Origin of the sequence: Rahnella victoriana, from assembly GCF_021276285.1 — a bacterium.
Lineage (GTDB): Bacteria > Pseudomonadota > Gammaproteobacteria > Enterobacterales > Enterobacteriaceae > Rahnella > Rahnella victoriana.
On record NZ_CP089919.1, the window covers coordinates 2,646,948 to 2,760,904 of the forward strand.

The window sequence follows — 113,957 nt, forward strand, 5'->3', positions numbered from 1 at the left end:
GGTTCTGAGCAATTCCTGTCTGACATCATTGGTGCAGCCAGTTTCCCCGACCGCCATATGTCGATGGATTCACTGTACGAATACGGATCCCGTGCCGGGTTCTGGCGCATCCACAACGAGTTTCAGAAACGCGGTCTGCCGCTGACTGTTTTCGGTGTGGCGATGGCGCTGGCACGCAATCCGGAAATCGTCAGCGCCATCAAAGCGGCCGATTACGATATCGTCAGCCACGGCTGGCGCTGGATCCATTATCAGAACATGAGCAAAGCCGAAGAGGCGGAGCACATGCAAAAAGCGGTCACCGTGCTGAGCGACCTGTTCGGTAAAGCGCCATCGGGCTGGTACACCGGCCGCGACAGCCCGAACACCCGTCAGCTGGTCGCGGAATCGGGCGGATTCCAGTATGACAGCGATTATTACGGCGACGACCTGCCATTCTGGATGCCGGTGAAACTGGAAAGTGGCGAAACGAAACAGCATCTGGTGATCCCTTACACGCTGGAAACCAACGATATGCGTTTCGCCTCCCCGCAGGGTTTCAACACCGGCGAGCAGTTTTATACCTATCTGAAAGACACGTTTGACGTGTTGTACGCTGAAGGGGAAACTTCGCCGAAAATGATGTCGGTCGGTATGCACTGCCGGATCCTCGGCCGTCCGGGGAGATTTCGCGCTTTACAGCGGTTTCTCGATTACATCGGGTCACATGAGAAGGTGTGGGTTTGTAAGCGGCAGGATATTGCCGACCATTGGGTTAAACATTTCGGTGTTTAATCCCGAAATTCAACACCTTGGGCTCGCCGCCCAAACTGGCCATAGCGACAGCTATTAAACTCCCTCCCCTGCGAAGGGGAGGGTTGGGGTGGGGTATTAAACAGAAATTAAGATCTCAGAGTTTTCTCTGATCCGGTGTTAGCCCTTAAAACCCCCTCCCAACCTCCCCCTTCGCAGGGGGAGGAGAAAATTTCCAAAGCTGAACCGCCCAATGGTTCGGTCAAACCATCAGACTCACATGGGCCGCCACAATCTTCCAGCCACTCGCCATCTTCACCCACGTCTGCTGCTGACGCCCAATCTTGTCGGTGCCTTCACGGCGGAATTCCGTGCTGGCGACGGCCATGTCATCGCCGAAGGTGGTGATGGTGGTGTTGACCAGATCCCGGTCTAACCCCTGCGACGATCGCGCAGATCGGAATGCGCGGATGGCATCAATGCCGTAAAGATTTTCCCCCGCGCCATAACGCACAGTACGCGGGTCATGCCAGAACAGTTCGTCAAGTACGGCGGTGTCGTTACTGATCAGCGCCTGTTCATAGCGATAAAACGCCGCGTTCATTTCGGCAAGGATCGCCGGGCGGTCGATATGTTCAGTTTTCATGATGACTCTCTTTACTCTTTTCACTTCACCCTGGAAAACGGGGATGCGGGACGTTACGCAGGCATCACCGGAGAACTGCTGACGTTCACAATGCCTTGTTGCTCAAGCGCACGGGCGGCACGCAGGCACAGGTCTTCGCGCCACGGTGGCGCAATCAGTTGTAATCCTATCGGCAGGCCGCCGGACGTGGTGACGGGCACCGTGACCACCGGCAGACCGAGGAATGAGATCGGCTGAGTCAGCATACCCATATTGGCACGCGTCGGCAGATCCTGCCCGTTGATACGTATAGTGTCCTGACCGATTAACGTGGCCGGACACGGCGTGGCTGGCGCGATCAGAATGTCCCAATGATCGAACAAGGGCAAGATTTGCTGCTGAAAATGCTGACGAAAACGCTGCGCCTGTACATACCACGCCGCCGGGATCATCGCCCCGGCAAGTAAACGTTCGCGCGATAACGGCTCAAACTGGTCCGGAACAGTGCGCAATTTTGGCAAATACTGATTACCGCCTTCAGAGGCGCTGATGATAAACGCGGCGGAGCGTGCCAGTTCAGCCTGTGGCATCTCGGTTTCTTCCTGTGCGTCCAGCGCCTGCGCTATCTGGCGCACCGCCGCTTTGGCATGGTCGTCGCACCAGGTGGAAAAATAACCGCCAAGTACTGCGGTGCGCAAACCCTGCTGACCGCGCCCGAGCTGAGAAAATGTTTCGGTAACAGGTTTATCTGCCTGGAAGTGATCCTGCGGATCTGTGCCCTGCATGGCGTCATACACCTGCGCCAGATCCTCGCTGCACCGCGCCATCGGGCCGATATGATCGAGGCTGGCGACGAACGGCTGACTGCCGCGACGTGAAATGCGTCCGAAGGTGGGTTTCAGCCCCAGTATGCCGCTTAATGAAGAGGGGACGCGGATCGATCCGTTGGTATCGCTGCCGAGAGTGAAATGCACCAGACCGGCGGCGACGGCGGCGGCTGAACCACCGGAAGAACCTCCGGCCACGCGCGCCAGATCCCGCGGGTTACGGGTGGCACCATAATGGCTGTTTTCCGTGGTGAAACCGTAGGCGTAAGCATCCATATTCAGCATGCCGGAAAGCATCGCGCCCTGTGCCGCGAGGCGGGAAACCGTCCAGGCATCATGGCGTGCGGCGGCGTTGCTGCTGTTGAGGCTCGCGCCTGCCAGCGTTACTTCACCGGCCACGTCCAGCAGGTTTTTTACCGCATACGGAATGCCTGCCAGCGGCGGTAAAATCGCGCCGCTGGCACGGGTTTTATCGACTTTTGCGGCTTCGCTCAGCATGCGTTCGCGGGTGATATGCGTCCAGGCGTTGATCACCGGATTGGCCTGTTCAACCGCATCAAGCGTCGACGTTGCAATCTCTGTCGCTGAAATGTCACCCTGAACAATGGCCTGATGTAACTGACTGATAGTAAAACGATCAAAGGATGTCATGCGCGGTACACCCCGGCAATTTCCAGACGCGGGTCGAGCGGTAAATCCATCAGCGGCTGCGCCATTTGCGCGATGCGGCTGAACTGTACCAGTAATTCCTGACGACGGACGTCGTCGAGTTCCAGCGCCAGAACGGATTCCATCTGGCGGATATACGCGGCCCAGTCGGTCGCTGCGGGGGTATTTTTCATGCTGCTTCCTTATCAATTCTCATGAGCGAACTCTGATCAAAATCCGGCGGCGCTGCCGTTGCTGCGCGGGTCGGAGGCACCTTCAAACATGCCATTGGTATGGCGGACAATGGCACCGGCGTGGCCGACGGCTTCGCTGAAATCCGGCAACAGTTCGACGTCGTGACCGCGCTGTCTCAGTCCCGCCAGCGTCGGATAGGCGAAACGGCCCTCCAGTTTCAGTGAGTCCGAACTTTCGCCCCAGGTACGGCCCAGCAACCAGCGCGGACCGCTGATCGCCTGCTGTAAAGACTGACCCTGCACCACATGGCGGATAAACACCGCGGCCTGGGTTTGCGGCTGGCCGTCACCGCCCATCGAGCCGTACACCATGGTGCGCCCGTCGTATAAGCGTGCGGCGGCGGGATTGAGGGTGTGGAACGGTTGTTTGCCCGGCGCGAGTGCCAGCAAATGTCCGGCGTCGAGGCTGAAAGACGCGCCACGGTTTTGCCACAACACGCCGCTGCCCGGCAGCACGACTCCACTGCCGAACTCGTGATAAATGCTCTGGATAAAGGACACCGCCAGCCCGCTGCTGTCCATCACGCCCATCCAGACGGTATCGCCCGGCCCTTTACCTTTGCCCCAGTCTGCGGCGCTGTGCGGTTTGATGCGGGTGGCGAGAGCGTCGAGATACTGCGGATCCAGCAGATCCTGCGCGTCCTGCGTCATCATGCGCGGGTCGGTGATAAAGCGGTCGCGCAGGCCGAACGCCAGTTTGGTGGCCTCCACCACGCTGTGAATGGTGGCGCTTTCATCCATGGTTTCCAGCGGCAGGCGATCGGTCAGCCCGAGAATGGCCAGCGAAACCAGTCCCTGCGTCGGCGGGGTCAGGTTGTAGATTTCGCCTTTGCTGTGTTTAAGGCGCAGCGGCACACGGCGCTGCGGTTTATAAGCGGCGAGATCGGCACGGGTCACCGGCATGCCGAGTTTCTCCATGTCGGCGGCCATGTTGTCGGCCAGTTCGCCGCGATAGAAACTGTTCAGTCCGTCCTCACACAGCATCGACAGGGTTTGTGCCAGCTGCGGTTGGGTGAAACGGTTACCGGCACGCGGCACATCGCCGTTAGGCAAAAAGATGTCGGCAAAGGCGCGGAAATCCTTCAGCTCATGTTTTTTGGCGCGGGTGGCGGCTTCCTGCGAGGCGGTGACCGGAATACCGTCAGCCGCATAGCGGATGGCATCGCGCAGCAGGCGGGAGAGGGGTTTCTGTTCGCCACCCAATTCAGCCGACACATTCAGTGCTTCCTGCCAGCCGCCGACAGTGCCCGCAACCGTCAGCGCGGATTTCGGGCCACGATGGGGAATGTGCGTTTCACCAGCGTAGAAATCGAGAGAGGCGAGGGCGCCCGCCGCGCCGCTGGCATCGATAGCCACCGGATTGCCCTGCGGCGGCACAATCAGCCAGAAGCCGTCGCCGCCCAGCCCGTTCATGTGCGGATACACCACGGCAATCGTGGCGGCTGCCGCCACCATGGCTTCGATGGCATTGCCGCCTTCGCGCAATACCGCAAGCGCACTCTGGCTCGCCAGATGATGAGGTGTGACCGCCATGCCCAGCGGTGCGCTGTTACTGTTAATCATGCGATGTCCTTTTTTGAGACGCTTTTTTTATGCTGCCCGTGCTTGCAGGGTTGAGGGCGCGTAGGGATAAAGTTAAGCAAGAGGTGTTCCACATCGGCAAAAGCCGCCGGCTTTCGCACATAATTTTGCTTGCATTGGCAAGCATAGTGCATGGTATGTTCCGCTGAATGGCTGAAACATTGGTTACAAAAGGGACGGAGATGAAACAGATAGATGAACGTCTGCGTGACCATTACGCAGAACTGACGCCGCAGGAACAGCGGGTGGCAGACTTTATTTTTGCCAGCATCGACGACCTGATGAGTTACAACAGCGCCGAACTGGCGCGGCTCAGCGGCGTATCGAAAGCCACGGTCAGCCGCCTGTTTAAACGCCTCGGTTATCCGAGCTATCGCGATATGCGTGATGAGATGCGCACCCTGCGCCAGAGCGGAATGCCGCTGACCGACAGCCGCGATGCGGTACAGGGCAACACCTTGTTATCCCGGCACTACAAGCAGGAAATGGCGAACCTGACGCAGTGGATTAACCAGATTGATGGCGTACAGTTTGGCGCGCTGATCACCGCGCTGAGTCAGGCGCGACAGGTGCGGTTGCTGGGTTTTCGTAACAGTTATCCGGTGGCGCTGCACCTTCGTCAGCAGCTGATTCAGGTGCGCGCAGGCGTGATGATGATGCCGCAACCGGGGCAAACGCTGGCGGAAGAACTGGTGGATCTCACTGCGCAGGATGTGGTGATTTTTGTCGCCTTCCGCCGCAGGCCGCGCATGGCGAAGGCCATTCTGACGCAGTTACACACGCTGTGTGTGCCGGTCCTACTGGTGTGCGAGCCACAGGCACAGACGCTTATCCCGCTGGCGACCTGGCATCTGGCCGCGCCGCTCGACAGTGTCTCGGCGTTCGACAGTTATTCTTCTGCCATGAGTCTGGCGAATTTACTCAGTAATGCATTGCTGCACGATATGCTCGCTCAGGGCCGTCAGCGTATTCATCAGATCAGCGATCTTTACGCCGATCTCGACGAACTGGAGCAACGCTGATCCCCGTCTGAGGGGCAAACGGGGCGCTTTTCTGGTGCTCCTGCACAATGATAGTGCGTTATGAAATGCCTTTCCTTCCTGCTTTTGCCCTGGTTCAGGGCAAAAAAACCCGCCTGCCGGTTCCGCCACTTTTTATAATTCCTTGTCTCACCGTGACTTTGCGCACATTTTTCCTGCTGCGTGGCTTTTGGCACATTCGTTGCAAAGTTTTAAATATAAGAATCTATCGTTCCAAAAACCTTTCACCGGAGATAATCTATGAACATGAACAAACGGCTGTTGGCATGGGCAGGCGCGGCAATGCTGGTGCTTCAGGCATCCGGCGCGATGGCCGATCAGTTGCAGGATATTCAGAAGCGCGGCGTGCTGCGCGTGGCGGTGCCGCAGGACTTCCCGCCGTTTGGTTCGGTGAGCAAGGATTTGCAGCCGGAAGGTTATGACATCGACATGGCGCAGTATCTGGCCGACAAGATGAAACTTAAGTTGCAACTGGTGCCGGTGACCAGCGCCAACCGCGTGCCTTACCTGCAAACGGATAAAGTCGATCTGGTGATTTCCAGCCTCGGCAAAAACGCCGAGCGCGAAAAAGTGATCGATTTCAGTAACGCCTATGCGCCGTTCTTCCTCGGCGTGTTTGGCGCGCAGGGTGACAAACTGGCCGATCTGAAAACACTGTCCGGCAAAACCATCGGCGTGACCCGTGGCGCGGTAGAAGATCTGGCGCTGACCGATGTGGCGCCGAAAGATGCCAAAATTCAGCGTTATGAAGACAACAACACCACGTTGTCAGCGTACCTGTCCGGTCAGGTGGAATACATCGCCACCGGTAACCTGGTGGTGGCGGCCATTGCCCGCATGAATCCGGCTAAAGCGCCGGTGTCGAAAGTGATGCTGAAAGACTCGCCGTGCTACGTCGGCCTGCGTAAAGACGAACCGGCGCTGAAAGATAAAGTGAATGCCCTGATCGCCGAAGGTATCAAAGATAAAACGCTGAATACGCTGTCCGAAAAATGGATGAAGGCTCCGCTGCCGGCTTCCATCGGCGCGTAATTAACGTTTTCACGGAGATCTTTCATGACCTATCAGCTTAACTTTAGCGCGCTGTGGCCTTATATGCCGGAACTGCTGGCCGGTTTATGGACCACCATTGAGCTGACGGTACTGGCAACGGTTGGCGGTGTCGCAATAGGGATTTGCGGCGCAGCCATCCGCTGCGGCAACCATAAAACCCTGCGTGCGGTCTGGGGCGTGTATGTCGAAGCCATCCGTAATACGCCGTTTGTGGTGCAGTTGTTTTTCATTGTGTTTGGCCTGCCGGCCATCGGTCTGAAAATGACCGCCGGTGAGGCGGCGCTGCTGGCGATGCTGATTAACCTCGGCGCGTACAGCACGGAAATTATCCGCGCCGGTATTCAGGTGACGCCGAAAGGCCAGTGGGAAGCCGGGCGCGTGCTGGGATTAACCCGCAGCCAGACGTTTCTGCGCGTCGTATTACCGCCGTCGCTGAAACGCATTTATCCGTCGCTGGTCAGCCAGTGCATTATCGTGATGCTCGGATCTTCCGTGGTGTCGCAGGTGTCTTTTGAGGAACTGACGTTTGCTGCAAACTTAATTCAGTCGCGCACTTTCCTCAGTTTTGAAGTGTATCTGGTCACCACCTTGTTCTATCTGTTGCTGTCGGTGGCGATGCGTCAGCTGTTGCTGCTGGCCGGACGCCGTGTCTTTGGGAGTGAAAACTGATGATGACCTTCACCGACTGGGACATTGTGCGCAATCTCCTGCTGGCGGCGCGCTGGACCTTGCTGCTGTCGCTGACCGCGTTTATCGGCGGCACGCTGGTGACCTTGCCGCTGCTGTTATTGCGGCTGACCAAACGCCGCTGGCCGACACGGTTTGTGCGTCTGTATTCCGAACTGTTTCAGGGCACGCCGCTGCTGATGCAGCTGTTCCTGGCCTTCTTCGGGCTTGGCCTGTTTGGCATCAACGTCAGCCCGTGGACCGCCGCCGCGCTGGCGCTGACGCTGTATACCAGCGCGTATCTGGTGGATATCTGGAGCGGCAGTATTGCCGCGCTGCCGAAAGGTCAGTGGGAAGCGTCACGCTGTCTCGGCCTGAATTTCGGTCAGACCTTATGGCGGGTGATCACCCCGCAGGCGCTGCGGATTGCCATTGCGCCGACCGTCGGGTTTTCCGTGCAGGTGGTGAAAGGCACCGCGCTGGCGTCGATTATCGGTTTTGTCGAACTGACCAAAGCCGGAACCATGCTGAACAACGTGACGTATGAGCCGTTCAAAGTGTTTGGATTAGTGGCGCTGGGCTACTTCCTGATGTGCTATCCGCTGTCCCGTTACAGTCAGCATTTAGAAAAATCATTGCGTGGAGATAAACAGTAATGCCACTGATCACCATCAATCAGGTTCAGAAATATTACGGTCAGAACCACGTGCTGAAAGGCGTGGATCTGGATATCGACAGCGGCGAAGTGATTTCGATCATCGGCCGCAGCGGTTCAGGTAAAAGCACGCTGTTGCGCTGCATGAACGGGCTGGAAGGCTATCAGGAAGGCAGCATCAAACTGGGCGGCATGACCATCACTGACCGCGATTCTCAGGCGCGTGACATCAGCCGTTCCGTCGGTATGGTGTTTCAGAGCTTCAATCTTTTTCCGCACATGACCGCGCTGGAAAACGTCATGCTGGCACCACGGCGCGTGCTGAAAAAGTCCGCCGCCGAATGCCGTGAACTGGCCGCGCAGATGCTGGCGAAAGTCGGGCTGGCGGATCGCATGGATTATTACCCGTCGAATCTTTCCGGCGGCCAGCAGCAACGTGTGGCGATTGCCCGTGCGCTGGCGATGAACCCGAAAGTGCTGCTGTGTGATGAAATCACCTCGGCACTGGATCCGGAATTAGTCGGCGAAGTATTGAAAGTGCTCGAGCAACTGGCGAAAGAAGGCATGACGCTGGTGCTGGTGACGCACGAAATGAATTTTGCCCGCGAAGTGGGCGACCGCGTGGTGTTTATGCATCAGGGCACCGTGTGGGAACAGGGCGAAAGCCGGGCGTTGTTTGCCAATCCGCAAACCCCCGAGCTGAAACAGTTTATCGCATCCGTCCGCGGCCTTAGTGAGGCTGCTGCAAGCTAACATTGTAAAGGATTAACTATGTCAGATTTCATCTCTCCCGGACAAATCAACCCGCCAACCCGTCTGCTGATGGGGCCGGGGCCAATCAATGCTGACCCGCGCGTGCTGCGGGCAATGGCGAGTCAGCTGGTCGGGCAATACGACCCGGTAATGACCGGCTACATGAACGAAGTGATGGCGCTGTACCGTGCGCTGTATAAAACCGAAAACCAGTGGACGTTACTGATCGACGGCACCTCGCGCGCCGGTATCGAAGCCGTGCTGCTTTCCGGCATCCGTCCGGGCGACAAAGTGCTGGTGCCGGTGTTTGGCCGTTTCGGCCATCTGCTGTGTGAAATTGCCCGCCGCTGCCGCGCCGAAGTGCACACCATCGAAGCGCCGTGGGGCGAAGTGTTTGATCCGCAGCAGATTGAAGATGCGATTAAATCGGTAAAACCGCGCTGGCTGCTGACCGTGCAGGGCGATACGTCCACCACCATGTTGCAACCGCTGGAGCAACTGGGTGAAATCTGCCGCCGTCACGGCGTGCTGTTTTACTCCGATGCCACTGCGTCCTTTGGCGGTAACCCGCTGGAAACCGATGCCTGGGGCTTAGACGCGGTGTCTGCCGGTTTGCAGAAATGCCTCGGCGGCCCGTCCGGCAGCTCACCGGTGACCATCAGCCCGCGTTTTGAAGAGCAAATCCGCCGCCGTAAATGCGTGGAAGAAGGCATCCGTACCGCTGATCACGCCGACGGTGACGACGAGATGATCTATTCCAACTATTTCGATCTGGGCATGATCATGGATTACTGGGGGCCGGAGCGTCTGAATCATCACACCGAAGCCACCAGCATGCTGTTTGCGGCGCGTGAGTGCGCGCGCATCATTCTGGAAGAAGGGCTGGATACCGGCATCGCCCGTCACAAACTGCACGGCGGCGCGCTGCTGGCAGGGATTCAGGGCATGGGGCTGGAAGTGTTCGGCGACCTGAATAACCGCATGAACAACGTGCTCGGCGTGGTCATTCCGCAGGGCGTTCATGGCGAACAGGTGCGCCAGATGATGCTTAACGATTTCAGCATTGAAATCGGCACATCATTTGGCCCGCTGGCCGGGAAAATCTGGCGTATCGGCACCATGGGTTACAACGCGCGTAAAGACTGCGTGTTGCAAACGCTGGTGGCGCTGGAAGCGGTGCTCAAACGTCTGGGCTTCGCGTCGAAATACGGCGCTGGCGCGCAGGCCGCCTGGGATCACTACGCAGGAGGTCAGTAATGGCAGAAGCCTTTACGCTGGCTGCGGTTTCCGAAAGCGCAAAGCTTGCCGCTGAACGGGTGATGGCGCGCTGCGATGCGCTGGCCGCCATCAGCGAAACACCGGGGCAACTGACCCGCGTGTATCTCTCAGCCGAACATTTGCAGGCCAATCAGGTGGTGGGCGACTGGATGGAAGCGGCCGGTATGCGCGTCTGGCAGGACAGCGTCGGCAATATCTGCGGGCGCTACGAAGGGCTGGATCCTTCGGCTCCCGCCATCCTGCTCGGTTCGCATCTCGACAGCGTGCGTAATGCGGGGCGATACGATGGCCCGCTGGGCGTGCTGACCGCGCTGGAAGTGGTGGCGCATCTGCATCAGAACGCCATCCGTTTGCCGATGGCGGTGGAAATCGTCGGCTTCTGCGATGAGGAAGGCACGCGTTTTGGCATCACGCTGCTGGGCAGTCGCGGGCTGACCGGCACCTGGCCAGCCGGCTGGCTGGAACGTCAGGACGCGCAGGGGATTTCTGTCGCACAGGCGATGCAGAATGTCGGGCTGGATCCGCTGAAGATCGGCGCGTCACAGCGCGCGGTCAGCGATTTCTGCGCGTACCTCGAATTGCACATCGAGCAGGGACCGTGCCTGCAAACGGCAGATGTGCCGCTCGGTGTGGTCACGGCGATTAACGGCGCACGTCGTCTCAATTGCGAATTCACCGGTCACGCCGGACATGCCGGAACCGTACCGATGGGGCAGCGTCAGGATGCGCTGACCGCCGCCGCCGAATGGACGCTGGCGATTGAAAGTATCACCACCGCCACCGGCCGCAATCTGGTGGCAACGGTCGGCACACTGGAATGTCTGCCGGGCGCGGTGAATGTTATTCCGGGGCAGGTCAAACTGTCGCTGGATGTACGCGGACCGCGTGATGATGATCTCTCTGCGCTGCTGGAAACGCTGCTGGCAAAAGGCCGCGATATCGCGGCACGGCGCGGCCTGACCTTCGCCGCTGAGCAGTTTTACGCTATCAGCGCGACGGAATGTCACGCCGGTCTGCAACACCGCCTCAGCCAGAGCGTTTTACAATTACAGGGACAGGCGATGTCGCTGCCAAGCGGAGCAGGGCACGACGCGATTGCCATCGCAGAATGCTGGCCGGTCGGCATGTTGTTTGTGCGCTGTAAAGACGGCGTCAGCCATCATCCCGATGAATCTGTCACCACCGGCGACGTGGCTTACGCGGTGCAGGCGTATATCAATACCGTGCTGAGTTTTGCTGAGGGGCATTTATGACCTTTGAAGAATTCAATGCGCTGTCCGAATTTGAAGCCGTTGCCCTGTTGCGCCCGCTGGTGAATATTCCTTCGTGGGCGAAAATCGTCAGTGACGGACGGCCTTACGCTTCTGCGCAAGACGTGCTGCATCGCGCTGAAGCGGCCTGCGAAAGCTGGCAGCCGGAAGAGATTACGCAGGCGCTGTCAGCACATCCGCGCATTGGCGAGCGAGCGAGCGGTGCCAGCAAAGAAGCGCAGCTTTCCCGTGGCGAACAGGCAACGCTGAACATCAGTCAGCAGGCAGTGATTGATGCGCTGCATGACGGTAATCTGCGTTATGAACAGCGTTTTGGCCGGGTGTTTCTGATCCGCGCGAAAGGCCGCTGTTCAGAGGAGATTCTGGATAACCTGCAACGGCGGCTGAAAAATAAACCGGACGCGGAAGATCAGGAAACGGCACAACAGCTGAAAGAAATTACCCTGCTGCGTTTAAAGGAGATATTCCCGTTATGACACGCATCACTACCCATATTTTGGATACGTCTTTAGGGCAGCCTGCGGCCAATGTGCGCGTCTGGCTGGAACACCTTGAAGGGCGAAGCATCACGCTCGTCAGCGAAACCCAAACCGACGCCGATGGCCGCGCCGCGAAATTAACGCCGGAGCCGGTGGCTTCCGGGCATTACCGGTTGTGTGCGGATATCGGCGCGTATTTCACGGCGACCGGCCGCGAAACGCTGTATCACTCGGCGATCATTGATGTGGTGATCGACGGCAGTCAGGATCATTACCATCTGCCGCTGCTGATCAGTCCGTATTCTTATTCAACGTATCGCGGCAGTTAGCTTTCGCTTCCGTCAGCCCATCAGCAGGTGCGGATGTTTAAGCCGCACGCTTTTGGTCAGGGCGGCGTGACTGATATCCCGGTCGCGGTTGCTCTGACGGACCTGTTGCAGGAACGCCATCAGCAGCGGGTTCGGGCGTTCACGGCGCGACATCAGTTCCGGTTGTCCCTGCACGCCGAGAAAGAACGGATGATTGTTCAGTTCAACCGCCTGCGCCTGTTCACCACTTTCGTCATACCCTGACACGCGCAATCCGGCGCTTTCCAGTTCGGCCAGTAATTGCGGATTGAGATAACGGCGCTGGTTGTAACGCAGGGTAAATTCCTCCCCCGTTTTATTCGCCAGCAGGCTGCCACTGCGGGTCATGACCGGATGATTTCCCAGACGCGGCTGTATATGTTCCGCAAGCGGCAAACCGGTTTGCAGGCTGCCGAGCGTTGACGGCCCGTGCATGACGACGCGATCCTGCCCGAGCACCTTTTGCCCCAGCGCGGTGACCATCTGATGCATCCCCTGATTAATGCCAAATACCGGCGTCTGGTTTTCCAGTGCCCAGGCGGCGGTCGCCAGTTGCCCGGTCTGCATCTCGCTGCGGGTGAGCGTCGCGCCCGGCAACATAATGCCGTCGACGTCAGACAGCGTGGCGTCAAGCTGACTGCCCGCCAGTGACGGCGTGATATAAATAACATCAATGTTCATTGCCAGTGCATCGGCAGCATCTCCCAGTGCAGCGAGCATCGCCGGATAGCTGTCACGCTGCTCGGCAAAATCACCCACCAGCGCCACACGCAGGGTTTTTCCTGCCCGCATCACCGGTTGTGAAACCGAACCTAACGCCCAGCGGCCAAAGGCATCGCGTCCCCAGCCGTTACTGCGAATTTTGCCTGTGGCGCAATCTTCCAGCTGGAATTTATCCTGATGGCGCACCACGGTTAATGATTCGATTTCGATGCCCTGTTCAGCGAGTTGTGCCGCCAGCCCTGCGGAGAGCGGTTCACGCAATGGCACGACGATATCTTCTTTAAGTGCCCGATAAATCAGGGATTCAACGCCGGACGCTTCACCCGCGCCGCGCCCGGTCAGGCGTTCTAGCCATACCAGTCCACTGGTCAGTGCATGACCCTGCGCGGTGACATGCTGACGTGCGTTCGGATAATGTTGCGCATCATGACTGACGGGAAAGTGACACAGCGGCAAAGCGCGCAATTCAGCAAGTATCGCTGCCATCGCGCCGTACAACGCGGGTTCGGGCGTGGAGTGTGCAATAAAGGTGATGGTCATCAGGTGTCCTCTGTCAGATGTTTTTGCGGGGGTATTGAATGCAAGAATTGATCCACACAGGGATGTCTTTACATGCTCTGACAAAAAGAGGGAGGTATGTCGCAAACACGCATTTGGTCACACTTCACTGCTATAAAACGACACGCTGTTCAGACCATAACGCGCTAAGGTAGCGCCGGTAGTTCTAACACTTCATTCACTAAGGAAGCATCATGTCAGCATCGCTTTATGGCAGTACGGCGGCACAGTTTGTTCGTGGTTTACAGAATCTTTCAGCCTTGCTGGAAAAGGGCGCGGCATGGGCAAAGGAAAACGGTAAATCAGAAGAGGACGTTCTGAATACCCGTCTGGCCGGGGATATGTATCCGCTGGCGCGTCAGGTGCAAATCACCAGTGATATGTCGAAAGGCGCCATCGCCCGTCTGTCCGGCGTGGCCGCACCGGCGATGGAAGACAATGAAGTGACCTTTGCCCAGTTGCAGGAACGTATCGCCAAAACCCTGCGCTTTATCGAAAGCGTGGATGTCGCGAAGCTGGAAGGCGATGAATCCCGTGAGATCGTGGTGAAAGGCAGAAACCATGAACTGAAATTCACCGCGCAAAGTTACGTCACCGTATTTGCCGTACCGAACTTTTATTTTCACATCACCACGGCCTACAACATTCTGCGCCATCTGGGTGTGAATATTGGTAAGGCGGATTTTATAGGCGGAAATTAACAGCGGCGGGAAGTGGCAGAACGGTATGAATTAAAAATGCCCCGGCTGAGAAGTCCGGGGCATTTTTTTAATCATGAAGCAAAAAGGTATCGGCATCGCGCCACGCGGGGAAGGTTTCGCGGTAATCCTGTAGTGCTTCCAGTGACAGTTCGGCATCGATAATCATTGCCGAACCCGGCTCAGCCCGCGCCAGTTCTTCACCCTGCGGATTAATGATCAGGCTGTCGCCGCTGTAGTAATGGCCGTTATCATCATGGCCGACGCGGTTGCACCCGGCGACGTACGCCTGGTTTTCAATCGCACGGGCGGCGAGCAACGTCTGCCAGTGGCGGCTGCGCGGGGCAGGCCAGTTGGCGACGTAAAGCGCAAGATCGTAATCCTGACGGTTGCGGGAATACACCGGGAAACGCAGGTCGTAACAGACTTGCGGCAAAATACGCCAGCCGCGCCATTCGACGATTTCACGGCGTTTGCCCGGCACATAATAATTGTGTTCACCGGCCATGCGGAACAGGTGACGTTTGTCGTAAAAATGCACTTTGCCCTGCGGTTCCACCAGCAGAAAACGGTTCACCGCGCCTTCCGTGGTGCTTAACGCCACACTGCCGCCAACCATCGCGCCGAGCTGTTTTGCCCACTGTTGCAGCCATTGCACCACACGCGACTCCGGCAGCGCGCTGCCCGGTGCCTGCATGGCGAAACCGGTGGTAAACATTTCCGGCAACACGATCAGGTCGCGGCCGGTCAGCGCACCGAGCAGACCGTCGAAATGGGCGAGGTTAGCCTCACCGTCCAGCCACACCAGCGGCTGTTGCAGTACAGACAGTTTTAAAGTTGACACAGGCGCTCCGCAGCAGCGTCCAGCGTGGCTTCCTGTTTGGCGAAGCACAGCCGGATCAGTTTATGGGGGAAAGGCGCGGCGCAGAAGACCGACATCGGAATGGCCGCCACGCCAACATGTTCAGTCAGCCAGTGGCAGAATGCAACATCGTCCAGATCGGATACGTCACTGTAATCGACCAGCAGGAAATAGGTGCCCTGGCTGGGTAACACCTTCAGGCGACTGTTAGCCAGCCCCTGCGCCAGACGGTCGCGTTTGGCCTGATAAAAGGCCGGTAATTCCTGCCAGTGTTCCGGCGCTTCGCGCAGCATATCCGCCAGTGCCAGCTGAACCGGCGTGGTGATGGAGAAGGTCAGATACTGATGAACCTTGCGCAGTTCGGCGCTGATCACCGCCGGTGCCACGCAGTACCCCACGCGCCAGCCGGTCATGTGATAGGTTTTGCCGAACGATGACACCGCAATGGCGCGCTGACGCAGTTCGGGATGACGCAGCACGCTGGCGTGGCCTTCGGGGGCAAAACAGATGTGCTCATACACTTCATCGCTCAGCACGAAAATGTGCTTATCCGCAATGGTCTGCCAGAGCTGTTCAACGTCGCTGTGGCTCCAGACTGTGGCCGACGGATTGTGCGGGGTGTTGATGATCACCAGCTTCGTGCGGTCGGTGATCTGATCGGCGAATTCCGCCCAGTTCACCCTGAACTCCGGTGGCTGTAACTGAATACGCTTCATCACGCCGCCCGCCAGTTCTACCGCCGGGGCGTAGCAGTCATAGCTCGGATCGAAAGCAATCACTTCATCACCTTTCGACACCAGCGCGGTGATGGCGATATACAGCGACTCGGTCGCGCCCGCCGTGATGGTGATGTCGGTGTTGGCGTCCGGTGCATAGCCGTAAATCTGTTCGGTTTTCGCGGCAATGGCTTCACGAAGCTGCGCGGTGCCGGTCATCGGCGCGTACTGGTTCGCGCCCTGACTGACGTGATACGCCAGACGGTCACGCAGATAATGCGGGCCGTCGAAATCAGGAAAACCCTGCGACAGGTTAATCGCATTGTGTTTCTGCGCCAGCGCACTCATCTGGGTGAAAATCGTGGTGCCTAATGCAGGGAGCTTACTTTCGGGGATCAATGCTGCTGTGCTCATGGCGGGTCAATACTCCTGGACCGTTGACCTGACAGGCGTCAGGTGTGCAAATAGCGATGTTGCTCACAATATAACACGATGTTAATATTTGGCAATCGAGACGCTTAGATGGCTAAATGCCAATTCGGTCTAAGGCACTTAACTTTTTATATATCGCTATTTTCACCCCAAACTCAGTCCCTCAACGCACCGTTTTTTCAGGATAAAAATGACAGAGAATTTGCAACTGGGCGCGCTGCTGGCGGCCTGTCACTGGATTGGTCAGAAGGGCTGGAGCCCGGCAACGGGCGGCAACATGTCCGTGCGTGAAGGCGATGCCCATTGCCTGATCACCGAATCAGGGAAAGACAAAGGATCACTGACCGCAGGCGATTTCCTGCGGGTTGAACTGGAAAGCGGCCTTGCGCCCGACGGCCGACGTCCTTCAGCGGAAACCGGCCTGCACACCATGCTGTATTCCCGCTATCCTGAAACAGGCGCGGTGCTGCATACCCATTCTGTCAACTCGACGGTGTTATCGCGGGTAGAACGCAGCGGTGCGCTGGTGCTGGAAGGCTATGAGATGCAGAAATCGCTCAGCGGCCAGACCTCGCACCTTGATCAGGTGGTGATCCCGATTTTCGACAACAGCCAGGATATTTCCGCGCTGGCGCAGAAGATTATGGCGTCAGCGGAGCACACGCCGTTGCAGTATGGTTTTCTGCTGCGCGGCCACGGGCTGACCTGCTGGGGACGGGATGTGGCGGAAGCGCGCCGCCATCTGGAAGGGCTGGAATTCCTGTTCCAGTGTGAACTGCAACGTCGCCTGCTGGAGGCTAAATGATCCGCGCCATTATCACTGATATTGAAGGCACCACCACGGATATCCGTTTTGTACATCAGGTGTTATTCCCCTATGCCCGTCAGCGTCTGGCGGAGTTCCTGCGTCATGAGCATGAGCAGCCGGACGTCGCAGCGGCGCTGGACGCTTTACGCGCTGAAATCGACCGGCCACAGGCCAGCGTCGAAGCGCTCATCGAACAGCTTTTTACCTACATGGACAACGACGTGAAATCGACGTCGCTGAAAGTGTTGCAGGGCATCATCTGGCGTACCGGCTATGAGAACGGCGATTTTCGCGGGCATCTGTATCCCGACGTCGCGCCGCAACTGGAAGCGTGGAAAGCGGAAGGTCTGCAACTGTGCGTCTATTCCTCCGGGTCGGTGGATGCGCAAAAACTGCTGTTCGGCTACAGCGATGCGGGCGATGTAACGCCGTTGTTCAGTGGCTATTTTGATACCCGCGTCGGGGCCAAGCGTGAAACGGAGTCGTATCAGAACATCGCTGAACAACTGATATTGCCGCCGCAGGATTTACTGTTTTTATCGGACATCCGTCAGGAGCTGGACGCCGCGCGCTTAGCGGGCTGGCATACCTGTCAGCTGATCCGCGATGACGCTGACGAGCTCAGCGATCACCTGCAAGTTAATCGTTTTGATCAGATAGCCTTAGAAACATTCTTATAAGAGGGTTGACCATGAGTGCATTAACGATTTTTAGTGACCAGGATCCTTCCGCACCGGTGTGGGAAAGCCGCGACGGCGACGCGATCGCCGCCGAACTGAGCAAAATTGATGTGCGTTTCGAACGCTGGCAGGCCGACCGCGATTTAGGCGCGAACCCGCAGCCGCAGGACGTCATTGCCGCCTATCAGCATGAAATCGACAAACTGGTCGAAGAGAAGGGCTACCAGAGCTGGGACGTGATCAGCATGCGTCCGGACAACGAACAGCGCGAGGTGCTGCGCACTAAATTCCTCTCCGAACATACGCACGGTGAAGACGAAGTGCGTTTCTTCGTCGAAGGCGCAGGGCTGTTTTGTCTGCACCTGAACGGCAAGATTTTCCAGATCCTGTGCGAGAAAAACGATCTGATTTCCGTACCGGCCAACACCCGCCACTGGTTTGATATGGGCGGCTCTCCGTCATTTACCGCGATCCGCGTTTTCGATAATCCGGAAGGGTGGGTGGCGCATTTCACCGGCGACAAGATTGCCGATGCGTACCCGAGGATGGGTGAGTAAGGTTTGCATACTGCAGAAACAAAAAAACCACCAGAAGGTGGTTTTTTTGTGCTGGTCAGGTTAGCGGCCTTTCCAGCGGGCTTCGTTACTGATGTAACGCAAGCGCAGACTAGCGGGAGGGATAGTCTACTTTTTGAACTTATTTGTCAAGGACCCAGGCAATGCGTGTATGATGACGCCGGGCCTTTACGCCGTCTTAGCAAACGGGCACCGGTTTCAGGAAAGGATGTCCAACGACCGTCAACGCAGGCGCAGACTAGCGCTTGTTTTCACGGAGATATCACCGGTGGTGTTGACGTGAAGCGGTCTTTGCAAGGACCGCACAATGAAACGGTACATCTGTATCTTTCTCGTTGTCACCGGCGCGACGCTGACACAAGGGAAGGGGAGCTGGAGCATTTCCAACAACTCTCTTAATGTGATCATTAACGCACCGGGCAAGTAAGCCAGAAAGCCGTCCCGCAAGGGACGGCTTTCTTCAGGCCTTTAACGCATTACCTGCTTACCATAATTCGGTGAGCGTGGGCCGTACAGCAGGCCGTCGGTCTGAGATGCACTCAGCAGACGGTAGCTGGTGAGCCCGGCGATATCATGACCTTTGTCGGACATCGTGCTGGAGATTTGCTTCACCGCAGCCTGAACCAGCATGCCGATGATCCCGCCGTTGTTGTTGTCATTTTCGCTGTCAGAGGCAGTGGCGTTACCTGTCCACAGCACTTTGCCATTGCGTAAATCCACCAGTTTGGCATTAGCGGTCACACGGGTTTCACTGGAAACCACCATATAAGTGCTGCCGTAGCTGGTGATATCAATGTAAAGCGCGGCATCCGCACCGAAAATTTCACGCAGTTTGGCGGCGCTGACTGCACGGATATCTTCCGCACCGGTTATGCCGTTCTGCTTGAACGTTTCCTCAACCACAGCCACAGGGAAAACATAGAAGCCGTCTTCAGCCAGCGGTGCCGTCACGGTGGAAAGCATGCTGTGGCTGGCGTTCACATCCGGTGAATGGTTCACCGGCGGCAGCACCAGAATCGACCGCGGCTTGCTCTCTTTAAACGCCGTGTAATCGTAAGACGCTTTTTTCGCACAGCCTGTCAGCAGCAACGTCAGCACCATACCGGTCAGCAGGAATAAACGTTTCATTTAACTCTCCCTTTATTTTTCAGCAGGAAATCCATGTAGGTTGCTGACTCCGGAAATAAACTTTTCTCCGTATTGAATTCCTGGAATGCCAGATCGGTATGACCGGTATTGGCATAAAGTAATCCGAGTTGCGCGTGCAGGCCAGGGGGAACGGCTTTACCGGTGGCGCGGGATTTTTCAATCGACTCTTTCAATGACGCGATTTGCTCTTCCGGTCCGACTTTGTCGCCCTGATAATACTGGTAAACGGTCTTCTGATAGTTATCCCAGTTATATAATGATTTATCAGCCTGTTTTGCGCAGCCCGCTAATAATAACGCTAAGGTAACAAAGCCGACTTTTATCACGGCACTTCGGTTTTTACATAATATCATTTCAGAATATCCGTATGATTAATTAGCCGGACGCCATGCGCCGCTTTCGATTCCATTCACCAGATTATTCACCGCTTCGCGGATCGCTAAATCCAGCACTTTACCGTTTAACGTGGAGTCATAACTGGCGGTGCCGCCGAAACCAATAATTTCGCGGTTGGACAGGGAGTATTCGCCTGCGCCCTGAGAGGAATACACCACTTCAGAGGTCTGGACGTTGACCACATTCAGGCTGACTTTGGCATACGCAATTTGCTGCTTACCGCGGCCGAGGATGCCCCACAGCTGGTTGTCGCCAACTTCTTTACGGCCAAATTCAGTCACATCACCGGTAATGACGTAGTTAGCCCCTTTCAGCGTTTGTGCCTGCCCTTTAATTCCGGCTTCTTCTTTAATTTCCGCCATATTCGTGCGGTCTAATACATTAAAGCGGCCAGTTTGTTGCAGGTCGGTAACCAGAATGGTTTTAGACTGATTGCCCAGACGATCAACGCCGTCGGAGAAAATACCACTCATATAGCTGGAGCGGTTATCGAATTTGCCGACAGAAATCGGACTGCGGGGGCCGTTATATTGCGTGTTATAAGAAGCGACTTTCTGAACTTCTACTGTGCGGGATGATTCTGTAGCGCACCCTGATAATGTGCCTGCCGCAATCATGGCCGACAAAATGAAAACTGATTTCCTCATGTTACTATTCCTTGTCCATATAATGTCTTATTAACGGGCAAAAGCAGCCCGTGCCAAATTAAATTAATTTGGTTTAATGTCGTTCCAATAGGTTGAAGCGGATATTTCACTTAAAAACGATGAATTATCTCAATAGCCATTTTTATTCTTTTCAGTCACGGAATACCGGCTCTGAAAGAGAATAAAATTTAAAATTGGCTAAGAATAATCCTAACAGATATTGCTTTTCGATTTCCTTACATTTTTGGGATTTTCTTATCATCAGCTCAAAAAAACAGCGCCCGCAGGCGCCGCATTATTCATTGAAGGGATCACTGCAAGGCTTGCCGGAAAATACCCCCGCGAACCTGATCCGGCGTCACCACCCCCACATCCAGCACCCATCCGCTGATCAGTTCTGCCGGGGTGACGTCAAATGCCGGGTTGTAAACCTGTGCGTCAGCCGGTGCCCATTGTACGGATCCGAAACTGCCGGAAACGCCGGTAACTTCAGCCGCCGCGCGCTGTTCGATGGGGATCGCCGCGCCGTCAGGGCAGTGCGGATCGTGCGTGGTATGCGGCGCGGCCACGTAGAACGGGATGCCGTGATATTTCGCCAGCACGGCCAGACTGTAAGTGCCGATTTTGTTCGCCACATCACCGTTGGCGGCAATGCGGTCGGCACCGACCCAGATGGCATCGACCTGTTTTTGCGCCATCAGGCTGGCGGCCATCGAATCACAAATCAGCTGATAAGGAATGCCCAGCTCGCCGAGTTCCCAGGCGGTGAGACGCCCGCCCTGTAACAGCGGACGGGTTTCATCTACCCACACCTGCGCGACATAGCCCTGTTCATGCGCAAGGCGGATCACGCCGATTGCCGTACCAACACCGGCTGTCGCCAGCCCGCCGGTATTGCAATGAGTAAGCAAACGGCTGCCGGGCGAGACCAGTGTCGCGCCGTGCGCGGCAATGCTGTCACATAAGGCGCGGTCTTCCTCGACCAGTCGCAAGGCTTCTTCTGCCGCCGCTTTCACGTAATCAGTGTGCTGCAACGCGGCTTTCATACGGTCGAGATTGTTCATCAGGTTGACTGCTGTCGGGCGCGAAGCGCGCAGTATTTCCAGCGCGTGATGCAGTTGATCCGGGGTCATACCCTGTCCGGCCAGCAGGGCCAGCAGCAGGCTGGCGGACAAACCAATCAGCGGCGCACCACGCACGCGCAGGGTGCGGATGTGATCCACCAGTTCGCTGACGTCGCGGCATTCACGCCAGTCAGCGCGTTGCGGCAGGGCTTGCTGGTCGAGGATCCACAGCTGATTTTCACGAATACGTAAACTGGTGGTTGTGAGGTTTTGCATTGTTGGTTAAATCCTTGTTGCCCGGTTGCATCTGGTCACTTATTCTGCCAACATGCGTAACGGATGTATAGACGTCTAAACGCTTTAAAGGCTAAAAAAGAATTCGAGAGGTCAGGATGTCGCGCTACTACACGTTTACCGCTGAAGATGCCGTTGAATATGCCCGCCAGTTTGGCGGTGTGGCGGATCCGCAATCCCTGGTGACGGCCGATGAAATCGGTGACGGAAACCTGAATCTGGTGTTTAAGATCCGTGATACTTCGGGCAAAAGCCGGGTGATTGTGAAACAGGCGCTGCCTTACGTGCGTTGCGTGGGTGAATCCTGGCCGCTGACGTTAGACCGGGCGCGCATCGAAGCCGAAACCCTGATTATCCACGGCCAGCATTGCCCGCAGCATACGGTGACGGTGTTGCATCATGACGCGGAACTGGCGGTGATGGTGCAGGAAGATCTGTCGGATCATCACATCTGGCGCAGTGAACTGGTGCAGGGAAAATATTACCCGCAGGCGTGCGCGCAGCTGGGTGAATATCTGGCGCAGACGCTGTTCCATACTTCTGATTTCTGCCAGAACGCGCAGGTCAAAAAAGCCGAAGTCGCGCGTTTCACCAACCCGGAATTGTGTCAGATCACCGAAGATCTGTTCTTCACCGATCCGTATGTCGATCACGAGCGCAATAATTTTGACGCCATTTTGCAGCCGGAAGTGAACGCGCTGCGCGAAGATAAACCGCTGCGTCTGGCGGTCGCCGCGCTGAAACATCGTTTCCTGAGCAAGGCCGAAGCGTTACTGCACGGCGATATTCACAGCGGGTCGATTTTTGTGGCCGAAGGCAAACTGAAAGCCATCGACGCAGAATTCGGGTATTACGGCCCGATGGGCTTTGATCCCGGTTCTGCCCTCGGCAATCTTCTGCTGAACTACTGCGGTCTGCCGGGGCTGGTCGGCGTGCGTGAGGCGGCGGACGGACGTGAACAGCGTCTGAAGGATGTCCGTGATCTGTGGCTGAGTTTCTCAGAGCGTTTCCTGCAACTGGCGCGGGATAAATCACAGGATCCGACGCTGGCGGAGCCGGGCTATGCGGAAGTCTTTCTGCAGGACGTCTGGCACGATGCCGTCGGCTACTGCGGCGCGGAGCTGATCCGCCGCACCATCGGGCTGGCGCACGTAGCCGATCTCGATACCATTAAAGATGCGGCGATGCGCGCAGACTGCCAGCGTCATGCGCTGAGTCTCGGCCAAAAACTGCTCCTCACTGCACAACAAATCGGCGATGTGGAGTCACTTATTGCGCGGATCCGTCAGTTCAGCTAATCCTGTAAGTTTCTTGTATAATGCCCGCCTTCGAGGTGCGTAGGGGTAAACCCGGTGGCATTTCCTCGGTTTACTTTTAACAGGAATACAGAATTATGATGCATAACCATGTCTTACGCAGCGTGCGCTACATGTTGGATTTAAGCGAAGGCCAGCTGATCGAGATCCTTAAAACCACCGGTACGCCTGTCAGCCCTGAGGTGATGTCCCGCTATCTGAAAAAAGAAGATGAAGAAGGGTATATGGAAGTGCCGGACGAAGTGATGGCGAACTTCCTGAATGGCCTGATCACCTTTAAACGCGGTAAAGACGATCGCTTCCCGGCACCGGAAGTAGAAAAGCGCCTGACCAACAACATCATGCTGAAAAAACTGCGCGTGGCGTTTGAGCTGAAAACCGAAGACATGATTTCTGTCCTGACTGCCGCTGATTTCAAAGTGTCCGAAGGCGAACTGAGCGCGTTTTTCCGCAAAGAAGGCCACAAAAACTACCGTCCGTGCGGCGATCAGGTGATGCGTTATTTCCTGAAAGGGCTGACGGCGAAAGTCCGTCCGAAAAAAGGCTAAGCTATTAAATATTCGCCAGCTTAATATATCTGATGGTGGGTATTAGAAATAATAATAAGCGGGGTGCTTTTATGAAAAAAGCGCCCCGTTTTACGTTTATTGGTTTTCCAGTGATGTAATTTCGTTATTACAGTTTTACTTCACGTTTCCCCGCTTTTATTTTTGACAGATTATTCCTCCGGAAACTATCTTCTGTTCTCATTATGAAACCTCTGGGCAGTATTTTAATAAAAATGAAATAACACCGTTTATTTTAAAACGGCGAATTTAATTTGTATTGAAAGGACATCTTAATTATGACAAAGATTAAAACGTTGGCTTTATTAGTCGGGCTGGCTGTGTCTGCTCCGGCACTGGCAGCGGGTTCATCAGCCAGTCTGGAAGCCCGCATGGCGCAGCTTGAACAGCGTCTTCAGCAGGCAGAAGCGCGCGCGGAAACGGCAGAGAAACAAATCCAGCAACTGACGAAGCAGGATGTTAAACGCGAACAGGAAATTGCCAGCGTGAAAGAATCCACGCCGGTAGAAGTTAAACAAGATGGAATATCCAAAAACAAACTGTTAACACTTAATGGTTTTGATAATTTAAAACTTTACGGCGATGTTGAATTTAATGTCGACGGCGCAAGCCGCAGCGGACAATTAACCTCCATCAGAACCGAGGATAATAAAAATTTCCGCGACGGGAATAATGAACGCTGGGATGTGAATGGTCGTTTATTAATCGGTCTTGACGGTTATCGCCGTAATGATAATGGCCAGTTCTCTGGTTTCTCCGTTCAGCCGACCGCCAATTTAAACGGCTCGATGGGCGTGGATGATGCCGCCTTCTTCTTCGGTGAAGAAAAAGACTGGATGGCAAAAATCGGCCGCTTCGAAGCCTACGACATGTTCCCGCTTAATCAGGATACCTTCATTGAGTATTCCGGTAACACCGCCAATGACCTGTATGCCGACGGCTACGGTTATGTCTACATGATGAAAGAAGGGCGCGGACGCAGTGACAGCGGCGGTAACATCCTGCTGAACAAAAATCTCGGCAACTGGTATTTCGAGCTGAATACGCTGATGGAAGACGGCACGTCGCTGTATGCCGATCGCAACTATCACGGCAATCAGCTTGATAATGATAAAAACACCGTTTACCTGCGCCCGATTATCGCCTGGAAAGGGGATGTCTTCTCGGTGGCGGCCGCGATGGAAACCAACGTCGTCAACAATGCGTATGGCTATAAAGATGGCGACGAGTTTGTCGATCAGTCCAAACGTAATGGTTACGGCATGACGATGACCTGGGACGGCCAGAAAGCTGACCCTGAAAACGGCATCGTGGCGAACCTGAGTACCGCGTATATGGACGCGTCGGATGAAAAAGACTTCACCGTCGGGGCCAATGCCTTGTGGAAACGCTTCGAGCTGGGTTACATCTACGCGCACAACAAAATCGAAGACTTTAATATTAATGGCGTCCGCGCATCTGACTACGACGATGACTGGTTTGATGAACCGGGCGACTACGATATTCATACCATTCACGCCAGTTACCTGATCCCGAACGTGATGGATATGCAGAACTTCAACGTCTATCTCGGTGCCTACGTCTCCATGCTCGAAGCGGATAAAACGTACAGCAGCGATGACGACAGCGATCAGAGGTATGGGGCGCGGGTCCGCTTCAAATACTTCTTCTGATTACCCGTCATATTTCGCGTCACAGATGCGTTGGCTGCGCGTGTTCGCCCGAATCACTTACTTGAGTAAGCTCATCGGGACTCACTTGCTTTGCCGCCTTTCTGTGGCACGAACTATTTAGGGTAATCCGATAAACTGAATCGCTGAATCGGATGCAAAAAAAAGCCTGAGTGCGTAAACACTCAGGCTTTTTTATCGGCTAATTATGGGTTCAGGCAGCTTCGGTGTGGCGGGGTTTCGCCTCATCCTTTTTTGCACTGTCTTTCTCCGCTTCCGGCTTTTTCGCGGCCAGTTCATCCGGTTCAAACTCATCGACGTTGATTGAACGCAGACGGCTTTCTTCCGCACGGCTGAGAATACGGGCATCGTCGGCGCTGAGATGACCGGCATCCAGACCTTTTTGCGCCAGAATATCCAGACGGGTGAAGGGCAGTTTTTTACCCATCGCGTCGCACAGACGTTTATGCACCGGTTCAGCGGCCAGAATATCCTGCAAGGCTTCTTCCAACAGCCCGACCGGGTTGTGCTCGCTTGGCGTCAGATACTGACCACGGCCGATACGGCTGCGGGTGGCAGAAGGCACCTGAAGAATACGCGCCAGTTCGTGATCCAGACGGTCAGACGGTGCGGAATGCGCACGGCCCAGCGGGAAAATCACCAGACGCATCACACCGGCCACAAAACGGTTCGGGAAGTTACGCAGCAAATCGTCGATAGCCACTTCGGCCTGATGCAGACAATCCTGCACGCCCCAGTGCACCAGCGGTAAATCCGCTTCGTTACAGCCTTCTTCGTCATAACGTTTCAGCGTCGCCGTCGCCAGATACATCTGGCTGAGGATATCGCCGAGACGGGCGGAAATGCGTTCACGACGTTTCAGGCTGCCACCGAGCACTCCCATCGACACATCGGCCAGCAGCGCCAGGTTGGCACTCAGGCGGTTGATGTGCTGATAGTAGCGGGCGGTTTGATCATTCACCGGGGTATCGCTGGTGCGTCCGCCGGTCAGACCCAACCAGAAACTGCGCATTTTGTTGCTGCCGACGTGGCCGATATGCCCGAACAGCGCGCGGTCGAAATCAACCAGATCGTTTTTCTCAGCCGCCGCCATTTCCCGCAGAACGTAAGGATGGCAACGGATTGCACCCTGTCCGAAGATGATCATGCTGCGGGTCAGAATGTTGGCACCTTCCACGGTGATGGCAATCGGCGCGCCCTGATAGGTACGGGCCACGAAGTTGCTGCTGCCGAGCATAATGCCTTTACCGCCGGTGATATCCATCGCATCCATCACGGCGCGCTGGCCACGGTGAGTACAGTGGTATTTGACGATAGCCGACAGCACGGCCGGTTTTTCACCGAGCATAATGCCGTTGGTGATCAGCGTAGCGGCGGCATCCATTACATACGCGTTACCGGCAATGCGTGCCAGCGGCTCTTCGATGCCTTCCATTTTACCGATCGGCAGTTTGAACTGACGGCGGATATAGGCGTAAGCGCCGGTCGCCAGCGCCAGAGATTTCAGGCTGCCGGTCGAGTTAGAAGGCAAGGTGATGCCACGGCCCACAGACAGACATTCCACCAGCATACGCCAGCCCTGACCGGCCATTTTCGGGCCGCCGATGATGTAGTCGATCGGCACAAAGATATCGCTGCCGCGCGTCGGACCGTTCTGGAACGGCACGTTGAGCGGGAAGTGACGGTGACCAATTTCGACACCGGCGGTGTCGGTCGGGATCAGCGCACAGGTTATGCCCAACTCTGTTTCGTTGCCGAGCAGGTGATCGGGGTCTTTCAGTTTAAACGCCAGACCGAGCACGGTGGCGATAGGGGCCAGCGTGATATAGCGTTTGTTCCAGGTCAGGCGCATGCCGAGCACTTCTTTGCCCTGCCACTGGCCTTTACACACAATCCCGAAATCCGGAATGGCGCCGGCATCGGAACCCGCTTCCGGGCTGGTCAGTGCGAAACACGGAATTTCCAGACCTTCGGCCAGACGCGGCAGATAGTGATCTTTCTGCTCCTGCGTACCGTAATGTTGCAACAGTTCGCCCGGACCGAGGGAGTTTGGCACGCCGACGGTGATCGCCAGAATACCTGACACACCGGCCAGTTTTTGCAGCACCCGCGCCTGAGCGTAAGCGGAGAATTCCAGACCGCCGTATTCTTTCTTAATGATCATCGCGAAGAAACGGTGTTTTTTCAGATAGGCCCACAGTTCCGGCGGCAAATCAGCCAGTTCATGGGTGATCTGGAAATCATTCGCCATGCGACAGGCTTCTTCTACCGGCCCGTCAATAAAGCGTTGTTCTTCTTCCGTCAGCTGCTGCTCAGGATAATCCTGCAATTTTTTCCAGTCCGGCTTGCCGCCAAACAGGTCGCCTTCCCACCAGGTCGTCCCGGCTTCAATGGCTTCTTTTTCCGTGCGTGACATCGCGGGCATCACTTTACGGAAGGTTCGAAGTGCCGGGCCGGAGAACAATGAACGGCGCAGGGCCGGGATATTGAAGGGCAGAAGAATGATCGCCAGCGGCAGCAACAGCCACAGCGTCCACAGATTAAGGGCACCCATAGCAGCCGTAAACGCCAGTAAAATCAGGCTGCTGAAGGCAAGATTGACCTTGTGGTAGAACAACGCACCAAGGATCACGACAAATGCAACAATGCTAAGAACCATCATAGTAAAGCTCCTGAGTAGTAGGAGGTCTGACCTGTTGTAGGGATACAATGGTTTTAGTTCATGCTCATTTCTTTATCAATGTGTTTACATACTAATTACAACACAGCTCACAAACCGGCCGCACGATGGGTCAAAAACAGAAACTATCGGAATCATTACCGCTTCATTGCTTCTCGCAGTTTCGGCTTTCCGTTAAACTGCACGGCGGAACGTTTTATTGCTATCGGCCGTGTTGAAACCGGCTGCAAATGGACATAAAAGAGGCTGCTATGTACCAGGATATTATCCGTACTGAACTGAACGAAGCTGCTGACACGCTGAATAAATTCATCAGCGATCCGGCAAATATTGAGTCTATTCAACGTGCAGCAGTGCTGCTGGCAGATTCATTCAAAGCGGGCGGGAAAGTGATTTCCTGCGGTAACGGCGGTTCACATTGTGACGCCATGCATTTCGCTGAAGAACTGACTGGCCGCTACCGTGAAAACCGTCCGGGCTATCCGGCCATCGCCATTTCTGACGTCAGCCACATTTCCTGTGTCGGCAACGATTTCGGCTACGAATATATCTTCTCCCGTTATCTGGAAGCGGTTGGCCAGAAGGGCGACGTGCTGCTGGGCATCTCCACCTCCGGTAACTCCGGCAACGTGATCAAAGCCATCGAAGCCGCCCGTGCCAAAGGCATGAAAGTCATCACCCTGACCGGTAAAGACGGCGGGAAAATGGACGGCTCAGCCGACGTGGAAATCCGCGTTCCGCACTTTGGTTTCGCTGACCGCGTGCAGGAAATCCACATTAAAGTGATTCATATCCTGATTCTCTTAATCGAAAAAGAAATGGCAAAGGCATAAGATTTTTGCCGTAAAGGAGGCAGGTGATGTGCGAATTGCTCGGGATGAGCGCTAACGTTCCTACTGATATTTGTTTCAGTTTCAGTGGATTAGTGCAGCGCGGTGGCGGGACTGGCCCGCATAAGGACGGCTGGGGCATTACCTTTTATGAAGGGAATGGCTGTCGTACTTTTAAAGATCCGACGCCCAGTTTTAATTCGCCCATTGCCCGCCTTGTTCAGGAATACCCGATCAAATCCTGCGCGGTGATTTCCCATATTCGTCAGGCAAACCGTGGCGAAGTGGCGCTGGAAAATACCCATCCGTTTACCCGCGAACTGTGGGGTCGCAACTGGACCTACGCGCATAACGGTCAGCTTCGCGGTTACCGCCAGCTCGATACCGGTACGCTGCGTCCGGTCGGTCAGACCGACAGCGAATACGCGTTCTGCTGGTTGCTGCACAAACTCACGCAGCGTTATCCACGCCGCCCGGCAAGCTGGCCGCCGGTATTTCGCTATATTGCGTCGCTGGCTGATGAGTTACGGCAGAAAGGGGTGTTTAACATGTTGCTGTCGGATGGCAATTTCGTCATGGCGTACTGCTCAACGAATCTGCACTGGATCACACGGCGCGCACCTTTTGGCAAGGCGACGTTGTTGGATCAGGATGTGGAAATTGATTTTCAGCAGCAGACGACACCGGATGATGTCGTCACCGTGATTGCCACGCAACCGCTGACGGCAAACGAAACCTGGAACAAGATTGCTCCAGGCGAATTCGCGTTATTTCACCGGGGCGAACGCCAGCTGTGAAGACAGCGGGGTGTTGGACAATGGCTGCAACACTTCATACTTACCGTCACTCACCACAACATTCGGTGGCTGGTGATGTTTCTCAAAGTAAGCATATCCCGGCTGCAACTGGCTCCAGAAGCTGTAGTAGCTGGAGTTCTTATGCGCTTTCATATTGGCATCGGTCATTTTGAACGGGTAGATGCTGATTTGCAGATTACGCTGTCCGAACTGGAATGCCGCCTGCACGTAGGTGAAGATTTCGTCCATATAGCCGTCGGTCATCGCATAGCAACCGATAGACTTACAGTTACCGTGGATCATCAGATACTTACCTGAATACCCCTGCGAGATATCATACGCATTCGGGAAACCGATGTTGATGGCGCGATAAAAGCGGCTGTCGGGTTTCAGGTGGTGAATATCCACGTTGTAGAAACCTTCCGGGCTTTTGAAATCACCTTCGCGACGTTTATTTCCCAAACCGCCGGAAAAATCGCAGATGCCATAGCTGCCGATCAGGCGAAATTCGCCGTCGAGCTGGGCATACAATTCGAGTTTACGTTCTTGTTTGAAGATCTGGATATAAACCGGAGCGCCTAATAATTGCTTTTTAAGCGTCGCGTTGACCGGAACAGCATCGCTGGCCACGGCGTAATTTGCTGTAAATAAAGGCAAACTGAGGAGCATCGCAAGAAACAGCGCGATTCTGATCATTCTAAATCCTGCTTGGTAATAATGTCGATTATGTTGTCTACAGCTGAAGTGCCTGTAAGACCGCCACTGATTTTCTTCTTATGTACTGCCTGTCTGAAACGATGCCATATTAATACTGATTAATTTTTTAGCAATCACCAAATAATGAATAATGAGTTTCGATATCGGAAATTTATTACGTTGCCATCAATGGTGATTAATTAAGCGAAATTAACCAACATTTTCTGTGTTGGAAATCTCCTCACTCAACTGTATACTTATACAGTCATTGGGGGAGGGCTATGCGTAAAATCATTCATGTGGATATGGACTGCTTTTTCGCGGCCGTCGAGATGCGCGATGATCCTTCCCTGCGCGACATTCCTATTGCTATCGGCGGCAGTCGTGACCGCCGTGGCGTCATCAGCACCGCCAATTATCCGGCCCGCAAGTTCGGCGTCCACAGCGCAATGCCCACCGGCATGGCCCTGAAACTGTGTCCGCACCTGAAAGTCATTCCCGGCCGAATGGACGCGTATAAAGAGGCCTCTGACCACATTCGTGAAATCTTCGCGCGTTATACGCCATTGATCGAACCGCTGTCACTCGACGAAGCTTATCTGGATGTTTCCGACGCGACTCAATGCAACGGTTCTGCGACGCTTATCGCCGCCGAAATTCGTCAGGCCATTTTTGATGAGATCAACCTGACGGCGTCAGCGGGCATTGCGCCGATCAAATTTCTGGCAAAAATCGCCTCGGATCTGAACAAACCCAACGGCCAGTTTGTTATCACGCCCGATAAAGTGGAGGCGTTTTTACAGGATCTGCCGCTGAGTAAAATTCCCGGCGTCGGCAAAGTCACCGCCCAGCGTTTGCAGGAGCAGGGGTTAATCACCTGCGGCGATGTGCAACGTTATGATCTGGCTAAATTACTTAAACGTTTTGGCAAATTTGGCCGTGTCTTATGGGAGCGTTGTCAGGGCATCGACGAGCGTGAGATTTCTCCCGAACGCTTGCGCAAATCGGTCGGTGTCGAACGTACCCTGGCCGAAGATATTCACAGCTGGGAAGAGTGCGTGGCGCTGATCGACCGTTTGTATCCTGAGTTGCACAGACGCCTGCTTCGCGTAAGCCCGGAACTGCGCATCGCCCGGCAGGGGGTAAAACTCAAATTCCATGATTTCCAGCAGACGACGCAGGAACACGTCTGGCCGGTGCTGAATAAAGAGGATTTACTGAAAGTCGCGCGGGAAGCGTGGGAACAGCGGCGCGGCGGAAGGGGAGTCAGACTGGTGGGATTGCATGTGACGTTACAGGATCCGCAGATAGAGCGGCAGCTATTGTTAGATTTAAACTCCTCCCCCTGCGAAGGGGGAGAATGGGAGGGGATTTAGCGGGCAAAATCAATGCCTGAGAAAACTTCAATCAACTGATTTTGCTTTAATACCCCACGCCAACCCTCCCCTTCGCAGGGGAGGGTGCAAAAATTAACCGCGTTCAGGAATCGCTTTCAGCAGCGCCGTCAGCAGTTTCCAGTACAGCTCGACGCTGGCGATTTCAACCTGCTCATCCGGCGAGTGCGGGCCGGTGATGGTTGGCCCGATGGAGACCATGTCCATGTCCGGGTACGGTTTTTTGAACAGACCGCATTCCAGACCGGCGTGGATCACCATGATGTTCGGGGTTTTATTGAACAGCGTCTGGTAAGTTTCACGCACCAGCGTCATTACCGGTGAGCTTGGCTCAGGTTTCCAGCCTGGGTAGCTGCCTTTTGCCAGACTTTTCGCGCCTGCCAGTTCGCTCAGTGAATTGAGCATACTGACCACATATTCTTTGCCGCTGTCGATCAGAGAGCGGATCAGGCTGTTGATCGCCACTTCGTCATCTTTCATGGTGACCACACCGACGTTCAGCGAGGTTTCTACCACGCCTTTCACGTCATCACTCATGCGGATCACGCCGTTTGGCGTCGCGTTCAGCAGGGCAAGGAATTTACCCTGAGTTTCAGCGGTCAGCGCTTTCGCGTTGCTTTCAGCCGCTTCCACCACCAGAGCAATTTTCTTCTCTACCGCTGACAGTTCGAACTGAATGGTCGCCAGGAATTCCTGAGCTGCCGCTTTCAGTGCGTCTGCTTTATCCGCTGCAACCGCTAACGTCACGATCGCTTCACGCGGGATCGCGTTACGCAGTGTACCGCCGGTGAAGTCCAGCACGCGCAGGCCGAGTGCGTCAGCGTTGTCTGCCAGGAAACGCGCCAGCAGTTTGCTGGCGTTGCCCAGACCCAAATGGATTTCAGCGCCGGAGTGGCCGCCTTTCAGACCTTTCAGGGTCAGTTTCAGCGTGGTGAAACCAGCCGGTACCGCTTCACGGCTCAGGGGCAGTGTGGCAGTAAAATCAATCCCGCCGGCGCAACCCATGTAGATTTCGCCTTCGGTTTCGGAATCGGTGTTGATCAGGATTTCAGACTGTAACCAGTTTGGTTGCAGGCCAAATGCGCCCGCCATGCCGGTTTCTTCGGTCATGGTCAGCAGCACTTCCAGCGGGCCGTGTTCTACGCTGTCATCAGCCAGCACCGCCAGCGCGGACGCCATACCGATACCGTTGTCAGAACCCAGCGTGGTGCCGCGGGCTTTTACCCAACCGTCTTCGATGAACGGCTGGATCGGATCTTTAGTGAAATCGTGAACGGTATCGTTGTTCTTCTGCGGCACCATGTCGAGGTGCGCCTGCAGGGCAACGGCTTTGCGGTTTTCCATGCCTTTGGTGGCCGGTTTGCGCAGCAAAATGTTGCCAACTTCATCACGCTCAGCGTGGATACCTTTTTCCTGTGCCCATTCAACGATGTGTTTTGCCAGTTCTTCTTCATGGTAAGAAGGGTGCGGAATAGAACAGATTTTGGCAAAAATATCCCACAACGGTTGTGGCGAAAGCTGAGACAGTTCAGACACTATAAGTCTCCTGTAACAGTCAGCTCATTCAGGCTCCATTTGCAGGGGAACTGATTGAGATGCTGTAGATTTAAGGTTAAGTAATCCCCGCCAGACTGTGTGGCGAGTGGCCTGACAGAATATCACTTAATCTTAACCTGTGCGCGGGCGCGGGGAGAAATTCCGGGATTTTTGGGTCGCTGAGGCCAGATAACCACTGGTTTTTGTGAGCCGGACTCACTATAATCTCGCGCAACCTTTTTTCCCCCCATTATTTTTTTAGAAGCCGATAATTCACTGGCTGGGACACCTTTATGAGCGAAAAATACGTTGTAACCTGGGACATGCTGCAAATCCACGCCCGTACCATGGCTAAACGCCTGCTGCCGGCAGAACAATGGAAAGGCATTATTGCCGTCAGCCGTGGCGGTCTGGTCCCTGCAGCGTTGCTGGCTCGCGAGCTGTGCATCCGCCATGTCGATACCGTGTGTATCTCCAGCTACGACCATGATAATCAGCGCGAAATGCAGGTGCTGAAACGCGCAGAAGGCGACGGTGAAGGCTTCATCGTGATCGACGATCTGGTTGATACCGGCGGCACCGCGAAAGCGATCCGCGAAATGTATCCGAAAGCGCATTTCATCACTATCTTCGCCAAACCGGCAGGCGCACCGCTGGTCGATGACTACGTGGTAGACATCCCGCAGAACACCTGGATCGAGCAGCCGTGGGATATGGGGGTCATCTTTGTGCCTCCATTAGTGGGTAAGTAATTTCCCCTTAGTGTTTATAAACGCCTGGCTTATTGCCGGGCGTTTTGCTTTTGTTGACTTGAAATCCTTTCCGCTTGACCTCACACCTCACATGTCGCAACGTGGGCGGGTTATAATCCCGTCCAGAAATGATCGCCTGCGGGCGACCTGCTGCTTGCTAACGGAGGATCTTGCATTATGGCTCCAGCCAATCTTACGGAAAAACTGTTTAAACCTTCCTTTAAATATCCTGAAACGTCGACGCTGGTTCATCGCGTTCATCACCATAATACGCACCCGCCGATGCACTCTGCGCTGGAAGGCGACACGGTCAATTGCTGGTACCGCACGATCAACCGTCTGATGTGGATGTGGCGCGGGGTTGATCCGCTGGAAGTGGAAGAAGTGCTGTCGCGTATTGCGGTCTCGAAAGCTGAACACAGCGATCCGTTATTGCTCGACACCGTGATTGGCTACCGCAACGGCAACTGGATCTACGAATGGTCAAATCAGGCGATGCACTGGCAGCAAAAAGCCGCTGAAGAAACCGATGCTGAGATTGCCAGCGAATACTGGCTGAAAGCCGCCAACCTCTACAGCATCGCCGGTTATCCGCATCTGAAAGGCGATACGCTGGCGGAACAGGCCGAGGCGCTGGCGAACAAAGCGTTTGAAAAATCCTCTGAGCATTCGTCGTATGAACTGAAAGAGCTGGAATTTAAAATCCCCGGCGGCGCGCCGATCACCGGTTTCCTGCATCTGCCGAATGAAGGCAAGGCACCGTTCCCGACAGTGATGGTCTGCGGCGGTCTGGACACATTACAAAGTGACCATCAGCGGCTGTTCCGCTCTTATCTCGCCCCGATGGGCATTGCGATGCTGACCATCGACATGCCGTCCATCGGGTTCTCGGCGAAGTGGAAACTGACACAAGACACCAGTTTTCTGCACCAGCAGGTGCTGATGCAATTGCCGGATGTGCCGTGGGTTGATGCCAGCCGTGTCAGTTTGCTCGGTTACCGTTTCGGCGCCAACGTGGCCGTACGTCTGGCTTATCTCGAACCGCGCCGCGTACGGGCCGTCGCCACGCTGGGCGCGCTGGTGCATACGCTGCTGAGCGATCCAAAATGTCAGGAACAGGTACCGGATATGTATATGGACGTGCTGGCGAGCCGCCTCGGCATGTCGAGCGCCTCCGATTCCGCGCTGAAAACCGAACTTAATCGGTATTCTCTGAAAACGCAGGGGCTGCTCGGGCGCAGAACCCCGACGCCAATGCTGGCCGCGTACTGGGAGAATGACATCTTCAGCCCGAAGAGCGAGGCTAAGCTGATTGCGGATTCGTCGTCTGACGGCAAGATTTTAACCATCCACAGTGAGCCGCTTTACGAGCATTTTGACACGGCGTTACATGAGATTTGCGGATGGTTGCAGAAGAGAATGCAGTAACTTAACGGTTGCTAATTCTTAACGTTTTGCTAAAAAGGATCGTCTTTATATGGAGGTAGTACTATGACGTTACCAAGTGGTCATCCTAAAAGCAGGCTAATGAAACGTTTCGGTACGCTCGGGCCGTACATCAGAGAAGGAAAATGCGAGAACGACCGCTTTTTCTTCGACTGCTTAGCGGTGTGTGTCAACGTGAAGCCAGCGCCGGAGAAGCGTGAGTTCTGGGGCTGGTGGATTGAGTTGCAGGCTGAAGCTGAACGTTTTACCTATGTGTATCATTTCGGATTATTCGACAAAGACGGCATCTGGAAAGCGCAAAACATTAAAGATGCTGAAGTGCGTGAGAAGCTTGAGACGACATTGAAAGGGTTCCACAAGAATCTCAACAAGATGATTGAAGAGATGTCCCTCAAACTGGAACCTGCTGATGATTTCAGCGAAGAACCGGTGAAGCTCTCCGCCTGACCTTCTGTACTACCCATTCCCATACTGAATGCTGCTATTATAGCGTTATGCCGGTTGGCATAACGCTTCTCCCCTGTTAAAAAAGACACAGAAGCACTTCTTATTCACACTAATGGAACGATTATGAGTGGTAGCCAGACACTGGTTGTAAAACTGGGCACCAGCGTGCTCACTGGCGGTTCACGCCGCCTCAACCGTGCTCACATTGTTGAGCTTGTCCGCCAGTGCGCGCAGCAACATGCGGCAGGGCATCGGATTGTGATTGTGACGTCGGGCGCGATTGCTGCCGGGCGTGAACATCTTGGCTACCCCGAACTCCCCGCCACCATTGCTTCCAAACAACTGCTGGCTGCCGTCGGGCAAAGCCGTCTGATCCAGCTGTGGGAGCAATTGTTCTCGATTTATGGCATCCACATTGGTCAGATGCTGCTGACGCGCGCCGACATGGAAGACCGCGAGCGGTTCCTGAACGCCCGCGACACGATGCATGCGCTGCTCGATAACCATATCGTGCCGGTGATTAATGAAAACGATGCCGTCGCCACCGCAGAGATCAAAGTCGGCGATAACGACAACCTTTCCGCGCTGGCGGCGATCCTGGCCGGTGCCGATAAACTGCTGCTGCTGACCGATCAGCGCGGTCTGTTTACCGCCGATCCGCGCACCAATCCGCAGGCCGAGTTAATCCGTGAAGTCATGACCATTGATGACGAACTGCGCGGCGTGGCGGGTGACAGCGTTTCCGGTCTGGGCACCGGTGGCATGGCGACCAAATTGCAGGCGGCGGATGTCGCGTGCCGCGCGGGCGTCGATACCATTATTGCCGCAGGCAGCCTGCCGGGCGTGATTGGCGATGTGATTAACGGCGTGTCCGTCGGCACACGTTTCCACGCGATGGAAACGCCGCTGGAGAACCGTAAACGCTGGATCTTCGGCGCACCGCCTGCCGGTGAAATCACTATCGACGACGGCGCGGTGTCCGCCATGATGGAGCGCGGCAGTTCACTGCTGCCAAAAGGTATCCGCGACGTGAAAGGCGATTTCTCGCGTGGCGAAGTGATCCGCATCCGCAACCTGACCGGACGCGACCTCGCGCACGGTGTCAGCCGCTATAACAGCGATGCGATGCGCATGATTGCCGGCCATCACTCTCAGCAGATCAGCGAAATTCTCGGTTACGAATACGGCCCGGTTGCCGTGCATCGTGACGACATGATTGTCAGTTAAGGAGCCACAGATGCTTAACGAGATGGGCAAGGCCGCGAAAGCCGCGTCCTGGCAGCTCTCCACCCTCAGCACCGCGCAGAAAAACCGTGCGCTGAAGCTGATGGCCGACATGCTCGAGGCCAACAGCCAGAGCATTATTCTTGCCAACGAACTCGACATGGCCGCCGCCCGCGAAAGCGGCATGAGCGACGCCTTGTTAGACCGCCTGCTGCTGACGCCCGCGCGTTTATCGGCAATTGCCAGCGACGTGCGTGATGTCTGCCGCCTGAGCGATCCGGTCGGGCAGGTGATTGATGGTTCACAGCAGGACAGCGGTTTGCGTCTCGAACGCCGCCGTGTGCCGCTCGGCGTGATCGGCGTGATTTACGAAGCGCGTCCCAACGTCACCATCGACGTCGCCAGCCTGTGCCTGAAAACCGGTAATGCGGTTATCCTGCGCGGCGGCAAAGAAACACACCACACCAATCAGGCGACGGTCAATGTCATCCAGATGGCGCTGGAAGAGTGCGGGCTGCCGAAAGCGGCGGTTCAGGCAATCGACAGCCCCGATCGCGCACTGGTCGCGGAACTGCTGCGTCTGGATAAATACGTCGACATGCTGATCCCACGCGGTGGCGCGGCGCTGCACAAACTGTGCCGCGAACAATCCACCATTCCGGTGATCACCGGCGGTATCGGCGTGTGCCATACGTTTGTGGATGAAAGCGTCGATTTCGACAAAGCGCTGACCGTGCTGGAAAGTGCGAAAGTGCAGCGTCCGAGCGCCTGTAACAGCCTCGAAACCGTTCTGGTGCATCAGGCGATCGCCGCCCGTTTTCTGCCGGAACTGAGCGACAAAATGCACCGCGCAGGTGTCACGCTGCACGCCAGCGAATCGGCGATGCCGTATCTGCAAAATGGCCCGGCGAAAGTGCTGGCGGTCACCGAAGAAGATTATTCGGATGAATGGCTGTCACTGGATCTGAACGTCACGGTTGTCGACGATCTGGACGCCGCCGTGGCGCATATCCGCACCTACGGCACCGAGCATTCCGATGCGATCCTCACCCGTTCCATCAGCAGCGCAGACCGGTTCGTACGTGAAGTGGATTCCTCGGCGGTGTACGTCAACGCCAGCACCCGTTTCACCGACGGCGGACAGTTCGGTTTAGGCGCAGAAGTGGCGGTCAGTACTCAAAAACTGCACGCCCGCGGCCCGATGGGATTAGAAGCCCTGACGACCTACAAATGGATTGGTTACGGCGACGATTTAGTCCGTCCGTAACGCGTGGCACCGGTGGATTTTTCGTCATGAAGCCGGTGCTAAATCCCTATTTCATGCAGGGTGATGAGAAAAGCAGCAAACGCACAGCAGGGGGCTTGACGGCAGCGTCAGATTTCACTAATTTAGCACCCCGTAGTTCCCCGGTAACACTCCAAAATGCCGACTTAGCTCAGTAGGTAGAGCAACTGACTTGTAATCAGTAGGTCACCAGTTCGATTCCGGTAGTCGGCACCATTTCTGCTTTAACTCTCGTATTATCAAACAATTAATTTATTTTCCTCTCAGATTTCTGTTTATTTTAGCTCCTGTCTTTCCATCAAAGTAACGACTCGGCCAGATCTCTTTTGCCTCAATCCCAATCGTCTTCGCGATGATCATTTCGCCTTTTGGCCACGGCCTTGCCAGTGCATTTGAAAGCGTTGATGAACTCAACCCTGCCTCTCTGGAAACTGCTGCCATTGTTGTCCCTTTCTTTCTGATTGCCGCGATGATGTCAGCGGTGTGCCAATCTTTTGAAACGGCCATGTAAGACCTCCGGATAATGGTGATTACTAAGTTATCCTTAGTATGCTCGGCGCTTAAAAATAACACAATAGAAAACTAAGAATAACTTAGTAAAAAGGTTGGCTCCGACATCATGTTGATCAAGAGACTCAAGGAGGCGCGTCTGCGTGCAGGGCTTTCTCAATACAAGTTGGGCGTGCTTGCTGGTCTGGATGAGGCTTCATCAAGTGCGCGCATGAATCAGTATGAGAAAGGCAAGCATCAGCCAGATCAGGATACTGTCAGCCGAATAGCTAAAGTGCTGGATGTGCCTGTGGCTTATCTTTATGCCGAAGAAGACGAGCTTGCTGCGCTGATTATTGAATTTCATGAAAGTAAAAAACAATCGTAGTGTGTTCATTTGCAGGATGCCCAAATATGAGCCAGAAACTTTTAGCTTTCGCCAGGTCGTTTACTGATGACCAGATATCCGCTGTAGATTTCGCTGACCCCTATCAGATGTTATGGAAAGCTGAGGGTGAAAACGGCGATTCGCTGAAAGATAACTTTCAGGACAGTGAAAAATGTTCGACCATCTTCTGTCTTGCGGATCAATTTAATCCTGATGATGATCGTGACAAGGATGAGTTTGATGCTGATGAACTTAAAGCGCGGGTTCGGGCTGTTTTGGATGAGGAATAAACCTCGGGCGGCGGTCTGGCGTATCGGTTTGTAGAAAATGAAAGCTGAAAAAATTATGCATTGCAAAAACCGCAGGCGGGTGCGGTGTAGTGCAATTTTAGTCTGTTCTCGTTTTATTTCGCTGCGCTGTCGCAGCACATGCCAACCCCAGGCTGGCTTGATCATTATGAAGCTAACTCAGCAATAGCTGAAGCATCAAACCTTGCTATGGGTGCTTAGAGGAGCTTCTGACGGGTTTAAAAGCGTGGTGATGAAATAGAACCGGCACCGTACTGATATGTACGTTTTGATTTTTTTGATGCATTATGCTTATTAATTACTAAGAAGGTTGTTAAAAACACTCTTATAACCATATATTTAAATGGGAAAAGTCAAGGGGTGAATAACATGGATCTTAAAGCGCTCAATGAACAAGTTAGGAATATAAGTACACTAATTAACAATGAGGATTATCAACATGCTTATGGCATGTCATTATATTCATTGGATTTGTTAAAAGGGAAGGATATACCACATGATCTAGCAACAATTTTGACATCAAATATTGCTGGGTTTCTTGTCGATATAGGCAACTATCAACCTAATGTTAGTGCCGCGCAGTTGGGGTTTAATCTTTTAGTTGAAAATAAAGATGAAATATTAAAATATTGCAAAGAGTCGGATTATTATTATAATTTGGCCAATGCGAAAAGTAATTTAGTTCCAGTGAGAAAAGACGGTGATAAAACGTTTGAGGACATTGAAGGTTTTTTAGTAGTTAAGAATTACTTTTGGAAGTCATATCATGCTTCCCTCAATGAGGGGGGCTTACAGCCTGAGCTTTTAGTAAATTTAGCCAACTCGCTTAACAGCCAGTTTAGAATTTCAGAGTCTTTGAATTACTACGATAAAGCAAACTTCATCGACAATGACTTACCTCCTTTATGGATTAACCGATCTCATAGCCTTGAAATACTTAATGATATTTCATCTTTAATGAGCATTAAAATGCTAGTTGAGATTAGAAAAGGTTATGAAAAAACGGTTGAATCTGAAAAATCGCCGGCATCATGGAAAGAGAGATTTTCCAAACACGTTCAATATTTTGATAAAAGAATCATTGAGGCTAATGAAGGGAAGGAGTTTAATGAGTCAACTGATGTTGAGTTAAATGAATCAGAACTACTTTCTTTAAATGACTACCAGAAGTTTTGCATTGAGAGGAATCTAATCCTTTCCGAGCATGCGCTATATTGCAAATGCATAGGTGCATCTAGAGATAACTTGACAATATTGACTCCTGAGGGGGTTTTTGGGGATTTTGTTATTCCCATGGAGATGGCTCTAAATCGTATGAAAGCTGAGTACGCTTTGGCTAGAAAAATGTATTATGATTTCTTAGTAGACGATGGTTTTATTGAAGACGAAGATGAGTCATGTTACTCAGAGCTATTTAATAATGAGGTTTTGAATTCAAGAGTTGAGAAACTTAGGACATCTTTCAGAATGTGTTTCGGTATTTTGGATAAAATTGCTGTAGCCATATGTGAAATGTACAAAATTCCATCCTCAAGCAAAAGTATTTATTTTCATAGTTTTTGGAATCTGAATAAAGAAGGGAGGAGGGAATTCTTTGAAGGAATAAAAAGTCCAGGCTTGTTAGCGCTGTATAGTATAGCCGCAGACCTAAATAAGCATAAGGATGGGGAGTTATCCTTTTTTAGAGAGTGGCGAAATGATTTGGAACATAAGTTTTTAGTCATATATCGTGGGGATAAAACTGATATATATAACTCATATTCATTTTTCAAAGACATAATATTTATCGAAGAAGGTGATTTTATAAACCATTTTGAGCTGCTAATTAATATAACTAGATCCGCTATATTCTCTTTTGTCTATACGATTAGATTTGAAGGAAAGAAACCGTTTGGTGACGATATAGTTACAATGCCCAATGAGATTCAACGTAAGTTGATATAAATTTTTAAACGAAAAAAGACCAAAGGTGTCATCTGAAATGATAGAGGACACTTTGGGGGAATTAATGGGGGAATTTATAATAATATTTGTATAATTTACATAAAATACAGTTGATTGGCGTGCATTTCTATTCCGGTAGTCGGCACCATTTCTATCATTTACTTTCTTAGTTTTAACCCATTCGATATATTTCTATTTCGCTTCAGCACCTTTATTGCTTCAAAAGTTACGTAAGATTCCTTTTTTGCTGAGTGATTTTCATAGCATAGCCACATCTCAAAAAGTCAGAACAACCTGCGGGCAGAGCTGCGCATTAGCAACGTTAAGGTCATATTTTTCGCCTTGTATCATTGACACCATTAAGACAGATTACCCATCCTTAGAAATAATCCCTTTAAGCTCTTCAGGAGTAAATGGGGGGATCCGTTTATGCAACATCGCATGGCAATTTGGACACACCGGGACGAGATCTTTTATCGGGTCAACTCGATAATTCTCTTTGATTGTTGAGAGGGGTATCAAATGATGGATATGAATAAATCCTTCGCCGATTTCGCCATATATCTTGCAGAAATCAATATTGCATACTTGGCAATTTGTACCGTGGTGGGCTATCGCGGACTTCCTTGCGTCAATATCCCTTTCATAAAGGTTAACAGTGATTTTTTTTGTCGAACCTTCCCAACACTGATCGGTGCTATGTAATTCCTCAGGATGATCATTATTCGTAGAAAAGTATGCTTTTCCCTTTTTAATTCTGATTTCGAAGCCTTGATTTGTAAGTAGTTTCACGCATTTAGATTTTATTCCTCCTGTGAAATCCTCTGGAGTAAACTCAACTCCAGTCATTTTTGTCGCTGCAATACCCACGATGGCCTTGGGAGGGTAGCTAAGCCCATCATGCATAACGTCATAAATACGAGAAGCATCGAACTTGTGCGAGATGCCGCTATTATAAGCGTGAATAGCCTCAATGATTTGCTGGCGCGAAATAAAATCGGGTAAAAGCTTCGGCATTTTTTCTCCTTAATATTATAGGGAATCGATCATTCCCAATTTCAGCAAAGATTTTTCTATTTCTTTAATCCATTCCTCAGGACAGGGTTTCACCCGTTTTTCAGGATCTTGTCGATTATGAGCTTGTCGTGTGGTTAAGCCATGCATCGCTTTGACATGCGCAATCCAGCAAGGAGTGTGAATAGTTTTACCTGTTCTTAACTTCACATCCGCAATTATTTGTTTATAAGTAGCCATCTTTTCCTCCATAAAAACTTCCTGGAACCCACCTCGCAACTTCAACGACTTACTTGGTCAGCCCTTCTGATTTCCGATATAATCTACACCGCTGCGGCACAATCCGCAGCCGAGTTTCGCAGCTCGTGTAATCTGAAGGCGGCACCTCATGTTGAGAGTGCCGTCGCTTTGACGCAACTATTGAAAATGTGGCTGTAATCCACATGCAGTATCTCAATGGTGGCTCAGGCGGGGCAGCCTTCGGGCTGGCCGGTAGCCTTCAGAACCGGTACTGCGAACCTCGTCTGGGCTACCACCAAAGGGTTTCGCAGCTCCCGTGGTAGTGATTAACTATCTGAAGGAGCAATCCATGAATACTCTCAACGACTGGCATCCCGCCGATATCATTGCGGCACTACGCAAGAAAGGCACCACGCTGGCAGCGGTATCACGCGCTGCGGGGCTGAGTTCTTCCACGCTCTCCAATGCACTTTCCAGACCCTGGCCGAAAGGAGAGATCCTGATTTCTCAGGCAATCGGTGTACCACCACATACCGTCTGGCCGAGCCGTTATTATGACCAGCAGGGAAATCTGGTTCAAAGAACCGCGCGAATTACTGACAAATAGTGTTTGCGACATGAATTAGACGGGCAAGACTGATAAATAGTTATTAGTGCAAAAGATGCAATAAGGGAGCCAGTAGGTAGGCTCCCTTATAAAACAGTCGGTAAGATTTTTCGAGTTACTCAATCAGGCATGTTGCCCAGCCGAAAGCCGAACCCCAGCAGCACGTGTGAGTTCCGTTAGCGTACCGATAGTTGGGTTACCATTCTCTGATAACGCTCTGTAGATGTGCTGGCGCGTTATACCGGATTTTTTAGAGATTTCACCGACTCCACCGCGAGCTTCGATGACCCGCCGTAATGCCGTGAGGAAGGCCGGAACGCCACCCTCTTCGTAGATTTCCTCTAACGCCGTTTGCAGATAAATTTCAGCATATTCCGGATTGGCGCGGAGCGTCTCAATCATCTCTGCATCACGGCTTACTGATGCAGGGACTGCATCGCTCGCAGTTTCAGTTATGATTTTCGCGTTCATAGTTTGGGCCTCTTCTGGTAGTCAGCTAAATACTTCACCGCTTTGTTTATATCAACGTCCTGAGTGGGTTTCGTCCCACCTGCGAGGAGCAGAATAATTTTCCCGTTTATTACGGAATAATAAATTCGGTATCCCGCTGCGTAATCAATCCTGATTTCCCATACGCCATCGCGTTCAAACTTATGGTCACCGAAGTTGCCAGATTCGGCGCGGTCTAAAGCAATATCAATCTTGGCAGCCGCACGCATATCTTTTTTCCGCAGCTTATCAAGCCATGCTTTGAACGGTTTTTTCTCGTTCCCATCCTGATAATACTCAGTGGTGTACATCCCTGTTCCTCTCCCTTGGACTTGTAATATTGTCTCTTATAAAAGACAGTAACGCAAGCGCACGGATTTTCCCTTATCCCATTCACTCAATCTCCGGCAACCCTCCAATCAGCTTATCCAGCGTCACCGGATAATCCCTGACCCTGACGCCCGTCGCGTTATAAATGGCATTGGCGATGGCGGCGCTGACGCCGCACAGGCCCAGTTCGCCGACGCCTTTGGCTTTCATTGGCGAGGAAACCGGATCGGTGTCGTCGAGGAAAATCACTTCCTGTTCGGGGATGTCGGCGTGTACCGGCACTTCATAGGCGGCCAGATCGTGGTTGACGAAATACCCCAGCTCTTTATCGACGTTCAGCTCTTCCGTCAGCGCCGCGCCGACGCCCATGGTCATCGCGCCAATCACCTGGCTGCGGGCGGTTTTCGGATTGAGGATCCGGCCTGCGGCGCAGACCGCCAGCATGCGGCGGACGCGGGTTTCGCCGGTGGCGATATCCACGCCGACTTCCACGAAATGCGCGGCAAAGGTTGATTGCTGAAACGTCTTGTCCAGCCCGCCGAATTCGATGCTGTCTTCCACGGTGAGGGTTCCGCTGGCCGCCGCTTCCGCGAGCGGTGCGGTGCGGTCGCCCTGACAAATCAGTTCATCGGTAAACACCGCGCTATCGGCATCAAACCCGAGTTTTTCCGCGATGGCTTCGCGCAGTTTTACGCAGGCGGCGTACACCCCGGCGGTAGACGTATTGGCTCCCCACTGGCCGCCCGAACCGGCGGATACCGGGAAGTCAGAATCCCCCAGCCGTACCACGACCTTTTCCAGCGGAACGCCCATCATCTCTGCGGCGGTCTGGGCGATGATGGTGTAACTGCCGGTGCCGATATCGGTCATGTCGGTCTCCACCGTCACGTTGCCCTGTGCGTCGAGATGCACCCGCGCGCCGGATTTCTCCAGCAGGTTATTACGAAAGCCTGCCGCGACGCCAGTGCCGACCAGCCAGCGTCCGTCACGAACCTGTGCAGGCGTGGCGTTGCGCCGGTGCCAGCCAAATTTCTCCGCGCCGGTGCGCAGACATTCAATTAACTGGCGACGTGAAAAGAAACGTTCGGTATGGAGCGGATCGACCTGCGTGTCGTTGAGAATACGAAACTCCACCGGATCGACACCTGCTTTTTCCGCGACTTCGTCGATGGCGATTTCCAGTGCCATCAGGCCGGGGGCTTCGCCGGGCGCGCGCATGGCGTTGCCTTCGGGCAGATCCAGCTGTGCCAGCCGCAATCCGGTCAGGCGGTTTTTGCCCGCATACAGCAGCTCACTTTGCTGCACCGCCGTCTCCGGTGTGCCGCCGGGAAGATTGCCGGACCAGCTCTCATGGGCGATGGCAGTGATCTGACCTTTCTCATCCGTCGCGATGCGGATGTGCTGAAGCGTGGCCGGACGGTGCGTGGTGTTGTTCGGGATCATCGGGCGCGGCAATGTGACTTTCACCGGCCTGTTGACGGCGCGGGCACCGAGCGCCGCCAGCACGGCATCGCTGCGCAGAAACAGTTTGCCGCCGAAACCGCCGCCGATGTAGGGCGAAATCACGCGCACTTTCTCTTCGGGAATATTCAGCGTTTTGGCCAGTTCACTGCGGCACCAGGCGATCATCTGGTTCGAGGTGCGCAGGATCAGCTTGTCGCCTTCCCACACCGCCAGCGAGGCATGAGGTTCCATCGCCATATGGCTCTGATCCGGCGTGGTGTAGATAGCGTCATGTTGCACCGGTGAAGCGGCAAAGGCGCTGGCGAAATCACCGGCGGTTTTGTCCGGCGTATCTTCCGGCGGAGTAGTGACGGCAGGCTTCTGCTCCGCAAGGCTGTATGCACCGGGTTCGCGCAGGTATTCGACGTGGATCAGTGACGCAGCGGCGCGTGCCTGTTCAAACGTCTCCGCGACCACCACGGCAATCGCCTGATGGTAGTGCTCAATCTGCGGGCCGCCGAGCAGCGTGGCGGCGTTCATGTCGCCCTTGCCCAGCTTACCGGCGTTGGCCGCCGTGACGATCGCCAGCACGCCGGGTGCGTGTTCTGCGTCATGCAGATCCATCGCGGTGATCCGGCCTTTGGCAATGGCGGAACCGACCACATAACCACAGGCGGCGCCGGGCACTTCATCATGCCATTCATAGGCGTAGGGCGCGGTACCGGTGGTTTTTAGCGGTCCGTCGATGCGGTCATGCGCACGACCGACCACTTTCATCTGGTCGATCGGATTGTCTGTTGCAGGCGTGTCGAATTTCATCGGTTATGCCCTCGCTTCAGTGAGTACGGAGGCGAGCGTTCGCTTCGCCAGTATCAGCTTGAACGCGTTCTCTGGCGTCGGTTGCGCAGCGGCAAACAGCCGCGCATACACTTCTCCCGCGCCGTGCGCCACCTGTGCATCGGCGTCGGCCAGCCGCCAGGGTTTATGCGCCACGCCGCCGAAAGCGACACGGCCGGTGCCGTCGGGCTGAACGATGGCGGCAACGGACACCAGCGCGAACGCGTACGACGCGCGGTCACGGACTTTGCGGTAAATGTGCGTGCCTTGCAGCGGCGGCGGCAGGGTGACGGCGGTGATCAGCTCGCCCGCAGCCAGCACGGTCTCAAGATGCGGCGTATCGCCGGGCGCACGGTAGAAATCAGCCAGCGGAATGCGGCGTACTGCGCCGTCAGGGTTGATGGTTTCCACCACGGCATCGAGCAGTTGCATGGCGACGGCCATGTCGCTCGGATGCGTGGCGATGCAGGCTGCACTTGCGCCGATAACGGCGTGCTGTCGGCTGAAACCTTTAAGGGCGGCGCAACCGCTGCCGGGATTGCGTTTATTGCAGGGCTGATTAGTGTCGTAAAAATAGGGGCAACGGGTGCGCTGAAGCAGGTTACCGGCGGTGGTGGCCTGATTGCGTAACTGGCCGGAAGCCCCTGCCAGCAGCGCCCGCGACAGCACGGCATAGTCACGGCGGATGCGTAAATCTGCGGCCAGATCGGTATTGCGCACCAGCGCGCCAATCCGCAGGCCGCCGTTGCCGTCAGGCTCAATGGTATCCAGCGCCAGTCCGTTGACGTCGATCAGATGAGAAGGTTGTTCGATCTCTAGTTTCATCAGATCCAGCAGGTTGGTGCCGCCCGCGATAAATTTGGCACCGGGGTGTTGTAAGGCGCTTCCGGCGGCATCGGCGGGCGTTTGCACCCGTTCATAGGTAAAAGCCTTCATGGTTTTTGACCTCCGGCGACGTCTTCAATCGCGGCAAGAATATTGGAATACGCCCCGCAGCGGCAGATATTACCGCTCATGCGTTCGCGGATTTCTTCGGCGGATTGCGGCGGAGGGGAAACCAGATCCAGCGTGACGTGGCTCGGGATGCCCGCCTCGATCTCCTGCAATACGGCAACGGAGGAGCAGATCTGCCCCGGCGTGCAGTAACCGCACTGGTAGCCGTCGTGTCTGATAAACGCCGCCTGCATCGGATGCAGGTTATCCGGCGTGCCGAGACCTTCAATGGTGGTGACCTCGGCATCCTGATGCATGACGGCCAGCGTCAGGCAGGAATTGATGCGGCGCCCATCGACGATCACCGTACAGGCACCGCACTGGCCGTGGTCGCAGCCTTTTTTGGTGCCGGTCAGTTGCAGGTTCTCGCGCAACGCATCCAGCAGGGTAGTGCGCGTATCCACGACCAGCTGGCGGATCTGGCCGTTGATTTTCAGTTTCAGGTGGGATGTGTGGATTGCTTCGTCATGGTTGCTCATGCCAGACCTCCGGTATTTCGACAAAATGAATCAGAAAAACGGGAAAACTTCGCGGGTGCCTTAACGGCATTTTTTTATCACGAAGCTTTAAGCATAGTCGGCGATGGCGTTGGGAGTAATCCTGAAATACGGCGTCTTCAGTCTGTTCCCATTTTCAGTCTTCCGTTTTTGCCTGTCACGGATGGGTCAGTTCCCGCGCGTAACGGATGAAATCCGTCAGGGCTTTATTTTTCAGATGCCGCTGCCAGCTGAGCGTCAGCGTGGTGGTCGCGCCGGGATCGGTCAGGAAGCAGTAGTTCACATCCGGGATCATCACCGACCGCTGGGTCTCCGGCACCAGCGTCACGCCCATGCCCATCGACACCAGCCCGATGGCCACCGACACATCCCGCGTAAACTGAATTTTCTGTGGCACGAATCCGGCCTGCTGACAGGCATTTATTGCTGACCAGCCGAGGCCAACGCCCGGCGGATCTTTCTGGATAAGGAACGGCGAATCTGACAGCGAGGAGAGCGATATTTTTTGCCCGGAGCCGAGCGGGTGGCTGCGTGGCAGCACGGCGATCAGCGGGCGGGTGGCGACATCAAGGTATTCCAGCTCAGGAAACTGCGGCACCGGCGAGCGCACCAGGGCGATATCCAGCTGATAATTGAGCAAAAGTGTTAGCTGCTCGTGAACGTTATGTTCCTCAATGACGATATCAATATCGGGTTTGTGCTTGCGATAACCATTGATTAACAGCGCCAGAGCCGGATCCAGAATCGACGATCCGACATACCCGAGTTTCAGTTGCCCTTTATGCCCGAGCCGCAAACTGCGCGCATTCTCGAGAAATTTCTCGTAGTGAGTGATGGCGATGCGGGCTTCTTCGACCAGTTGCTCTCCCTCGAAGGTCAGCGCCACATGGCGCTTGTCGCGGGTGAACAGCGGGATCCCCAGTGACTGTTCTAACGCCTTGATGTGCTGACTTAATGCGGGCTGGGCGATGTTCAGCTGCATGGCGGCTTTACCAAAATGCAGCACTTCCGCCAGCACCACAAACGAGTGTAATTGTCGGTAATCCATACGTCCTCCGGTGCGTTTTCCTCATAATAATCCCTTATCAAAGAGCGGTGTATTGTTATTGGACTCTTATCACCGATCCTTTGCAAACTGACCGGGCAGCGGCGATGAAGAGCCTGCCGGTGCATCCTCGATGACATGACTTTAAGGGGCACAAGATGTCTGAAGAACAAATAAAAGTGACGGATCTGCGGTCCGCGCTGGCGGTGTTAAGCCAGTATGACGATGAACTGATCTACACCGATGAGCCCGTGGATCCGATTGCGGAGTTATCCGGTGTATACCGCTACGTCGGTGCGCACGGCACCGTGAAACGTCCGACCCAAATCGGTCCGGCGATGATCTTTAATAAGGTCAAAGGGTATAACGACATGCGGGTGCTGATTGGCCTGCTCTCTTCCCGTAAACGTGTGGCGCGTCTGTTTGGCACCACGCCGGAAAATCTGGCGTTTATGCTGAAAGATTCCGTGTCGAATCCCATCCCGCCGATTGTTATTCCGCGTGAAAAAGCGGTCTGTCAGGAAGTGGTGCATCTGGCCACCGACCCGGATTTCGACATTCTGAAAATTCTGCCAGCCCCGACCAATACGCCGGAAGATGCGGGTCCGTATTTCACCCTCGGCATGTGCTACGCCGCCGACCCTGAAACCGGCGAGCATGACGTCACCATTCACCGTCTGTGCGTGCAGAGCAAAGACGAAATCTCCATGTATTTTGTGCCCGGCCGCCATCTGGATGTGTTCCGTCAGAAAGCCGAAGCCGCAGGCAAACCGCTGCCGATCACTATCAGCATCGGCGTCGATCCGGCGATTGAAATCGGTGCGTGTTTTGAGCCGCCAACCACACCGCTGGGCTTTGACGAACTGTCTATCGCGGGCAGCCTGCGTAATCAGGCCGTCGAACTGGTGGATGCTCTGACCGTCAGTGCGCGCGGTATTGCCAACGCCGAAGTGGTGATCGAAGGTGAACTGGTGCCGAACTACCGCGTCCGCGAAGATCAGAACACCAATACCGGCAAAGCGATGCCAGAGTTTCCGGGTTATACCGGTGCGGCACAGGCCGAAGTGCCGGTGATTAAAGTGAAAGCCATTACGCACCGCCGCCATCCGATCCTGCAAACCTGTATCGGACCTAGCGACGAACACACCAACATGGCCGGTATTCCCACCGAAGCCAGCATTTTGCAGATGGTGGAACGCGCGCTGCCGGGTTTTGTGCAGAACGTTCACTGCCCGTCACCGGGTACCGGTAAATACCTCGCGGTGTTGCAGGTGAAAAAACGCTTTGCGGCCGATGAAGGTCGTCAGCGTCAGGCCGCACTGCTGGCGTTTGCTGCTTTCTCTGAGCTGAAACACGTGATGCTGGTGGATGAAGACGTCGATGTGTTCGATCTCAACGACGTGATCTGGGCGATGACCACCCGCTATCAGGGCGACGTCAGCACGGTGTTTATTCCCGGCGTGCGCTGCCATCCGCTCGATCCGTCTTCCGATCCGGCTTTCAGCCCGTCGGTACGCGACCACGGTATTGCCTGCAAAACCATTTTCGACTGCACAGTACCTTACAACCTGAAAGCGAATTTCCAGCGCAGCGAGTTCCTCGACGTGGATGTAAACCGCTTTATTCCGGGCTTCAGCAAAAAATAAGGAGACAGCATGTCAGGGTCTGCATTTAAGGCATCCCAAAAACCCCGCGTGATTGTCGGGATCAGCGGCGCGTCCGGATTTTCCTATGGCGTTCAGGCATTGCGTTACCTGCGTCAGCTCGATGTGGAAACGCATCTGGTGATTTCACCGGCCGGGCACCTCAACCGGGAACATGAAACCACGCTGACCGAAGCGGACGTGGCCGATCTGGCGGATGTGGTGTATCCCTTCCGCGCCGTCGGTGCGGCCATCGCCAGCGGATCGTTCCGTACGCTCGGCATGCTGGTGGCGCCGTGTTCAATGCATACCCTGGCGTCTGTGGCCAATGGCCTGACGGATAACCTGCTGACCCGGGCGGCAGACGTCGTTTTAAAAGAACGACGGCGGCTGGTGATGATGGTGCGTGAAACGCCGCTGCACGCGGGGCATTTACGCAACATGCAACAGGTCACGGAATGCGGCGGCATTGTTTTTCCGCCGGTTCCTGCCCTGTACGCCAGACCTACCAGTGTGGAAGACATCATCGCGCACAGCGTGGCGCGGGCGCTGGGACTGCTGGATCTGGACTGTGCCGATCTGCCCCGCTGGGGCGAAAACATGACGTTAATGACCAGGAGTAATAACCCGTGATTATCGGACCTTATATCAACGGCTCTGCCGTTTTGCTCGGCGGGATTGTCGGCGCGTTGCTCAGCAACCGCCTGCCGGAACGTCTGCGTAACTCCATGCCGCTTATTTTCGGGGCGGCCTCCATGTGTATGGGGATCGTGCTGGTGGTGAAAGTCAGCCACATGCCGGTGATGGTGTTGTCGGTGATCCTCGGCGCGTTGCTGGGCGAACTCTGTTATCTGGAGAAAGGCATCGGCAAGCTGGGCAGCAAAGCCCGCAGTCTGGTGGAGATTTTTGTCAAATCCGATCCGGGCGATCAGGAATCTCAGGAGAAGTTCCTGCAAAGCTACGTGGCAATCATTGTGCTGTTCTGTGCCAGCGGCACCGGGATTTTCGGTTCCATGCATGAAGGCATGACCGGCGATACCAGCGTGCTGATCGCCAAATCGTTCCTCGATCTGTTCACTGCCGCTATTTTTGCCACCACGCTCGGTTTTGCGGTGGCCGTCGTCGCGGTACCGCAACTGATCATCCAGTTGCTGCTGGCGTACGGCGCGGTGTTTATTCTGCCGCTGACCACGCCGGAAATGCAGGCGGATTTCTCTGCCGTCGGCGGTGTATTAATGTTCGCCACCGGTTTTCGTATCTGCGGCATCAAAATCTTTCCGGTCGCCAACATGTTGCCCGCGCTGGTGCTGGCCATGCCGATTTCGAGTTTATGGGTACATTTTTTCTGAATTAACGACCCCCGCCTCCGCGGGAAACACCGTGTTTTTATCTAAGAAGAAACAGGTTCTGTCATGATAAAAAATAAAATTTCTATGGCGCTGGCGTTATTCCTGCCTTTCGCGTCATTTGCAGCAGAGAATACTTACACCGCACCAGAAATCTTAAAAGTCACCTCATCCGCCGATGACGGCAGCGCAGGCACCTTGCGCTGGGCGCTGGAGAAAAACAACCAGAACGCCGGGCATTACCGCATTGAACTTCAGTCACCGGATCATCACCCGTTAGTGATTAAACCGCTTAAACCGTTACCGGCGATCCTCGGGCCGGTGGATATCATCAACCTCGACTGGCAGAAAAGCGGCCAGTTCGCCGCCATCGATGGTACCGGTTATATCAAAGGCAGCGAACCGCAATCCTGTCCGGGCGCGGTCAGCGGTCAGTACGGCGCGAACGTGCGCACGACGACCATGCCGGGACTGGTGTTACGCGATACCCATGACGTCACGCTGCAGGGGCTGGAAGTGCGTAACTTCTGTATCGGCATCCTGATCAATCGCGCGAAAGATAACGTCATTGAAGATAACCGTATTGTGGGCAATCACGGTGGCGCGGGGATCATGATGACGGGCGATGACGGCAAGGGGAATTCCACCGCCACCACCACCGAGCGTAATAAAATTATCCGTAATACTTTCGTGAACAATGGCGACGCGATGGAAGCCACGCGTGGCGCATCATTCAACCTGATTGCGGATAACTTTGTGACTACCGACGAGGTGAACAACAAAGAACCTTCGCAGGGGCTGGAAATGCTGTGGGGCAATGATAACGAGGTGCTGCATAACCACTTCGAAAATTACTCTGACGGCGTACAGCTTAACTGGGGCAACCGCAATTATATCGCCGGGAACACCTTCACCCATCTGTCTTCCGCCGTCACGCTCAGCGGCACCGGCAATATCGTCGACAGCAATATCATGACCGGTAACCGTGTTGCGGTGTCCGTCCGTCCGCAGGGCGAACCGGGCAAAGACGGCGCGTTTGGTATCAACCGTATCACCGGACCGGCAGTTAACCGCATTACGGCGAACATCATGATCGACAACGGCAAACCGGTGAACCGTTGCTTTGCGGGCGGCAGTTGCCTGCCAGGTTTTGCGGGGGCGATTGTGTTTAACGTGCCGGGGCTGGAACACGCGGCCTTTATCGGCAACCGCGGCGGCGGTATCAGTAACGACACCAGCACGCTGGAAAAAATTTGTGCGATTGATGGTCAGTCTGCGGACTGTGAAAAAACGCCGAATAAAGATCAGCACGCACCTGCGATTACGCATGTCAGCCGCAGCCAGAACAGCCTGACCGTAGACGGCAAAGTGAACGGCGAGGCGAATACGCTGTACCGCATCGAGTTCTTTTCCAACAGCAAATCCACGCAGGATGAAGCGGAAAACTATCTCGGCTATCAGTTGGTGCCGATCGACGCCAAAGGGCAGGGGATCATCCACGATCAGCTGACCGTGGCTGCCGGTTTACACATTGCCAACGTCACCTCCACCGCCACCACCAGCGATGGCGCCACTTCGCCACTGAGCAAACCGGCCGCGCTGACACAATAAATCCTCTCCAGCCTTCGTCCTGACAAAGTGCATTCCCTGCAAATAATAAAATGTCGCCCGGTGGCGTTCGCCACCGTCAGTCACTAACTGTTCTGCGGCAGAGCATCCCGTCTCTGCCGTTCCCCTTTCGATCTTCGCACCTTTTTGCCGCCCGTTCTTTGCGATCGCACAATTAGTTAACGGTCATTAAATAAATCTCTTGCACAAACTCTCAGCGACGCTTAGTATTTACTTATCGAACGTTAATTAATAAATAACGTTGACCTGAAACTGAGGTGCCTGAAGAGGGCATCCCGAAAAAAAATTAACGAACAGGAATTAACATCATGAAAAACATCGCTATGACCATCGCCGCTCTGACACTGGCAACTGCATCATTCACTACCCTGGCCGCGACAGAAGTTCAGTCTGCGCCTGCGGGGCAGCAATCCATCGGTGTGGTCGGGGCATCTACCACCGGTTCCATCTCCGGTCTGCAATCAGAACTGAATGCCAAAGCCACTCAGGCGGGCGCAAGTTCTTACCGCATTATCGGCGCATCCGGTAACAACCAGCTTTACGGTACTGCAGAGATTTATAAATAAGCGACGCAGTCACCAGCAGTATGCAGAAGAGGCGGCGTTTGCCGCCTTTTTCGTGTCTGCGGCTTACGGTATTTATGGAAGTGGTTATTGCGGCTCTCCTGCAGGCTGAAAATCAGGCTTTCCCCGTAACAGGAAAGCCTTTTTTAATCCCACTTTACTGATATGAAAACGTAATTCCCGCCAGCGAATTGGCCGTGCCGGGCACTAACTCTCCCATGCGGATATAGCGTGCCTGAAACGGCAGGTTCAGGGTCTGTGCCTGATCCGTCGTTTGTATGAAGAACTGGTTCAGCGCACCGGATGCCGGACTGTCCTGTCCGAGCGTCAGCGGGGTGCCGTTATACAAAAACTGCACACCGACGCCCTCTGCCGTTGAATCATTGGTCAGCGAGGCGGCGATCGACATATTCGCGGGATGGGTCTGGTCGCTGATGGTGGCGTTAACCGACACCTGCTGGTCGCAGGTCAGCGCAACGTTAAACGCGCCGGAAGGGGAGGTGCTGCCCACCGCCGGTAAGGTTCGTGCATCGACAGTGCCGAGATCCACATTGGCGGTTTTGGTCAGCACGGTACAGCCGGTGGCGCTCACTGTGATGGTGGTCGGGTTGATAATCACCTGAGCCGTGGTCGTCTCATTATTCTTCACGGTGAGCAGTGCCGCGCTGATGGTCGGCGTGGTGTAGACCCCCGTCGCCAGCGTCTCGCCGGTTTTCACAAACGTGACCTTGGCTGCCCAGCCTAAACCCGTGGCGTAGCCGTTGGTGCCGTCCGCCGGATAGGTCTGCGTTTGTCCGCTTTGCAACGGCATATACACGGTACCGTTGGTGTCTTTCAGGCCGATAATAAAACCCACACCCTGCACACCGGTCTCGAAAATGGTGTAATTTTCGCCATCGACCGTCACGGTCATTCCCGTTGATACTGCGCCGCTGCCCGGCTCCATGGTGCCTGACTCACATTTCTGTATCAGTCCGCACCACACCACTTCATTGACGCTGGCGGTGGCGCTCCAGGTCGAGCCGATAATTTTACCGGGCACGATGGAATCCGCCGGGCCGGAGAAACTCATCGGTTGCGGAGACAGGGTGATATCAGATGTCCAGCTTGCCGCCAGTACGCTGCTCATCGCGCACATCCATAAAAAAGTCATCAGAAAGAGTTTTTTCATTATTGGTACTCCACCAGCCAGGTGGCGATAGCCGAAACGTCACCGGGGATGACCGTCTCGCCTGTCGCCGTCAGGCGGGCATAAAATTTCATTTCAACGGTGTCGGCACCCGCAATGCCATACGCCTGCGTCTGGGTGTCGAGCGGGATTTCCTTACTGTTACTGTCGAGCAACTGCACCGCCACACCGGTCGCGCCGCCGTCATCCACTTTTAAAAGCTGCGTATTGGTGGCATCCGGCGTGCCAGTGAAACGCACTTTTGCGCCGGTAAAGGTCGGACCGCAGTCTTCCAGATTCAGCGAAAACGGCGTTTTAATGTTGCTGACGTCCCCGGCCGCCAGAAACTGACGTGTGCCGATGGTGCCGAGCGGCACGTTCACCTCGTCCGAATCCGCCGACACCACGCAGGTGTTGCCGATGATGGTGCCGGTGACTGACACCAGCACGTCGTAGGCACTGACGCTGGCGGAGAGTAAAAGCGTCAGCACGATGCAGACTGAAAATGGCCGGTTTACTGACATGTCACCTCCTGCGAATAAAGCCCGGTTTGCGGGTTGTAATGTTGCTTATCCAGCCGGTAGACCGCCTGACAGCTTTTCCCGCTGCCGGTGCCCCAGACCGCTTTCAGCGTGCCTTTTTGTGGCAGGCCGGAAAGATACAGGCTGCCGTTATCGCCGACGATACTGCTGCTGTCGGTCTGGCTGTCCAGCAGGGAAACCACCGTGCCGAACGGCAGCACGCTCGTGTTATGGCGCATCACCAGCATCGCTTTCATGCCGATACGGGTCGGAATGACCGCCCGCACCATCGCGCCGTCGGTCGGGGTTTTATTGATCACGGCGTTATCCAGTTCGACGTCGTGGCCTGCGGTCGTCACATCCAGCTCCACGCGGTTAACGCGGTAAGGCGTGGCATAAGGGATCACTGCATAACCCCGGCTGTCGGTTTTAATGCCCCTGTGATTACTGACCGCGACATCCGCCGCGCCCTGTGCTTTCACCAGAATATTGGTGTTACCCAGCGGCTGACTTAGCGTCAGGCCATCCTCATGCAATACCGCGCCGCCGCTCATGCCATAACTGAGATTGCGTGACTGTGCGGAATAGCTGTAACCGAGGTTGTAATCGCCGCGTTGTCCCTGATATTGCAGGGAGGTATCGCCGCCGTACTGCTGTTGCTCGCTGTAGCGCTGACTGACGCTGTAAAACACATTATCTTTGCCCGGCACGTAACCGCTCAGCCCGACGCTGTGGGTCGCGCCGGTGGAATCCGCCTGTGTCCCGCTGTAGCGAACGCGGGTCGAGTACGCCGGATTGCCCAGAGGAACGGACAGGGACAGCGACACAATGTTGTCTTTTTTGTTGTCATACAGGCTGGTGCTGCGCTGGAAATTCAGCCCGACCGAGACGTTGCGGTAGGTGTTGTTCCAGGCAAACTGCAGGCCCTGCGTCGATTTCGGCGTGTTCCAGTAGGTCTGCTGATCCCATGACAGCGTCAGCGATCCCATCCCGCCCATCGGCTGAGATAGCAGCAGCTGATTTTTAGATTTGCGCGACATTCTCAGGTCGTACAGGTTCTCGTAACGGGTGGTGACCGTGCCGTCGGCCTCTGTCACCTGCTGCGTGCTGCCACCGTTCATGCGTTTATAGGCCGTGTCGCCGAGGGTATAAAACCCTTCCGTCGAGAAACGCCATGAATAGAAGTTCAGGCGGGTGCCGACATCGCTGATCAGCTTGCTGTAACGTAGCCGGACGGAATCACCGTCATAACTATTGCCGTCGGCCAGGGTGCTGCGGGCGTGGATCACATCCAGCGAATACGCGCCGAAGCGGCCCATGTTTTGTCCGACGCCCAGTGAAAGCGCGGTATAATCCTGCGCCGCCTGCACACCGCCGTAGAGCGTCAGGCCGTATTTCCAGCCCAGAAACATCTCGCCCTGCAAAAATTCCGGCGAGTTCTGTTGGGATGTGCCGCGGAATGTCCCGGCACCGAGTGAATACTTAAACTGCCCTGCGCGCACCAGATTCGGCACGCTGGCAAACGGCACCGCATACTGCGTTTTACTGCCGTCACTCCCGGTCACCGTGACCGACAGATCGCCGCCGGATGCGGTCGGATAAAGGTCTTTCAGCACAAACTCACCGGCAGACACCGACGTCTGATAAATAATATTGCCGTTCTGGCGCACGGTCACCGTCGCGTTGCTGCGGGCAATACCGCGCACTTCCGGCGCATAGCCGCTCAGGCTGGCGGGCAGCATATTGTCATCGGTCGCGAGGGCGACACCGCGCAATCCGACTGAGTCGAAAATCTGCGCCGACGTGTAGGTTTCGCCGACATACACCTGTGAACGCAGGGCAGGCAGGTCGCGTTGCAGATAGGTCTGCACGTGCGACAGTTGGTTGTTATCTTTGGTCCAGGTGGTGAAATCCCGCAGACGCCATGCGCCCACGTTCACGCCGCTGTTCAGGCTGGCGAACAACTGATCCTGTCGCGTACGGCTCTCACCTTCATAGGTATTATTCGAGCCGTTAATCACATAATTGAACCACGCCGAAGTGATGCCCGATTCCCAGCTCTCCGGGCTGACATATCCGCGCGGCAAATTCAGCATAAAATGCTGCGGCACACTGATATTCACGGTCAGCGTTTTCTGGTCGAAATCCAGCGTCGTGCCCGGAAAATGGCTATTTAAAAAATAACACTGCTGTGTCAGCGGTAATACCTTGCCTTTTGCCTGCTGAATATCAATCCCCATCGCCGTGATTTGTTCAGGCGTAATACAGGGCGCAGGGGCAGATCCTGAATCCTCTTTATTTACGCTGAACTGAATATTGCCGGTAAAAGCATAATTGTTGTTCACGTAAACATTAATATTGTATTCACCTGCAGGTAATTCTCCTCCTGCATTGACCCAGGAAAGATCTGCAATATTAGATCCTTCACCTTTCAAAAATGCCGGATTAAATTGCAAATCGCCCGCTGCGTGCGCAGCACTCCCCATCAGGTTTAAAGAAACCAGGGCACAAACGATTTTTACCTTCACAATATGACGCCTTAATATTCTGACACGGCTTAACTTCAGCAGGGGTTACCTGACCAGCGGAGAGGTCATGGACGGCGTCCAGGCCCCGTAATCATTGATGGTCTGATAGCTGAACGTGCTGGCTTTGCCGAAAGATCCGGGCAGTGCCACGCTGGCTTTCGGCGGGATCATCACCGGGTTAACCGCCTTGCCGTCCACGCTCAAATTAATGGTGGTGAGATAATAAGGCGTCGGATTCGTTAAGGTTATTTTCCCCTGACGCACTTCTCCCCGCAGTTGTTTCCACGCCTCAATAGCATTTTCATGTAAACCGGCCGGACGATAAAACACTTTAATCCGGTTGGCCGAGGCAAACTGCAACGTATTCCCGGCGGCATGTTTATCCTGTTGCGGAATGGCTTTTACCGTTAACCAGTAAAGGGTTTCCCGATCCTGAGGCAAAGCTTTACCGTTAAACATCACTTTAATGACGCTTTCTGTGACCGGTTTTAAAACATATAACGGTGGCGTAATCACAAAATCATTTGAGCGCTGACCTTGTTCATTTTCAATCCAGGACTGAATAAGGAATGGCGCGTCTTTATGGGTATTTCGCACATCCAGTGCCGCCTGCGTGACTGCGCTGGAATAAATCATTCGCGTGGCACCCAGACCGACGCCACCGGCAAAGGCTGAGGCGGTAAATACCGAGGTGGCGAATAAAACACTGGCAGTATATTTATACATAATAAATCCTTTTATCCGGGAATAAGGTCCGGCCATCCGGCCGGACCAGACGATTACGAATAGGTCATGGTGTAAGTGGCCACGGCGCTGGCATCACCCGCTGTCGCCGTCCCTTTCGGCGAATAGTATTTCGCGCTGAAGTTCAGGGTGTTTTCGCCGTCACGCAGGGTGACGGCACCCGCTGGTTCTCCCAGTTTGACCACGGTGCCTTGTTCATCATAAAGACGGATGGCCACGTTCTGTGCACTGCCGGTGCCGCCGTTAGAACCGGCCGCCAGACTGGTGGCGTCGTTGGCATCCGGCGTACCGGAGAACGTCACCGCCACGGCTTTGGAGACGGTGGTATCACAATCTTCCAGCACGATAGAGAAGGTTTTCGCCGTGCTGGCTTCGCTGCCCGCTGCCGCCAGCGTCGCGGTACGTACCTGACCCAGATCAACGTCAATGTTGGCGCTGTCACTGCCGATAGCGCAGGCTGAAGTGACTACACTGCCGCTGAAATTGACGGTCCCGCCGCTGGTTTCTGCCGCCATGGCGGAGACCGGCAGCAGGGCTGCCAGAGAGACTGCCAGCAGAGATTTGGTCATCACTGATTGAGTAAAGATGTTTTTCATTTATTACGTTCCCTTGTTTGCATTGTTGCGAGTTATGGCGCGGAAGGCGGCAGGCTTAACTGGTTAAGAACACCAGTAAATCTGTTTTATTCCTTAGCCCGAGTTTTCGTATCGCCGAGCCTTTTAATGCACTCACCCGGCGATAAGAAAGCTTCTCCATTTCTGCTATATGTCTTAAATCACGTCCGTCTTTTAACTCCTTCAATACTTTCCATTCTATCGGGGTCAGTGATAACGCTGCCGGTTTCGATTTTGGCCGGTAACGTTTATCCACCAGTTTCATCAGGTTGGCGTGCCAGTTATAAAGTGGCTCTTTTAATGAAACAAACGCATCCACTTCACCTCTCACCCAAAGTAATGAACTGGTATGAACGGAATACAGACAAATAATCATCTTTGGGTGTGATGCTTTAATTTTGCTAATAAACGTTAAACAGTCGAAACCGGCATGACTTTTTTCAGGTTCGGAGATAAAAACAACATCTATACGTGTCTTCTCTAAAACCATATCGAGAACATGGTAATCACGAACAGAGGCTTTGACCCTTATTGTTGAACCCATGATATGCAATAAAGAGGCGATGCCTTGTCGGGCGTAATGGTCTTCGCCCATTAATGCAATATCTGTAAACTCACCGGGTTCGAATATGCTTTCCATAATCCCCCCTCGATTTGTAGTGTTAATTTAATGTTTTTAAATGAACGGTCAACCGCATCGTGATAATCCTCAGTAATAAGATTTATCCGCTAATGATACAGAACTCATCAGATAAAAAATCTGAATTAATATGAAATAATGTTTAGATTCAGATTTTACAGCTTGTTAAAAGTCTGATTTATATAGCACCGCTAAGGGCGTTTCCTTAAAACTATTCAGAGTAATCGGTGGAAATATCTTAATGACGCATGGCGCTCTTTAATATGTTCATCAGTATTAACATTCCCCCGTTTCGCTTTGATAGGATAAATCATACCGATTATTCTTAGGGGAACCGTGGGTTTAATTAATGTTTTGTAAGTGTTGTTTGTATATTTGTCATGCTAAACAAAGAGATACTGACATTTTTTGTGCATTTACGCCGTTATTTATGATGACTAAAACAGGCCGGTGAAAGGGATATCTGGCGTTAATTCCCTGTAATAATTCGCGAATATTTCCGTGAGGTTTTTTCTCTGACATAACACCACGGACATCCCTGTCCGCTGTGTTCAATGCGGTCTTATTTCAGCTTTTGTAAATGTCAAGGGTGGGCGATGAAAGGAGGGTGCTTAATAAGGATAAGAGGGATGTTTCGGTGAAATTCATAAAAGATCACAAAGGTGAAGGGGCGAAAAGGGAGTTAATAAAAAATGAGATATTTCGCCAATTCAGAATATATACAAAGTTTCACTTATCCTTCACATTACCAATTCAGGTTGAGAAATCTGATAACGGTTAATTTTTATTGAGACATAAAGGGATAAGGCGTTAAACCGTCTGTGTTTTATCTATGGAGTTTTCGACTGACGCGTATGCATAATCATTACATTATTAACGAAGTCATTGAGTTTCATCCGGCGGCCAGCACATTGCGCAACCTTGACGAACCAGGCAAGGTGGTGGTGTTAAACTCGCCCGCAGGACGTTGCCTTTTATTGTTAATCCAGCGAATCGGCACCATTGTCACTCAGCAGGAGTTCATGGAAATTGTCTGGGAGAAGAGCGGCATGCTGGTTTCTCCTAATACCTTCTATCAGAACATTTCGATTCTCAGAAAAGGGTTAAAGAAGATTGGCCTGCCGGAAGATCCGGTGGTGACCATTCCGCGTATCGGCCTGACGCTGGCCAGCGGCACGCAAATCAAAAAACTCACCAGTGAGAAACTGGTAGAAGTCAGCCATGAACATGCGCATTTTATGGACGAGAATTCCCTGGCGCATGAAGAGGCGTCACATCCGCCACCCGATGCCGGTCATCACACCTCTTTTGCCGATGTCATGCCCGCGGTGCCGACGCCGGAAGCTCCCGGACCCAATACGCCTGAGGCGATGCTGGTTACCGGACGGTCTGTCCGTTTTATTCCGTGGGTCGCTGGTGCGGCAGCGGCTCTGATTCTGGGACTGGGGGCTGCCTTCAGTCTCATCCCGGATCAGGAAAGCCAGTATTTCGCGGATTACCGCTTCCTGGCATCGGCCAGCGGCTGCCATATCTTCGTCGCCGACAAAAACGCCACCCGTGATGATAAAGCGAGCGCGGTGTCTCTGAGCGAAAAATTCAAAAGCAGTTGCAGCGGATATCCGTGGGTGTATGTCACGCATTATTCCATGCTGCCGCGCATCTCGATCATCCGTTGCGATAAACCGATGACTGAACCCAATACCTGTATTTCAGATTATTTTTTCAAGGACAAATAGTATGCGGACAAAAAAATGGCGGGGGGTTATTTTGTGCGGAGTTATTTTGGCCGAAAGCGCCGTACTGGCGTATTCCTGGTATACACGTCAGCATGACAATGATTTTACCTGTGTCGCCAGTTTGTCTCAGCATTACAATAATGAAAGTTATAATGTGTCGCTTAACTATATGGTGCGTGGCAACAGCGGGGTGATCAATATGAACGGCTATTCAGAGGAGGATCCCGGGAGGATATTTAACCGTAAGATCTCCTTTACTCTCCACCGCAAGGGCGACCTGAACTATATGGTGTCGGTGAGAAATATTAAGTTTCCCGATGATAACCTCGATGACGAGGTCCTGAGTCAGTATGAACCGGATTTTTTCGTCTTTGCGGGAAAAGAGATCTATATGCGTATTCTTAAACAGCGCAATGACAACTATCTCTTTATGCTGGATTCCATTCCAACCTATATATGTAACAACATCTCAGAAACGAGATAATAAAAAAGGTGCAGAATAGTCTGCACCTTTTCTAAATCAGAACACTTAAGCAGTCGCTGTGTTCTGGAAAGTCCCGTTGCTCACGTTATTAACAAACTGAGTAACCATAGAAGTGATGGTATCCGGGTCATTCCAGCCAATCACTGCGCCGCCGACAGCACCGGCGACCACGCCGATCAGACCGCCGCCCACCATACCGACCAGCTGGCCGATAGAACCGATACCCAGGATGCCGCCGCCGTCACCGCCGTGCATGCCACCGATGATGGCGCCCGCAGAACCTGCTGCCGTTGCACCCAGAACTGCGCTGGTGATGGCATCCCAGAAGCCCGCACCGGATACAGCATCAATTTCCATCATGTTTAAATCGCGCATTGCTTTATTCCTTTAAGTAAAACGTCATTGTCTGAAACAATATTGAGTGAGTTACCAGAAATTAATGTGCTTCTCACTAATTCCCGATAAGAGAATTTTGCATTTATCACCGGTTAAAAGAAATAGAATAACTTCTATTTTTCAGTTTTCCGTGGAAGTGATTTAAGTATTTCGTTAAAGCCTTGTCTGCCAGTGTCTTAATTACAGGTTGTGATTTAATATGAAATGGCGGGCGCAATGCTGCAACCGGCTTATTTCATTTTGCATAGAGGCTTCATCCGGATAAATGGACGTGAAGTTAATCAGTTCATCTTTAGAGAATAAACAGGCATAGGTGACCTGCCACACCCGTTTACCCGCGCCCGGCCCGGATAAAAAGGTATAAATCACCTGTATGGTATCCGCAAAAAGATTGCCTTCATTCATTTCATCCATTTTCACGAAATTAAACTGATTAAAAATTTTCTCCGCATTACTGATTTGCTGCGAGATATGTTCAGCGAAGGTACGCCCCGGTAACAGGCGATCCCGGTTGACAGTAATTTGTTGCCCGGTGTGGAATGAGACAATATTAATGGTCTGTGTCCGGACTTCTTCATCGAAATAAAGCATGCCTTCGAGGCAAACTAAGCGGTTATCCATAATGGCTCCTTTGCGTTTAGGACAGGTCAGTCACCGGCGATGACTGACCGGGGGTCAGATCGCCTCAGGTACTGACGGTGAGGCAGTGATCAAGGTGATGAAATCGGCTTTTGACAGCTCGGTAATGCCGTCGCGGCTGATCTGAATGATGCGGTCAGCACTCAGAATGGTTTCCGGACGGTGTGCAATCATGATGCGGGTGATGTTCATGTGCTTAATGGCGTCATTGATGGCGCTTTCCCGCGCCACATCCAGATGGCTGGTGGCTTCGTCGAGGATCAGCACCCGTGGCTGGCGGTACAGCGCACGGGCGAGGATCACCCGTTGCACCTGTCCGCCGGACAGTGACGATCCCATGTCGCCGACCATGCTGTTGTAGCCCATCGGCATGGCCATAATGTCGCCATGGATTTGCGCGACACGGGCCGCTTTTTCAACCTGCACTTTGTCCAGACTGGCGTCAAAGAAACTGATGTTGTCCATGATCGACCCGGCAAACAGGATGTCGTTTTGCATCACGCTGCCGATCAGATCGCGGTAGTGCGTCATGCCCAGTTTGGTGTGATCGACGCCGTCGATGCAGATGCTGCCGGCATCCGGTTTCAGCAGGCCGAGCAGCAGTTTGGCCAGCGTGGTTTTCCCCTGTCCGGAAGGGCCGATAATGGCGACCGATTCACCGGCGTTAATGCTCAGGTTAAAACCGCAGAAGATGTCGGCATCTGTGGCGGAATAGCGGAAGGAGAGCGCGCTGATGTCGAGACGCACCGGGCCTTTATCCTCAGCCAGCGCGACATTGCTTTCCATGTTCTGTTCTTTTTCGCTCAGTACGATGTCCGACAAACGCTCGCCGTGTAAGCGCAACATTTTGAATTCAATCAGCGCGTTAATCAGCCCGGCGGAGCGCGAGATAAACTGATCCGAGAACGAGATAAACGCCACCAGCATCCCGCTGGTAAAATTGCCGTCCAGCACCTGCGCAGCCGCCAGCCAGATCAGCACCACCTTACCGACACCGGAAATGGTGCCCTGCAATGTACTGAAGCCAATCGAGAGTTTCTGGGTGGTGATGCCTTTGTTGGTGGATTCCACCGTTTCGTTGGTATAGGTGGAAACGCGCAGATCCTGTTTGTTATTGAGTTTGATCGCCTGTACGCCACGAATGGATTCCAGCAACTGCGACTGCACCACGGCGGAAGCCAGCAACTGATCTTCATTGGCTTGGCGGAAAGGCTCAAACGAGATCCAGCGGATCAGCGCGTACAACAGGAACAGGCCGATCACCACGAATGTCAGGCTGGCGTTATAGGTGAAAATGACACCCAGTGTGACGATCGCCATCACGCCATCAAAAATGGAGGAGATAAAGCGGCCGGTCAGCGTGCTCTGAATATTGGCGATGGATCCGAACCGCGACAGAATGTCTCCGACGTGGCGTTCTTCGAAGTAATTCAGCGGCAGCCCCAGCAGATGCGCGCACAAATTGGACGACCACTGCACGCTGAGCATGCTGGAAAACCAGGTCGTTACCCAGCTGCGCAGCGCCGAGATCAGATTCTGGAACAACGTGATGCAGATAAATGCCACGCCAAGCAAGGTCAGCAAATCGCGATCCGCCGACACCAGCACCTGGTCGATCACCCACTGCATATAAAACGGCGTAATGATGCCGAAAAATTCCAGCGCCAGTGACAGCAGCGCCACCTGCGTAAAGGCCGATCCGATCCCGGAGACGTTGCGGATCAGGTTGAACATCGAGATGGATTTCTTCTCGTCCTTTTTCTCGAACGTCGCTGCCGGATACAGTTCCAGTGCCACGCCGGTGAATGAGGTCGAGACTTCATCCATCGGCACTTTGCGCACGCCCCGCGCCGGGTCATGAATGATGATTTTGTTTTTCGCGAAACCCTTGAGCACCACGAAATGGTTCATGTCCCAGTGCAGCACGCAGGGCAGGCTCAGCTTGTCCAGTTCATCCAGTTCGAGACGCACCGCGCGACAGCCCATGCCTAAGTTTTGCGCGAAAGACATCACATTCGCCAGCGTGCTGCCTTTCAGCGAACTGGGAAAACGCTGACGCAGCGACACCATATCGATGTGATGCCCGTAAAATCCGGCAATCATGCCGACGCAGGTCAGGCCGCATTCGGCGGCCTGTGTCTGGCGCAGAACCGGCAGCTTATGGCGAAACGACAAATTCAGTTTGTGAAATAAATCCATGATAAACCTGATTAAAAAATGAAAATTACAAGGACGTCATTTTGCCCAGCGCGTTCAGCGGCTCGAGGACCCATTCGTAGATGCGGCGTTTATCGACGATAAAGTCCGCTTCCAGCCCGCTGCCGGCGCGCAGGCTGATCGGTTTGCCGTAGGCCTGAACCGTCTGCTTATCCAGCGTGACCTTCACCTGATACATCGATTCCTGAACCTGACTGTCGCCGGTAATGGTGGAGACCTCCTGCGGCGACAGCGCCGATTTTGAAATCTCCAGCACCGTGCCGTACTGCTGGCCGAACTTCTGCCACGGGAAGGACTGATAGCGCAGCACCACGCGCTGCCCCGGCCGGATAAAGCCAATCGCCCGGCTGCTGAGCATGATCCGCGCCTGCAAATGCGCGTTGTCCGGCAGCATCATTGCCAGCGTCTGACCGGCAGTGACAATCTGCCCCTGCCTGACCAGCACGGCGCTGACCATGCCTTTTTCCGGTGCACGCAGGTCTATGGAGCGGCGGGATTCGTTTTCCATCATTGATTGCGTGATGTCGGAGAGTTTCTGTTGCAGATCGTTCTTCTGCTGGTAATAGGTGATCGGCTGCTCGCGCAATTGCTGCCGCGCTTGCGCCAGTTGCTGACGGACATCAATCCGCTGGCGCGCGACATCCTGCAAACGCACGCTGGCATCCAGCACATCATTCTGTTGCTGCTCCACCTGCGTGTTTGAGGCATAGCCTTCGGTGCGCATGGCGGTGATCTTATTGAGCTGAGTTTTCGACAACTCAATCTGCTGGGTGCGCTGGCGGTAAATGGTGTCCAGTTCCACCGATTGCTGGCCGAGCAAACTGACTTTTTCCTGCAACGAGGTCAGGGTTTCGGTATTGAGTTGTTCCAGGTTGGTCAGCTGATTATTCAGCCCCTGTTGCTGGAGTTCCAGCTGGCTGGCGATGGCTTCCCGTGTCTGACCGTAGCGGGTGGAAATCTCCGAAGAGACGGTGGCAATCTGGCTGCCTTTTTGCAGGCTGTCGCCTTCGCGGGCGGGCAGGGCGATCACCGTTCCGGCATTCATGGCGGTAATGGTCATCATGCCGCTTTCCGGCACCAGTACGCCTTTGGCGGTTTCCCGTTTGGTGTAGCTGCCAAAAATGCAAAACGCGATCAGGACCGCCACCAGCAAACACACCAGGGCGATCACCAGCCAGCGGAACGGCGGACAGTACAGCGCCACGGAACCCAGCACTTTGGTCTTTTTCGCATCCAGCGATTCTTTACGAAATAAGTCGTTATTCATGAGCAAAATTCCCGGTCATGCCGCACCACAGTTAAAGAGGTTCATCGCGGCGTAATCGAGCGAGCCGGTGGCTGATTTGAGTTTGACGATCGACTGGATCAGCGCGTTTTGCGCCTGAGCCAGATCCTGAACCGCCTGGAAATAGTCTTTCTCGGCGTTAAATTCGTCGATCAGCGTTCGCTGGCCGATCTCCCGCCCGTAGCGGGTGGCCGCCAGCCGTTTATCCGCCGAGGCGATCGCCCGCTCATAGGCGGTGATCCGTGACTGACTGTTGCGCACGCCGGAGGCCGCCTGGATTGCCTGCTGTTCGGCTTTACGCCGCGCATCGATCAGCAAATCCTTGCTTTGTTCAAAGCGGTGGGCGGCTTCCAGACTTTGTGAAATCTGGCTGCCCCCGGCAAACAGCGGCACCGACACATTCACGGCGATCTGGGTGTTGTCGGTTTTGGAGGTGGTGCCGAACAGCGTGTCGAGAACGTTGCCGTCTTCCGCACGGCTCCAGTTTTTACCGTAACCGGCCTGAAAGGTGACCACCGGCAGATGGCCGGAAGTGGCGGTCAGGATGTCAGCCTCGCTGCCTTTTTGGGTTTGTATGGCAGCCAGCACGTCCAGATTGTTGGCGGCGGCATCGCGTCTGATCTGCTCCGGGTTAAGGGGATCGCGAAAGCGCACGCAACTCATGCTGCTGTCGGTAATGCCCTGTGCATCCAGTCCGGTGAGCTGGCGGAAAGACACATTGGCATCGTTGAGATCGTTTTCTGCCGCCAGTTCATCGGCCACGGCTTTGTCATAATTGGCCTGTGCTTCGGCTTCATCGAGCCGCGTGCCGTCGCCCAGCTCCAGCGCTTTCTGCGCCTGTTTCAGTTTGGCGTTAAAAGCGGCAAGGATCCGCTGATTGGTTTCCAGCACGCTGCGCTGATACACCACGCCGTAAAACGCCGTCGTTACATCACTGATCAGCTTCTGCTGGGCAATCAGCAGATTCACATCGGCCAGATCGCCGATCACCACGCTTCTGCGCCAGGTGGCATATTTCGACAGATCGAACACCGGCTGTGTCAGATTGAAACTGTAATTGTGGCGGGTGACCCCGGCTGAATAGGCCGCATCGGGCTGATCGGTCTGGCTCCAGGAACCGTCGAGGGAAACCACCGGCAATAATCCGGCAAACCCCTGATATTTTTTCTGACCGTCAGCGTCGTGCACGCTGCGGGCGGCATTCATTTCTGCGTTATAGGTGTTGGCCGCCATCAGCGATTCCTGAAGCGATAACGCGCAGACCGGCGCGGACAGCAATAATCCTGCCGCCAGCGGGGCAATCAATTTGATAAACATGGTATTCCGCACGTGTGAATAATTAAAAAAAGGTGTTCTGATGTAAGAAACGTAATAACTCGCTTTCATTTTTGAGATGTAATTTATTCATGGCATTTCTTTTTTGCGTTGATACCGTACTCATGGCACGACATTTTTTAGAGGCAATTTCTGACAGCGAATAACCTTCCTGGATCAGATTAATGACCTCCCATTCTTTCGGCGTCAGGTCATCGCATTCCTGCTGTAAATGTTCCCGCACCGACGGCGTAATATAAGGCCCGGCCAAAGGTGACATCATGGCGCTCATCAGTGCCGTGACCAGTTCCTGCGGGCTATCCTGATAACTGATCATGATATCCACCCCCGCATCAAGCATCTTTTTCAACAAGGCCGCTTTCATATTCTGGGCAAAGAATACCGTGGTGATGTGCTTATTCCCGCATAATGCCGCCAGCACTTTTCTGATTTCTGCCTCACTGAAACATCCGTCAAATAGGCAGGAGGAATTAATAATAATGACATCAACCCTGTTTTCTTCCGCCGCCTTTAACAGAATTTTCGTATCAGAGAAATGACGCAGATAAAGATGGTTGATATTCATTTCCTGCTGAATAAATGAAGCAATCAAATCATAGGACATATGATATTTGTGAAAATACGTCATGTTTAATGTCGTGAGCGTGTTTTTTTTCACGGGCTGCTTAACTCTCTTTGATAAGGCATTTGTTTTCCGTAATCATCAATGACTGTCCAGTTCAGTGTGCGGCGGCTCCCGCCTCCCGAAGCCGGAAGTGTGACGGAGGAAAATGGCGCGATCATCTCCGGTTTCAGGCTTTGCTCCCCGAGTCGGATATTGCCGATCGTCAGGTAATACGGTGTCGGGTTGTTGGCGGTCAGCACCGGGTTCTGTGCATCCGCGTTATTCAACGTAAAACGCAGTTTTTCGCCGATATTTTCCTCCGGGGCTGGCAGCCCGATGGGACGGACAAACACCTTTAAGCGGATGCGCAGCGGCAGGATCACTTTCTTCTCCTGCGCGCTCTGCTGCTGCGTATTCGGCGGGATCTGATATATATTCAGCCAGTACACGCGCTCACGATCCTTCGGCAACCCTTCGCGGGAAAGCAACATCACCCGCAGGTTGCGTGATTCCGCCGGAGCCAGTTTAAACAGCGGCGGCACCACGATCAGCGGCGTGCTGATGCGATCCGGCGGACTCAGCGGATCGTTATCGTCGGTCCACATCTGCACCAGCGCCGGGGCGCTGACCGAATTCACCACCGTCAGCGACTCCGCCATGCTGTCTTCATTAAACACCAGACGGCTCTGGGTGCTGTTGACCACCGCGCTGGCGGGGCCGGTGCTGAACATCAGCGCACCGGCCAGCAGCAGGTTACTGAAGGCTGACAATAATCTGTGCTTGCGCATTCACTGATCCTGCCTGTGCGGTTAATCCCGGAAGTTGCTCTAACGAGGCGGTAATCACGCCCGCGTACGAGGTGCCGCCTGCCGCATTGGTGCCGGTTTCACTGAGCAGGTCAGCAAATCCGTACCAGCCTGCGGCATTGCCAGTGCCGGTGGTCGCGGCACTTGAAAGCAGATTCAGCGCCGTGCCCGCCGAAGAATACAGACGGATGCCGACGCCCGACGCGACGCCGCTGGCCCCGTAGTTATCGTCCAGCAGATAGCTGATACCGCCTGAACTGGTTTGTAATCCGAGGGTGCTGGCCTGTGACAGGGCGGTGGCCTGCGTCATCAGAAAGCCCATCGCCACCGGGGCGTTGGTGCTGCTGCTGGTGGTGCCGGATACCGCGCCCGCATCGCAGTCAATGGCGACATTAAAGGTATTGCTGCTGCTCGCGCCGTTACGCAGATCACCGGCGCTGATCGCGGGTAATTTCACCACCTGGTCGAAATCCCCCAGCGTGCAGGTGTTACCGCGAATAATGGTGGTCGAGCCGCCGCGCATACTCCAGACGGCTGACGTATTGTAAGGCGACGGCGAATTAGCCAGGGCACCGGTGGTGAGATCGGTGTTCATCCCGTTGCCTTTAAGGGCGACGAATCCCTGAGGTGAAATAATCTGCGAAAACGCGTTGCGTGTTGGTGTGCCGTAAACGTCATCGGTTTTAATCAGCTCAAACAGCGCACTGTCGAAAGACGACGCCGGAATATAGATGTTTGAGCCGACGGTAATGTATTCGTCGCTGGTTAACTTCCGTTCCTGCCAGTTACTGCCGTAATACAGCCCGGTTTTCATATTCGTGATGCGGTAAGCAATGCCCTGCGCAGGTGTCTGGTAAGCGCCGGGGACGTCAGTGGTGGCGGTACCGCCGTAAAACGCGCCATTACCGCCGAACAGGGCATACATTTCGTAAAGCGTGTCGGCGTCAGCCAGCGCGCACTTGAACACAATCTGGTTGGCGGCATAAGGGACTTTTAACGCTTTATCGAGGAAGGGCAGATCGGCGCTGGCGATCACCGTTCCGGCCGGGGCCAGAGACTGCGCACCGGTGCCCATGATGATCGTCCCGAAGGAGATGGTTCCCGCCGCAGAGTTCAGCACGCCGCCCCAGCTTGTGGCGGTATAGCCTAAATCCGCCACCGCCTGCGGAATGGTTGACGTCGTGGTACCAATGCCGGTGACTTTGTAACAGACAGCCTGCGCCCCTGAGGTACAGGCCATAAAGGCTGACGCGATCAGCCAGGGTGTCAGTTTAGAAATTTTGCCTTTCATTTTCATTCTCACTGGATGCAGGTGCCGTTTAAACGGACGAAGCTGTTGTCAGCGGCTTTTTTCGACGGCAACTGGTAGTTGATGCGGCAGTTTTTGCTGCTTCCCCAGCTGACAAATAACGTGCCGGAAGCGTCAGGCAGACGGGCGTAAATCTGCCCGTTCTGACCGGCCATGCCGATGCTGTTGCCCGAACTGTCTTTGACTTCAGCGCCCATCGGCACCGGCGTGCCGTCTGCCAGCGTGGCAAAAATCAGCGTCGGGGTGCCGCTCAGGGTTTTGAAGGCCACTTTCGGCACGCCGCCCAGAACCGGCACTACCCGCACGTTGCCGCCTTCCAGTTCGACGTCCTGATTCATGGAGTTGCCGTCAATGCTGATGGTGTTGTAACGGTAAGGGGCCAGTGACGGCACGATGGCGTAACCAAAGGCATCGACTTTTGCGCCCTGGGCATTGTTGATGCGCGCACCGCTGGCGCCTTTGGCTTCGACCAGTGCAAAGGTATCGCTGGCGTACGGGCCGTACGTAACGCCGCCGCCGTGGATCGCCAGCGTGCCTGCCGTGCCCAGACCAAGCTGGTGATAATCATCGCTGCGGGCATAGGAGGCGCGGACCGTCCCCATGCGGGTGCGTTCCTGCACGTTGGTGCCCCAGCGCATGTCATGGCTCTTGCCCTGATCGACATCGCGGTATTTGTCGTAGCTGGAATACACCGAGTAGGCGAAATCGCTCTCCTGCCCGGCGGAGCCGGAAAGGGTGGTCATCGCCGACGTGGTGTTTCTGTCGCGGGTGGTATCGAAGGAAATCGTTGAGCGGTTATCCCGCCAGTCGAGCGGAATGGAAATGCCTACCGACACCACGTTTTCGGTGTATTTCTGATAACGGCTTGAGTCGTAATCGGCATCGTTCACGCTGTACACATTGTCCGTGCTCCAGCTCGAACGCTGTCTGCCGACGTTGATGTTGTAGCTGACTTTCTTCCACATATTGTTGTAGGAAAGCTGCATCTCGGTGATGCGGGAACGGTTGTTGTAATAGTCGGTGCTGCTGCCGCTGAGGGCGACCGTGCCGTAGTCGCCCATGTTCTGGCTGACCGTCGCCGTGAAGCGGTTACGCTGTTTGAGCGTGTCGGAATAGTAGTTCGTGCCGCCGTTTTCCTGACGCCGCACGCCCAGGACATCTTCCAGATCGCGATAACCCGAGGTGGAATACCGGTAAGCCGCCAGCACCAGATTGGTGTTGGTGGCGAAGGTTTTGCTGTACGACGCCTCGGCGCGCCAGCCGCTTTTGGTCATGCCGTTTTCCACCTGCGCATGTGACCAGGTGGTATTGAGCGACAGCGCGCCGAGTTCGGAGGCGTACACGCCGCCCATCAGCAATGCCTGATAGTCATTGGCGAACCGCGCACCGGTATTGGACGTGACGCTGTTGCTCAGACCGTATTGCAAAACCCCTTCGGTAAAGGCGTTTTGTACCGAGTAATAATTCCTGACTTTACCGGCGGCGAACTGATAGCTGAGATTGCCGGGACGCATGGAGTTCGGCACCGCGGCGTAAGGCACGGTGAAGAAGGAGGATTTACCGTCGGCTTCGATGATCTGCACTTTCAGATCGCCCTGACTGCGGGTGTTGTACAAATCGTCGATCAGGAACGGGCCGGGCGGCACCTGCGTTTCATAAATGACGTTACCCGCCTGACTGATCAGCACGCGGGCGTTGGTGGTGGCGACGCCGCGTACTTCCGGCGCATAACCGCGACGGCCCTGCGGCCACATGCGCTGGTCGGTGGCGATCTTCACACCGTTAAAGGACATCGACCCAAACATCGAGCTGTCGGTGAAGGTATCGCCGACCATCAGTTCGCTGGAAATCGTCGGCAGCGGGCGCTGCACCCAGGTCCGCACGGCGTTCCATTTATAGTGATCGCCGCCGGTACTGCTTTCCATATAGCGCAGGTTGGCCTGATGGCGTAACTGCCACATGCCGAGGTTGCCGCCTGCGTTGATCATGCTCCACAAATAGTTGTAGTGAGAATCGCGCATGATATTGCGGGTGAAACTGGTGTTATGGCGTAAAAAAATCAGCGGCGTACCGGCATCCCATTCTGAAATCGGGATGTAATCGCGCGGCTGGCGGTTGAGCAAAATTTGCGGGATCAGAAAATCGAGCGTCAGCGTGGACTGCCTGATATTCCAGCTTCCCTGTTTCGTGATATCCGACAGAAAAACGCACTGGCCTTTCAGCGTTTCCGGCAGGCCGGATTTGAGTTGCAGCAGCTTCACCATGGCGGCGTCGATACAGGGCTGCGCGCTTTTGTCCGCCGCGTTTTTCTTGCGGAACATCACCGGCACCTGACTCTGAATCTTTGCGCCGTTCAGGCTGATATCGAGACTCTGCTGACCCTCAGGAATGACCGCCTGCTTTTCGTTGAACTGATTCAGATCCACCCCTTCGGCAAAACCGGAACCCGCCAGCAGATGGCTGTCAAAACGGTATTCTTCGGCATGTACGACAGAGGAGAATAATGACGCCTTAACGACACACGTGATGACGGCCAGACGAAAACCCGCTTTCTTATTTTTGGATTGGATACTCATGTGTCACCATTGCCCCATAATCATTGATCAAACCGATTTCTATTCCCTGGGCACGTCCTGCTGCCTTCCCTGCAGTGAGCGCCACATCAACCGTTGCAAACGGCGCAATCATTGGCGTTTTTTCTTTCGCGATATTTTCTCTGACCGCCACCTTGCTTAACGACATGTAATAAGGTGAGGTGTTGGTAATGCGGATATTTGTCGCAGTGATATTGCTGAACGTTAAATAATCAAACAGCTTTTTATTATTGGTTTTCAGCGCGGCAGGGCGGTAAAACAGTTTCAGACGGTTTTTTAATAACACCACCATCTGACTGCCTTTATCGCCGCCAATATTACCCGGTGGCACCTGCAGGAAATTAAAATAGAAAATGGATTCGCGATCCTGCGGTAATGAATTTCCGCCGGTGAAAAAAATGCGTAATACCTGGCCGTCTTTTGCCGCGATCCTGAAGGTCGGCGGCGTGACCACAAACGGCGCTTTACCCGTGGCCGGCGTGGACGCCTGATCACCACTGTCAAACCATGCCTGGATCACATACGGGAAGTCATCGTTATTTCTTAACTGCACGTCAACCGATTTTGCATCAGAAGGGTAAATAACGCGTGATCCTGTCATCACCACGCTGGCAAATACTGACTGACAAAATAAAAAGGAAAAGACAAATAAGAAAATGCTACGCCATAATAAATGGGACATAGGTAAGCGAGACATAATAGCCATCCGTTATAATTTACTGCAAGACACCTGAAATAAAATAAAGTCAGCCAATCCCTGGCCGGATTTAATCCAAATGATTATTCAGAATAAAGGCACATCCCTGCTTATTTTTTTAATTAGTTGTAGCTCACTGCATATTGCATGGTGGATTCCACCGCACCCGCTGTCGCCACACCGGTCGCGTAATATTGCGCGGTGTAGGTGGCGGAAGAGGAAGTTTCACCGGCAGCCAGTGTCAGGTCGCCATCAGCAGTAAAGGTTGAGGTGAAGTCGATTGGCTGAGATTTGGTATCCAGGATCTGAACTTCAACGTTGGTGGCCGCATCAGTGGTCGCCACGTTGCTCAGGTTACCGGCGGTGCTCACGCTGTTACCGGCGAAGACGCTGGAAACCGTGGTCGCAGCGTCGGCGCTGCCGGTACAACCGGTCACACCGATATCAAATGTTGCCTGACCTGCGGTGCTGCCTGATGCGGCCAGTGCACTGGTATTGACGCTTGGCAGCAGAACAAGTGGCTTCGCGCTGTTACCGTTGATGGTCACGGAACAGGTTTCCGCGGTCACTTCACCCTGGAAAGTAATCGTGTTATCTGAAAGTGCGAATGCCTGTGATGCGAACAGAACAGACAGTACAGATGCAGATACGAACGCCAATTTTTTCATTGTAAAAATCCCTATAAAAATAAAACCCTTGATTAATGAGGCGCTGAATATCGCGCCGCATTTCCTTTCATTTCTGAGAATGAAGCATCAGAAAAAGACGCAAACTGTTTATTGGCTTCCTGATTGGTCATGCCAGACATGCATTTTGCACGGCAGATGTTAGGGGGAGAGGGCGTTACGCTGTAGTGAAGAAATCTCACGGATTATGAAACGTGACTTCACAACAGTTAAGAAAGATGAGGTGCTGATTATTAACGATTTTTTATCGTACATTGCTGTGAGTGTGAACCGCGGCTGAGAAATTAACCCTGATTAATTAACAAAACAGCAGCATGAATAGCGTTTTTCAGACACCGCGACCGGTTGATTAATGAACGGTTTATCTTTCACCGCATGATGTGTCATACATTTTTCGTCGGTTCCTGAATGCCGCTGTTCCGGTGGAGAAGGGGAACAGGGGGAAAACCATGAAAGAACTGACTGCTGAACATCCTTTTCCACCCGCAGGGGTCATGAACCGGGCGGGGACGGGAAAATTACATATCGGCTTAGTGCTGTGGCCGGAGTTTCCGCTGATTGCATTATCCGGCCTGATGGACGCGCTGCGTTATGCCGCCTGTAAGGTGGACAGAAAAAGCCAGACCCTGAAATGCCTGCTGAGCCTGATCAGCGCCCGTGCGGATATGCCGGTTGCCAGCAGCGCCGGGATCGCCGTGACGCCGGATTTGCCGCCAGCGCAACCGCAGTCTCTGGATTATCTGGCAGTGCTGGGCGGAAGCCTGAAAACATTGCCGCAGGGACATAGTGCCGACCGCCGTTATCTCACCGACGCGCACCGTGCCGGCGTGCCGCTGATTGGCATCGGCACCGGCAGTTTTATTCTGGCCAAAGCGGGCCTGCTGGACGGACGCCGTGCCTCCGTGCATCCTTTCCATATTGCCGAATTCAGAAAGCGTTTTCCGCAAGTGCTGGCAGAAGAAGGTTTCGATTTTATTGATGAAGGGGATGTGCTGACCTGTCCGGGCGGCGTATCGACCATTACGCTGGCAACGGAACTGATCCGCTTATATGGCGGCGAGGAGACGGCGGCGAATGCCCGCCACCGGCTGGCGATCGCGCAGCATGGCGATATGTCGGTGGCGGTGTCCCGTCCGGCGAACATCGCGCTGATTGCCGATCCGCGTTTGCGCCGTGTCGTCTTGCTGATCGAACAATATCTGGCGCGGCCCCTGAATACCGCCTGGCTGGCGCATCAGGTTCAGCTCAGTGCGCGTCAGCTGACGCGGCTGTTCAGCGCCGAATTCGGCAAAAGCCCGCGGGAATATATCCGCAGCGCCAGACTGCGTTATGCCTGCTGGCTGCTGAACAACACGGCACAGAGTATTACGGATATCGCCGTGCGCATGGGTTTCAGTGACTGCGCACATTTTATCCGCCACTTTCAGCAACAATACGACGTGACGCCGGGCCAGTGGCGCGCGGCGCAGAGAGACATTATCTGACCGTCAGCGGGCCGCCATCTCCTCAAACCCGGCCTGCAACGAAGACCGGCTTTCCATTTTGGTCATCTGACCGCCGTAGACATCAATGGCACTTCTCAGACGGGTGGCCTGATAATTCAGGGTTTCCGAGGATTCCGACGACTGCGCAACCATCTCGGCGTTGTTCTGCGTCATGGTTTCAATCTGCGCCAGCGAGGTGTTGATCAGCGTCAGCGCCGAGGTCTGTTCGCGGGTCGCATGGCTGATCTCCCTGATCAGCCCCGACATCTGCACCACTTCCGCGATAATTTCGCTGATCTGCTTCCCGGCATTTTCGACCATATGCCCGCCGGTTTCGACGCTGTGCATATTGGCTTCGATCAGCGCCTTGATCTCTTTGGCCGCCGTGGCGGAACGCTGCGCCAGCACGCGGACTTCGGCGGCCACCACCGCAAATCCGCGACCTTCGGTGCCTGCGCGCGCGGCTTCCACCGCCGCATTCAGCGCCAGAATGTTGGTCTGGAAGGCGATGCCGTCGATCACTGAAATGATATCCACCACCTTATTACTGGCCTGAGAAATCGACTGCATCATGCCGATGGTTTCCTGCATGATGTTGCCGCCTTTCTGAGCCACGGCGGTGGCGCTGTCCGCCAGTTTGCTGGCCTGCACCACGGTGTCTGCGCTCTGTTCCACGGCACCGGTGATTTCTTCAATGGCGGCGGCGGTCTGCTGTAGGTTGGCCGCTGTTTCTTCTGTTCGGGCGCTGAGGGCGGTGCTGTTTTTCGCCATCAGCTCACTGATGTGCGCGATCCCGCCGACCTGCGTACCGACGTCTTCCACCAGCGAATGCAGGTTCAGACCAAACTGATTAATCGAACGCATCAGCAGGCCGATCTCATCCACCCGGTTCAGATGGATGGAATCGGCTTTCTTACCGGAAACCACCTGCTGCGCCTGCGCCAGGATCATGTTTATCGGACGGCGGATTTGCGATTGCAGGAAGATATCGGCAGCCAGTAACACCAACACCGTGGCAATGACGCTTTCCGTGACATTGATCCCCGAAAAAGAAAATAAGAGCGGGAAAAGGCCGGCGATAAATAGCGGCAAACGTAAACGCCAGCTAACGGGAAGTTTTTGTAATACGGATAATCCTGAAAATAAACCGGTGCGCACCACCAGACCTTTATAAAACTTGCGGCTTCCGGCGGTGTTATTTTTCACCTTTTTGTATATGTTTTCTGCGGCGTTTATTTCCTGTTCATCCGGTTTATTGCGCACGGAAATATAACCGGTCAGTTTATCGCGGTGATAAACCGGTGTGACGTTCGCGCGTACCCAGTAGTGATCGCCGTTTTTACGACGGTTCTTCACCAGGCCGGTCCAGCTGTCGCCCTGTTGCAGGGTAAACCACATGTCGGCAAAGGCTTCCACCGGCATGTCGGGGTGACGCACCAGATTATGCGGTTTGAAGATCAGTTCATCTTCAGAGAACCCGCTGACATTAATAAATGCTGAATTGGCATAAATAATACGGCTGTTGATATCCGTCGTGGACATTAACGTCGTGCCGGGATCTAACTGATATTCCCGTTGTGACACTGGCATGTTTACGCGCATGTAAATCCTCTGAAAACACTCTGAGTTGCAATAATAACTATGCAGAGGATTTATTTTTCTTTCCAGCGGTATTTATTTTACCGTCCTTCGTCAAGGAGCCAGTTAAATAATAAAGGTTAATTTTATTGTTGAATTAATATCAATGTAATATTTATGTAGAAAGAAGGTTCTTTAATTGCGATATAGAAAAATCCGGCCTAAGTTAAATTTTAATGCGTAATCAGGATAAATCGTACTTAGTGATTTCGGAAGGCGCTGATGGCGAAAAAAACACCGCGCCGGCGCGGGTTTTTCATTCAAGCAATATTGAAGGGTGCGGCAAATACTGGGCAAATTCCTAAAATGCGGCGGTGACCCCTTCCCGGCGGACCGCGGCGGGGCCGGGAAGCCGATTTCCCGTTTATCGGTTCACGGCGGGATGTGATACTTTGAAGCATTAGCGTGCCGGTGGGAGCATCTCACCGTGTTGAATTCAGAACAGCACAGAGGGTTTATGGCGGTCATTTCCGGACAGATTATCGAGCAGGCGAAACAGTGGCGTCGCGACTTTCACAGGCGACCTGAACTTGGCCTGAATGAGCATGGCACCGCAAAAATCATCAGTGAACTGTTGCTGTCGTTTGGTCTTGAAGTCCATACAGGTATCGCCGAAACCGGCGTGATCGCCACATTACGCAACGGCGACGGCCCGTCAATCGGCCTGCGCGCGGATATCGATGCGCTGCCCATTCATGAACTGAATGATTTTGCGCACCAGTCGCAAAACCCCGGGCTGATGCACGCCTGCGGGCATGACGGCCACACCTCCATTCTGCTGGGCGCGGCGAAACACCTGAGCGAACATCGCGATTTTCGCGGCACCGTGCATTTCATCTTCCAGCCCGCAGAGGAAAACTTCGGCGGCGGCGAAATGATGGTGAAAGAAGGGCTGTTTGAACGTTTTCCGATGCAGGCGGTGTATGCGCTGCATAACTGGCCGGGGCTGCCGGTCGGCGACGTGGCGGTCAGTCAGGGGCCAATGATGGCCTCGCAGGATAATTTCTATATCACGCTGACCGGCAAAGGCTGTCACGCGGCGATGCCGGAACTGGGCGCGGATCCGGTAGTGGCCGGTGCGCAGCTGATCCTGTCATTGCAAAGCCTGATTTCCCGCCGGTTGTCGCCGCTGGAACAAACGGTGATCAGCCTGACCCAGTTACAGGCCGGTGAAGCGATCAACGTCATCCCTGAAACGCTGCACATGTCGGGCACGCTACGTTGCCTGAGCACTAAAACCCGTGAAACCTGCTGGCGGCTGATTGAAGAATACGTCAATGCGGTGCCGCAGCCTTACGGTGTGAAAGGCGAAGTGCGCTGGGAATTCGGTTATCCGGTGACGCAGAACCATGCGGCGCAGGCGGAGATCGTTCGGGACGCAGCTGAAAACACGCCGGGCATTCAGAAGGTGCATTTCAACAATGCGCCGTCGATGGCCGCCGAGGATTTTGCCTATTTACTTGAAGCCTGTCCGGGGGCCTATTTCTGGCTGGGCGCAGATGGCGCGACGCCGTCCGCCTCGCTGCACAGCCCGCGTTATGACTTTAATGACGACATTATTCCGCTCGGCATCGGTGTGCTGACCACGCTGGTGGAACGTGAACTGAAAGCCTGACGCGTTGCGCGTCGCAGTGAAAAGCCAGACGCATCGATGCGCCTGGCTTTTTTATGATCAGAGTCCCAGCGCTTTTTTCACCGCGCTTTCTGCGGGCTGCCCGTCGCGGGTGGTGACGTCTTTCAGCCAGCCGGTCAGCAGTTCAGGCCGTTTCGCCAGTTCGGCGCGGGCGGCATCCTGCGGCGTTTGCTTGTCATCCAGCACACGGGTGATGATGGCGTTTTCCAGCGGCACATCAAATTTAAGCTGCGTGAAGAAGCGGTTAAGGTTCGGACACTGGCTGGCGAAATCTTTGCGGGTCACCGTATTCACCGTCGCGCTGCCGTAGTCCGGACCAAACCATTTGTCGCCGCCGCTGAGATAAGTCAGTTTAAAACGCGTGTTCATCGCATGCGGCTCCCAGCCCAGAAACACGATCCATTGCTGACGATCCACCGCCCGCGTGACCTGCGCCAGCATGCCGCTTTCGCTCGATTCGACCAGACTCCAGTCTTTCAGGCCGAAATCATGGGTATCCAGCATTTTTTTGATGTTCTGATTGGCGGGCGCACCCGGCGCAATGCCATAGATTTTATGGTCAAACTTCGCGGCATATTTTTCCAGATCGGCAAAATCCTTTACCCCTGCCGCTGCCACGTAATCCGGCACCGCCAGCGTAAATTTGGCGGCGGGTAAGTTTGCTCCGACCACTTTGATCGCGCCATCATCGGCAAATTTGGCAATTACCGGCGCCTGTGCGGGCATCCAGTTGCCTAAAAACACATCCAGCTGACCGGTTTTCAATCCCTGAAACGCCAGTGCCACCGAGAGATTCTGTACTTTTTGCTGATAACCCAGCGCGTTCAGCACCACGCCGGAAAGGGCGTTGGTGGCGGCGATATCTGTCCAGCCCGGATCGGACTGATTCACTGTTGCGCAGCGGGCATCGTCGGCGGCAAAACTGCTCAAAGGCAGCAGGCTGCTACCGGCAAGCAACATCAGTGAGGTCAGTTTTTTTATCATCATCATTATTATTTCCCTGTCGGGTGTGGATTAGGGCGCGGGTAACGGGCAAAGGCTTCCTGCTCGTCCAGCGTCTGGTGATTGCGAATGTAACGTTGGGAGGCCGCCTGATGCGGCTGAAAATCCCACTGCGGAATGGCATCACGACCGGCGATGTCGGTCAGATACAACCTTTTAAGCTGGCTGGCGCGCACCTGCCGGTTGAGCAGTTCCAGATCCCAGCGGCTGGCGACTTCAGCGGCAAAATCTGCCACGGTGTCCCGGAATTGGGCGTCGGAGGCCAGATTTTTCAGTTCAAAGGGATCCTGACCGAGATGGTAAAGATGCGGCGCTTCGGTGAGCGAATGAATGTATTTCCACGGGCCGCGACGGATCATCACCATCGGCTCGATAGCGCCTTCCGCCAGATATTCGCCGCAGGCCTCATCGCTGCCCGATTGCCCGTTGAGATGCGGCACCAGACTGTGGCCGTCAAGCGGCGCGACCGGCTGGCGCAGACGGGCTTCGCCGCCCGCCAGTTCGGTGAACGTCGGCAGTAAATCCATCAGCGAGACATTTTCAGCCACGCGGTGCGGCGTAAAACGTTTCGGGTTATGCACGATCAGCGGCACGCGCACCGCGCCTTCAAAGAAGGTCATTTTGTACCACAGGCCGCGCTCGCCCAGCATTTCGCCGTGGTCGGCGATGACAAATACCACGGTGTCTTCCGACAGCCCGGTGTCTTCCAGCGTGCGGATCACCTCACCAAAGCAGTCATCGACATAGGCAATCGAACCGTAATAGGCGTGGCGCGCACGGCGGATTTGCGCGTCGCTCAGCAATCCCTCTTCCAGCTGATACATGGCGCGCAGACGCTGCGAGTGTGCATCGTCTTCAATATCGGCGGCACCGGTGACCGGCAGATCGATATCTTCCTCATTGAAACGGTCAAGATAGCGGCGCGGAATGGCAAAAGGATCGTGCGGATGGGTCAGTGAAAGCAGTAACAGAAACGGCTGATCCTCCGGTTTACGTGCGGCGTTATACAGCCGCTGGCGGGCCATAAACAACGCTTCATCATCGAAATCCAGTTGGTTAGTGCGCACACACTCACCGGCTTCCAGTACCGAACTCATATTATGGAACCAGTCCAGACGGCGGTCGGGATGCTGCCAGTCCGGCGTCCAGCCAAAATCTGCCGGATAAATATCGGTGGTCAGGCGCTCGTCAAACCCGTGTAACTGGTCCGGGCCGCAGAAATGCATTTTGCCCGACAGCCACGTGCGGTAACCCTGTTCACGCAGGTAATGGCAAAAGGTCGGGGAATCGGCGCGAAACTCTGCCGCATTATCAAAGACGCCGTTTTTCGACAACAACTGGCCGGTCATGAAAGACGCCCGCGACGGCGCGCACAACGGACTGCTGCAATAGGCCGATTCAAACACCACGCCCTCATCCGCCAGTTTGTTGATATTCGGCGTCAGGCTGACATTATTTCCGTAAGTGCGTAATGCGCCCGCGGTCAGTTGATCCGCCATAAGAATAACGATATTCGGTTTATTTATAAGCATCATTAACCTGAAATAAAATTTAATTTGTGAACTGTGATATTTTTATCGCACGCCTTTTTCATTCTGTGAAGAGGTGATTAAATTATCATGGCATAAGGTGGCGTTATGGCAGGGAAATTAGAGTTACCGCCTTTACAGGTGTTAGTGGTATTTGAGGCCGCCGCGCGCCACGGTAATTTTACGGCGGCAGGAAATGAACTCGGACTTTCACAACCGGCAGTCAGTCAGCGTATTCAGATGCTGGAAAATATCCTTAACGGACCGCTGTTTGAACGGCGTCATCGCGGGGTGCAACTGACCGAATCCGGCAATGCGCTTTACCAGATTGTCCGCACCAGCCTGACGGACATCAGCGAGCAAATTCAACGCACGCGCCATCAGCGCAGCACGCTGCGAATAGACACCGACATGGGCTTCGCCAGCTACTGGCTGATGCCCCGGATGAACGCCATTCAGGCGCTGATCCCTGGGGTGGAAGTGCAGGTATCGACCTCACCGAATGACTACAATTTTCGCGATAACAATGCCCATCTGGCAATCTACTTTGGTAACGGTAACTGGCCGGGAACGCATGCGCAAAAGCTGTTTCCGGAGGATGTCATTCCTGTGTGTAATGAACAGGTTATGCGAAAGCTGAAACAGAACCATAACCCGCAGGATCTGCTGAATTTCCCGCTGCTGAAGCTGCCGGAAACCCACCCGCAACGCTGGCTGACCTGGGAAGACTGGTTCCGTTCGCAGGGCGTGGCGATGCATCATCACGCCGGTTCGCGGACCTTCAATGCCTACTCGCTGGTGATCCAGGCGGCGGTGGAGGGGCAGGGGATTGCCCTCGGCTGGCGGCCGCTGATTTCGGCGCTGCTGGAGAGCAAACAACTGTTTATTTGCGGCCCGCAGGTGCGCACCGAACGGGGCTATTATCTGATCACCGCAGGGGGAAAACCGGCCTCCGCGCAGCAGGAAAAAGTCACCCGCTGGTTATTAAACGAGGCGTGGAATTTCCATCATACTTTGCCGCATAAAGACGATGCATTGCTAAAATATGAATAAGCTAATGCGAAATATCTCTATCGCGTTTTTCAAAAGAGGTAACTTATATTCATTATTTTGAGTTAGCGTAATAAGGTAATTAAAACCTGTGTGAAGCCATTATGTCGCAACCCATCATCGAGTTACGCAATGTCGTTAAGAATTATTCTGCGTCGTCCGGAAAGTCATTATTTTCCCGTGCGCAGAATACACCGTCAGCCAATGCCTTAAGCGATATTAATTTACAGATTTATGCCGGTGAGATTTTTGTCATCGTCGGGCTTTCGGGATCCGGGAAATCGACGCTGCTGCGCACGCTGAATTTTCTCATTCAGCCCACCGGCGGCGAGGTGCTGTTTCAGGGGCAGGCTCTCGGCAGCCTGAATGCCCGCGAGATGATCACCCTGCGGCGCGGCCAGACCGGCATGGTTTTTCAGTCGTTCGCGCTGTTTGATGAACGCACCGTGCTTGATAACGTCGCGTTCGGGCTGGAAGTCTCAGGCATCAGCCGGGAAGTGCGTCATCAGCGTGCGGCAACCATGCTGGAACGTGTCGGGCTGTCGCACGTCGCGACACAATATCCGCCTCAGCTTTCCGGCGGTATGCAGCAGCGTGTCGGCCTCGCCAGGGCGCTGGTGGTGAATCCGGCGTTGTTGCTGATGGATGAAGCCTTTTCGGCCCTCGATCCGATTATCCGGCGTGAGATGCAGTCGCTGTTGCTGGCATTGCAGCGGGAACAGCAACGCACGGTGGTGTTTGTCACGCACGATATGGAAGAGGCGCTGCGGCTCGGGACGCGCATTGCGATTATGCAGGAAGGCAAACTGGTGCAGGTCGGCACGCCGGAAAACATCATTAATGCGCCCGCATCGCCTTATGTCCGTCACTTTTTCTCCGGCGTCGACACCTCGCGCTGGCAGCTGGCGGAATCTTATGCCGATGTCTGGCAACCGCCAGAATAATCCTTTTTTGAGCAGAGAACGTTATGGCCTACCCCTTAGATTTCAGCCGCCAGATCGACAGCGCCATCCACACGCTGCTGACGCACACGGGCGGTTTTTTTGATGGTCTGTCGGCAGGCATTGATGCGTTTGCGGGCGGTCTGGAAACCCTGACCGGCTGGCTGACGCCGTGGGGACTGGTGATCATCGCCGTCGTGCTTGGCGCGTGGCGCATCGGCAAAGGTTTTGCGCTTTTTGCCCTGCTTGCCACGCTCTATATTATTTACAGCGGCTACAGCGAACATGCGTCGGTCACGCTTTCCCTGACCTTGTCGTCAACGTTCTTCAGCCTGCTGATCGGCATTCCGCTTGGCATCTGGAGCGCCCGCCGTGCCCGCGTCGGCAGCGTGGTGCGCACCCTGATGGATTTTATGCAGACCATGCCTGCGTTTGTCTATCTGATCCCCGCGACCATTCTGTTTGGCCTCGGGCGTCCGCCGGGTATTTTCGCCACCATTTTATTTTCCATGCCGCCGGTGGTGCGTCTGACCGATCTGGGGATCCGCCAGGTCAGCGTGGCGCGGATCGAAGCCGGTCTGGCTTTTGGCTGTACGCCGTGGCAACTGCTGTGGAAGGTGCAACTGCCCGCCGCGCAACCGGCGATCATGGCAGGCATCAATCAGACCATCATGATGGCGATGTCGATGGTGATCATCGCCTCAATGGTCGGCGCAGGCGGGCTGGGCAATGACATTCTCAGCAGCATTCAGCAACTGGATATCGGGCTGGGATTACAAAGCGGCGTGGTCGTGGTGCTGATGGCGATCCTGCTCGACCGATTGTCGGCAAGTTTTGCGGCAAAAACCGGAGAACGGGGAAGGGAATGATCAGCCGGACGCCAACACCGTCCGGCTGTTTTTATCATTACTGCGGCGGAATCAGACCCGGAAATGCCCCACGGCGACGGCCAGACCGGTGGCCTGTTCCTGTAACGCCGACGCGGCACCGGTGGATTGCTGAACCATCGCGGCGTTCTGCTGCACCATGCCGTCGAGCTGGGTAATGGCACGGTTAATTTCGTGAATACTCAGCATCTGCTCTTCCGAGGCGTGGGTGATTTCCAGCATCACGCTGCTGACGTTCGACACATTGCTGACGATTTCGCTCATGCTGTCGCTGGCCAGACGCACCTGCGCGGAACCGGAAGCGACACTGCTGACGGTGGATTCGATCAGCACTTTGATCTCTTTCGCCGCCTGGGCGCTGCGCTGTGCCAGACTGCGCACTTCGCTGGCGACCACCGCAAAACCGCGTCCCTGTTCGCCTGCGCGCGCGGCTTCCACCGCGGCGTTCAGCGCCAGAATATTGGTCTGGAAAGCGATGCCGTCGATGACGCCGGTAATATCGCCAATTTTCGACGAGGCACTTTCGATGCTTTCCATCGTTGTAATGACTTTCGTCACCACTTCGTCACCGCGCGTGGCGGCCTCTGACGCGGATTTCGCGGTGTCGGAGGCCTGTTTGGCCGAACTGGCCGACTGAGACACGGTCGCGGTGATCTGCTCAAGGGAAGCCGCCGTTTGTTGCAGACTGGCCGCCGCAGACTCGGTACGTCCTGACAGATCGTTATTCCCCGCCGCGATCTCGTCAGCGGCGATTTTGACCGATTCGCTGGTGGTGCGGATTTCCGACATCACCTTGCTGAGCTTATCGACGAAAGTGTTGAAGGCGTGCGCAATCTGCGTCACTTCATCGTGACCGTCGGTCGGCAGGCGCTGTGTCAGATCGTCTTCGCCGGAACTGATGGCATTGAGCGTGTCACGCACCACAGAAAGGCGGTGGAAGGACTTACTGATCATCAGCCCGATAATGGCGGCAGAAATCAGCACGATCACCAGCAGCGTAATCACCGATGAGGTCAGCAGGGAACGCATACCGGCGGTGGATTCTTTCTTATCCTGCGCCACCAGCGTGAACCACTCCGTGCCCGCGACCGGCATTGCGCGGACGCGCTTCACCGCGCCATTGAGACGGATATCCACCGGCGCGTTGGCGGCAAACACATCCTGCAAATTCACTCCTTCTGCCAGCGCAGTAAACGGCTTCAGTGCCAGACTGGCGTCGGGATGCGCAATGATCACGCCGGATTTATCCACCAGCATGCCGAAACTGCCCGGCGTCGGGTGAATGGTATTGACGTTATTGACGACGCTGTCCATCGACACATCGCCCGCCACAATCGCTTTCAGCGTGCCGGAATCCATCACCGGTACCGCGAAAGTGACCACCAGCTTACCGGTGCCTGCGTCGATATACGGCGGCGTCGCCACCGCGTGTCCGGCGGCTTCCGCCTGCTTGTACCACGGGCGACCAGTCGGATCGTAATCCGCAGGCACACCGGTCGGATCAGAGAACTTCGCAGTGCGGTTGGCGTAACCGACATACACGTTGGTAAAGCCGCCTGCACTGGCGATCTGTTTGAGAACCGGGATCGGATCTTCAGACATCGCGACCTGTTGCAGTGAAACGATCATCCCTGTTTTTGCATTAACCCAATCGCTGATCCCTTGCGTGTGGCTGGACGTCAGGGCGTTCAGCGTATTGTCTGTCGCCTGACTGTTGTATTTGTTTGCAACGGTATAGCTAAGAAACGTATTGATGATCAGCGAGCACGCCACGATGGCGATACAGGCTGTGATAATGCGCGAACGGATGGTCTTTAACATGGGCGTTTCCCTGGAAGGAATCTTAAGTCTAATGTATCGGCAGGAACGGGAAAAACTTGAAGTACGTCACACTAAAATAGTGCCGAGGGGTAATAGCTGCTTAAGTTACGTTAACGTCTAACTCATTGATTCAGATCATAAAATAGTGGTAATTGGTTTTTTTGCGCCGGATAATACTCGCACTCTTTATGTGTATTATTATTCCGACGGATACCCGCATGTCTAAAATGGACTTTTCCCACACCGCTGCCTTTATCTGGTCAGTGGCTGATTTGCTACGGGGTGATTTCAAACAGTCGCAGTACGGACGCATCATCCTTCCCTTCGCCTTATTACGCCGTCTGGAATGCGTGCTGGAAAACAGCAAAGACGCGGTCGTGACGCAGGCGCACACCGTCAATGCCATGGATCTGCCGGAAGAAGCGCGGGAAAATTATGGCTGGCACAACGTGCGCTGATGGAGAAAGCGCGTCAGATCCAGACCGCTTTTGGCACCACGAACGGCGGTAAACACAGCGTCAGCAACGATTTCAATCTCTTTGAAAACGCCCTGAAAACCGCGCTCAGTACCGCCGGTGTGAAGCTGGATAACAAAGAGAAAAAGCAGTTTATCGAGGCGGTCACCACCAAAAATCCGGCAGCCGAACCGGTGGTGAAAAAAGTCCTGAAAGAAAGCGAACAGCCGCTGTACGGCGCGTTCCGCTACAAAGGCAAGGTGGTGGAATTTGAACAGGACGTCGACTTACGCGACAACGAAAACGTCCCGCTTAATCCTGCCATCGCCACCAGCGTGCTTATCGAGAGCTATTTCGAACGTGAGGTCAAACCGCACGTCAGTGATGCCTGGATCAACGCCGACAAACGCGATGCCAGGGACAACGAGATCGGCGTCGTCGGTTACGAGATCCCGTTCAACCGCCACTTCTATGTTTATCAGCCGCCAAGAGATCTGAAAGAGATCGACGCAGACCTCGATGCCATCAGTGCCGAAATTATGGCGCTGTTGCAGGAGGTGCATTCATGAGCGGGCGGTATAAGGCGTATGGGGAATATAAGGAGTCTGGGGTTGAGTGGTGTAATAAATTACCGCAGAAATGGGAAGGTTCAAATCTTCGGTGGCTATCAATTATTTATGCCGGAGGTACACCATCGAAAAACATTAGTGATTATTGGGAGAATGGAACTGTCCCTTGGATAAATTCTGGTGCAGTAAATCAAGGGTATGTAGTAACGCCATCAACATATATATCTCAAATCGGGTTTGAAAATAGCAGTGCTAAATGGATACCAAAGGATTCATTAGTTGTTGCTTTAGCAGGACAGGGAAAAACCAAAGGAATGGTTGCACAGTTAAGCATCGATACCACTTGTAATCAATCAATGGCTGCCATTGTTTTAGACAGAATAATCCATTCACGATATATCTATTGGTGGCTGACATCTAACTATCAAAATATAAGAAATATGTCTGGCGGGGATTTAAGGGATGGATTAAATCTTGAGATTCTCGGGGATATACAATGTCCTCTACCCTCTGATGCTGAGTGTTTGAATATTTGTAACTTCCTCGATCACGAAACCGCCAAAATCGATACCCTTATCGATCTCCAGCAACAACAAATCGAACTCCTCAAAGAACGCCGCACCGCCCTGATCTCCGCCGCTGTCACCGGCAAAATCGACGTGCGTGACTGGCAGGTTCCTGTCACGCAGACAGAATCCGACGAGGTGACGGCATGATGTCGGATCCGACCAAAGAGCGGATTTTTCAGGATGAAATGATCTCGCAGCTTTGCGAAAACGGCTGGATCAGCGGTAAACCGGACGGTTACGATCGCCAGCGGGCGCTGTATCTTCAGGACGTTCTGACCTTTGTGCAGACCACGCAGCCGAAAGCGTGGGAGAAGCTGGCGCGGGTGTATCCGCAGGATACCGAACGTCATTTCCTGGATGCATTGCTGACGCAGCTGAACAAAGCCGACATTAATGCCACGGATAAACTTTCCCGCACTTATGGCACGCTCGGCGTTCTGCGTCATGGATTGAAGATCCGTAATGCGGATTTCTCCCTCTGTCAGTTCAAACCCGAGCACGGCCTGAACCCGGAGACGCTGGCGCGCTACCGGCAGAATATCTGCCGCGTGGTGCTGGAACTGGTGTACAGCCCCTATGCCAGCGCGGAGCATTTCGCGGCAAGCGGGGTGAAAGCCAAACGCTGGCGTATCGATCTGGTGTTATTCGTCAACGGTTTGCCGGTCGCCACGCTGGAACTCAAATCTGAGTTCAAACAGACGGTGCAAAGTGCGGTCGCTCAGTACAAAGACACCCGTCTGCCGAAAGATCCGGCGACCAAAAAACCGGAGCCGTTACTGACTTTCAAGCGCGGGGCGCTGGTGCATTTTGCTGTCAGTCAGCACGACGTGTTTATGACCACCCGGCTGGCGGGCAAAGAGACGTATTTTCTGCCGTTTAACAAAGGCACAGCGGAAGGCGGGAAGGGCAATCCGACGCCCGCCGACCAGACCCGTTACGCCACGGATTATCTGTGGAATGAAGTGTTGCTGCCCGCCAATCTGCTGACCATTCTGGGCAGTTATGTGCATCTGCAAATCGAAGAAAAAGAAGACTGGCAGGGGCTGAAATACAAGAAAGAGACGCTGATATTCCCGCGCTATCACCAGTGGGATGTGGTGAATAAACTGGTGCGCGCCGCAGTGCAGGAAGGCTGCGGGCATAAATACCTGATCCAGCACAGCGCCGGATCCGGCAAATCCAACTCGATTGCCTGGACGGCGCATCAGCTTTCGACGCTGTATGCCGCAGACGGACAAAAGCAGTTTCACTCGGTGATCGTGGTGACCGACCGCACGGTGCTGGACGATCAGCTTCAGGACACCATTTACCAGTTCGAACATGCCGACGGCGTGGTCGGGCGCATCAATAACAAAACCGGTGACGGCTCGAAAGCCGATAAACTGGCGGCGGCGCTGGAAAACTCGCAGCCGATCATCATCGTCACCATCCAGACCTTCCCGCATGTGCTGAAAGCGATCGAAAACAGCCTGAGCCTGAAACAACGCCAGTACGCGATCATTGCCGATGAGGCGCACTCTTCGCAAAGCGGTTCGACCGCGCGCCAGCTGAAAGAAGTACTGATGCTGGAGAACACCGGCGACGACGTTGAGTTGTCCTCCGAAGACATCATGGACGCCACCATGGTTGCCCGGCGCGGCAGCAATAATCTCAACTATTACGCCTTCACAGCCACGCCGAAAGCCAAAACGCTGGAGTTGTTTGGCCGTCTTCCCAACCCGAACGAACCGGCATCGAAAACCAACCGGCCGCAGGCGTTTCATGTGTATTCCATGCGGCAGGCCATCGAAGAGGGCTTTATTCTCGATGTGCTGAAAAATTACGTCACTTATCATGTGGCCTACAAACTGGCGCAGAAACAGGCGGATGCCGACAAAGAAGTCGATGACAAAAAGGCCAACAGACGCCTGACTCAGTGGGTGCGGCTGCACGATTACAACATCGCGCAGAAAGTGAAAGTGATTGTCGAGCACTATAAAAACCACGTGATGAACCTGCTCGGCGGCCAGGCCAAAGCCATGGTGGTCACCCGTTCGCGCAAGGAAGCGGTGCGTTACAAACTGGCGTTCGATAAGTACATTCACCAGAATCATTACCAGAAAATCAGCGCCATGGTGGCGTTTTCCGGTGAAGTGGAATTCAGCGAAAACGACCCGAACAGCGAGGCGCAGCTGGGGCAGAAATACACAGAAACCAACATGAACCCCGGCCTGAAGGGGCGTGATATGCGCAAAGCTTTCGACAGCGACGACTATCAGGTGATGCTGGTGGCGAACAAATTCCAGACCGGATTTGACCAGCCAAAACTGTGTGCCATGTATGTCGATAAACCGCTCGGCGGCGTCGAATGTGTGCAGACACTATCGCGCCTGAACCGTATATATCCCGTCAAAGCGGCATCCGGCACCTTTATTCTCGATTTTGTGAATGACCCGGATGACATCCTGCAAGCCTTCCGGCCCTATTATCAGACCGCTGAACTGACGGATGTGTCTGACCCGGCGCTGGTGTTTGAGCTGTTTGAAAAACTGCGTACCAGCGGGATTTTTCAATGGCGTGAAGTCGAACAGTTCTGCACCGCCTTTTTCAGTAAAAACAAATCTGGCGCGGCACTGAGCAATATCAGCCGACCGGCCGTGGAACGCTGGGAAAAACGCTATGCTTCGGCGACTGAAGCCTATCTGCAATCCAAACGCATGTTCGAGATCACCAAAACGACCCGCGAGCCGATATTAATCGCCAATGCAGAAAACACCTTTAAAGAATGCAAAAGGGAAAAAGACCGGCTGGAAATTTTCAAAAAAGATCTCGGCAGCTTTGTGCGCTTTTATGAATTCATTTCGCAGATCGTCGATTACGACAATCAGGATCTGGAGAAACTCAGCCTGTTCGCACGGCATCTGCGCCCGCTGCTGCGCGAATCAAACGTGCAGGAAGACGACGTGGATTTGCAGAATGTGGTGATGAGCCATTACCGCCTGTCGAAAATGCGCGAACAGCAACTGCGCCTCACCGCGGCCAGTGCGGAAGAGGGTTTGCAGCCCGGTAACGACGTCGGATCGGCGAAACCTAAAGACAAAAAAGAAGACTTTATGTCGCAAATCCTTGAACGTCTGAATGCGCTTTTTGTCGGTGACCATCTGACGGATAAAGATATGATCAACTGTGCTTTCACAGTTAAAGACAAGATCTCAGAAAACACGGCTGTCATGACGCAGCTTGCTAATAACACCCGTGAACAAGCGATGTTAGGCGATTTTCCAAAAGCTGTTGATGAGGCCATCATGGACTGCAATGCAGCTCAGCAAAATATGATGATGCAGTATCTTTCCAATCCCGCACTCGCCAAAGGCTTTGCGCAGGTGGTGTTTGATATGCTGAAAGCAGGGTGAGCTGTTAACGCGCTGCGGGGTTAGCCGCAGCCTCAGAACTTATTCGTCACCTGCCTTCTTCTTATCCACATGCCCCAGCGATCTTTCCGGGAAACAGATATCGCGCACGCGCTGTTTAAGCGGCGCGGCGTCAGGGAAACCGCCGTCGCGTTTGCGTTCCCAGATGATTTCGTCATCGACTTTGATTTCGTAGATGCCGCCGGTACCGGGGACAAGCGTCACGGACGCCAGATCGGTGCTGAACGAATTGAGCAGTTCCTGCGCCATCCACGCGGCGCGCAGCAGCCAGTTGCATTGAGAACAATATGTGATGGTGATGGCAGGCAGTTTTCCCATGGTATGAGTCCTTATAGGCAGATTTTATCGATGTCTCAGAATACGTCATTACTGCCCGCTACAGACCTGCGCCAGTTGCTGTCTCAGCCACTGATGTGCGGCGGAAAGATGCGAGCGTTCGTGCCACGCGGCGACTTTGGTAAAGCCAGGAATGGTCAGCGGTGGCGGCATCACTTCCAGCCCTGCGGCATCGCGCACCAGCCGTTCCGGTACTACGGCGATCAGATCCGTGGTCTGTAAAACCGGCGGCAGCACCAGAAAACTGTTCACCGACAGCACCACGTTGCGTTTTTTGCCCAGCGCGTGAAGGGCAGTATCCGTCACGCCGGCAAAATTTTCGCCGCTCAGTGACACCAGTGCGTGGTCGTACTGACAAAATGTCTCCAGCGAGATCGTGCCTTGATTCAGCGCCGGATGGCCTTTGCGCAGCGTACATACATAACGTTCATCATATAAATGGCGGATATGCAGATCGGGCGGCGTGGACTCCGGCGTCAGCAGCGCCAGGTCGATTTCACCGCGCTCCAGCCGCCCCGAAAGGGTCGAATCCTCAACCCGTTGAACCGACAGATGAATACCCGGCGCGAGCTTCTGTAACAGCGAAAAAAACGGCACGATAATCACGCCCAGCGCGTAATCGGTGGCGGCGAGGGTAAACGTCATCTCGCAGTCAGCGGGTATAAATACCTCCGGCTGTAACAGCGCGCCGATTTCCGCCATCACCCGTTTCACCGGTTTAGCCAGAGACAGCGCGCGTTCGGTCGGCACGATACCGTAGCGCGCCCGCACGAATAAGGGATCATCAAAACTTTCCCGCAGACGCGTCAGCATGCTGCTTACAGCGGGTTGCGTCAGGGAAAGGCGCTCTGCGGCGCGGGTCACGCTGCGCTCGTCGAGCAATGCATCGAAAGTCTTTAACAGGTTGAGGTCGAGACTCTTCAGATTGCGCATAGGCAGGGCACCGATTGAGTTATAACGAAATTTGATACGCACTATAATATTTCTATACTTCTGCTTATAGCTCTTTGGCAGCACTCTGTGTGCTAAATGCGCCAATCCACCGAGGAAATATTATGTCTGCACTTTTCACGCCGTTTACGCTGAAAGACGTCACCCTGAAAAACCGCATTGCCGTTCCGCCAATGTGCCAGTATTCCGCCACCGATGGCGTGCCGAACGACTGGCATCAGGTGCATTACGCCACGCTGGCACGCGGCGGCGCGAGTCTGGTGATTGTCGAAGCGACGGCCGTATCGCCGGAAGGCCGGATCACCCCAGGATGTCTTGGGATCTGGAACGATGAACAGGCCGCTGAACTGGCGAAAATCGCCAAATCTATCAAAGCCGCAGGCGCGGTACCGGGGATCCAGATCGGACATGCAGGCCGTAAAGCCAGCGCCAATCTGCCGTGGGAAGGGGACGATCATATTGCGGAAGGCGATCCGCGTGGCTGGGCGACCCTTGCGCCATCCGCTGTCGCATTCGGCAAACATCTGCCAAAAGTGCCGAAAGAAATGACCAAAGCCGATATCCAGCGCGTGATGGCGGATTTTGTCGCTGCCGCAAAACGCGCACGCGATGCCGGTTTTGAATGGCTGGAACTGCATTTTGCCCACGGCTATCTGGCGCAAAGCTTCTTCTCCGTGCATTCCAACACCCGCACGGACGAATACGGCGGTGACTTCGCCGGTCGCAGCCGTTTCCTGATTGAGACTTTCGATGCCGTTAACGCGGTCTGGCCGAAAAACCTGCCGATCACCGCGCGTTTTGGCGTGATCGAATACGACGGTCGCGATGAAGAAACGCTGGCGGAATCCATCGAACTGACCCGTATCCTGCGCGAAAAAGGGCTGGATATGCTCAATGTCAGCGTCGGTTTCTCCACCTGGGAAGCACAGGTTCCATGGGGTGCCGGTTTCCTGGCGCCGGTGTCGCGCCGCGTGCGTGAAGAGGCTGGTTTGCCGGTGGCAAGCTCATGGGGCGTTGCGTCGGCAGACGTGGCCGAGCGTTGCATCAGCGAACAAGATATGGATCTGGTGATGATTGGCCGCGCGATGCTCGCCAACCCGCATTATCCGTATGCGCTGGCAAAAGAACTGGGCGAAGACAACCCTTCATGGGTTCTGCCTGCGCCTTACGCGCACTGGCTTGAGCGTTACAGCATTCAGTGATCATTGCTGATGAATCAGTGAAATAACCGGCAGGCAGAAGTCTTCTTCTGCCTGTTTTTTTGCCCGCCATCCAGATATAAAAATCAGAAATGGTAAGTATCATAAGGTGTGATTTCCGTAATATCTCAGCCCTGCGTATTCTTTATGCACGCCAGCCTGCGGGCTGTTCCCTGTACATAACTCAATACAAAGGAAGTAAATATGAATGCGATTCACTGGCCGCAAGGCTATATCCCCGGCGAAACCGACAACTTCGCGTCAAACGAAATGATCATCACCGGCGTGACGGTTGACGAACTCTGGGCACAACTGGATAACACTGCCGCCTGGCCGGTGTATTACAGCAACGCGTCTGATATTGCTTTCTACGACGGCACGGGGCCGGGCCTGAGCGACGGTGCCCGTTTCCGGTTCAGTACCTTTGGTTTCCCGGTCGAAGCGCAGGTGACGGAATACGTGCCGCCGGTCAACGGGCAGCCAGCGCGCATGGCGTGGCACGGCTGGGCAGAAGGCGACGCCGACACCCGTCTCGACGTGCATCACGCGTGGCTTATCGAAGAACTTTCCGGCGGCCGTGTGCGTATCCTGACGCAGGAAACGCAAAACGGTAAACCGGCACGCGATTTAGCGGTAACCCGACCTAACCCGATGATCAACGGCCATCAGGAATGGCTGGACGGAATGATCGGGGCGGCTTGTAAAATGCGCAGCTAATTTTCAGCGCGTTACATTTTGCTACGAGGCAGGCCGCAAGCCCTGCCTCTTTTCTTTTCTGTCCTTTCAATCCTTTCCAAATGAACGCAAAATCTCACCCCTGACAGGCGATAACAAGGGATGCGGGCGTGAATTCAGGTTTGATGGTATTACACGGAAATCACTCAGAGGCGCTGAGGGATGTGCTGGTCACGTGGATGGCGGCGCATCCGCTGTCGCCGCTGGAAAACGAAGTGATCCTGGTGCAAAGCAACGGCATCAACCAGTGGCTGAAACTGGCGCTGGCGCGTGATGTGGCGGACGGTGGCTGCGGAATTGCGGCGGCGCTGGATATCAAGCTTCCGGCGCGTTTTTTCTGGCAGGTTTACCGCGCGGTGCTTGGCAAAGAACAGGTGCCGGAATCGTCCCCGTTTGACCGGCCGTTGCTGACCTGGCGACTGATCCGCCTGTTGCCTGAACTGCTGGCAGAACCGGTGTTTGCGCCGCTGGCCCGTTTCTTAAAAGAAGACGGCGACATGCGTAAACTGCATCAGCTGGCGCAGCGTCTGGCGGATTTATTCGATCAGTATCAGGTTTACCGTGCCGACTGGCTGGAAGACTGGGGCAACGGGCAGGACGTCCTGCGCACCAGCCGCCAGGGCAGCGAACCCTTACCGGAAAACCTGCTGTGGCAGCCGCAACTGTGGCGTGCGCTGCTGGCGGATGTGCCTGAAAACGAGCGCGGCACCAGCCGTGCGGCGCTGCATCAGCGTTTTCTGCAACATGCGCAAAACCTGCCTGAAGATCAGCGTCCGGCCGGATTGCCCTCGCGGCTGGTGGTGTTCGGTATTTCCTCGCTGCCGCAACAATCCCTTGAAGTGCTGGCGGTGCTGGGGCGCTGGACACACATCTTTATGTGCGTGCATAACCCGTGCGAACACGACTGGAGCGACATCATCGCCGATAAAGATCTGCTGCGTGCGGAGCGGATCCGGCAATTACGCAAGCCGGGCATGCCGCAGGTGATCGCTGAAGATGAACTTCATCAGCATGCGCATCCGCTGCTCGCGGCATGGGGCAAGCAGGGGCGCGATTATATCGGCCTGCTGAATGAATATGACAACCACGAATCCTATGCCTCGCAGCTGGCGCCGGTGATCCCGCGTATCGACCTCTTTACCTCAAACGGCACCGACACCTTGTTGCACCAGTTGCAGGAAGACATTTTGCAGCTGCGTCCGCTGGCGGAAACGATCGAAGAATGGCCTGCGGTGGATGTTCAGCAGGACGATTCCCTGCGTTTCTTTATTACCCACAGCGCGCAGCGCGAAGTGGAAGTGCTGCATGACCGGTTGCTGGCCGCGCTGGCGGCTGATCCGACGCTGAAAGCCCGCGACATTATCGTGATGGTGCCGGATATCAACGGCTATGCGCCGCACATTCAGGCGGTATTTGGCCTGACGGAACGCAGCGACCCGCGCTATATCCCGTTTACCGTTGCCGATCAGGGGCCGCGCCAGAACAACTCCTTACTCGGTGCGCTGGAAAGCCTGCTCAGCCTGCCGCAGTCGCGTTTTGCCGTCAGCGATCTGCTGGATTTACTCGACGTGCCTTCCGTGCGTCAGCGTTTCGGCATCGAAGAAGAGCAACTGCCGCTGCTGCATCGCTGGATACGTGCCGCTAACGTGCGCTGGGGGCTGCATGCGGAACAGCGTCAGAGCCTCGAACTGCCGTTATCGCCGGAGCAAAACAGCTGGTTCTTCGGCCTGCAACGTATGCTGCTCGGTTATGCGGTGGGCAGCGGCGAGGCGTGGGCGGATATCGAACCGCTGGATGAAATCGGCGGGCTGGATGCGGCGCTGATCGGTCCGCTGTCGCATCTGCTCAACTGCCTCGACGACACCTGGCGTCAGTTGCGTGAACCCGCGACGCCGCCGGTGTGGGGCGAACGCCTGCGCGACATCCTTTCTCAGTACTTCAGCGAGGATGACGGCGAAGACGGCTTCATTTTAGTGCGTCTGCATGGCGAGCTGGAAACCTGGCTGGCTGCCTGTGAAAGCGTCGATTTGCAGGCTGAACTGCCGCTGTCGGTGGTGCGCGATCACTGGCTGGCGCAGTTCGACCAGTCAGGTCTGACACAGCCATTCTTCGGCGGGGCGGTGACCTTTGCCACCCTGATGCCGATGCGCGCCATTCCGTTCCGCCACGTCTATCTGCTGGGCATGAATGACGGCGATTATCCGCGTAACCGCGTGCCGATGGATTTTGACCTGATGGGGCGTGATTACCGTCCGGGTGACCGTTCCCGCCGCGAAGATGACCGTTACCTGTTCCTTGAGGCGCTGCTTTCTGCCCGTGAGCGTCTGCATATCAGCTGGGTTGGTCGCAGCATTCACGACAATACCGAACGGCCGCCTTCCGTGTTGGTGGCACAGTTGCGCGACCATGTGGCGGCGGGCTGGAAAGCGGAAAATGGCGGGGAGCTACTGCCTGCGCTGACCGTCGAACATCGTCTGCAACCGTTCAACCGCGATTACTTCAGTCAGGGCAGCACGTTGTTCAGCTATGCCCACGAATGGCGCGCCGGTCTGGAAGCCGAAGCCGCCGCCGTGGTGGCGCAACCGCTGCAACCTGTTGAACAGGAAGGCGCGCTGACACTGCGGCAGTTGTCGGATTTTCTGTCCGACCCGGTGCGCAGTTTCTTCCGCCAGCGGCTGAACATCTATTTTGAGCTGGAAGATCCCGGCAGCGAAGATCAGGAGCCGTTCGACATCAATGCGCTGGAAAACTGGCGTTTGCAGGATGAACTGATCCGCGCGCAGAAACAGGCACTGGAAGCAGGCGTTTCGCGGCAGGATGTGTTGCGTCAGCAACTTGAACGCATTGAGCGGCGCGGCGAACTGGCTCCGGGCGAGTTCGCTGCGGTGCTGAGCGAAGATCTCGCCGAGCCGATGGACACCTTGTTTGCCAGTTATCAGCAGGTACTCGATAACTGGCCGCAACCGCTGGCAAATGAGGCGCTGGAAGATGACACCGGCGGCGTGATGTTCTCCGACTGGCTGAGTGAACTGCGGGCAAATGCGGCGGGCGACCGTGCGCGCGTGGTGCTGGAAAGCATCGGCATCATGACCAAAGAGCGCAGTTACCGCTTTGACCGCCTGCTGCCTTACTGGGTCGCACACCTCGCCGGACACCTTAACGGACAGCCGATGCACACGGTGATCGTCAGTAAAAACGGCACTGCTGAACTGCCGCCGCTGGATATTGCACAGGCGCAGGACATATGGAAAACGCTGATTACCACGTGGAAAGCGGGGCAGTTACGCCCGTTGCCGCTGGCAGTGAAAACCGCCTTTGTCTGGCTGAAAAAAGAGGGCACGGAAAACAGCGCGCCGGACAGCGATGCCTGGCTGGCTGCCCGTGACAGTTATGAGAATCACGATCCGGCTAACATGAAATTTGGTGAACGCGACAGCAATGCCTATCTGGCCCGCGCATGGCCGGATTTTGCCACGCTATGGGCAGACGGCGAGTTTGCCCGGCTGGCTGATACGCTGCTGACCCCATTAATCAGTCACCTTTCCCGCAGCAAAAAAGGAGCGAAGGAATGACGGAACAAACGTTGCCCTCACCCCTGAACGTACTGAACTTCCCGCTGACGGGCAGCCGCCTGATCGAAGCCAGCGCCGGGACCGGCAAAACCTTCACCATCGCCGCGCTGTATGTGCGGCTGGTGCTCGGTCACGGTGGCGACAATGCCTTCAGCCGCCCGCTGACACCGCCGGAAATTCTGGTGGTGACATTTACCGACGCGGCCACCAAAGAACTGCGCGATCGAATTCGCGAACGGCTGTCGACGGCGGCAGCGTGTTTTTTAGAAGATCCGCTGGCGCCTTCAGCCTGCGATGAATTTTTGCAGGATCTGCGCGCGGAATATACGCCGGAGCAGTGGCCGGGCTGTGCGCGCAAGCTGCAACTGGCGGCGGAGTGGATGGATGAATCTGCCGTATCGACCATTCACGGCTGGTGTAACCGTATGCTTGGCGAGCACGCATTCGACAGCGACAGCCTGTTTACCCAGACGCTGGAAACCGATCAGACCGAACTGCTGATGAACGTGGTGCGCGATTACTGGCGCAGTTTTTACTTCCCGCTCAGCGAGGCGGAAATCAAAACGTTACGCGGCTGGTGGCGGTCGCCGGAAGACCTGCACCGCAGCGTAATGCCGTTGCTGGAGTATGCCGACGCACTGGGGTCTGATCAGACGCCCGCCGAGGTGTGCGAGACGGTCAATAACCAGAAAGCCGCAGAACTGGCGGCGCTGAAACAAGACTGGCCGCAATGGACGCAGGAACTGCGCACCATGCTCGAAGGTGCGGTGGCGGCGAAAGTAGTCGATGGCAAAAAAATTCAGGCGCGGTTTTTCAATCCGTGGCTGGAAAAACTGCACACCTGGGCGACGACGGACGACGTGATACCGGATCTGAAAACCGGCTGGACGCGCCTTACTCCCGCCGGTTTAAGGGAATGCTGGAAACAGGGCGATCCCCCTGAACATCCGGCGCTGACGGCGATGGAAACCCTGAAAGCCCGTCTTGAAAGCCTGCCGGACGCCCGCAGCGGTTTACTGCAACATGCCTGCCGCTGGATCCAGCACCGCTTTGACGCTGAGCAGCAAAAGCGTGCACAGATGGGTTTCAATGATTTGCTGACCCGTCTCGATACCGCCCTGCGCAGCGACAACGGTGCGCGGCTGGCGGAGATCATCCGCACGCAATTTCCGCTGGCGATGATCGACGAATTTCAGGATACCGATCCGCTGCAATACCGTATTTTCGACGCGATTTACCGCGTGGCGGAAAACGCGCCGGAGCAGGGGCTGATCCTGATCGGCGACCCTAAACAGGCGATTTACGCCTTCCGTGGCGCGGATATTTACACCTATCTGCGCGCCCGTCGCGATACCGGTGGCCGTCACTACACGCTGGCGACCAATTTCCGTTCCACCCGCGCGATGGTGGCGTCGGTCAATCAGGTGTTTGAGCTGGCCGAGAAGCGCCGCGCAGGGGAGGGCGCGTTCCTGTTCCGTCGTGACGATGACAATCAGGTGCCGTTCCTGCCGGTGGAAGCCAAAGGGCGCGCCGACACGCTGGTGATTGATGATGCCGAAGCGGCGGCGATGACGCTGTGGTACCCGGAAAATCAGCCGGACACCTTGCCGAAAATGCAGTATGTCCAGCTGATGGCCGAAGGCTGTGCAACGGAAATCGTGCGGTTGTTGCGCCTCGGCCAGCAAGGGTCTGCCGGTTTCGGGCTGCCCGGTGAAACCCTGAAACCGGTAATGCCGGGCGATGTGGCGGTGCTGGTGAATACCGGCCGTGAAGCGGCGGCGGTGCGCACCGCGCTGTCGAAACGCGGCGTGCGCAGTGTTTATCTTTCCGATAAAGAATCGATTTTTGAAAGTGCGCAGGCGGGGGAGTTGCAATACTGGCTGGCGGCCTGTGCCGCGCCGGAAAACGACCGTCTGCTGCGCGCTGCCCTTGCCACGCCTTCGCTCAACCTCAGTTGGGAGGCGCTAGACCGGCTGAATCAGGACGAGAATGAGTGGGAACGCTACGTGCAACAATTTCAGGCGTTTCGCACCTGCTGGCGCAAGCAGGGCATTTTGCCGATGCTGCGCCGCCTGATGTGGGAATTCGACGTGCCGCGCCGTCTGCTTGGCCGGGGCGACGAGCGTGCGCTGACCGATCTGCTGCACCTTTCCGAACTGCTGCAACAGGCCAGCGTGCAACTCGACGGCGAACATGCGCTGATCCGCTATCTGGCGGAACAATGTCAGGATGAACATCAGGGCGGCGATGCCCGCAAACTGCGTCTCGAGAGTGATGCGGATCTGGTGAAAGTGGTCACGGTACATAAATCCAAAGGGCTGGAATATCCGCTGGTGTTCCTGCCGTTTGCCTGTGCGTTCCGCGCGGTCAAAAAACAGGATTCACCGCTGAAATGGCATACGCCGGAAGGTGAACTGGAAGTCGCGCTGAGTGCGACGGATGAGCAACTGGTGCAGGCCGACCGCGAGCGTCTGGGCGAGGATCTGCGTAAGTTTTATGTGGCGCTGACCCGCTCACGTTACGCGCTGTGGCTAGGTATGGCACCGCTGAAAGAGTTCGAAAAGAGCGCGCCCGGTTATCTTTTCCACGGTGGGGAAACCATTGAGGCGGATGCGCTGCCTGCGAGTTTGCAGGCGCTGGAAACGGAAAACATCCGTGCCTGGCCGCTGCCCCTGCCGGACGGTGCCCTTTATCGCAGTGAGCAGACGCTGCCGGCGCTCGGGCCACGTCCGCCACTGCGTACCCATAAAGGGCCGCGCTGGTGGGTGACGAGTTTCTCCGGCCTGCAAATCGCGGCTGCCGGTACGTATATCGTGGCCGAAAACCTGAACCGTGAGCCGCTGGCTGAAATCGAAAGCGCCGCGCAGGACAGTTATTTAGAAGATCAGAAAATCCGTGATGCCGGAAAAGAACAGCCGGAAGGGCTGCCACAACCGATGACCGGCGAGAATTTGTATGCCTTCCCGCGCGGCCCTGCACCGGGTAATTTCCTGCACGGTTTGCTGGAATGGGCGGGTGACGAAGGGTTTGCCGCGCTGGCGGCCGATCCGGCGAAAATCGCCGATCAGGTTGCCCGGCGTTGTAATACGCGCGGCTGGGAAAAATGGATCGAGCCGCTGACCGGCTGGCTGACCGCGTTACTGACGCAACCGCTGGGCTTGCCTGACGGTACCACTTTCACGCTGGCGGAACTGCCGCCTTATCAGGTGGAAATGGAGTTCTGGTTCCCGCTGACGCAGGTGCCAACCCGCCACCTCGACCGGCTGGTTCAGCAATACACGCTGGAGGGGGCGGAGCGCGCACCGCTGGTGGCGGAAGATCTCAACGGTATGCTGAAAGGCTTTATCGATCTGGTGTTTGAGCACAACGGGCGTTATTACGTGCTGGATTACAAATCTAACTGGCTCGGCGATGACGCCAGCGGGTATGACCAGAACACCATGACGCAATCGATGCGGGATCACCGCTACGATTTACAGTTCACACTGTACCTGTTTGCGCTACATCGTCTGCTGAAATCCCGTCTGCCGGACTACGACTATGACCGGCACATTGGCGGCGCAGTCTATCTCTTCCTGCGCGGCAGCCACGCGCCGGGTAATGGCGTCTGCGTTCAGCGGCCGGATAAAGCGTTAATGGAACAACTCGACGCGCTGTTCAGCGGCAGTGAGGCACATGTATGAAAATCAACAGCCGGGAAGATATCGCACAACTGCTGGCAAGCTGGGTGGAATGTGGCTGGCTGCGCGAACTGGATCGCGCACTGGTGACGTTTCTGGCGAAGGAAGCGCCGGATGCTCATCCGCTGTTATTGCTGGCGACCGCGCTGACCAGCTATCAGCTGGGGCGCGGCCATGTGTGTCTGGACTTGCAGGCCACGCTCGATGACAGCGCCTTTTCACTTTCGCTGCCGCCGGACGGCGATCATGCCGATGGTGCGGTGATCCGCCCCGCCGCCGTGCTGGAACACCTGACGCTGACGGAGTGGCTGTCGGCGCTGGCGCACCCGACGCTGGTCAGCGAAGGCGCAGGCAATTCGCCGCTGGTGCTGGCCGGTCAGCGACTGTACCTGCGCCGTTACTGGCAGTACGAACAAAATGTCCGCACGGCGATAGAACAACGTCTGACGCGCAGCGCACTGCACACCTTGCCGGTGGCATCGCTGCGCGCACCGCTTACGGCGCTGTTCCCGCCGGACGGTAAATCACAGGCCGCCAACTGGCAGAAACTGGCCTGTGCGCTGGCCGCGGGCAATGCATTCAGCATTATTACCGGCGGGCCGGGCACCGGTAAAACCACCACGGTGGTGCGCCTGCTGGCGTTGTTGCAGACACTGGCGCTGGAAGAACACGGCCAACCGCTGCGTATCCGTCTGGCGGCACCGACCGGCAAGGCAGCGGCGCGTCTCAATGAATCCATTGCCGGTGCGGTGTCGAAGCTGGATCTCAGTGCGCTGGGCAACGGCGATGCCGTGCGCGACAGCATCAACACCGATGTTGTGACTCTGCACCGCCTGCTTGGCAGCCGCCCGGATACCCGGCATTTCCGCCACCATCCGGGGAATCCGTTACTGCTGGATGTGCTGGTGGTGGATGAAGCCTCGATGGTCGATCTGGAAATGATGGCGGCGCTGCTGGCGGCGTTGCCGGAGCAGGCGCGACTGATCCTGCTCGGTGATAAAGATCAGCTGGCGTCGGTGGAAGCGGGGGCGTTGCTCAGTGAATTGTGTCAGCGGGCGGCTGGCGGCCATTATCTGCCGCAAACCCGTGACTGGCTGGAGGAAGTGACCGGCGAATCCATTGCGGATCAGCTGGTTGATCCGCACGGCACGGCGATGGATCAGGCGGTGGTGATGCTGCGTCACAGCTACCGTTTTGATGCACAAAGTGGCATCGGCAGGCTGGCGGAAGCGGTAAACGATGGCGACGTGAAAGGGCTGAAACAGGTCTGGAAACAGGGTTATGCCGATCTGGCGCAACTGACGCTGAGCGCGGACGATGACCGTGAGCTGCGCGACTGGGTGGTGAATGGCGGCGCGAAGCAGTTTCCGGCGGCGGCAACGCGTGAAGGCGTCGAACCCCCGGTCGGCTATCGCCACTATCTGACGATCATGATCAATGAGCGTCCGGCAGACGATGAACCGCCCGAAGCGTTCAACCGCTGGGCCACCAAAGTGTTGCTGGCGTACAGCCAGTTTCAGTTGCTGTGCGCCTTGCGTGGCGGAAACTGGGGTGTAGAAAAACTGAATGAGCGAATTGCTGAAATCCTGAGAAAAGAAGGGCTGCTCAAGGCATCCGTTAACTGGTATCCGGGGCGTCCGGTACTGGTCACGCGTAACGACTACAGCCAGCGACTGATGAATGGCGATATTGGCATCACGCTGGAGATCCCGCACCGGCTGCCGGATGGTTCCGTCGTGCCGACCTTGCGCGTGGCGTTTCTGGCCGGTGACGGTACGCAGGATATCCGCTGGGTAATGCCGGGGCGTTTGCAGGCGGTGGAAACGGTATTCGCCATGACGGTTCATAAATCGCAGGGTTCTGAATTCACCCATACCGCGCTATTACTGCCGGAAAACCTCAGCCCGATCCTGACCCGTGAGCTGATTTACACCGGCATCACCCGTGCGCGTCACTGGTTCAGTCTGGGATGCGTCGGGGGAATGAATGCGGTACTGCCGGATGCGGTGCAGCGGCGGGTATTGCGTGCCAGCGGATTAATTGGAAGCGCGTAGTGCGGATACCTGAACGGTAAAAATCAGTATTCGTATTCGTGAATTTTGAGGGGCTTACGATGTGGGCGGGCTTTCTGGCCCGCCACTTTTGTGGCCTTGAGCGGATCGCCAGCCACGAACTCCAGTGTCGGTGAATAATAAAAAGGCAGCCAGCCGCCGTAGCCATTCTCCCACTCCCAGCGAACCGGGCAGGGCCAGAGAATGTCTTCGTGCATGATGTAATACGTCCATCGCCCATGAGGACGACGAGGTTTGGGTGTTTTCATAAACGGTCAGACGGGCTCTTAACAATCACTAAGGATATTCTGGCTCGCGTAGCGGAAGGTTTCAACCCCCTGACCGGGTTGATGCTTATTTAATCAGTTTCAGAAGGGGTAATTTGCAAAACTTTACCCCCAGATCATCGCCGCCCAGCGCAACAGCATCAGTGCGCCGCAGATACACAGCAGTACCACAACCATTTTCCAGTGTTTGGCCATCATCCGTTTCGTTACCATTTCTCCTCCTGCCATCAGGGCATGTTAGTGCGCCATGTGCTCATCCACATAGTGAATCACCTGCTCTTTCAGTTCAGGTACGGCCTGATCGGCGAGCCACTCAAACGCCAGCAGCACCAGGGCTGCGGCGGCAATTACTGACAAAAGTATAACGGCTTTATTACGTGCTTCCATGATTCTCATTGCTTCTGTATTGCCTGTTTTTTACTCTAACAGAATAAGCCGCAACGGGTGCGGCTTCAGTATTCTGGTTCCGGAAAGGTTTAAGAAATTATACCTTTTCAGCGGTTTCCAAACTTTGATCCCGTTCCTTCTCAGTATGCATTTGCGGATGACGGGCACCCGGCCTGAAGCCATGTTGCCGCGCCCGCCATGCGATACAGAGTCCGGCAACAATCAGTATCAGCATGACGGCAGGGAAATCCTCGATACCGGCGGTTTCCAGCAGCACGCCACCTGCCAGTCCGCCACCGGCAATCGCCAGATTCCAGGCTACCACGACCATAGATTGCGCCATGTCGGCGTGTTCTGCCGCCGCGTCCCCGATGGCCGTTTGCAGCAGCGTGGCGGCTCCGCCAAATGTCAGCCCCCACAGTGCAATGCACAATGTCACGGTCAGCGGCGAATGGCTGTTAAATATCAGCCCGAGCGAGAGCAGGGCAAAGGCCAGCAGGCTGACCAGCAGGGTTTGCCGCAGGCGTTTATCCACCAGTAAGCCCGTCACGCCGATACCGGCCAGCGCGCCGATGCCGAAGACCAGCAATATCTGGTCGGCACGCCCGTTCAGGCCGGACATACGCAGGAAGGGCACGATGTAGGTATAAAGCAGGTTATGCGCCAGCATCCACAGCATGATCACCAGCAAAATGCTGCGCACGCCCGGCATCATCAGCACATGGCGTAGAGGCTGACGCTGACCGGCGGCCTGGCCGGGGTAATCCGGCACTTTGCGGACCACCCAGACGATCAGCAACAGCGTGACGGCAGACATCACGCCAAAGGCCATACGCCAGCCAAGCTGCGTTCCCATCCATGTGCCGAGCGGAACGCCAACCGAAAGCGCCAGCGGCGTGCCGACCATCGCCACCGACAACGCCCGCCCCTGTTGCTCCACCGGCACCATCCGCCGTGCATAGCCTGCCAGCAATCCCCACGCCAGCCCTGCCGCCGCTCCGGCCATCCAGCGCGCAAACAGCGTCAGCAGATAATTTTCCGAGAAAGTGGTGAGGGTGTTGAAGACCAGAAAACCGCCGATCGCGGTCAGTAGCGCGGTACGCCGGTTCCAGCTCCGGGTCAGGGCGGCCAGCGGGATGACCGCCATCAGTGACCCGGCGGCGTAAAGGGTGATGAGCTGCCCGGCCATCGCCGGGGATACGTCAAGTCCGGCGGCAATCTGCGGCAGCAGTCCGGCGGGCAGGGTTTCGGTCATGATGGCGATAAAGCCGGTCAGCGCCATCGCCAGTAACGCGGACAGCGGAAGAGGGGGTTTCAATGCAGTGGAATTCATGCGGTATCTCAGTTTCAGAAAGTGTTAAAGCACGATAGAGCTCTCCTCAGTGCGGAAAAAGTAGGGTAGATTTCCTGAATATGCGGACGCTGATGTCCGCAATCGGGGGAAGCAATGGAAAATCTCAGTAGCCTGACGGTGTTCGTACAGGTGGCAGAAACCCGCAGTTTTGTGGCGGCCGGAAGGATATTAGGCGTATCGGCATCGGCAGTAGGGAAAAACATTGCGCGCATGGAAACCCGGCTGAATGTGCGGTTGTTTCATCGCAGCACCCGCAGCGTGACGCTGACCGCCGAAGGGGCGCTGTTTCTTGAACGCTGCCGGCGGATCATGGCGGAACTTGAAGCCGCAGAAAGCGAGTTGTCGCAACTGGCGGAATGCCCGCGCGGCAGGCTGCGGCTGAGTCTGCCGCAGGTCAGCACATTACTGTTGCCGGTGCTGGGTGAATTTATGCGCCGTTATCCGGATATCGAACTGGATCTGGATTTCACCGATCGTATTGTGGATGTGGTGGAAGAAGGGTTCGACGCCGTGGTGCGTACCGGCAAAATGGCGGATTCCCGTTTGTCGATGCGTAAGCTGGGCACGTTCCATCATCTGCTGGTCGGCGCACCGGCCTATTTTGAACAATACGGTACGCCCGCGAAACCGCATGAACTGGCTGATCATCGTTGTCTGCATTTCCGTTTTCCCAACAGCGGAAAACTCGAGCCGTGGCCGTTGCCGGAATATCAGGATTTAGCGCTGCCGGTGTCGATGGTTTGCAATAATATTGAAACGCGCCTGTGTTTTGCCGTGCAGGGGCTGGGCATCGCCTGTCTGCCGGATTTCAGTATCCGTAAGGAACTGGCGCGCGGGCAACTGGTGACGGTTCTGGATGATGATGTAAAGCGCAGTGGCGACTTCTACATTTTATGGCCGTCGGGCGGTTATATGACGCCGAAGTTGCGGGTGTTGATTGATTTTCTCAGCGAAAGGGTTTTCCCTGAAAATCCTGAGCTGGCGCTGCTGTGCCCGTACTAATTCTGTTTTTTGCCTGAGGGAGTGTGTGATGAGTCATTCTGTCTTTATTGAGCGATTTTCTGCCGCCGACCAGCGCGGTGTGGTTGAGGTGATTTTGCCAATCCAGAATCAGGAGTTTGGCATTGCAATAACCGAACAGCAGCAGCCTGATTTGCATGATATTCCGCAGTTTTATCAGCGCGGCAACGGGGATTTTTGGGTCGCCCGCTGTGCGGGGAAAGTGGTGGGCACGCTTGGCCTGAAAGATATCGGCAACGGCCAGACGGCACTGCGCAAAATGTTTGTCAGTGCACCTTTTCGTGGCAGGGAGTATGGCGTGGCCGCATTATTACTGAATACCTTGCTGCAACATGCGCAGGCGAAAAAGGTGAAAGATATTTTTCTCGGCACGACAGACAAGTTTCTGGCAGCGCATCGCTTTTATGAAAAGAACGGATTTCAGCCCGTCACGGTGGCAGACCTGCCGCCAGATTTTCCGCTGATGGCGGTAGACAGTAAGTTTTACCGGCTAACGTTCTGAACGTTTTATCATCAGTAAAACCGTCCTGACTGAGACATATCAAAACCATCGTCTTTCATACTGCTATCCTCTGTAATATTCAGGGTCATCAGCTCAACGGACAGAGAATGGATCAGCAGCGGCGGTTTGCATTTAATCTTAAACGCCTGATATTGCTTCTGGCATTGGTGAGTACGCTTGTCACCTTGCTCAGCAGCTATCTGGCGATTTTTCAGGTAGAGAAAAAACTTCTTATCGAATCCTCATTGCGGGCGAGTCAGTCGTTCGCGACGCGGCTGTCGCTGACGGCGGATCTGTTCTTCAATGCGGCACAAAAGCAGGTGGCTTACAGTGCCGATTTGCTCGGCGACGAGTTTGACAACATTCAGGCGCTGACCGATGAAGCCGACCGGTTGCAGGTGCAGAGCAAGCGGTTCAGTTCCGTGCTGGTGGTGGATAAAACCGGCGTGGTGCGCGCGGCCTCTCGAAATTCCGCGTCGATGGTCGGATTAAAACTGGTCTCTGATGCCAATACCGCCGCGCTGACCACGCAAAATCCGGTGCTCAGTTCGCCGTTTCGTACCGCGCAAAACAATCACATCATCGTGCTTTCCGCCCCGATCCGTAATGCGCGCGGCGGCTATCTCGGCTATCTGGCGACCGAAATCGATCTGAGTAAAAGCAGTATTGTCGATACGCTGATTAACGCCCGTAATTACCGCAAAGACGCCTATATTTACGTGATCGACCGTGAAGGTGATGTGTTGTACCGCGCGGCATCCGGCTGGATTGAAAGCGTCCCGCAGGGGCATGTGAATAAGGCGCAACTTAGTGGCCGGGAGCAGGGCTATCTGCGCATGGAAAACCTGCAGGGCGAGGCGTCGCTGGCCGGTTTCTCCACCATGGAAGCCGCGGGCTGGACGGTGCTGGTGTTGCATCCCGCCAAAGCCGACGTGGTGCTGCTGTACAACGTGATGTTGCAGGTTTTGCTCTACACGCTGCCGATCGTGATTCTGGTGTTTATCTGTATCTGGCTGCTGACGCGCTATATTTCGCGGCCATTGCGACAGCTCGCCTCGAAAGCGGACACCATGGATTCAGAAGATGTTTCTCAGGAAATTCAGCAGATTAATGCCTGGTATTACGAAGCCTCGAAGCTGAAAACGGTGATGTTACAGGGCATCAGGTTGCTGCATCAGCGCATCGAGCAGCTCAGTACGGAAGCCCACACCGATCCGATGACCGGCCTGCTGAACCGGCGTGGCTTTTATGAGGCCGTGGATAAACAACTGACGGCGTCGTCGCGTATTGCGGTCATCACGCTCGATATCGATCATTTCAAAAAAATAAATGATACCTACGGCCATGACGTGGGGGATAGCGTGATCACACAACTGGCCCGACATATTCTGAGTAATTCCCGGGACGGCGATTTGCTGTGCCGCATGGGCGGCGAGGAGTTTCTGTTGCTGCTGCCCGGCGCGTCACTGACGCAGGCCATTCAGCTTGCCGAGCGTTTGCGTAAACAGGTCGAAGTGCAGCAGTTTGACGGCGCCGGACAGGTGACCATTTCGCTCGGAGTGACCCTGTTCTATCCCGGAAAAGTCAATATCGACGGGGCATTGAAAACGGCAGACAAGGCGCTGTATCAGGCGAAAAATGAAGGGCGTAACCGCGTGGTGAATTTGTAGATTTTGCCGTACGGATCAGGCAGAAAAAGAGAAAAGGCTCAGGCATCGCGCCTGAGCTTTTTTTTAGCGTGAACCCGGCAGCAGGGATTCAGTACATTTGAAGACGTCTTCGCGGAATTTCCGTGATGCGTCGTCCAGATCCGCCTGATTAGCGACATCTGCACGGTTGGCTTCCAGCGCCTGATTGACCGCAATGGTAAACGCATTTTCCTGGCTGGCATTCAGCACGTTGCCCACGCTGCCAAACAGCAGACGCATGGCGGAAATCTGTACCAGCAGTTCACGGTTTACGCGTTCGAGCTGGTCTACGCGTTTATTCAGGGTATCGTCGTTCATCAGTGTCTCCTTATTGAATTGCCGCACACCATAACAAAAGCGCCGCCGCGAAAAAACCGCCTTTCGCCAGCGGGCGGTTTCCTGCGGGTTTATCGCACCATCTGCTGCATCTGGCGGCTGAGTTGCATCAGTTGCGCATTCAGCGGCACCAGTTGCTGCTGGATGGCGTTGTATTTATCCAGCTGCTTCTGGTTGGCAAATTGCAGCCGGTTGCCGGTGATGGTGACATTTTTGCCCTGACTTTTGATAAAGTCGGCCTTCGCCACAATCAGGTTCAGCACCTGCGGCAGGAGATCAAACACCTGTCCGGTGACCTCGGACGGTTTGACGATGGTTTTTTCATACGCCTGATCGTAAACCTTTTTCAGGTCTTCCGGCTGTTTCAGCGCGGCACGCTGGCTGTCGGCCTGCGTTCTCAGTTGCACGATTTTTTCTTTCCATTTCACACTGCTGTCCGCCATTTTCTTCAGATCATCGCGCTGTTCCAGCAGATTGTTCACGCTGTTGACCCCGTTCATGCCGGCAAAAACCGGCACCAGTGAGGAATCCAGTTCAATGTTCATCTGACGATGAAAGCCGGTGATGATGGCGTAATCTTTGCTGTAATCACCCAGATCTTTTTTCTGGGCTTCAGTCAGTTGCGGGACGGCCAGTACGGGCTTGTTCAGGATCCGCGACTGAAGAAAATCGATAAACGCTTTTCGCTGTGCGGGTTCTTTGTCACCACAGGCGCTGATGGCGAAAATCATCAGCAACATCATAAAAGGCAGCAGAAAGGCGCGGTTAAAGGCTGAGGTGCGGGGGGCTGAGTGCATAATTTCCTTGTTCCTTTATCTCCATCTTCAGAGTCTTAACCTTAACGCATAAAGATAATTTTTTGCTAGATCGGCATGGCTATCTTCGCTAACGTCACTGTCAGATGCATTCATTCAGGGAACGTATAACTTTGAACCATAAGTCATTTTCGATTAAACAGGCCGCAGCGGTGCTGACGATCCTGATCCTTGCCGGATGTACATCCACGAAAAAAACCGCCACACCGGCTCAAAATCCCCGCGACGTGAAAGCCGATATCGTGCGGCTGTTGCCCGCGTCCGCGCCGGATAAGAAGGGCTGGGCCACGGATATCACGGCGGCGTTTACCGCGCAGGACATTCCGGCGACCACGGAAAATATCTGTTCCGTACTGGCGGTGGCGCAGCAGGAATCCAATTTTAACGCCGATGCGCCGGTGCCGGGTCTCGGGAAAATCGCCTGGAAGGAAATCGACCGGCGTGCGGATGCCGTGCATGTGCCGAATTTTCTGGTGCATACGGCACTGCTGCTGAAATCACCGAACGGAAAATCCTACAGCGAGCGGCTGGATAACGTCAAAACCGAGAAACAGCTGAGCGCCATTTTCGATGATTTCATCGATATGGTGCCGATGGGGCAGACGCTGTTCGGCAACCTGAACCCGGTGCATACCGGCGGCCCGATGCAGGTCAGCATTGCCTTTGCCGAGCAAAATGCCAAAGGTTATCCGTATCACGTTGAGGATTCGATCCGCAACGAAGTGTTCAGCCGTCGCGGCGGGGTCTATTTCGGCGTCAAACACCTGCTGGGTTATCCGGCGAATTACACTCAGCCGTTGTACCGCTTTGCTGATTTTAATGCCGGATGGTATGCCAGCCGTAACGCCGCATTCCAGAGTGCGGTCAGTAAAGTGTCCGGCATTCCGCTGGCGCTGGACGGCGACCTGATTAACTACGGCACCGATAAACCGGGCAGCACCGAACTGGCGGTTCGCACGCTGAGCAAGCGTCTGGACATCAGCCAGTCCGCCATCCGCAAGGCGCTGGAGAAGGGCGAGCAGCTGGAGTTTGAAGATACCAGGCTCTATAAACAGGTCTTTGCGCTGGCGGATAAAACCACCGGCAAACGCCAGCCGCGCGAGATGCTGCCGGGCATCACGCTGGAAAGTCCTAAGATTACCCGCAAGCTGACCACCGCCTGGTTTGCCAAACGGGTGGACGGTCGCCGGGCTGATTGCATGAAAAGGGCGGGAGGATAATTCTTAAAGCCTGCCGGTATCGGGCAGGCTGTTTTCTTTTCATTGTGTCCGCAGCCACCGCCACGGGCGGGCTGTGGCTTATTTCCCTTTGGAATATCATCCGCATAAATATAATTGCGATGAAATAAAAGCTTGCTTAATAAATCCTCCTGTGTGTAAATAGCGTCAACGGTTTGTGGTTAAGACCTATTTATGTAAGACATTTTAGTAAAGCAGTTCCTGGTTCAAGTGATATAGCAAATCCTTTCTCCGACGAATTTCCTTCTCTGATGCATCCATAAGTATTTCAAATAAAAACAGACCTATATTGCCCTATGGCATCATAAAATAAAAACGAAGAAGGTATTTCCTATGTCTAATAAAATGACTGGTTTAGTAAAATGGTTTGACGCTGGTAAAGGTTTCGGTTTCATCTCCCCTGCAGACGGCAGCAAAGACGTGTTCGTTCACTTCTCTGCTATCCAGAGCAATGATTTCAAAACCCTGGACGAAGGTCAGAACGTTGAGTTCACCATCGAAAATGGTCAGAAAGGCCCATCAGCGGGTAACGTTGTCGTTCTGTAATGTCGCCTGATATTGAAGGCAAACACTCTGCAATAGCGAAGATGGGTTAAACCCGGAGCAGCCAGAATAATTGTTTCAATATCGACATTATCAATGACAAAAATAAGCCCTGGCCAACGCCGGGGTTTATTATTTCTACGCTTCTGAATTTATTATCAGGAGCCACAACAGACAAACCGGTTCTCTTTTTTTAAATTCCAGCCGTTTTTTCTGTTGTGCAAAGGCCGTGCTCAGGCCGCGTAATGTTGGAGTGTGGGATGGACGCTTACGCCATAATATGACGGCCGGGAAAGCACCGGCACTTCTTTACTTCATCCTTTGGGCTGACTCTGCGTTGGCTGCCTTCACTCACCCCAGTCACATACTGATGTATGCTCCCGGGGACTCGCTCAGTTGCCGCCTTGATTCAACCCAAATGCTTCGTAAATAAGCGGTGTATTCGATCCCAATCCAAATGATGCTTTTGCCGGAAAACAGGCAAAAAAAAGCCCGCACGCGGCGGGCAAATAACAGGGTTCTACAGGGGTATAACACAGGGACTTTACACAGGGACATCACACAACATTTGATGGATTTAAGATAACAAACGCTGTGTATGTTTTTGTCATGGCCCGGTAAGGTTAATCCAGCAGATGTAAGGCTTATTTCTCTGCGTAATGGGAAATCACCTGGTCGATTTTGGCGTCCGCCAATGTAATACCCTTTTGGATCAAAGACTCAGAGCCGATGCTTGCCAGTACGATGACGGCAGCCACCACCATTAATCCTTTCCAGGTCATGATGTAATCCTTGCGTAGTGATCAGTGAATGGCAGCATTATGCGGCGATACCGGATGTATCGCCACCGGGCAGGGGGGAAATCGCGGAAAAAGTGTTATGCGCCTAAATGGCCGACGGTGAAATAGGTCACCAGACCGACGATGACCAGCAGCGCAATGGCGGCTGCGGTGTAGAGCATGATGCGTTTAGGGCTGTAAAATGCCATAAAATATC

108 protein-coding genes, 1 tRNA gene and 1 pseudogene (1 of these 110 only partly in view) are annotated in these 113,957 nt (G+C 54.8%); 57 read left to right on the forward strand and 53 right to left on the reverse strand.

The window, feature by feature from the left end:
• A protein-coding gene (gene puuE / locus J9880_RS12300; protein WP_119822746.1) for an allantoinase PuuE crosses the window boundary here: on the forward strand, positions 1-774 show its 3' portion. Its footprint begins 165 nt before the window's first position; the window shows 774 of its 939 coding nt (coding positions 166-939); its start codon lies off the left edge, out of view; its stop codon occupies positions 772-774.
• A gap of 220 nt (positions 775-994) precedes the next feature.
• Here the strand turns inward: puuE and hpxZ are convergent, their stop codons facing one another.
• From hpxZ to J9880_RS12320, 4 genes are read right to left on the reverse strand one after another with little or no spacing between them, the layout of a single operon-like run.
• On the reverse strand, positions 995-1,378 hold the full coding sequence (gene hpxZ, locus J9880_RS12305) for an oxalurate catabolism protein HpxZ (protein ID WP_095923160.1): 384 nt from the start codon (positions 1,376-1,378) through the stop codon (positions 995-997).
• A gap of 53 nt (positions 1,379-1,431) precedes the next feature.
• Entirely contained in the window at positions 1,432-2,835 is a 1,404-nt protein-coding gene (locus tag J9880_RS12310; RefSeq protein WP_131692839.1) for an AtzE family amidohydrolase, read from the reverse strand.
• Positions 2,832-3,026 (reverse strand): oxalurate catabolism protein HpxX, encoded by a 195-nt coding sequence (gene hpxX, locus J9880_RS12315; RefSeq protein WP_131692840.1) that lies wholly within the window; start codon positions 3,024-3,026, stop codon positions 2,832-2,834. Before hpxX ends, J9880_RS12310 begins: the two co-directional genes overlap by 4 nt.
• Before the next feature lie 36 nt (positions 3,027-3,062).
• The gene (locus J9880_RS12320; RefSeq protein ID WP_232769392.1) at positions 3,063-4,649 is read right to left on the reverse strand and encodes a gamma-glutamyltransferase family protein; all 1,587 of its coding nucleotides are present in this window, start codon (positions 4,647-4,649) and stop codon (positions 3,063-3,065) included.
• A gap of 200 nt (positions 4,650-4,849) precedes the next feature.
• On the opposite strand from J9880_RS12320, the gene J9880_RS12325 reads away from it, so the two are divergent.
• The 9 genes from J9880_RS12325 to uraH all read left to right on the forward strand — a co-directional run bounded on the left by J9880_RS12325 (position 4,850) and on the right by uraH (position 12,191).
• Positions 4,850-5,689, forward strand: a complete 840-nt coding sequence (locus J9880_RS12325) for a MurR/RpiR family transcriptional regulator (RefSeq protein ID WP_133822797.1) — start codon at positions 4,850-4,852, stop codon at positions 5,687-5,689.
• Between the two features lie 264 nt (positions 5,690-5,953).
• Entirely contained in the window at positions 5,954-6,739 is a 786-nt protein-coding gene (locus tag J9880_RS12330) for a transporter substrate-binding domain-containing protein (protein WP_232770469.1), read from the forward strand.
• 24 nt (positions 6,740-6,763) lie between these two features.
• Complete coding sequence (locus J9880_RS12335; protein WP_095923154.1) at positions 6,764-7,429, forward strand: amino acid ABC transporter permease; 666 nt, start codon at positions 6,764-6,766, stop codon at positions 7,427-7,429.
• A 2-nt stretch (positions 7,430-7,431) separates the two neighbouring features.
• Entirely contained in the window at positions 7,432-8,082 is a 651-nt protein-coding gene (locus tag J9880_RS12340) for an amino acid ABC transporter permease (protein ID WP_232770470.1), read from the forward strand.
• Positions 8,082-8,834 carry an amino acid ABC transporter ATP-binding protein gene (locus J9880_RS12345; RefSeq protein ID WP_112290577.1) on the forward strand — a complete coding sequence of 251 codons (753 nt, stop codon included), beginning with the start codon at positions 8,082-8,084 and terminating at the stop codon, positions 8,832-8,834. The genes J9880_RS12340 and J9880_RS12345 overlap by 1 nt, the downstream gene beginning before the upstream one ends.
• A gap of 18 nt (positions 8,835-8,852) precedes the next feature.
• Positions 8,853-10,091: a pyridoxal-phosphate-dependent aminotransferase family protein gene (locus J9880_RS12350; protein ID WP_232769393.1), complete on the forward strand. Its 1,239-nt coding sequence runs from the start codon at positions 8,853-8,855 to the stop codon at positions 10,089-10,091.
• On the forward strand, positions 10,091-11,365 hold the full coding sequence (gene hpxK / locus J9880_RS12355) for an allantoate amidohydrolase (RefSeq protein WP_232769394.1): 1,275 nt from the start codon (positions 10,091-10,093) through the stop codon (positions 11,363-11,365). The genes J9880_RS12350 and hpxK overlap by 1 nt, the downstream gene beginning before the upstream one ends.
• Positions 11,362-11,859, forward strand: coding sequence for a 2-oxo-4-hydroxy-4-carboxy-5-ureidoimidazoline decarboxylase (uraD, locus tag J9880_RS12360; protein WP_232769395.1), 498 nt, complete (start codon positions 11,362-11,364; stop codon positions 11,857-11,859). The genes hpxK and uraD overlap by 4 nt, the downstream gene beginning before the upstream one ends.
• Entirely contained in the window at positions 11,856-12,191 is a 336-nt protein-coding gene (uraH, locus tag J9880_RS12365) for a hydroxyisourate hydrolase (RefSeq protein ID WP_119822740.1), read from the forward strand. The genes uraD and uraH overlap by 4 nt, the downstream gene beginning before the upstream one ends.
• Before the next feature lie 12 nt (positions 12,192-12,203).
• Here uraH and J9880_RS12370 read toward each other — a convergent pair whose 3' ends face one another.
• Complete coding sequence (locus J9880_RS12370) at positions 12,204-13,472, reverse strand: glutamine amidotransferase-related protein (RefSeq protein ID WP_119822739.1); 1,269 nt, start codon at positions 13,470-13,472, stop codon at positions 12,204-12,206.
• A gap of 212 nt (positions 13,473-13,684) precedes the next feature.
• Here J9880_RS12370 and J9880_RS12375 point away from each other — a divergent pair, with 212 nt between their 5' ends.
• The gene (locus tag J9880_RS12375; RefSeq protein ID WP_232769396.1) at positions 13,685-14,191 is read left to right on the forward strand and encodes a DUF1993 domain-containing protein; all 507 of its coding nucleotides are present in this window, start codon (positions 13,685-13,687) and stop codon (positions 14,189-14,191) included.
• A 67-nt stretch (positions 14,192-14,258) separates the two neighbouring features.
• Here J9880_RS12375 and J9880_RS12380 read toward each other — a convergent pair whose 3' ends face one another.
• Both J9880_RS12380 and J9880_RS12385 read right to left on the reverse strand, forming a co-directional pair.
• The gene (locus J9880_RS12380; protein ID WP_095923145.1) at positions 14,259-15,032 is read right to left on the reverse strand and encodes an amidohydrolase; all 774 of its coding nucleotides are present in this window, start codon (positions 15,030-15,032) and stop codon (positions 14,259-14,261) included.
• On the reverse strand, positions 15,020-16,180 hold the full coding sequence (locus J9880_RS12385) for a pyridoxal phosphate-dependent aminotransferase (protein WP_133822800.1): 1,161 nt from the start codon (positions 16,178-16,180) through the stop codon (positions 15,020-15,022). The genes J9880_RS12380 and J9880_RS12385 overlap by 13 nt, the downstream gene beginning before the upstream one ends.
• 208 nt (positions 16,181-16,388) lie before the next feature.
• Between J9880_RS12385 and J9880_RS12390 the strand changes: the two genes are divergently transcribed.
• Genes J9880_RS12390 through J9880_RS12400 form a run of 3 tightly spaced genes read left to right on the forward strand, consistent with a single transcriptional unit; the run spans position 16,389 to position 18,243 of the window.
• Positions 16,389-17,003, forward strand: a complete 615-nt coding sequence (locus J9880_RS12390; protein ID WP_095923143.1) for a methylthioribulose 1-phosphate dehydratase — start codon at positions 16,389-16,391, stop codon at positions 17,001-17,003.
• Positions 17,000-17,686 carry an acireductone synthase gene (gene mtnC / locus J9880_RS12395; RefSeq protein WP_232769397.1) on the forward strand — a complete coding sequence of 229 codons (687 nt, stop codon included), beginning with the start codon at positions 17,000-17,002 and terminating at the stop codon, positions 17,684-17,686. Before J9880_RS12390 ends, mtnC begins: the two co-directional genes overlap by 4 nt.
• Before the next feature lie 11 nt (positions 17,687-17,697).
• A complete protein-coding gene (locus J9880_RS12400) occupies positions 17,698-18,243 on the forward strand; it encodes a 1,2-dihydroxy-3-keto-5-methylthiopentene dioxygenase (RefSeq protein WP_112290562.1) in 546 nt (181 codons plus the stop codon).
• A gap of 486 nt (positions 18,244-18,729) precedes the next feature.
• Here the strand turns inward: J9880_RS12400 and J9880_RS12405 are convergent, their stop codons facing one another.
• The 4 genes from J9880_RS12405 to mtnA form a co-directional block, all read right to left on the reverse strand.
• Positions 18,730-19,389 (reverse strand): DUF799 domain-containing protein, encoded by a 660-nt coding sequence (locus J9880_RS12405; RefSeq protein WP_232769398.1) that lies wholly within the window; start codon positions 19,387-19,389, stop codon positions 18,730-18,732.
• The gene (locus J9880_RS12410; RefSeq protein WP_095923138.1) at positions 19,386-19,763 is read right to left on the reverse strand and encodes a DUF4810 domain-containing protein; all 378 of its coding nucleotides are present in this window, start codon (positions 19,761-19,763) and stop codon (positions 19,386-19,388) included. Before J9880_RS12410 ends, J9880_RS12405 begins: the two co-directional genes overlap by 4 nt.
• An 18-nt stretch (positions 19,764-19,781) precedes the next feature.
• Positions 19,782-20,453 (reverse strand): CsgG/HfaB family protein, encoded by a 672-nt coding sequence (locus tag J9880_RS12415; RefSeq protein ID WP_095923137.1) that lies wholly within the window; start codon positions 20,451-20,453, stop codon positions 19,782-19,784.
• Between the two features lie 311 nt (positions 20,454-20,764).
• On the reverse strand, positions 20,765-21,793 hold the full coding sequence (mtnA, locus tag J9880_RS12420; RefSeq protein ID WP_232769399.1) for an S-methyl-5-thioribose-1-phosphate isomerase: 1,029 nt from the start codon (positions 21,791-21,793) through the stop codon (positions 20,765-20,767).
• Positions 21,794-21,909: 116 nt separating this feature from the next.
• Between mtnA and mtnK the strand changes: the two genes are divergently transcribed.
• The 3 genes from mtnK (at position 21,910) to J9880_RS12435 (ending at position 25,366) form a co-directional block, all read left to right on the forward strand.
• On the forward strand, positions 21,910-23,109 hold the full coding sequence (gene mtnK / locus J9880_RS12425; protein WP_232769400.1) for an S-methyl-5-thioribose kinase: 1,200 nt from the start codon (positions 21,910-21,912) through the stop codon (positions 23,107-23,109).
• 95 nt (positions 23,110-23,204) lie between these two features.
• Entirely contained in the window at positions 23,205-23,675 is a 471-nt protein-coding gene (locus J9880_RS12430) for a YehS family protein (protein WP_095923134.1), read from the forward strand.
• Between the two features lie 296 nt (positions 23,676-23,971).
• Positions 23,972-25,366, forward strand: coding sequence for a carbohydrate porin (locus J9880_RS12435; protein WP_232769401.1), 1,395 nt, complete (start codon positions 23,972-23,974; stop codon positions 25,364-25,366).
• Between the two features lie 211 nt (positions 25,367-25,577).
• Here the strand turns inward: J9880_RS12435 and fadE are convergent, their stop codons facing one another.
• On the reverse strand, positions 25,578-28,046 hold the full coding sequence (gene fadE, locus J9880_RS12440; protein ID WP_095923132.1) for an acyl-CoA dehydrogenase FadE: 2,469 nt from the start codon (positions 28,044-28,046) through the stop codon (positions 25,578-25,580).
• Between the two features lie 269 nt (positions 28,047-28,315).
• Between fadE and lpcA the strand changes: the two genes are divergently transcribed.
• Positions 28,316-28,897 (forward strand): D-sedoheptulose 7-phosphate isomerase, encoded by a 582-nt coding sequence (gene lpcA / locus J9880_RS12445; RefSeq protein WP_013574283.1) that lies wholly within the window; start codon positions 28,316-28,318, stop codon positions 28,895-28,897.
• 26 nt (positions 28,898-28,923) lie between these two features.
• A complete protein-coding gene (locus J9880_RS12450; protein ID WP_015696178.1) occupies positions 28,924-29,691 on the forward strand; it encodes a class II glutamine amidotransferase in 768 nt (255 codons plus the stop codon).
• Here J9880_RS12450 and dpaA read toward each other — a convergent pair.
• Positions 29,662-30,387, reverse strand: a complete 726-nt coding sequence (dpaA, locus tag J9880_RS12455) for a peptidoglycan meso-diaminopimelic acid protein amidase (protein ID WP_095923130.1) — start codon at positions 30,385-30,387, stop codon at positions 29,662-29,664. The genes J9880_RS12450 and dpaA overlap by 30 nt on opposite strands.
• A gap of 281 nt (positions 30,388-30,668) precedes the next feature.
• Here dpaA and dinB point away from each other — a divergent pair, with 281 nt between their 5' ends.
• Positions 30,669-31,763 carry a DNA polymerase IV gene (gene dinB, locus J9880_RS12460; protein WP_232769402.1) on the forward strand — a complete coding sequence of 365 codons (1,095 nt, stop codon included), beginning with the start codon at positions 30,669-30,671 and terminating at the stop codon, positions 31,761-31,763.
• A gap of 93 nt (positions 31,764-31,856) precedes the next feature.
• Here dinB and pepD read toward each other — a convergent pair whose 3' ends face one another.
• Entirely contained in the window at positions 31,857-33,317 is a 1,461-nt protein-coding gene (pepD, locus tag J9880_RS12465; protein ID WP_095923128.1) for a beta-Ala-His dipeptidase, read from the reverse strand.
• Positions 33,318-33,610: 293 nt separating this feature from the next.
• On the opposite strand from pepD, the gene gpt reads away from it, so the two are divergent.
• The 6 genes from gpt to J9880_RS12495 all read left to right on the forward strand — a co-directional run bounded on the left by gpt (position 33,611) and on the right by J9880_RS12495 (position 38,687).
• Positions 33,611-34,069, forward strand: a complete 459-nt coding sequence (gene gpt, locus J9880_RS12470) for a xanthine phosphoribosyltransferase (protein WP_095923127.1) — start codon at positions 33,611-33,613, stop codon at positions 34,067-34,069.
• Between the two features lie 177 nt (positions 34,070-34,246).
• Entirely contained in the window at positions 34,247-35,497 is a 1,251-nt protein-coding gene (frsA, locus tag J9880_RS12475) for an esterase FrsA (RefSeq protein WP_095923126.1), read from the forward strand.
• A 63-nt stretch (positions 35,498-35,560) separates the two neighbouring features.
• A complete protein-coding gene (crl, locus tag J9880_RS12480; RefSeq protein WP_112290914.1) occupies positions 35,561-35,962 on the forward strand; it encodes a sigma factor-binding protein Crl in 402 nt (133 codons plus the stop codon).
• A 123-nt stretch (positions 35,963-36,085) separates the two neighbouring features.
• The gene (gene proB / locus J9880_RS12485; RefSeq protein ID WP_095923124.1) at positions 36,086-37,189 is read left to right on the forward strand and encodes a glutamate 5-kinase; all 1,104 of its coding nucleotides are present in this window, start codon (positions 36,086-36,088) and stop codon (positions 37,187-37,189) included.
• 10 nt (positions 37,190-37,199) lie between these two features.
• On the forward strand, positions 37,200-38,453 hold the full coding sequence (gene proA, locus J9880_RS12490; protein ID WP_232769403.1) for a glutamate-5-semialdehyde dehydrogenase: 1,254 nt from the start codon (positions 37,200-37,202) through the stop codon (positions 38,451-38,453).
• 158 nt (positions 38,454-38,611) lie between these two features.
• Positions 38,612-38,687, forward strand: a tRNA-Thr gene (locus J9880_RS12495).
• A 36-nt stretch (positions 38,688-38,723) separates the two neighbouring features.
• Here J9880_RS12495 and J9880_RS12500 read toward each other — a convergent pair.
• Entirely contained in the window at positions 38,724-38,978 is a 255-nt protein-coding gene (locus J9880_RS12500; RefSeq protein ID WP_232769404.1) for a helix-turn-helix domain-containing protein, read from the reverse strand.
• Positions 38,979-39,090: 112 nt separating this feature from the next.
• Between J9880_RS12500 and J9880_RS12505 the strand changes: the two genes are divergently transcribed.
• The 3 genes from J9880_RS12505 to J9880_RS12515 all read left to right on the forward strand — a co-directional run bounded on the left by J9880_RS12505 (position 39,091) and on the right by J9880_RS12515 (position 41,600).
• Positions 39,091-39,348 (forward strand): helix-turn-helix domain-containing protein, encoded by a 258-nt coding sequence (locus J9880_RS12505; protein WP_131692857.1) that lies wholly within the window; start codon positions 39,091-39,093, stop codon positions 39,346-39,348.
• Positions 39,349-39,374: 26 nt separating this feature from the next.
• The gene (locus J9880_RS12510; protein ID WP_195817492.1) at positions 39,375-39,638 is read left to right on the forward strand and encodes a colicin immunity domain-containing protein; all 264 of its coding nucleotides are present in this window, start codon (positions 39,375-39,377) and stop codon (positions 39,636-39,638) included.
• Between the two features lie 387 nt (positions 39,639-40,025).
• The gene (locus J9880_RS12515; protein ID WP_232769405.1) at positions 40,026-41,600 is read left to right on the forward strand and encodes an LA2681 family HEPN domain-containing protein; all 1,575 of its coding nucleotides are present in this window, start codon (positions 40,026-40,028) and stop codon (positions 41,598-41,600) included.
• A 369-nt stretch (positions 41,601-41,969) separates the two neighbouring features.
• On the opposite strand, the gene J9880_RS12520 is transcribed toward J9880_RS12515, so the two are convergent.
• Positions 41,970-42,617, reverse strand: coding sequence for an HNH endonuclease (locus J9880_RS12520; protein ID WP_232769406.1), 648 nt, complete (start codon positions 42,615-42,617; stop codon positions 41,970-41,972).
• Positions 42,618-42,632: 15 nt separating this feature from the next.
• Positions 42,633-42,854, reverse strand: coding sequence for a hypothetical protein (locus J9880_RS12525; RefSeq protein ID WP_195817549.1), 222 nt, complete (start codon positions 42,852-42,854; stop codon positions 42,633-42,635).
• Positions 42,855-43,070: 216 nt separating this feature from the next.
• Between J9880_RS12525 and J9880_RS12530 the strand changes: the two genes are divergently transcribed.
• Together J9880_RS12530 and J9880_RS12535 are read left to right on the forward strand one after the other, a co-directional pair.
• Positions 43,071-43,184: an ash family protein gene (locus J9880_RS12530; RefSeq protein WP_112197217.1), complete on the forward strand. Its 114-nt coding sequence runs from the start codon at positions 43,071-43,073 to the stop codon at positions 43,182-43,184.
• A 19-nt stretch (positions 43,185-43,203) separates the two neighbouring features.
• Positions 43,204-43,461 carry a helix-turn-helix domain-containing protein gene (locus J9880_RS12535; protein WP_232769407.1) on the forward strand — a complete coding sequence of 86 codons (258 nt, stop codon included), beginning with the start codon at positions 43,204-43,206 and terminating at the stop codon, positions 43,459-43,461.
• A gap of 123 nt (positions 43,462-43,584) precedes the next feature.
• Here J9880_RS12535 and J9880_RS12540 read toward each other — a convergent pair whose 3' ends face one another.
• The 6 genes from J9880_RS12540 to J9880_RS12565 form a co-directional block, all read right to left on the reverse strand.
• Positions 43,585-43,932, reverse strand: a complete 348-nt coding sequence (locus J9880_RS12540; protein ID WP_119822721.1) for a helix-turn-helix domain-containing transcriptional regulator — start codon at positions 43,930-43,932, stop codon at positions 43,585-43,587.
• The gene (locus tag J9880_RS12545) at positions 43,929-44,261 is read right to left on the reverse strand and encodes a type II toxin-antitoxin system RelE/ParE family toxin (RefSeq protein ID WP_119822720.1); all 333 of its coding nucleotides are present in this window, start codon (positions 44,259-44,261) and stop codon (positions 43,929-43,931) included. The genes J9880_RS12540 and J9880_RS12545 overlap by 4 nt, the downstream gene beginning before the upstream one ends.
• A gap of 82 nt (positions 44,262-44,343) precedes the next feature.
• On the reverse strand, positions 44,344-46,542 hold the full coding sequence (paoC, locus tag J9880_RS12550) for an aldehyde oxidoreductase molybdenum-binding subunit PaoC (RefSeq protein ID WP_232769408.1): 2,199 nt from the start codon (positions 46,540-46,542) through the stop codon (positions 44,344-44,346).
• Positions 46,543-46,545: 3 nt separating this feature from the next.
• Positions 46,546-47,496: an FAD binding domain-containing protein gene (locus J9880_RS12555; RefSeq protein WP_095923117.1), complete on the reverse strand. Its 951-nt coding sequence runs from the start codon at positions 47,494-47,496 to the stop codon at positions 46,546-46,548.
• Positions 47,493-48,032, reverse strand: a complete 540-nt coding sequence (gene paoA, locus J9880_RS12560; RefSeq protein ID WP_095923116.1) for an aldehyde dehydrogenase iron-sulfur subunit PaoA — start codon at positions 48,030-48,032, stop codon at positions 47,493-47,495. Before paoA ends, J9880_RS12555 begins: the two co-directional genes overlap by 4 nt.
• A gap of 175 nt (positions 48,033-48,207) precedes the next feature.
• A complete protein-coding gene (locus J9880_RS12565; protein ID WP_119822717.1) occupies positions 48,208-49,098 on the reverse strand; it encodes a LysR substrate-binding domain-containing protein in 891 nt (296 codons plus the stop codon).
• Positions 49,099-49,253: 155 nt separating this feature from the next.
• Here J9880_RS12565 and J9880_RS12570 point away from each other — a divergent pair, with 155 nt between their 5' ends.
• From J9880_RS12570 to bhsA, 5 genes are all read left to right on the forward strand, one after another.
• The gene (locus J9880_RS12570; protein ID WP_095923114.1) at positions 49,254-50,741 is read left to right on the forward strand and encodes a UbiD family decarboxylase; all 1,488 of its coding nucleotides are present in this window, start codon (positions 49,254-49,256) and stop codon (positions 50,739-50,741) included.
• A gap of 9 nt (positions 50,742-50,750) precedes the next feature.
• Positions 50,751-51,371: a UbiX family flavin prenyltransferase gene (locus J9880_RS12575; RefSeq protein WP_232769409.1), complete on the forward strand. Its 621-nt coding sequence runs from the start codon at positions 50,751-50,753 to the stop codon at positions 51,369-51,371.
• Positions 51,368-52,087: a DUF554 domain-containing protein gene (locus tag J9880_RS12580; RefSeq protein WP_095923112.1), complete on the forward strand. Its 720-nt coding sequence runs from the start codon at positions 51,368-51,370 to the stop codon at positions 52,085-52,087. The genes J9880_RS12575 and J9880_RS12580 overlap by 4 nt, the downstream gene beginning before the upstream one ends.
• Before the next feature lie 63 nt (positions 52,088-52,150).
• Complete coding sequence (locus J9880_RS12585) at positions 52,151-53,695, forward strand: NosD domain-containing protein (RefSeq protein ID WP_095923111.1); 1,545 nt, start codon at positions 52,151-52,153, stop codon at positions 53,693-53,695.
• Positions 53,696-54,021: 326 nt separating this feature from the next.
• A complete protein-coding gene (gene bhsA, locus J9880_RS12590; protein ID WP_119822713.1) occupies positions 54,022-54,279 on the forward strand; it encodes a multiple stress resistance protein BhsA in 258 nt (85 codons plus the stop codon).
• A gap of 154 nt (positions 54,280-54,433) precedes the next feature.
• On the opposite strand, the gene J9880_RS12595 is transcribed toward bhsA, so the two are convergent.
• The 6 genes from J9880_RS12595 to J9880_RS12620 are packed head-to-tail and all read right to left on the reverse strand — an operon-like array spanning position 54,434 to position 60,491.
• Positions 54,434-55,447 (reverse strand): fimbrial protein, encoded by a 1,014-nt coding sequence (locus J9880_RS12595; RefSeq protein ID WP_095923107.1) that lies wholly within the window; start codon positions 55,445-55,447, stop codon positions 54,434-54,436.
• On the reverse strand, positions 55,447-55,968 hold the full coding sequence (locus J9880_RS12600) for a fimbrial protein (RefSeq protein WP_095923106.1): 522 nt from the start codon (positions 55,966-55,968) through the stop codon (positions 55,447-55,449). Before J9880_RS12600 ends, J9880_RS12595 begins: the two co-directional genes overlap by 1 nt.
• Positions 55,959-58,493 carry a fimbria/pilus outer membrane usher protein gene (locus J9880_RS12605; protein ID WP_232769410.1) on the reverse strand — a complete coding sequence of 845 codons (2,535 nt, stop codon included), beginning with the start codon at positions 58,491-58,493 and terminating at the stop codon, positions 55,959-55,961. Before J9880_RS12605 ends, J9880_RS12600 begins: the two co-directional genes overlap by 10 nt.
• 45 nt (positions 58,494-58,538) lie before the next feature.
• Positions 58,539-59,219, reverse strand: a complete 681-nt coding sequence (locus tag J9880_RS12610; RefSeq protein WP_232769411.1) for a fimbria/pilus periplasmic chaperone — start codon at positions 59,217-59,219, stop codon at positions 58,539-58,541.
• A 53-nt stretch (positions 59,220-59,272) separates the two neighbouring features.
• Complete coding sequence (locus J9880_RS12615; protein ID WP_232769412.1) at positions 59,273-59,833, reverse strand: fimbrial protein; 561 nt, start codon at positions 59,831-59,833, stop codon at positions 59,273-59,275.
• A gap of 55 nt (positions 59,834-59,888) precedes the next feature.
• The gene (locus tag J9880_RS12620; RefSeq protein WP_232769413.1) at positions 59,889-60,491 is read right to left on the reverse strand and encodes a helix-turn-helix transcriptional regulator; all 603 of its coding nucleotides are present in this window, start codon (positions 60,489-60,491) and stop codon (positions 59,889-59,891) included.
• 854 nt (positions 60,492-61,345) lie between these two features.
• Between J9880_RS12620 and J9880_RS12625 the strand changes: the two genes are divergently transcribed.
• Together J9880_RS12625 and J9880_RS12630 are read left to right on the forward strand one after the other, a co-directional pair.
• Positions 61,346-62,227 carry a winged helix-turn-helix domain-containing protein gene (locus J9880_RS12625; RefSeq protein ID WP_119822708.1) on the forward strand — a complete coding sequence of 294 codons (882 nt, stop codon included), beginning with the start codon at positions 61,346-61,348 and terminating at the stop codon, positions 62,225-62,227.
• Position 62,228: 1 nt separating this feature from the next.
• The gene (locus J9880_RS12630; RefSeq protein ID WP_232769414.1) at positions 62,229-62,711 is read left to right on the forward strand and encodes a hypothetical protein; all 483 of its coding nucleotides are present in this window, start codon (positions 62,229-62,231) and stop codon (positions 62,709-62,711) included.
• Between the two features lie 45 nt (positions 62,712-62,756).
• On the opposite strand, the gene J9880_RS12635 is transcribed toward J9880_RS12630, so the two are convergent.
• The 11 genes from J9880_RS12635 to J9880_RS12685 all read right to left on the reverse strand — a co-directional run bounded on the left by J9880_RS12635 (position 62,757) and on the right by J9880_RS12685 (position 75,261).
• Positions 62,757-63,086, reverse strand: coding sequence for a colicin V synthesis protein (locus J9880_RS12635; RefSeq protein ID WP_095923099.1), 330 nt, complete (start codon positions 63,084-63,086; stop codon positions 62,757-62,759).
• Positions 63,087-63,287: 201 nt separating this feature from the next.
• Positions 63,288-63,728 carry a DcrB-related protein gene (locus tag J9880_RS12640; protein WP_232769415.1) on the reverse strand — a complete coding sequence of 147 codons (441 nt, stop codon included), beginning with the start codon at positions 63,726-63,728 and terminating at the stop codon, positions 63,288-63,290.
• 54 nt (positions 63,729-63,782) lie between these two features.
• On the reverse strand, positions 63,783-65,945 hold the full coding sequence (locus tag J9880_RS12645; protein ID WP_095923097.1) for a peptidase domain-containing ABC transporter: 2,163 nt from the start codon (positions 65,943-65,945) through the stop codon (positions 63,783-63,785).
• Positions 65,946-65,970: 25 nt separating this feature from the next.
• Positions 65,971-67,230, reverse strand: a complete 1,260-nt coding sequence (locus J9880_RS12650; protein WP_232769416.1) for an HlyD family secretion protein — start codon at positions 67,228-67,230, stop codon at positions 65,971-65,973.
• A gap of 15 nt (positions 67,231-67,245) precedes the next feature.
• A complete protein-coding gene (locus tag J9880_RS12655; protein ID WP_232769417.1) occupies positions 67,246-68,565 on the reverse strand; it encodes a TolC family outer membrane protein in 1,320 nt (439 codons plus the stop codon).
• Positions 68,566-68,587: 22 nt separating this feature from the next.
• The gene (locus J9880_RS12660) at positions 68,588-69,211 is read right to left on the reverse strand and encodes a helix-turn-helix transcriptional regulator (RefSeq protein WP_232769418.1); all 624 of its coding nucleotides are present in this window, start codon (positions 69,209-69,211) and stop codon (positions 68,588-68,590) included.
• Between the two features lie 26 nt (positions 69,212-69,237).
• Positions 69,238-69,975, reverse strand: a complete 738-nt coding sequence (locus J9880_RS12665; protein WP_232769419.1) for a fimbria/pilus periplasmic chaperone — start codon at positions 69,973-69,975, stop codon at positions 69,238-69,240.
• Positions 69,941-71,284: a fimbrial usher protein StbD gene (stbD, locus tag J9880_RS12670; RefSeq protein WP_232769420.1), complete on the reverse strand. Its 1,344-nt coding sequence runs from the start codon at positions 71,282-71,284 to the stop codon at positions 69,941-69,943. The genes J9880_RS12665 and stbD overlap by 35 nt, the downstream gene beginning before the upstream one ends.
• Before the next feature lie 8 nt (positions 71,285-71,292).
• A complete protein-coding gene (locus tag J9880_RS12675) occupies positions 71,293-73,878 on the reverse strand; it encodes a fimbrial outer membrane usher protein (RefSeq protein WP_232769421.1) in 2,586 nt (861 codons plus the stop codon).
• The gene (locus tag J9880_RS12680) at positions 73,856-74,593 is read right to left on the reverse strand and encodes a fimbria/pilus periplasmic chaperone (protein ID WP_232769422.1); all 738 of its coding nucleotides are present in this window, start codon (positions 74,591-74,593) and stop codon (positions 73,856-73,858) included. Before J9880_RS12680 ends, J9880_RS12675 begins: the two co-directional genes overlap by 23 nt.
• A gap of 122 nt (positions 74,594-74,715) precedes the next feature.
• The gene (locus J9880_RS12685; protein WP_232769423.1) at positions 74,716-75,261 is read right to left on the reverse strand and encodes a fimbrial protein; all 546 of its coding nucleotides are present in this window, start codon (positions 75,259-75,261) and stop codon (positions 74,716-74,718) included.
• 467 nt (positions 75,262-75,728) lie between these two features.
• On the opposite strand from J9880_RS12685, the gene J9880_RS12690 reads away from it, so the two are divergent.
• On the forward strand, positions 75,729-76,763 hold the full coding sequence (locus tag J9880_RS12690) for a GlxA family transcriptional regulator (protein WP_232769424.1): 1,035 nt from the start codon (positions 75,729-75,731) through the stop codon (positions 76,761-76,763).
• Between the two features lie 3 nt (positions 76,764-76,766).
• Here J9880_RS12690 and J9880_RS12695 read toward each other — a convergent pair whose 3' ends face one another.
• On the reverse strand, positions 76,767-78,365 hold the full coding sequence (locus J9880_RS12695; RefSeq protein WP_119822704.1) for a methyl-accepting chemotaxis protein: 1,599 nt from the start codon (positions 78,363-78,365) through the stop codon (positions 76,767-76,769).
• A 493-nt stretch (positions 78,366-78,858) separates the two neighbouring features.
• On the opposite strand from J9880_RS12695, the gene J9880_RS12700 reads away from it, so the two are divergent.
• The gene (locus J9880_RS12700; RefSeq protein ID WP_232769425.1) at positions 78,859-80,016 is read left to right on the forward strand and encodes a M20 aminoacylase family protein; all 1,158 of its coding nucleotides are present in this window, start codon (positions 78,859-78,861) and stop codon (positions 80,014-80,016) included.
• A 57-nt stretch (positions 80,017-80,073) separates the two neighbouring features.
• Here J9880_RS12700 and choX read toward each other — a convergent pair whose 3' ends face one another.
• A complete protein-coding gene (gene choX, locus J9880_RS12705) occupies positions 80,074-81,024 on the reverse strand; it encodes a choline ABC transporter substrate-binding protein (RefSeq protein ID WP_232769426.1) in 951 nt (316 codons plus the stop codon).
• 2 nt (positions 81,025-81,026) lie between these two features.
• Positions 81,027-82,568 (reverse strand): choline-sulfatase, encoded by a 1,542-nt coding sequence (gene betC, locus J9880_RS12710; protein WP_195817474.1) that lies wholly within the window; start codon positions 82,566-82,568, stop codon positions 81,027-81,029.
• 105 nt (positions 82,569-82,673) lie between these two features.
• On the opposite strand from betC, the gene J9880_RS12715 reads away from it, so the two are divergent.
• The 3 genes from J9880_RS12715 (at position 82,674) to J9880_RS12725 (ending at position 85,425) form a co-directional block, all read left to right on the forward strand.
• The gene (locus J9880_RS12715) at positions 82,674-83,618 is read left to right on the forward strand and encodes a LysR substrate-binding domain-containing protein (RefSeq protein ID WP_232769427.1); all 945 of its coding nucleotides are present in this window, start codon (positions 82,674-82,676) and stop codon (positions 83,616-83,618) included.
• A 101-nt stretch (positions 83,619-83,719) separates the two neighbouring features.
• On the forward strand, positions 83,720-84,559 hold the full coding sequence (locus J9880_RS12720) for an ATP-binding cassette domain-containing protein (protein WP_232769428.1): 840 nt from the start codon (positions 83,720-83,722) through the stop codon (positions 84,557-84,559).
• Between the two features lie 23 nt (positions 84,560-84,582).
• The gene (locus J9880_RS12725; RefSeq protein ID WP_131692870.1) at positions 84,583-85,425 is read left to right on the forward strand and encodes an ABC transporter permease; all 843 of its coding nucleotides are present in this window, start codon (positions 84,583-84,585) and stop codon (positions 85,423-85,425) included.
• A 51-nt stretch (positions 85,426-85,476) separates the two neighbouring features.
• On the opposite strand, the gene J9880_RS12730 is transcribed toward J9880_RS12725, so the two are convergent.
• Positions 85,477-87,264, reverse strand: coding sequence for a methyl-accepting chemotaxis protein (locus tag J9880_RS12730; RefSeq protein WP_119822698.1), 1,788 nt, complete (start codon positions 87,262-87,264; stop codon positions 85,477-85,479).
• Between the two features lie 218 nt (positions 87,265-87,482).
• Here J9880_RS12730 and J9880_RS12735 point away from each other — a divergent pair, with 218 nt between their 5' ends.
• From J9880_RS12735 to J9880_RS12750, 4 genes and pseudogenes are all read left to right on the forward strand, one after another.
• Positions 87,483-87,722, forward strand: a complete 240-nt coding sequence (locus tag J9880_RS12735; RefSeq protein WP_165497939.1) for a type I restriction-modification system subunit M N-terminal domain-containing protein — start codon at positions 87,483-87,485, stop codon at positions 87,720-87,722.
• Positions 87,695-88,288 (forward strand): annotated as a pseudogene (locus J9880_RS12740) (SAM-dependent DNA methyltransferase); the annotation flags it as partial. The gene J9880_RS12735 and the pseudogene J9880_RS12740, both read left to right, overlap by 28 nt.
• The gene (locus tag J9880_RS12745; RefSeq protein WP_133822821.1) at positions 88,285-89,004 is read left to right on the forward strand and encodes a restriction endonuclease subunit S; all 720 of its coding nucleotides are present in this window, start codon (positions 88,285-88,287) and stop codon (positions 89,002-89,004) included. The pseudogene J9880_RS12740 and the gene J9880_RS12745, both read left to right, overlap by 4 nt.
• Complete coding sequence (locus tag J9880_RS12750; RefSeq protein WP_232769429.1) at positions 89,001-92,249, forward strand: type I restriction endonuclease subunit R; 3,249 nt, start codon at positions 89,001-89,003, stop codon at positions 92,247-92,249. The genes J9880_RS12745 and J9880_RS12750 overlap by 4 nt, the downstream gene beginning before the upstream one ends.
• A gap of 39 nt (positions 92,250-92,288) precedes the next feature.
• On the opposite strand, the gene J9880_RS12755 is transcribed toward J9880_RS12750, so the two are convergent.
• Both J9880_RS12755 and J9880_RS12760 read right to left on the reverse strand, forming a co-directional pair.
• Complete coding sequence (locus J9880_RS12755; RefSeq protein ID WP_232769430.1) at positions 92,289-92,585, reverse strand: SelT/SelW/SelH family protein; 297 nt, start codon at positions 92,583-92,585, stop codon at positions 92,289-92,291.
• A gap of 48 nt (positions 92,586-92,633) precedes the next feature.
• On the reverse strand, positions 92,634-93,536 hold the full coding sequence (locus tag J9880_RS12760) for a LysR family transcriptional regulator (RefSeq protein ID WP_207391074.1): 903 nt from the start codon (positions 93,534-93,536) through the stop codon (positions 92,634-92,636).
• 122 nt (positions 93,537-93,658) lie between these two features.
• On the opposite strand from J9880_RS12760, the gene J9880_RS12765 reads away from it, so the two are divergent.
• The 5 genes from J9880_RS12765 (at position 93,659) to recD (ending at position 104,794) form a co-directional block, all read left to right on the forward strand.
• Positions 93,659-94,756 (forward strand): NADH:flavin oxidoreductase/NADH oxidase, encoded by a 1,098-nt coding sequence (locus J9880_RS12765; protein WP_095923078.1) that lies wholly within the window; start codon positions 93,659-93,661, stop codon positions 94,754-94,756.
• Positions 94,757-94,957: 201 nt separating this feature from the next.
• Positions 94,958-95,470, forward strand: coding sequence for an SRPBCC family protein (locus tag J9880_RS12770; protein WP_232769431.1), 513 nt, complete (start codon positions 94,958-94,960; stop codon positions 95,468-95,470).
• A 128-nt stretch (positions 95,471-95,598) separates the two neighbouring features.
• Positions 95,599-99,060: an exodeoxyribonuclease V subunit gamma gene (recC, locus tag J9880_RS12775; RefSeq protein ID WP_408637202.1), complete on the forward strand. Its 3,462-nt coding sequence runs from the start codon at positions 95,599-95,601 to the stop codon at positions 99,058-99,060.
• Positions 99,057-102,743, forward strand: coding sequence for an exodeoxyribonuclease V subunit beta (gene recB, locus J9880_RS12780; RefSeq protein WP_232769432.1), 3,687 nt, complete (start codon positions 99,057-99,059; stop codon positions 102,741-102,743). The genes recC and recB overlap by 4 nt, the downstream gene beginning before the upstream one ends.
• On the forward strand, positions 102,740-104,794 hold the full coding sequence (gene recD / locus J9880_RS12785; protein WP_232769433.1) for an exodeoxyribonuclease V subunit alpha: 2,055 nt from the start codon (positions 102,740-102,742) through the stop codon (positions 104,792-104,794). The genes recB and recD overlap by 4 nt, the downstream gene beginning before the upstream one ends.
• A 23-nt stretch (positions 104,795-104,817) precedes the next feature.
• Here recD and J9880_RS12790 read toward each other — a convergent pair whose 3' ends face one another.
• From J9880_RS12790 to J9880_RS12805, 4 genes are all read right to left on the reverse strand, one after another.
• Entirely contained in the window at positions 104,818-105,060 is a 243-nt protein-coding gene (locus J9880_RS12790; RefSeq protein WP_195817463.1) for a hypothetical protein, read from the reverse strand.
• 123 nt (positions 105,061-105,183) lie between these two features.
• A complete protein-coding gene (gene yniD / locus J9880_RS12795) occupies positions 105,184-105,291 on the reverse strand; it encodes a small membrane protein YniD (RefSeq protein WP_095923072.1) in 108 nt (35 codons plus the stop codon).
• A 24-nt stretch (positions 105,292-105,315) separates the two neighbouring features.
• The gene (locus J9880_RS12800; protein WP_162928524.1) at positions 105,316-105,465 is read right to left on the reverse strand and encodes a hypothetical protein; all 150 of its coding nucleotides are present in this window, start codon (positions 105,463-105,465) and stop codon (positions 105,316-105,318) included.
• 97 nt (positions 105,466-105,562) lie between these two features.
• On the reverse strand, positions 105,563-106,798 hold the full coding sequence (locus tag J9880_RS12805; RefSeq protein WP_195817462.1) for an MFS transporter: 1,236 nt from the start codon (positions 106,796-106,798) through the stop codon (positions 105,563-105,565).
• 114 nt (positions 106,799-106,912) lie between these two features.
• On the opposite strand from J9880_RS12805, the gene J9880_RS12810 reads away from it, so the two are divergent.
• The 3 genes from J9880_RS12810 (at position 106,913) to J9880_RS12820 (ending at position 110,011) form a co-directional block, all read left to right on the forward strand.
• Positions 106,913-107,821, forward strand: a complete 909-nt coding sequence (locus tag J9880_RS12810) for a LysR family transcriptional regulator (protein WP_095923070.1) — start codon at positions 106,913-106,915, stop codon at positions 107,819-107,821.
• Between the two features lie 28 nt (positions 107,822-107,849).
• Positions 107,850-108,341, forward strand: coding sequence for a GNAT family N-acetyltransferase (locus J9880_RS12815; RefSeq protein WP_095923069.1), 492 nt, complete (start codon positions 107,850-107,852; stop codon positions 108,339-108,341).
• Positions 108,342-108,448: 107 nt separating this feature from the next.
• A complete protein-coding gene (locus tag J9880_RS12820; RefSeq protein ID WP_232769434.1) occupies positions 108,449-110,011 on the forward strand; it encodes a sensor domain-containing diguanylate cyclase in 1,563 nt (520 codons plus the stop codon).
• A 63-nt stretch (positions 110,012-110,074) separates the two neighbouring features.
• On the opposite strand, the gene J9880_RS12825 is transcribed toward J9880_RS12820, so the two are convergent.
• Together J9880_RS12825 and J9880_RS12830 are read right to left on the reverse strand one after the other, a co-directional pair.
• Complete coding sequence (locus J9880_RS12825) at positions 110,075-110,347, reverse strand: hypothetical protein (protein ID WP_095923067.1); 273 nt, start codon at positions 110,345-110,347, stop codon at positions 110,075-110,077.
• Positions 110,348-110,436: 89 nt separating this feature from the next.
• Positions 110,437-111,162, reverse strand: coding sequence for a DUF3053 domain-containing protein (locus J9880_RS12830; protein WP_232769435.1), 726 nt, complete (start codon positions 111,160-111,162; stop codon positions 110,437-110,439).
• A 131-nt stretch (positions 111,163-111,293) separates the two neighbouring features.
• On the opposite strand from J9880_RS12830, the gene J9880_RS12835 reads away from it, so the two are divergent.
• Both J9880_RS12835 and cspE read left to right on the forward strand, forming a co-directional pair.
• Positions 111,294-112,400: a DUF1615 domain-containing protein gene (locus tag J9880_RS12835; RefSeq protein WP_269812090.1), complete on the forward strand. Its 1,107-nt coding sequence runs from the start codon at positions 111,294-111,296 to the stop codon at positions 112,398-112,400.
• Positions 112,401-112,751: 351 nt separating this feature from the next.
• A complete protein-coding gene (gene cspE / locus J9880_RS12840) occupies positions 112,752-112,964 on the forward strand; it encodes a transcription antiterminator/RNA stability regulator CspE (protein WP_013574336.1) in 213 nt (70 codons plus the stop codon).
• Positions 112,965-113,605: 641 nt separating this feature from the next.
• Here the strand turns inward: cspE and J9880_RS12845 are convergent.
• Positions 113,606-113,743 carry a hypothetical protein gene (locus tag J9880_RS12845; protein ID WP_162928551.1) on the reverse strand — a complete coding sequence of 46 codons (138 nt, stop codon included), beginning with the start codon at positions 113,741-113,743 and terminating at the stop codon, positions 113,606-113,608.
• Between the last annotated feature and the right edge of the window lie 214 nt (positions 113,744-113,957).

What these genes read in the sequence shown, in the direction of transcription:
- J9880_RS12700 (WP_232769425.1), top strand. Translation starts at nt 78,859, where the DNA reads ATGGCGGTCATTTCCGGACAGATTATCGAGCAGGCGAAACAGTGGCGT.
- J9880_RS12640 (WP_232769415.1), bottom strand. Translation starts at nt 63,728, where the DNA reads ATGGATAACCGCTTAGTTTGCCTCGAAGGCATGCTTTATTTCGATGAA.
- J9880_RS12815 (WP_095923069.1), top strand. Translation starts at nt 107,850, where the DNA reads ATGAGTCATTCTGTCTTTATTGAGCGATTTTCTGCCGCCGACCAGCGC.
- J9880_RS12735 (WP_165497939.1), top strand. Translation starts at nt 87,483, where the DNA reads ATGTCTAAAATGGACTTTTCCCACACCGCTGCCTTTATCTGGTCAGTG.
- paoA (WP_095923116.1), bottom strand. Translation starts at nt 48,032, where the DNA reads ATGAGCAACCATGACGAAGCAATCCACACATCCCACCTGAAACTGAAA.
- J9880_RS12630 (WP_232769414.1), top strand. Translation starts at nt 62,229, where the DNA reads ATGCGGACAAAAAAATGGCGGGGGGTTATTTTGTGCGGAGTTATTTTG.
- J9880_RS12330 (WP_232770469.1), top strand. Translation starts at nt 5,954, where the DNA reads ATGAACAAACGGCTGTTGGCATGGGCAGGCGCGGCAATGCTGGTGCTT.
- J9880_RS12310 (WP_131692839.1), bottom strand. Translation starts at nt 2,835, where the DNA reads ATGACATCCTTTGATCGTTTTACTATCAGTCAGTTACATCAGGCCATT.
- fadE (WP_095923132.1), bottom strand. Translation starts at nt 28,046, where the DNA reads ATGATGGTTCTTAGCATTGTTGCATTTGTCGTGATCCTTGGTGCGTTG.
- proB (WP_095923124.1), top strand. Translation starts at nt 36,086, where the DNA reads ATGAGTGGTAGCCAGACACTGGTTGTAAAACTGGGCACCAGCGTGCTC.
- frsA (WP_095923126.1), top strand. Translation starts at nt 34,247, where the DNA reads ATGGCTCCAGCCAATCTTACGGAAAAACTGTTTAAACCTTCCTTTAAA.
- J9880_RS12680 (WP_232769422.1), bottom strand. Translation starts at nt 74,593, where the DNA reads ATGTCTCGCTTACCTATGTCCCATTTATTATGGCGTAGCATTTTCTTA.
- betC (WP_195817474.1), bottom strand. Translation starts at nt 82,568, where the DNA reads ATGCTTATAAATAAACCGAATATCGTTATTCTTATGGCGGATCAACTG.
- uraH (WP_119822740.1), top strand. Translation starts at nt 11,856, where the DNA reads ATGACACGCATCACTACCCATATTTTGGATACGTCTTTAGGGCAGCCT.
- gpt (WP_095923127.1), top strand. Translation starts at nt 33,611, where the DNA reads ATGAGCGAAAAATACGTTGTAACCTGGGACATGCTGCAAATCCACGCC.
- yniD (WP_095923072.1), bottom strand. Translation starts at nt 105,291, where the DNA reads ATGGTAACGAAACGGATGATGGCCAAACACTGGAAAATGGTTGTGGTA.
- J9880_RS12655 (WP_232769417.1), bottom strand. Translation starts at nt 68,565, where the DNA reads ATGTTTATCAAATTGATTGCCCCGCTGGCGGCAGGATTATTGCTGTCC.
- J9880_RS12500 (WP_232769404.1), bottom strand. Translation starts at nt 38,978, where the DNA reads ATGGCCGTTTCAAAAGATTGGCACACCGCTGACATCATCGCGGCAATC.
- J9880_RS12335 (WP_095923154.1), top strand. Translation starts at nt 6,764, where the DNA reads ATGACCTATCAGCTTAACTTTAGCGCGCTGTGGCCTTATATGCCGGAA.
- J9880_RS12510 (WP_195817492.1), top strand. Translation starts at nt 39,375, where the DNA reads ATGAGCCAGAAACTTTTAGCTTTCGCCAGGTCGTTTACTGATGACCAG.
- J9880_RS12515 (WP_232769405.1), top strand. Translation starts at nt 40,026, where the DNA reads ATGGATCTTAAAGCGCTCAATGAACAAGTTAGGAATATAAGTACACTA.
- proA (WP_232769403.1), top strand. Translation starts at nt 37,200, where the DNA reads ATGCTTAACGAGATGGGCAAGGCCGCGAAAGCCGCGTCCTGGCAGCTC.
- J9880_RS12415 (WP_095923137.1), bottom strand. Translation starts at nt 20,453, where the DNA reads ATGAGGAAATCAGTTTTCATTTTGTCGGCCATGATTGCGGCAGGCACA.
- J9880_RS12390 (WP_095923143.1), top strand. Translation starts at nt 16,389, where the DNA reads ATGACAGAGAATTTGCAACTGGGCGCGCTGCTGGCGGCCTGTCACTGG.
- J9880_RS12750 (WP_232769429.1), top strand. Translation starts at nt 89,001, where the DNA reads ATGATGTCGGATCCGACCAAAGAGCGGATTTTTCAGGATGAAATGATC.
- J9880_RS12635 (WP_095923099.1), bottom strand. Translation starts at nt 63,086, where the DNA reads ATGCGCGATTTAAACATGATGGAAATTGATGCTGTATCCGGTGCGGGC.
- J9880_RS12325 (WP_133822797.1), top strand. Translation starts at nt 4,850, where the DNA reads ATGAAACAGATAGATGAACGTCTGCGTGACCATTACGCAGAACTGACG.
- J9880_RS12695 (WP_119822704.1), bottom strand. Translation starts at nt 78,365, where the DNA reads ATGCGCGTAAACATGCCAGTGTCACAACGGGAATATCAGTTAGATCCC.
- J9880_RS12660 (WP_232769418.1), bottom strand. Translation starts at nt 69,211, where the DNA reads ATGACGTATTTTCACAAATATCATATGTCCTATGATTTGATTGCTTCA.
- mtnK (WP_232769400.1), top strand. Translation starts at nt 21,910, where the DNA reads ATGTCGCGCTACTACACGTTTACCGCTGAAGATGCCGTTGAATATGCC.
- J9880_RS12760 (WP_207391074.1), bottom strand. Translation starts at nt 93,536, where the DNA reads ATGCGCAATCTGAAGAGTCTCGACCTCAACCTGTTAAAGACTTTCGAT.
- J9880_RS12830 (WP_232769435.1), bottom strand. Translation starts at nt 111,162, where the DNA reads ATGCACTCAGCCCCCCGCACCTCAGCCTTTAACCGCGCCTTTCTGCTG.
- J9880_RS12765 (WP_095923078.1), top strand. Translation starts at nt 93,659, where the DNA reads ATGTCTGCACTTTTCACGCCGTTTACGCTGAAAGACGTCACCCTGAAA.
- J9880_RS12555 (WP_095923117.1), bottom strand. Translation starts at nt 47,496, where the DNA reads ATGAAGGCTTTTACCTATGAACGGGTGCAAACGCCCGCCGATGCCGCC.
- J9880_RS12745 (WP_133822821.1), top strand. Translation starts at nt 88,285, where the DNA reads ATGAGCGGGCGGTATAAGGCGTATGGGGAATATAAGGAGTCTGGGGTT.
- stbD (WP_232769420.1), bottom strand. Translation starts at nt 71,284, where the DNA reads ATGAAAGGCAAAATTTCTAAACTGACACCCTGGCTGATCGCGTCAGCC.
- J9880_RS12375 (WP_232769396.1), top strand. Translation starts at nt 13,685, where the DNA reads ATGTCAGCATCGCTTTATGGCAGTACGGCGGCACAGTTTGTTCGTGGT.
- J9880_RS12720 (WP_232769428.1), top strand. Translation starts at nt 83,720, where the DNA reads ATGTCGCAACCCATCATCGAGTTACGCAATGTCGTTAAGAATTATTCT.
- hpxZ (WP_095923160.1), bottom strand. Translation starts at nt 1,378, where the DNA reads ATGAAAACTGAACATATCGACCGCCCGGCGATCCTTGCCGAAATGAAC.
- J9880_RS12825 (WP_095923067.1), bottom strand. Translation starts at nt 110,347, where the DNA reads ATGAACGACGATACCCTGAATAAACGCGTAGACCAGCTCGAACGCGTA.
- J9880_RS12320 (WP_232769392.1), bottom strand. Translation starts at nt 4,649, where the DNA reads ATGATTAACAGTAACAGCGCACCGCTGGGCATGGCGGTCACACCTCAT.
- J9880_RS12450 (WP_015696178.1), top strand. Translation starts at nt 28,924, where the DNA reads ATGTGCGAATTGCTCGGGATGAGCGCTAACGTTCCTACTGATATTTGT.
- dinB (WP_232769402.1), top strand. Translation starts at nt 30,669, where the DNA reads ATGCGTAAAATCATTCATGTGGATATGGACTGCTTTTTCGCGGCCGTC.
- J9880_RS12665 (WP_232769419.1), bottom strand. Translation starts at nt 69,975, where the DNA reads ATGCGCAAGCACAGATTATTGTCAGCCTTCAGTAACCTGCTGCTGGCC.
- choX (WP_232769426.1), bottom strand. Translation starts at nt 81,024, where the DNA reads ATGATGATGATAAAAAAACTGACCTCACTGATGTTGCTTGCCGGTAGC.
- J9880_RS12650 (WP_232769416.1), bottom strand. Translation starts at nt 67,230, where the DNA reads ATGAATAACGACTTATTTCGTAAAGAATCGCTGGATGCGAAAAAGACC.
- J9880_RS12645 (WP_095923097.1), bottom strand. Translation starts at nt 65,945, where the DNA reads ATGGATTTATTTCACAAACTGAATTTGTCGTTTCGCCATAAGCTGCCG.
- J9880_RS12715 (WP_232769427.1), top strand. Translation starts at nt 82,674, where the DNA reads ATGGCAGGGAAATTAGAGTTACCGCCTTTACAGGTGTTAGTGGTATTT.
- J9880_RS12610 (WP_232769411.1), bottom strand. Translation starts at nt 59,219, where the DNA reads ATGTATAAATATACTGCCAGTGTTTTATTCGCCACCTCGGTATTTACC.
- J9880_RS12845 (WP_162928551.1), bottom strand. Translation starts at nt 113,743, where the DNA reads ATGACCTGGAAAGGATTAATGGTGGTGGCTGCCGTCATCGTACTGGCA.
- J9880_RS12565 (WP_119822717.1), bottom strand. Translation starts at nt 49,098, where the DNA reads ATGGATTACCGACAATTACACTCGTTTGTGGTGCTGGCGGAAGTGCTG.
- J9880_RS12400 (WP_112290562.1), top strand. Translation starts at nt 17,698, where the DNA reads ATGAGTGCATTAACGATTTTTAGTGACCAGGATCCTTCCGCACCGGTG.
- hpxX (WP_131692840.1), bottom strand. Translation starts at nt 3,026, where the DNA reads ATGAAAAATACCCCCGCAGCGACCGACTGGGCCGCGTATATCCGCCAG.
- J9880_RS12675 (WP_232769421.1), bottom strand. Translation starts at nt 73,878, where the DNA reads ATGAGTATCCAATCCAAAAATAAGAAAGCGGGTTTTCGTCTGGCCGTC.
- J9880_RS12505 (WP_131692857.1), top strand. Translation starts at nt 39,091, where the DNA reads ATGTTGATCAAGAGACTCAAGGAGGCGCGTCTGCGTGCAGGGCTTTCT.
- recD (WP_232769433.1), top strand. Translation starts at nt 102,740, where the DNA reads ATGAAAATCAACAGCCGGGAAGATATCGCACAACTGCTGGCAAGCTGG.
- J9880_RS12385 (WP_133822800.1), bottom strand. Translation starts at nt 16,180, where the DNA reads ATGAGCACAGCAGCATTGATCCCCGAAAGTAAGCTCCCTGCATTAGGC.
- cspE (WP_013574336.1), top strand. Translation starts at nt 112,752, where the DNA reads ATGTCTAATAAAATGACTGGTTTAGTAAAATGGTTTGACGCTGGTAAA.
- J9880_RS12405 (WP_232769398.1), bottom strand. Translation starts at nt 19,389, where the DNA reads ATGAAACGTTTATTCCTGCTGACCGGTATGGTGCTGACGTTGCTGCTG.
- J9880_RS12790 (WP_195817463.1), bottom strand. Translation starts at nt 105,060, where the DNA reads ATGAAAACACCCAAACCTCGTCGTCCTCATGGGCGATGGACGTATTAC.
- hpxK (WP_232769394.1), top strand. Translation starts at nt 10,091, where the DNA reads ATGGCAGAAGCCTTTACGCTGGCTGCGGTTTCCGAAAGCGCAAAGCTT.
- lpcA (WP_013574283.1), top strand. Translation starts at nt 28,316, where the DNA reads ATGTACCAGGATATTATCCGTACTGAACTGAACGAAGCTGCTGACACG.
- J9880_RS12595 (WP_095923107.1), bottom strand. Translation starts at nt 55,447, where the DNA reads ATGAAAAAACTCTTTCTGATGACTTTTTTATGGATGTGCGCGATGAGC.
- J9880_RS12435 (WP_232769401.1), top strand. Translation starts at nt 23,972, where the DNA reads ATGACAAAGATTAAAACGTTGGCTTTATTAGTCGGGCTGGCTGTGTCT.
- J9880_RS12345 (WP_112290577.1), top strand. Translation starts at nt 8,082, where the DNA reads ATGCCACTGATCACCATCAATCAGGTTCAGAAATATTACGGTCAGAAC.
- crl (WP_112290914.1), top strand. Translation starts at nt 35,561, where the DNA reads ATGACGTTACCAAGTGGTCATCCTAAAAGCAGGCTAATGAAACGTTTC.
- J9880_RS12805 (WP_195817462.1), bottom strand. Translation starts at nt 106,798, where the DNA reads ATGAATTCCACTGCATTGAAACCCCCTCTTCCGCTGTCCGCGTTACTG.
- J9880_RS12540 (WP_119822721.1), bottom strand. Translation starts at nt 43,932, where the DNA reads ATGAACGCGAAAATCATAACTGAAACTGCGAGCGATGCAGTCCCTGCA.
- bhsA (WP_119822713.1), top strand. Translation starts at nt 54,022, where the DNA reads ATGAAAAACATCGCTATGACCATCGCCGCTCTGACACTGGCAACTGCA.
- paoC (WP_232769408.1), bottom strand. Translation starts at nt 46,542, where the DNA reads ATGAAATTCGACACGCCTGCAACAGACAATCCGATCGACCAGATGAAA.
- J9880_RS12730 (WP_119822698.1), bottom strand. Translation starts at nt 87,264, where the DNA reads ATGTTAAAGACCATCCGTTCGCGCATTATCACAGCCTGTATCGCCATC.
- J9880_RS12340 (WP_232770470.1), top strand. Translation starts at nt 7,432, where the DNA reads ATGACCTTCACCGACTGGGACATTGTGCGCAATCTCCTGCTGGCGGCG.
- J9880_RS12545 (WP_119822720.1), bottom strand. Translation starts at nt 44,261, where the DNA reads ATGTACACCACTGAGTATTATCAGGATGGGAACGAGAAAAAACCGTTC.
- J9880_RS12530 (WP_112197217.1), top strand. Translation starts at nt 43,071, where the DNA reads ATGGTGGCTCAGGCGGGGCAGCCTTCGGGCTGGCCGGTAGCCTTCAGA.
- J9880_RS12690 (WP_232769424.1), top strand. Translation starts at nt 75,729, where the DNA reads ATGAAAGAACTGACTGCTGAACATCCTTTTCCACCCGCAGGGGTCATG.
- J9880_RS12575 (WP_232769409.1), top strand. Translation starts at nt 50,751, where the DNA reads ATGTCAGGGTCTGCATTTAAGGCATCCCAAAAACCCCGCGTGATTGTC.
- J9880_RS12585 (WP_095923111.1), top strand. Translation starts at nt 52,151, where the DNA reads ATGATAAAAAATAAAATTTCTATGGCGCTGGCGTTATTCCTGCCTTTC.
- J9880_RS12525 (WP_195817549.1), bottom strand. Translation starts at nt 42,854, where the DNA reads ATGGCTACTTATAAACAAATAATTGCGGATGTGAAGTTAAGAACAGGT.
- J9880_RS12820 (WP_232769434.1), top strand. Translation starts at nt 108,449, where the DNA reads ATGGATCAGCAGCGGCGGTTTGCATTTAATCTTAAACGCCTGATATTG.
- J9880_RS12615 (WP_232769412.1), bottom strand. Translation starts at nt 59,833, where the DNA reads ATGAAAAACATCTTTACTCAATCAGTGATGACCAAATCTCTGCTGGCA.
- J9880_RS12810 (WP_095923070.1), top strand. Translation starts at nt 106,913, where the DNA reads ATGGAAAATCTCAGTAGCCTGACGGTGTTCGTACAGGTGGCAGAAACC.
- uraD (WP_232769395.1), top strand. Translation starts at nt 11,362, where the DNA reads ATGACCTTTGAAGAATTCAATGCGCTGTCCGAATTTGAAGCCGTTGCC.
- J9880_RS12350 (WP_232769393.1), top strand. Translation starts at nt 8,853, where the DNA reads ATGTCAGATTTCATCTCTCCCGGACAAATCAACCCGCCAACCCGTCTG.
- J9880_RS12685 (WP_232769423.1), bottom strand. Translation starts at nt 75,261, where the DNA reads ATGAAAAAATTGGCGTTCGTATCTGCATCTGTACTGTCTGTTCTGTTC.
- J9880_RS12430 (WP_095923134.1), top strand. Translation starts at nt 23,205, where the DNA reads ATGATGCATAACCATGTCTTACGCAGCGTGCGCTACATGTTGGATTTA.
- J9880_RS12410 (WP_095923138.1), bottom strand. Translation starts at nt 19,763, where the DNA reads ATGATATTATGTAAAAACCGAAGTGCCGTGATAAAAGTCGGCTTTGTT.
- J9880_RS12755 (WP_232769430.1), bottom strand. Translation starts at nt 92,585, where the DNA reads ATGGGAAAACTGCCTGCCATCACCATCACATATTGTTCTCAATGCAAC.
- J9880_RS12725 (WP_131692870.1), top strand. Translation starts at nt 84,583, where the DNA reads ATGGCCTACCCCTTAGATTTCAGCCGCCAGATCGACAGCGCCATCCAC.
- J9880_RS12370 (WP_119822739.1), bottom strand. Translation starts at nt 13,472, where the DNA reads ATGACCATCACCTTTATTGCACACTCCACGCCCGAACCCGCGTTGTAC.
- J9880_RS12535 (WP_232769407.1), top strand. Translation starts at nt 43,204, where the DNA reads ATGAATACTCTCAACGACTGGCATCCCGCCGATATCATTGCGGCACTA.
- J9880_RS12520 (WP_232769406.1), bottom strand. Translation starts at nt 42,617, where the DNA reads ATGCCGAAGCTTTTACCCGATTTTATTTCGCGCCAGCAAATCATTGAG.
- mtnA (WP_232769399.1), bottom strand. Translation starts at nt 21,793, where the DNA reads ATGCAAAACCTCACAACCACCAGTTTACGTATTCGTGAAAATCAGCTG.
- J9880_RS12800 (WP_162928524.1), bottom strand. Translation starts at nt 105,465, where the DNA reads ATGGAAGCACGTAATAAAGCCGTTATACTTTTGTCAGTAATTGCCGCC.
- J9880_RS12600 (WP_095923106.1), bottom strand. Translation starts at nt 55,968, where the DNA reads ATGTCAGTAAACCGGCCATTTTCAGTCTGCATCGTGCTGACGCTTTTA.
- dpaA (WP_095923130.1), bottom strand. Translation starts at nt 30,387, where the DNA reads ATGATCAGAATCGCGCTGTTTCTTGCGATGCTCCTCAGTTTGCCTTTA.
- J9880_RS12570 (WP_095923114.1), top strand. Translation starts at nt 49,254, where the DNA reads ATGTCTGAAGAACAAATAAAAGTGACGGATCTGCGGTCCGCGCTGGCG.
- J9880_RS12620 (WP_232769413.1), bottom strand. Translation starts at nt 60,491, where the DNA reads ATGGAAAGCATATTCGAACCCGGTGAGTTTACAGATATTGCATTAATG.
- J9880_RS12625 (WP_119822708.1), top strand. Translation starts at nt 61,346, where the DNA reads ATGCATAATCATTACATTATTAACGAAGTCATTGAGTTTCATCCGGCG.
- mtnC (WP_232769397.1), top strand. Translation starts at nt 17,000, where the DNA reads ATGATCCGCGCCATTATCACTGATATTGAAGGCACCACCACGGATATC.
- recB (WP_232769432.1), top strand. Translation starts at nt 99,057, where the DNA reads ATGACGGAACAAACGTTGCCCTCACCCCTGAACGTACTGAACTTCCCG.
- J9880_RS12770 (WP_232769431.1), top strand. Translation starts at nt 94,958, where the DNA reads ATGAATGCGATTCACTGGCCGCAAGGCTATATCCCCGGCGAAACCGAC.